48 protein-coding genes and 1 tRNA gene (2 of these 49 running past the window's edge) are annotated in these 115,343 nt (G+C 57.6%); 14 read left to right on the top strand and 35 right to left on the bottom strand.

Going from position 1 to position 115,343, the window contains the following annotated elements; all coding sequences use genetic code 11:
- Positions 1–1,255, top strand: the 3' portion of a protein-coding gene (locus tag QMG27_RS06415; RefSeq protein ID WP_281810238.1) for a [protein-PII] uridylyltransferase. Its footprint begins 1,343 nt before the window's first position; the window shows 1,255 of its 2,598 coding nt (coding positions 1,344–2,598); the start codon falls outside the window, past its left edge; the stop codon is at positions 1,253–1,255.
- Here QMG27_RS06415 and def read toward each other — a convergent pair.
- From def to QMG27_RS06390, 5 genes are read right to left on the bottom strand one after another with little or no spacing between them, the layout of a single operon-like run.
- Complete coding sequence (gene def / locus QMG27_RS06410; RefSeq protein ID WP_281810237.1) at positions 1,252–1,788, bottom strand: peptide deformylase; 537 nt, start codon at positions 1,786–1,788, stop codon at positions 1,252–1,254. The genes QMG27_RS06415 and def overlap by 4 nt on opposite strands.
- 10 nt (positions 1,789–1,798) lie before the next feature.
- Positions 1,799–3,940, bottom strand: coding sequence for an NAD-dependent DNA ligase LigA (ligA, locus tag QMG27_RS06405; protein ID WP_281810236.1), 2,142 nt, complete (start codon positions 3,938–3,940; stop codon positions 1,799–1,801).
- Positions 3,941–3,957: 17 nt separating this feature from the next.
- Positions 3,958–5,289 carry a cell division protein ZipA C-terminal FtsZ-binding domain-containing protein gene (locus QMG27_RS06400; protein ID WP_281810235.1) on the bottom strand — a complete coding sequence of 444 codons (1,332 nt, stop codon included), beginning with the start codon at positions 5,287–5,289 and terminating at the stop codon, positions 3,958–3,960.
- 15 nt (positions 5,290–5,304) lie between these two features.
- The gene (smc, locus tag QMG27_RS06395; protein WP_281810234.1) at positions 5,305–8,817 is read right to left on the bottom strand and encodes a chromosome segregation protein SMC; all 3,513 of its coding nucleotides are present in this window, start codon (positions 8,815–8,817) and stop codon (positions 5,305–5,307) included.
- A 28-nt stretch (positions 8,818–8,845) separates the two neighbouring features.
- Positions 8,846–9,190: an Hpt domain-containing protein gene (locus QMG27_RS06390; RefSeq protein WP_281810233.1), complete on the bottom strand. Its 345-nt coding sequence runs from the start codon at positions 9,188–9,190 to the stop codon at positions 8,846–8,848.
- A 41-nt stretch (positions 9,191–9,231) separates the two neighbouring features.
- Between QMG27_RS06390 and dapC the strand changes: the two genes are divergently transcribed.
- The 5 genes from dapC to QMG27_RS06365 are packed head-to-tail and all read left to right on the top strand — an operon-like array spanning position 9,232 to position 15,536.
- Positions 9,232–10,443, top strand: coding sequence for a succinyldiaminopimelate transaminase (dapC, locus tag QMG27_RS06385; RefSeq protein WP_281810232.1), 1,212 nt, complete (start codon positions 9,232–9,234; stop codon positions 10,441–10,443).
- A gap of 34 nt (positions 10,444–10,477) precedes the next feature.
- Entirely contained in the window at positions 10,478–11,314 is an 837-nt protein-coding gene (gene dapD, locus QMG27_RS06380) for a 2,3,4,5-tetrahydropyridine-2,6-dicarboxylate N-succinyltransferase (protein ID WP_281810231.1), read from the top strand.
- A gap of 11 nt (positions 11,315–11,325) precedes the next feature.
- Positions 11,326–12,501, top strand: coding sequence for a succinyl-diaminopimelate desuccinylase (gene dapE / locus QMG27_RS06375; protein ID WP_281810230.1), 1,176 nt, complete (start codon positions 11,326–11,328; stop codon positions 12,499–12,501).
- Positions 12,498–13,400, top strand: a complete 903-nt coding sequence (gene prmB / locus QMG27_RS06370; protein WP_281810229.1) for a 50S ribosomal protein L3 N(5)-glutamine methyltransferase — start codon at positions 12,498–12,500, stop codon at positions 13,398–13,400. The genes dapE and prmB overlap by 4 nt, the downstream gene beginning before the upstream one ends.
- Before the next feature lie 57 nt (positions 13,401–13,457).
- Positions 13,458–15,536, top strand: coding sequence for an ATP-binding cassette domain-containing protein (locus tag QMG27_RS06365; protein WP_281810227.1), 2,079 nt, complete (start codon positions 13,458–13,460; stop codon positions 15,534–15,536).
- 18 nt (positions 15,537–15,554) lie between these two features.
- Here the strand turns inward: QMG27_RS06365 and QMG27_RS06360 are convergent, their stop codons facing one another.
- Positions 15,555–16,391 carry a hypothetical protein gene (locus QMG27_RS06360; protein ID WP_281810225.1) on the bottom strand — a complete coding sequence of 279 codons (837 nt, stop codon included), beginning with the start codon at positions 16,389–16,391 and terminating at the stop codon, positions 15,555–15,557.
- Positions 16,385–16,903 carry a hypothetical protein gene (locus tag QMG27_RS06355; RefSeq protein WP_281810223.1) on the bottom strand — a complete coding sequence of 173 codons (519 nt, stop codon included), beginning with the start codon at positions 16,901–16,903 and terminating at the stop codon, positions 16,385–16,387. Before QMG27_RS06355 ends, QMG27_RS06360 begins: the two co-directional genes overlap by 7 nt.
- Positions 16,904–16,994: 91 nt before the next feature.
- Between QMG27_RS06355 and QMG27_RS06350 the strand changes: the two genes are divergently transcribed.
- The gene (locus tag QMG27_RS06350; protein ID WP_281810221.1) at positions 16,995–18,755 is read left to right on the top strand and encodes a hypothetical protein; all 1,761 of its coding nucleotides are present in this window, start codon (positions 16,995–16,997) and stop codon (positions 18,753–18,755) included.
- Positions 18,756–18,776: 21 nt separating this feature from the next.
- Here QMG27_RS06350 and QMG27_RS06345 read toward each other — a convergent pair whose 3' ends face one another.
- From QMG27_RS06345 to QMG27_RS06325, 5 genes are all read right to left on the bottom strand, one after another.
- Positions 18,777–52,742 carry a filamentous hemagglutinin N-terminal domain-containing protein gene (locus QMG27_RS06345; RefSeq protein WP_281814474.1) on the bottom strand — a complete coding sequence of 11,322 codons (33,966 nt, stop codon included), beginning with the start codon at positions 52,740–52,742 and terminating at the stop codon, positions 18,777–18,779.
- A 92-nt stretch (positions 52,743–52,834) separates the two neighbouring features.
- Entirely contained in the window at positions 52,835–82,936 is a 30,102-nt protein-coding gene (locus QMG27_RS06340; protein WP_281814472.1) for a YDG domain-containing protein, read from the bottom strand.
- Between the two features lie 76 nt (positions 82,937–83,012).
- A complete protein-coding gene (locus QMG27_RS06335) occupies positions 83,013–84,722 on the bottom strand; it encodes a ShlB/FhaC/HecB family hemolysin secretion/activation protein (protein ID WP_281814470.1) in 1,710 nt (569 codons plus the stop codon).
- A gap of 152 nt (positions 84,723–84,874) precedes the next feature.
- Positions 84,875–85,378 carry a POTRA domain-containing protein gene (locus QMG27_RS06330; RefSeq protein WP_281814468.1) on the bottom strand — a complete coding sequence of 168 codons (504 nt, stop codon included), beginning with the start codon at positions 85,376–85,378 and terminating at the stop codon, positions 84,875–84,877.
- 22 nt (positions 85,379–85,400) lie between these two features.
- Positions 85,401–85,874, bottom strand: coding sequence for a hypothetical protein (locus tag QMG27_RS06325; protein ID WP_281814466.1), 474 nt, complete (start codon positions 85,872–85,874; stop codon positions 85,401–85,403).
- Positions 85,875–85,954: 80 nt separating this feature from the next.
- Between QMG27_RS06325 and QMG27_RS06320 the strand changes: the two genes are divergently transcribed.
- Entirely contained in the window at positions 85,955–86,236 is a 282-nt protein-coding gene (locus QMG27_RS06320; protein ID WP_281814464.1) for a tetratricopeptide repeat protein, read from the top strand.
- A gap of 160 nt (positions 86,237–86,396) precedes the next feature.
- On the opposite strand, the gene QMG27_RS06315 is transcribed toward QMG27_RS06320, so the two are convergent.
- The 6 genes from QMG27_RS06315 to tolB all read right to left on the bottom strand — a co-directional run bounded on the left by QMG27_RS06315 (position 86,397) and on the right by tolB (position 90,928).
- Positions 86,397–86,472 (bottom strand) — tRNA-Lys (locus QMG27_RS06315).
- Positions 86,473–86,534: 62 nt separating this feature from the next.
- A complete protein-coding gene (locus QMG27_RS06310; protein WP_281814462.1) occupies positions 86,535–87,311 on the bottom strand; it encodes a tRNA threonylcarbamoyladenosine dehydratase in 777 nt (258 codons plus the stop codon).
- The gene (locus tag QMG27_RS06305; RefSeq protein WP_281814460.1) at positions 87,304–88,386 is read right to left on the bottom strand and encodes a YeeE/YedE family protein; all 1,083 of its coding nucleotides are present in this window, start codon (positions 88,384–88,386) and stop codon (positions 87,304–87,306) included. Before QMG27_RS06305 ends, QMG27_RS06310 begins: the two co-directional genes overlap by 8 nt.
- Positions 88,383–89,114: a tol-pal system protein YbgF gene (gene ybgF, locus QMG27_RS06300; protein ID WP_281814458.1), complete on the bottom strand. Its 732-nt coding sequence runs from the start codon at positions 89,112–89,114 to the stop codon at positions 88,383–88,385. The genes QMG27_RS06305 and ybgF overlap by 4 nt, the downstream gene beginning before the upstream one ends.
- Positions 89,111–89,620 carry a peptidoglycan-associated lipoprotein Pal gene (gene pal, locus QMG27_RS06295; RefSeq protein ID WP_348773628.1) on the bottom strand — a complete coding sequence of 170 codons (510 nt, stop codon included), beginning with the start codon at positions 89,618–89,620 and terminating at the stop codon, positions 89,111–89,113. The genes ybgF and pal overlap by 4 nt, the downstream gene beginning before the upstream one ends.
- A gap of 24 nt (positions 89,621–89,644) precedes the next feature.
- On the bottom strand, positions 89,645–90,928 hold the full coding sequence (tolB, locus tag QMG27_RS06290; RefSeq protein ID WP_281814453.1) for a Tol-Pal system beta propeller repeat protein TolB: 1,284 nt from the start codon (positions 90,926–90,928) through the stop codon (positions 89,645–89,647).
- Between the two features lie 93 nt (positions 90,929–91,021).
- On the opposite strand from tolB, the gene msbA reads away from it, so the two are divergent.
- Together msbA and QMG27_RS06280 are read left to right on the top strand one after the other, a co-directional pair.
- Positions 91,022–92,818: a lipid A export permease/ATP-binding protein MsbA gene (gene msbA / locus QMG27_RS06285; protein WP_281814451.1), complete on the top strand. Its 1,797-nt coding sequence runs from the start codon at positions 91,022–91,024 to the stop codon at positions 92,816–92,818.
- A 7-nt stretch (positions 92,819–92,825) separates the two neighbouring features.
- Positions 92,826–93,698, top strand: coding sequence for a glycosyltransferase (locus tag QMG27_RS06280; protein WP_281814449.1), 873 nt, complete (start codon positions 92,826–92,828; stop codon positions 93,696–93,698).
- A gap of 294 nt (positions 93,699–93,992) precedes the next feature.
- Here QMG27_RS06280 and rng read toward each other — a convergent pair whose 3' ends face one another.
- Genes rng through QMG27_RS06235 form a run of 9 tightly spaced genes read right to left on the bottom strand, consistent with a single transcriptional unit; the run spans position 93,993 to position 101,574 of the window.
- Positions 93,993–95,483, bottom strand: coding sequence for a ribonuclease G (rng, locus tag QMG27_RS06275; protein WP_281814446.1), 1,491 nt, complete (start codon positions 95,481–95,483; stop codon positions 93,993–93,995).
- A 12-nt stretch (positions 95,484–95,495) separates the two neighbouring features.
- A complete protein-coding gene (locus QMG27_RS06270; RefSeq protein ID WP_281814444.1) occupies positions 95,496–96,122 on the bottom strand; it encodes a Maf family protein in 627 nt (208 codons plus the stop codon).
- Between the two features lie 17 nt (positions 96,123–96,139).
- Positions 96,140–96,607: a 23S rRNA (pseudouridine(1915)-N(3))-methyltransferase RlmH gene (rlmH, locus tag QMG27_RS06265; RefSeq protein ID WP_108282695.1), complete on the bottom strand. Its 468-nt coding sequence runs from the start codon at positions 96,605–96,607 to the stop codon at positions 96,140–96,142.
- Positions 96,604–97,326, bottom strand: a complete 723-nt coding sequence (gene rsfS / locus QMG27_RS06260; protein ID WP_281814437.1) for a ribosome silencing factor — start codon at positions 97,324–97,326, stop codon at positions 96,604–96,606. The genes rlmH and rsfS overlap by 4 nt, the downstream gene beginning before the upstream one ends.
- Positions 97,323–97,925 carry a nicotinate-nucleotide adenylyltransferase gene (gene nadD, locus QMG27_RS06255; protein ID WP_281814434.1) on the bottom strand — a complete coding sequence of 201 codons (603 nt, stop codon included), beginning with the start codon at positions 97,923–97,925 and terminating at the stop codon, positions 97,323–97,325. The genes rsfS and nadD overlap by 4 nt, the downstream gene beginning before the upstream one ends.
- A 12-nt stretch (positions 97,926–97,937) precedes the next feature.
- Positions 97,938–98,894 carry an oxygen-dependent coproporphyrinogen oxidase gene (hemF, locus tag QMG27_RS06250; RefSeq protein ID WP_281814431.1) on the bottom strand — a complete coding sequence of 319 codons (957 nt, stop codon included), beginning with the start codon at positions 98,892–98,894 and terminating at the stop codon, positions 97,938–97,940.
- Positions 98,895–98,904: 10 nt separating this feature from the next.
- Positions 98,905–99,555, bottom strand: a complete 651-nt coding sequence (locus tag QMG27_RS06245) for a 1-acyl-sn-glycerol-3-phosphate acyltransferase (protein WP_281814429.1) — start codon at positions 99,553–99,555, stop codon at positions 98,905–98,907.
- Positions 99,556–99,565: 10 nt separating this feature from the next.
- Entirely contained in the window at positions 99,566–100,858 is a 1,293-nt protein-coding gene (purD, locus tag QMG27_RS06240; protein ID WP_281814426.1) for a phosphoribosylamine--glycine ligase, read from the bottom strand.
- Positions 100,855–101,574, bottom strand: coding sequence for a YebC/PmpR family DNA-binding transcriptional regulator (locus tag QMG27_RS06235; RefSeq protein ID WP_281814423.1), 720 nt, complete (start codon positions 101,572–101,574; stop codon positions 100,855–100,857). Before QMG27_RS06235 ends, purD begins: the two co-directional genes overlap by 4 nt.
- A 69-nt stretch (positions 101,575–101,643) precedes the next feature.
- On the opposite strand from QMG27_RS06235, the gene QMG27_RS06230 reads away from it, so the two are divergent.
- Positions 101,644–103,185 (top strand): helicase HerA-like domain-containing protein, encoded by a 1,542-nt coding sequence (locus QMG27_RS06230; RefSeq protein ID WP_281814420.1) that lies wholly within the window; start codon positions 101,644–101,646, stop codon positions 103,183–103,185.
- A gap of 103 nt (positions 103,186–103,288) precedes the next feature.
- Here the strand turns inward: QMG27_RS06230 and clpA are convergent, their stop codons facing one another.
- Together clpA and clpS are read right to left on the bottom strand one after the other, a co-directional pair.
- Positions 103,289–105,622, bottom strand: a complete 2,334-nt coding sequence (gene clpA / locus QMG27_RS06225) for an ATP-dependent Clp protease ATP-binding subunit ClpA (RefSeq protein ID WP_281814418.1) — start codon at positions 105,620–105,622, stop codon at positions 103,289–103,291.
- Positions 105,623–105,717: 95 nt separating this feature from the next.
- Positions 105,718–106,065 (bottom strand): ATP-dependent Clp protease adapter ClpS, encoded by a 348-nt coding sequence (gene clpS, locus QMG27_RS06220; protein ID WP_281814417.1) that lies wholly within the window; start codon positions 106,063–106,065, stop codon positions 105,718–105,720.
- A gap of 66 nt (positions 106,066–106,131) precedes the next feature.
- Between clpS and QMG27_RS06215 the strand changes: the two genes are divergently transcribed.
- Both QMG27_RS06215 and QMG27_RS06210 read left to right on the top strand, forming a co-directional pair.
- On the top strand, positions 106,132–107,700 hold the full coding sequence (locus QMG27_RS06215; protein WP_281814415.1) for a DUF1800 domain-containing protein: 1,569 nt from the start codon (positions 106,132–106,134) through the stop codon (positions 107,698–107,700).
- A 5-nt stretch (positions 107,701–107,705) separates the two neighbouring features.
- Positions 107,706–108,917 (top strand): DUF1501 domain-containing protein, encoded by a 1,212-nt coding sequence (locus QMG27_RS06210; RefSeq protein ID WP_281814412.1) that lies wholly within the window; start codon positions 107,706–107,708, stop codon positions 108,915–108,917.
- Between the two features lie 5 nt (positions 108,918–108,922).
- Here QMG27_RS06210 and QMG27_RS06205 read toward each other — a convergent pair whose 3' ends face one another.
- From QMG27_RS06205 to QMG27_RS06185, 5 genes are read right to left on the bottom strand one after another with little or no spacing between them, the layout of a single operon-like run.
- Complete coding sequence (locus QMG27_RS06205) at positions 108,923–110,332, bottom strand: hypothetical protein (RefSeq protein WP_281814410.1); 1,410 nt, start codon at positions 110,330–110,332, stop codon at positions 108,923–108,925.
- A 29-nt stretch (positions 110,333–110,361) separates the two neighbouring features.
- Complete coding sequence (locus QMG27_RS06200) at positions 110,362–110,922, bottom strand: hypothetical protein (RefSeq protein ID WP_281814409.1); 561 nt, start codon at positions 110,920–110,922, stop codon at positions 110,362–110,364.
- The gene (locus tag QMG27_RS06195; protein ID WP_281814406.1) at positions 110,919–111,851 is read right to left on the bottom strand and encodes a GSU2403 family nucleotidyltransferase fold protein; all 933 of its coding nucleotides are present in this window, start codon (positions 111,849–111,851) and stop codon (positions 110,919–110,921) included. The genes QMG27_RS06200 and QMG27_RS06195 overlap by 4 nt, the downstream gene beginning before the upstream one ends.
- A 40-nt stretch (positions 111,852–111,891) precedes the next feature.
- Positions 111,892–112,551, bottom strand: coding sequence for a hypothetical protein (locus QMG27_RS06190; protein ID WP_281814404.1), 660 nt, complete (start codon positions 112,549–112,551; stop codon positions 111,892–111,894).
- 10 nt (positions 112,552–112,561) lie between these two features.
- On the bottom strand, positions 112,562–113,719 hold the full coding sequence (locus tag QMG27_RS06185) for a hypothetical protein (protein WP_281814402.1): 1,158 nt from the start codon (positions 113,717–113,719) through the stop codon (positions 112,562–112,564).
- Between the two features lie 271 nt (positions 113,720–113,990).
- Between QMG27_RS06185 and QMG27_RS06180 the strand changes: the two genes are divergently transcribed.
- The gene (locus QMG27_RS06180; protein ID WP_281814400.1) at positions 113,991–115,079 is read left to right on the top strand and encodes a glycosyltransferase; all 1,089 of its coding nucleotides are present in this window, start codon (positions 113,991–113,993) and stop codon (positions 115,077–115,079) included.
- Between the two features lie 233 nt (positions 115,080–115,312).
- On the opposite strand, the gene QMG27_RS06175 is transcribed toward QMG27_RS06180, so the two are convergent.
- Positions 115,313–115,343, bottom strand: the final stretch of a protein-coding gene (locus QMG27_RS06175; RefSeq protein ID WP_281814399.1) for a hypothetical protein. 551 nt of this gene lie beyond the right edge of the window; 31 of the gene's 582 nt are visible here — the last part of the coding sequence; the start codon falls outside the window, past its right edge — the gene reads right to left on this strand; the stop codon is at positions 115,313–115,315.

The raw sequence follows: 115,343 nt of genomic DNA, 5'->3' as shown, positions 1-115,343 counted from the left end.
CATGGTGCTGCGCAATGTGCGCCGCTTTTTCATGGCCGAGCATGCGCACGAATATCCGTTTTGCTCGCAACTCGCGGCCGGCTGGGACAAGCCTTGGATTTTGTTTGCCGCTGCTTTGTTCCATGACATAGCCAAAGGCCGTGGCGGGGACCACTCGCAACTCGGCCGTGGCGAAGTGCGCAAATTTGCACGCGACCATGACTTGAGCAAAGAAGACGGCAAGCTCATCGAGTTCTTGGTGGGTGAACACTTGACCATGAGCCATGTGGCGCAAAAGCAAGACCTGAGCGACCCCGATGTGATTCAAGCCTTCGCCAAGCGTGTGGGTAATGAGCGCAACCTCACGGCTTTGTATTTGCTCACCGTGGCCGACATTCGCGGCACCAGCCCCAAGGTGTGGAACGCTTGGAAAGGCAAGCTGCTGGAAGACCTCTACCGCTACACCGCCCGTGTGCTGGGTGGACGCGCCCCTGATGCCGATGCGGCAGTGGAGCAACGCAAGACCGAAGCCCTCACCATGCTCGCCTTGTATGCCTTGCCGTTCGAGGCCCATAAAGATTTGTGGGAAACCTTGGATGTGGGCTACTTCATGCGCCACGATGCGGCTGACATTGCGTGGCACACCCGCCAGCTCTCGCGCAGCTTGTCGGTGGCCAAGTCGCAAGACAAGCCTATGGGCGTGACCGTGCGCGCACGCTTGTCGCCCGTGGGCGAAGGCTTGCAAGTGATGGTGTACTCGCCCGATCAGCCCGATTTGTTTGCCCGAATTTGCGGCTACTTTGACCAAGCGGGTTTCAGCATTTGGGATGCCAAAGTGCACACCGCCACGAATGGCTACGCGCTGGACACCTTCCAAGTGGTGAGCGGCCATTTTGAAGAGCACTACCGTGATCTCATCAACTTGGTGGAAACTGGTTTGAGCGAGGCGATCAACGAAGCCAAACCTTTGCCTGCGGTTGGCAAAGGCCGCCAATCTCGCCGCGTGAAGAGCTTCCCCATCGCGCCGCGTGTGACTTTGCAACCTGACGAGCGTGCACAAAAGTGGTTGCTCAGCATCAGTGCCAGCGACCGTGTGGGCTTGCTCTACAGCGTGGCGCGTGTGTTGGCCAACCACAAGGTGAACTTGTTGCTGGCCAAAATCAGCACCTTGGGCGAGCGGGTGGAAGATACGTTCTTGATTGACGGTGCGGCTTTGCAGCAAAACAAAGCACAGCTGGAGATTGAGACAGAACTATTGGCCGCCTTGCAGGCTTAATCGTCTGCGTCATCCAAGCCCGGAAACAACACCTCGGTATAACCAAAGCGCGAGAAGTCACGCACCCGCATGGGGTACAGCTTGCCAATCAGGTGGTCGCACTCGTGCTGCACCACCCGCGCATGAAAGCCCTCTACCGTGCGGTCAATGGGTTGGCCTGTCTCGTCAAAACCTTGGTAACGCAAATGTTTGAAACGTGGCACAACGCCGCGCAATCCCGGCACGGATAAGCAACCTTCCCAGCCCTCTTCTTCCTCATCCCCAATCGGGGTGAGGACGGGGTTGATGAGCACGGTGTAAGGCACCACCGGCGCATCGGGGTAGCGTGGGTTGACCTCGCCCGAGCCAAACACCACCACTTGCAAATCGACACCAATTTGCGGCGCTGCAAGGCCTGCACCATTGGCGGCTTGCATGGTGTCGTCCAGGTCTTTGAGCAACGCATGCAACTCAGGCGTGTTGAATGCAGTTACCGGCTGAGCTATGCGCAACAAGCGGGCATCGCCCATTTTCAAAATCTCGCGAACAGCCATTGTGTTTCCCTCAAGCTGCGCTGGGCGCCGCACCGCCAGACTCGGCCACCAATGCCAAGAGCCCCGCTTCGTCTAGCACTTTGATGCCCAGCTCTTGCGCTTTGTCGAGCTTGCTGCCCGCCTCTGCCCCAGCCACCACGCAATGGGTTTTCTTGCTCACACTGCCTGCCACTTTGGCGCCTAGGGCTTCGAGCATGTCTTTGGCTTGGTCGCGGCTCAGCGTAGGCAAGGTGCCAGTCAGCACAAAGGTTTGGCCAGCCAGTGGCAGGCTTGCTCCTTCGGTGGGTTCGCCCTCTGTCCACGTCACGCCACAAGCACGCAGCTGCTCCACCACCTCGCGGTTGTGGGGCTGGTCAAAGAAGGTGCGAATGCTTTGCGCCACGATGGGTCCGACATCGGCCACTTGCAGCAATTGCTCCAGCGTGGCATCCATGATGGCGTCCATCTTGCCGAAGTGGCGTGCCAGCTCTTTCGCCGTGGCCTCGCCCACGTGGCGAATACCGAGGCCAAACAAAAAGCGCGGCAGCGTGGTTTGCTTGGACTTTTCAATGCTGGCCAGCACGTTGTTGGCCGACTTTTCGGCCATGCGCTCTAAGTTGACCAAGGCGGTAAAGCCCATGCGGTAGAGGTCGGGCAAGGTTTTGATGACGCCGGCGTCTACCAGCTGATCCACCAGCTTGTCGCCCAAGTCTTCAATCTCCACCGCGCGGCGATGCGCGTAGTGCAGGATGGCTTGCTTGCGCTGGGCGCTGCAAAACAGCCCGCCCGTGCAGCGATAGTCGGCCTCGCCTTCTTCGCGCACGGCCACGCTGCCGCACACGGGGCAGCTGTGAGGCATGGTGAAGATTTGCGCGTCTTGCAAGCGTTTTTCAGGCAGCACCGACACGACTTCGGGAATCACATCGCCCGCGCGGCGCACCACCACGGTGTCGCCCACGCGCACGTCTTTGCGGCGGGCCTCGTCTTCGTTGTGCAAGGTGGCGTTGGTCACGGTCACGCCACCCACAAATACGGGCGCGAGCTTGGCCACAGGTGTGAGTTTGCCGGTGCGGCCCACTTGCACTTCAATGGCTTGCACAGTGGTGAGCTGTTCTTGCGCGGGGTATTTGTGCGCGACGGCCCAGCGGGGTTCGCGGGTGACGAAGCCCAGCTGACGCTGCGCGGCCAAGCTGTTGACCTTGTAGACCACGCCGTCAATGTCAAAAGGCAAGGCATCACGCGCTTGCCCCATGCGTTGGTGAAAGTCCACCAAGCCCGCCGCGCCTTGCACACACGCGGTTTGCTCGGCCACGGGGAAGCCCCAGGCTTTCAAAGCCATGAGCAAGTCGTAGTGGGTGTTGAACACGGGGCCACCGTCTTCGGCGGGCGTGATGTCACCCAAGCCATAGGCAAAGAAGCTCAAGGGGCGCTGTGCGGCAATGGCGGGGTCGAGCTGACGCACGGCTCCGGCTGCGGCATTGCGCGGATTCACAAAGGTTTTTTCGCCCTTTTCGCCTGCGGCGATGCGGGTGCGTTGGCGCTCGTTGAGGGCCTCAAAGTCGGCGCGGGTCATGTGGACCTCGCCGCGCACTTCCAGCACGGCAGGCGCGTTGGCTGGCAAGCGCAGCGGGATTTGGCCAATGGTGCGGATGTTTTGGGTCACGTCCTCGCCGGTTTCGCCATCACCTCGGGTGGCGGCTTGCACCAGCACACCGTGTTCGTAGCGCAGGCTCATGGCGAGGCCGTCAAACTTCAGCTCGGCCACGTAGTCCACTGCGGGCTCGGCATCGCTCAAGCCCAGTTCTTTGCGGATGCGGGTGTCAAAGGCTTCAGCGCCGCTGGCTTCGGTGTCGGTCTCAGTGCGAATGCTGAGCATGGGCACGCGGTGCGTGACCTTGGCAAACGCGTCCAAGGGCTTGCCACCCACGCGCTGGGTGGGTGAATCGGGGGTGAGCAGTTCGGGGTATGCCGCTTCTAATGCTTGAAGCGCTTTGAACAAGCGGTCGTATTCGGCATCGGGGATGGTGGGCGCGTCCAGCACGTAGTACTGATGGCCGTGGTGGTGAAGTTGCTTGCGCAAGGCGGCGGCTTGCGCAGCGACGTCGCCTTGCTGGGCATCGCCGCCACCATCGGAGTTAGCGGCAGAGCCGCTAAATAAGTCAGCGGTGCTCATGCTGCCTGACCTTTGAATTAGCTGAACAAGCGACGCGCTTGCGGCGAGCCTGCCGACAAATCACGCGCGTCGAGTGTGTCGTACAAGGCCATGAGGTCGCGGGCAATGGCACTGATGGCCGCCTCAGACAAGGCTTGGCCGTTGTCGTCTGAAATGGCGCCATCCATCACACGCGCCAGTTCATAAGCGGTTTGAATCATGCGGGCATACGGCTCTTCTTTGCGATCCACTTGCGGCACATCGAGTGACAAGGTGAGCTCATAAATGGCCGATTGCGTGGGGTCTTCCGACATCGCAGCTTGCGAGTCAAAGGTGAGCCCCAAGATGGGGGGCAAGCCTGCCGTGGGTGCAGGCACCACCATGCGGCCTGGCAACACACCGGCAATAAAGCCCAAGCGTGCCGCGTTTTGCTGCACGTAGCCTGGGCTCCAAGCGGCTTTGGTGGCCTTCAAGGTGAAGCTCAATTGCGCGTCATGTGCGCTGGCAAAACTGTCGAGTTCGCGAGCACGGGCCACTTCTTCCAGCATGTCTGGAAATTCAGGCGCGGCGTTGATGGCATCGGCAAATGCTTGTGTTTTGGTGACGAACTCGGAGAACTCGATTTCATTCAAGGGGCCGGTACGGTTGGCCAGCTGCACGCCCGACTGGAACGCGCTGTAACGCTGACCGTGGCGGGGTAGCTCCCAAAGACCAGTATCCGCGTTGAGGCCTTCCACACTGAACAGTTTGCTACCCACGCGGCGCGTGGCGGGCAAGGCTGCCAAAGCTGCATCGCCAAAGATGGGGCTGTCAATTTCGATGGCCGCGATGACATCGATCAGGGCGTCAAGGGCGGGACGCTTTTCGGGCGGGGGCAAGTCAGAGGTGGCGGAGGCCATGACCTTGGCCACACTGGGAGCAGTTGGCGCCACCTCGGGCGCTTGGCTTGCTTGCTGAGCGGCGCGCTCTGCCGCAGCTTTCGCCGCAGCGGCTTTGGCTTCGGCGATGCGAGCCAGTTCAGCTTCATCCGGCACGCGTTGGGCGTGAGCCGTGGCCTCTTCCATCATGCTGCGGGCCATGTCACTCACGGGGTCTAGGCCGCCGCTGGTTTCATAGGTGGGTGCAATGCTGCTGGGCGTTGCCAATGCCTCGGGTTCGTGATGAGGTTCGAAACTCACAGGCACATCAAATGACGGCTCTTGCGGCTGGCCATAGTCGGGCGCGTAGGCCGCAGGCTCGATGCTTTTGTCTTGTGGCAGCGGCTCGGCCTGACGGGGCTTGTTTTTACGCGATGTCCATGTGCTGTGTGCCACCACACCCGCCAAGACCACGCCGCCTGCAATTGCTAAACCAATTTGAAGAGTACTCATGTTTTTATTTTGCTATCAAGCATCCGCCATGGACACAGCAGACTCCATGTCCACCGCCACAATGCGGGAAACGCCTTGTTCTTGCATGGTCACACCGATGAGTTGCTCGGCCATTTCCATCGCAATCTTGTTGTGCGAGATGAACAGGAATTGGGTTTCTTTGGACATGCTCGACACCAGCTTGGCGTAGCGCTCGGTGTTGGCGTCGTCGAGTGGCGCGTCCACCTCGTCCAGCAAACAAAACGGCGCTGGGTTGAGTTGGAAAATGGCGAACACCAACGCAATCGCGGTGAGCGCTTTTTCGCCACCTGAGAGCAAGTGAATGGTTTGGTTTTTCTTGCCGGGTGGCTGGGCCATGACCTGCACGCCAGAGTCCAAAATTTCTTCGCCGGTCATCACCAACTTGGCATTGCCACCGCCAAAGAGCTCTGGGAACATGCGGCCAAAGTGCTCGTTCACGACCTTGAAGGTGCCGCCCAAGAGCTCGCGGGTTTCGGCGTCAATCTTGCGAATAGCGTCTTCCAGCGTGTTCATGGCATCGGTCAAGTCAGTGCTTTGCGCATCCAAGAACTGTTTGCGTTCGCTGGCACTGGCCAGTTCTTCCAACGCGGCCAAGTTCACAGCGCCCAAGGCGGTAATCTCGCGGTGCAGGCGGTCGATCTCGCCTTGCAAACCGCCCAAGCGCACGTTGTTGGCGAGGATGGAGGCGGACACAGCTTCGAGGTCGGCCTCGGCGTCGGCCAGCAATTGGCTGTATTGCTCGAGGCCCAAACGCGCGGCTTGCTCTTTGAGTTGGAAGTCAGTGATGCGTTGGCGCAAAGGTTCCAACTCACGCTCCAGCTGCAAGCGGCGTTCGTCGCTGGCACGCAGTTTGGTGGTGAGGTCGTCGTACTCGCTGCGTTTGGCAGCCAGTGCGGCTTCGCGCTCCATCTTGATGTTCAGCGCGTTTTGCAAGCCCGCTTGTGCGGCTGCATCGGTCAAACGTGTGAGGTCTTCTTGCACACGCGCTTCTTCGGCAGACACCGAAGCTGCTTGTTGCGTGGCGGTGTCGATGATGCGTTTGAGTTCGGCTTCGCGCGTGGCCAAGCTGCGTTGGGCAAACTGGGCCTCTTGGGCTTGGCGTTCCAAGCTGCGTTGTTGTTCGCGGCTGTCGTTCAAGCGGCGCTCGGCGTTGATGACGGCTTCGTCTAGCTGGGCATGACGCTCTTGGCTGTCAGCCAGTTGCATGTCCAGCTCTTCAAAGCGGGCTTCTGCGGTGGCGCGGCGTTCTTGCAGGTCGGCCAATTGGGCTTCAACCTCTGACAAGTCACCACTGATTTGCTCGCTACGCGCGCGTGTTTGCTCGGCCAACTGGCTCAGACGCAAGGTCTCCACTTGCAGCTCATGCGCTGTGGCTTGTGCAGCGGTGGCTTCGGCACGGATGCTCACCAAGCGTTGTGACGATTCGCTGTACGCAGCCTCGGCTCGCACTAGGGCGTTGCGCGCCTCATCCGCGATGAAGGCTTGGGCCTTGCTGCTCTTGTCGAGGTTTTCAATTTCTTGGGCGCGGGCCAACAAGCCAGACTGTTCGTTGTCTTGCGCATAAAAGCTCACGCTGTGCGCGCTAATGGCATGGCCGCTCGGCACATAAATCACTTGTCCTGGTTGCAAGCTGCTGCGCTTGGCCAAGGCTTCGTCGAGGTTCGGTGCTGTGAAGCAGCCGTTGAGCCAATCGGTCAACAAGGCTTTTTGGCCTGCATCGTTCAAACGCAACAGGTCAGACAAGCGAGGCAGGCTACCTTGTGACTCGGGTGCGGAAGCACTTGGTGGTGTGTAGAAAGCCAACTTGGCAGGTGGTGCATCGGTTTGGAAGGCGCGCACGATGTCTAAGCGAGACACTTCGAGCGATGCCATGCGCTCACGCAATGCAGCTTCAAGTGCGTTTTCCCAACCCGCTTCGATGTGGATGCGGCTCCACAAGGCTTGCAAACCGTCCAAACCATGCTTGGCGAGCCAAGGCTTGAGCTTGTCGTCGGTCTGCACTTTTTCTTGCAAGGCTTTGAGGGCCTCCAAACGGGCCGACAAATCGGCTTGCTTGGCTTGTTCGTCGTTCACAGCCTGTTGTGCGGCGCGACGTGCTTCGTCGAGCACAGGCACATTGGCTTGCAGCTCTTCGAGTTGCGCAGCCGTGACTTCGGCGTGGGCTTGAGCCTCTTGGAGTTGCTCTTTGAGATTGTTCAGGCGCACTTCATCAGGGGCGGCCAAGGCGTTTTTGTCGGCGCTCAAACGCTCTTGACGAGCATGCAGATTGCGGCTTTGTTCTTCGATGTTGCGTTGGTCTGCCGCCAACACCTGAATTTGCTGCTGCACTTGGGCCACGCTGGAGCGTTGCTCATTGCTGCGTTGTTGGGCGATGCGCAAGGCTTCTTCCAGCTCGGGCAGTTGCATGGCCTGCTCTTCCACTTGCGCGGCGAGCATGACGGCTTTTTCTTCGCCGTCCATGGCCATGGATGCTAAATTTTCAATCTCTTGCTGCGCTTGTTCGCTCTGAAGAGCCCAATGCGCGGTTTGTTCTTTGATTTGAATCAGGCGGGCTTCGGCGCGCTGACGGCCCTCCACCACAAAGCGAATCTCCGCTTCTAAGCGGCCCACTTCGGCGCTGGCTTCGTACAACGCACCTTGGGCTTGGTTCACCTGGTCGCCCGCTGCGTAGTGAGCTTGGCGCACGGTTTCAAGATCAGCTTCGATGTGGCGCAAATCGGCAATGCGGCTCTCGAGATCGTTCACCGCTTTGTCCGCTTGGGTTTTGATGCCCACTTGGTCGGCTTCGGCCTCAGCACGGCGCAAGAACCACAGTTGGTGCTGCTTCAAGGTCACATCCGCGTTGAGCGCGTGGTAGCGCTGAGCCACTTCAGCTTGTTTCTCCAACTTTTCAAGGTTGGCGTTCAACTCGCGCAAGATATCTTCCACGCGGGTCAAGTTCTCGCGGGTATCGCTCAGGCGGTTTTCAGTTTCGCGGCGGCGTTCTTTGTACTTAGATACGCCAGCCGCTTCTTCGAGGAATAAGCGCAGTTCTTCGGGCTTGGATTCAATGATGCGGCTGATCGTGCCTTGGCCAATGATGGCGTAAGCGCGTGGGCCCAAACCCGTGCCCAAGAACACGTCTTGCACGTCGCGGCGACGCACGGGTTGGTTGTTGATGTAGTAGCTCGAACCGCCATCGCGCGTGAGCACGCGCTTGACCGCGATTTCAGGAAACTGGCTCCACTGGCCGCCGGCACGGTGGTCTTCGTTGCTGAACACCAGCTCCACGCTGGAGCGGCTGGCCGCTTTGCGGGTGGTCGTGCCGTTGAAAATCACGTCTTGCATGGACTCACCACGCAGCTCGGACGCTTTGGACTCGCCCAGCACCCAACGCACGGCGTCCATGATGTTGGACTTACCGCAACCGTTGGGGCCCACCACGCCGACCAATTGGCCGGGCAGCATGAAATTGGTGGGTTCCGCGAAGGACTTGAAACCCGATAACTTGATTGAATTCAGACGCACTGAAAAGCCTCTTTTTATGAGGGTGTAATCATAAGGCGAGCCAAGCGCGAACTTCGGCCAACAAGGCCTCCAAACTAGGAACTAATGCAGTAAACACAGGGCCTGTGACGTTCAAAGCCTGCTCACGGCTGGTCTGATAGAGATCTGTCATGGCTTGCGCCAAAGACTCGGTCGCGAACAAAGGCATAAAGCCTTTCAAGGCGTGCAAAGCATGCTCTACCTTCAAAGCATCGCCCGCTACCAGACCCGCTTGGATCACAGCCATTTCCTGCACCAGACTTTGCTCAAACGTCACCACCAATTCACGCAATTGGTCAGCCTCAAACGCAAATTCTTTGGCGCGGGTGAGGTCGAGATAAGTAGGTGTAGACATAGAGTTCAGATTGATCACAGAGCGCGGGGATAATAGCAGTCATGAACCCCCTTCTTTCGAGTCTGCAGCCCTATCCTTTTGAGCGGCTGAAGCAACTTTTCTCCACCGTCACACCCAACCCCGCCTATGCGCCCATCAGCCTAGGCATTGGCGAGCCACGCCACGCCACGCCGCAGTTGGTGCTCGATGCTTTGGCCAAAGCCACAGCCCAGTTGGCCGCCTACCCTGCCACCGCTGGCTTGCCTGCGTTGCGCGAATCGTGCGTGAACTGGATGCAACGCCGCTACGGTTTAAAGCTGGACGCCGCCACGCAAGTGCTGCCCGTCAACGGTTCACGCGAGGCCTTGTTTGCCTTTGCCCAAACCGTGATTGACCCCACACGCGATGCGGTGGTGGTCTGCCCCAACCCGTTCTACCAAATCTACGAAGGTGCTGCGCTGTTGGCCGGCGCCCAAACCTATTACGCACCCAGCGACCCTGCGCTGAACTTCAACGTCAATTGGGACAGCGTGCCTGCCGACGTATGGGCCAAAACCCAGTTGTTATTCGTCTGCTCACCCGGCAACCCCACAGGCGCCGTGATGCCCATGAGCGATTGGGAAAAACTGTTTGCTTTGAGCGACAAGTACGGCTTTGTGATTGCCAGCGACGAGTGCTACAGCGAAATTTATTTTCGCGAAGAAGCGCCTTTGGGTGGTTTGGAGGCCGCTGCCAAGTTGGGTCGCACAGACTTTAAAAATTTGGTGGCCTTCACCAGCTTGTCCAAGCGCAGCAATGTGCCGGGCATGCGCAGTGGTTTTGTGGCGGGCGACGCCAACATCCTCAAACAGTTCTTGCTCTACCGCACCTACCACGGCTCAGCCATGAGCGGCATGGTGCAAGCCGCCAGCGTGGCCGCTTGGAACGACGAGGCCCATGTGGTGGCAAACCGTGAGCAATACCGCCAAAAATTTGCGGCTGTCACCCCACTGCTCGAAGCCGTGATGGATGTGCGCTTGCCAGACGCTGGTTTTTACCTGTGGGCTGCGGTTCCTGGTGGCGACGATGTGGCTTTCGCCCGCGACTTGCTGGCTCAATACAATGTGACGGTGCTGCCGGGCAGCTACTTGGCCAGAACCAGTAATGGCATTGGCCAGGCCCAAGGGTTTAATCCCGGCGCCGGTCGAATTCGCATGGCCTTGGTGGCTGAAACCGCCGAATGCTTAGAAGCCGCGCAACGTATCGTGGCGTTTATCAAAAACACCCATTCCTGATTCCATTCTTAATTTCAACGTAGAGAAGACAACCATGACTCAACACCAACTCCAACACGTCATCGACAACGCTTGGGACAACCGCGCCAATATCAGCGCGACCGACGCCTCCAAAGAAGTGCGCGATGCCGTGAACCACGTCATTGCCGAATTGAACGCTGGCCGCTTGCGCGTGGCCACCCGTGAAGGCGTGGGCCAATGGACCGTGCATCAATGGCTGAAGAAAGCGGTGTTGTTGTCTTTCCGTTTGAACGACAACCGCGTCATGAAATCTGGTGACTTGGCCTTCTACGACAAAGTGGACACCAAGTTTGCCCACCTGAGCGAAGAAGAAATGAAAGCCGCTGGCGTGCGCGTGGTGCCACCAGCTGTGGCACGTCGCGGTAGCTTTGTGGCTGCTGGTGCGATTTTGATGCCCTCTTACGTGAACATCGGCGCCTATGTGGACAGCGGTACCATGGTTGACACATGGGCCACCGTGGGTTCATGCGCACAAATCGGTAAGAACGTGCACTTGTCTGGCGGCGTGGGCATTGGTGGCGTGTTGGAGCCTTTGCAAGCCAACCCCACCATCATTGAAGACAACTGCTTCATCGGCGCTCGCTCTGAAGTGGTGGAAGGCGTCATCATCGAAGAAAACTCTGTGCTCGGCATGGGCGTGTTCATCGGCCAATCGACCCCCATCTTCGACCGCGCCACAGGCGAAATCAGCTACGGCCGCGTGGCTTCTGGCTCTGTGGTGGTGGCAGGCAACATTCCTAAAGTGGCTGCCAACGGCGCGCCTTACAGCATGTACGCCGCCATCGTGGTCAAGCGCGTGGACGCACAAACCCGCTCCAAGACCAGCATCAACGATTTGTTGCGCGACTGATCTTTTTAACGATGTCTCGCACCCTCCAGCTCACCGAGCAACTCATCTCGCGTCCATCGGTTACCCCCGAGGACGCGGGCTGTTTGGACATCATCACCGCACGGCTTGCGCCCTTGGGTTTTGAGTGTGAGCGCATCGACAGCGGGCCTGACACCTTTCGCGTGAGCAACCTGTGGGCTGTCAAACGCAGCAAGCACGCAGGCGCCAAAACTTTGGTGTTTGCAGGCCACACCGACGTGGTGCCTACCGGCCCCATTGACCAATGGGCCAGCGACCCCTTCACCCCCACCCACCGCGACGGCAAATTGTTTGGCCGTGGGGCCAGCGACATGAAAGCGTCGTTGGCAGCGATGGTGGTGGCGTGTGAAGAGTTTGCGGTAGCGTGCGCCGATCCCGCGATCAACATCGCCTTCTTGCTCACCAGCGACGAAGAAGGCCCAGCCTTAGACGGCACCGTCAAAGTGTGCGAAGCCTTGAAGGCCCGTGGCGAACAGCTCGACTACTGCATCGTGGGCGAGCCCACCTCGGTCGAGCGCACCGGCGACATGATCAAAAACGGCCGACGCGGGACGATGAGCGGCAAGCTCACCGTCAAAGGCGTGCAAGGCCACATTGCCTACCCGCAACTCGCCAAAAACCCCATCCATCTATTGGCTCCCGCCTTGGCCGAGTTGGTGGCGATTGAGTGGGATAAAGGCAACGACTTCTTCCCGCCTACCAGCTGGCAAGTGAGCAACATCCATGCGGGCACGGGCGCGAGCAACGTGATCCCTGGCGAATGCGTGGTGGATTTCAATTTCCGCTTTTGCACCGAATCCACGCCTGAGCAACTGCAACCGCGCCTCACTGCTGTGCTGCAAAAACACGGTTTGGACTTCGACTTGAAATGGACCATTGGCGGTCTGCCCTTTCTCACTACGCCCGGTGACTTGGTGGGTGCCGTACAACGCGCCATTCGCGACGAAGTGGGCGTGGAGACCGAACTCTCCACCACCGGCGGCACCAGCGACGGCCGCTTCATCGCGCAAGTCTGCCCCCAAGTCATCGAGCTTGGCCCACCTAACGCCACCATCCACAAAATCAACGAATACGTGGCCGTGGCTGATTTGGACCCGCTCAAAAACATTTACCGCCGTGTGCTCGAACAGTTGCACGGCATGGCCACTCAGGCCGCCTCCGCACAATGAACCCCACCACCACACTCAGCGCGCTCATTGCTCAGAGCGCGCAGCAGCTTGAGGCTGTCCATGCAGCAGGCCAATTGAGCTTCGGCCAAGGCACGACCAATGCCGACGACGAAGCCGCGTGGCTGGTGTTGTGGAAATTGGGCTTGCCACTCGACACCGATTTTTCTGACCCCAAGCACGATGTGGCGCTGACCGATGAGCAAGTGCAAGACGTGCAGGCCTTGATTGCCCAGCGCATTGCCACGCGAAAGCCTGCGGCCTACCTCACGCAAGAGGCGTGGCTGCAAGGCGTGTCGTTCTACATCGACGAACGGGCCATCGTGCCGCGCTCGCTCATTGCCGAAGCTTTGGCTGACGGCAGCATCGACCCGTGGTTGCACACCGACACCTCGCGCGTGCTTGATCTGTGCACGGGCAATGGCAGCCTCGGCATCTTGGCGGCGTTGGCGTTTCCCGATGTGACCGTGCAAGGCTTGGACTTATCGAAAGACGCACTGGCAGTAGCCCACATCAACGTCGAACGACATGGCGTGCAAAGCCGCGTCACGCTCGCCGAATCAGACGGTTTGCAAAACGCCGATGGCGTGTTTGACCTCATCTTGTGCAACCCACCGTATGTGAACGCACAAAGCATGGCCGAGTTGCCTGCCGAGTTCAAAGCCGAGCCCGAGCTGGCACTGGCTGGCGGCACCGACGGCATGGACTTCATTCGCACGCTCTTGCGTGATGCCCCCGCCCACATGAGCGAGCACGCCGTGTTGGTGCTCGAAATTGGCCACGAGCGCCCCTACTTTGAAGCCGCCTTCCCCACGCTGGACGTTGTGTGGCTCTCCACCAGCGCAGGCGACGACCAAGTGTTGTTGGTCTCTCGTGAAGCCCTGCAACAACTTCCGCGCTAACGCGTCGCTGCACACGCACGACACGCCACCTTCTCGCACACCGAATTTTTCTGTCCCATGATCACCATTAAAAACGTCACCTTGCGCCGCAGCGCCAAGGTCTTGCTTGAAGGCGCAACCGTCACCTTGAACCCTGGCGAAAAAGTCGGTTTAGTTGGCCGCAACGGCGCGGGCAAGTCGTCGCTGTTTGCGTTACTCAACGGCAATTTGCACGAAGACGCGGGCGAGTTCTACATCCCTGCTCAATGGCGCATGGGCCAAGTGGCCCAGGACATGCCCGAGACCGAGCAAAGCGCCACCGAGTTTGTGATTGAAGGCGACACCGTGCTCAACGACGCACGCGCCGAGGTCAAAGCCGCCGAAGCCACCGACGACTACGAGCGCATGGCCAACGCCTACATGGCCTTGAACGATGCGGGCGAGCACGACGCCGCCGCACGCGCTCAGTCGCTCATCTTGGGTTTGGGCTTTAAGACCACCGAGCTGAACAACCCCGTCAACAGCTTTTCGGGCGGTTGGCGCATGCGCTTGCAACTGGCGCGTGCGCTCATGTGTCCGTCTGATTTGCTGCTGCTGGACGAACCCACCAACCACTTGGACTTGGACGCCTTGGTGTGGCTCGAAGCGTGGCTCAAGAAATACGAAGGCACGATGGTGGTCATCAGCCATGACCGCGAGTTTTTGGACGCGGTGACCAACGTCACCCTCCACATCGACCACGGCAAGCTCGTGCGCTACGGCGGCAACTACAGCAAGTTTGAAGACATGCGCGCCGAGCAAATGGAGCTGCAACAAGCCGCCTTTGCGCGTCAGCAAGACAAGATTGCACACTTGCAAAAGTTCATTGCCCGCTTCAAGGCCAAGGCCAGCAAAGCCAAGCAAGCGCAAAGTCGCGTCAAGGCGCTGGACCGCATGGAGAAAATTGCGCCGCTCTTGGCCGATGCCGAGTTCAGCTTCGAGTTCAAAGAGCCTGCCAACTTGCCCAACCCAATGCTGAGCATGCAAGGCGTGAGCGTGGGCTACCCTGCCCCGTCTGACGCGCCTGCGGGCACACCGCCCACCATCATCGTGCGCAACATCAACCGCTCGGTGCTGGCGGGGCAACGCATTGGCATCTTGGGCGCCAACGGCCAAGGCAAATCGACCTTGGTGAAGACCATTGCGCGTGATTTGCAAGCCATTGAAGGCGACACCACCGAAGGCAAGGGCCTGAACATTGGCTACTTTGCGCAGCAAGAGCTTGATGTGCTGCACCCCAAAGACGACCCGTTGCAACACATGATTGACCTGTGCAAGCGCTTGACCGCTGAAGGCAAACTCAGCGGCCAAGCCACACGCGAGCAAGACCTGCGTAACTTCTTGGGTCAGTTCAATTTCAGCGGCGACATGGTCAAGCAAGCCGTGGGCAGCATGAGCGGCGGCGAAAAAGCCCGTCTCGTGCTGTGCATGTTGGTGTGGCAGCGCCCCAACCTCTTGCTGATGGACGAACCCACCAACCACCTAGACCTCGCCACCCGCGAAGCACTGAGCATGGCCTTGAACGAGTTTGAAGGCACGGTGATGCTGGTGAGCCACGACCGTGCGTTGTTGCGTGCGGTGTGCGATGAGTTTTGGATGGTGTCACGCGGCGGCGTCGAGCCGTTTGATGGCGACTTGGACGACTACCAACGCTACTTGCTGGACGAAGGCAAACGTCTACGCGCCGAGGCTGTAGCGGCTGCCAATGCGGCCACCGCGCAAGCGGCGGCAAGCAGCGCCGCTGCGAGTCAAGATGCGCCCACAACGAGTACCACGCCCATTCAAGCGAGTGACAAAGCCACGGGGGCCACCGCATCGCCAACGCCCAAACCCATCGTCTCGCGTGATCAACGCAAAGAAGACGCGCAGTTGCGTAAAGAGATCAACGAGAAAAAGCGTCCGTTGAAAAAAGAGTTCGATGCCGTGGAAAAAAGCATGTCCACGCTTGAGGCTGAGAAAACAGCCCTGCATGACAAACTCGCCACACCCCTGCCCCCTGCTGAGATTGCTGAAGCAGGCAAACGGCTCAAAGCCGTAGAAGACGAGTTGGCCGAGCTAGAAATGCGTTGGTTGGAGCTGACCGAAGCGATGGACGCGATTGAAGCTGCGATGGCTTAAATCGCTGGCCAATGTGGCTTAAACAAAGCGCGCACTGAACTGCGCGCTGCACCAAATGATGGCTGGGAACGAGCACATCCACGCCCAGAAAAATCGGTTCAAGCCAAAGAACCAAAACACCAAAAAGTGAAACAACGCCGCCACAGCGCAAAACACGGCGGCTAGACGTGGGTCAAGCAAACTGATGGGAAACAAAATTTCCCACACGATGAAGCCCCACGACCCCATGAGGGTGAGCCACTTGTTGCGCAGCGGGTGTGTGGCTGACAGTGGCCCATAAATAGCACCGTTCAAAAAGATGGTCATGGCCGAGCCATTGCGCCACTCACGGCGCAGCAGCTTGACGGCACCTGACATGAAGTACGAGGTGATGGCTTGAATGGCGATGTACCAAAAGCCCGCTTGCCAACCCAGCTGAACGTTGCCAAACGCGCCCACCACTTGCGAGATGAGCAGGCCTGTGAGCACCACAAGCGTTAAGAAATCACTCCCACCGTTGAACGCGCCGCGCCAACGGATGAGGATGAGCAAATTGCCCACAAACAAAAAACCAATCAGCGGTAACGATGCGCCCTGCACTGCTAACAGCGCCGCCGCACACAAGCGCAACAACAAATGCAACTGATGCATGTGCGGTTTGAAGAGTACATCCAGCAAAGCACGCACAGGGGCATTGGGAATATCAGCCCGTTGCAATTGCCAAGACCAAAACGCATCGTTGGCGGTGTATTGGCCCATGCGCAAGTATTCGAGGGTTTGAATGGTGAGGCTCCACGCAAACACCAACTCGGTGGCACGAATCGCCATCAACGTGGGCGCTTCAATCAATGCTTGAAGAAAAGTAACGCTCAACATAAAGATGGCTCCACAGGCGAAGTCATCATCACTTGGGTATCAACTGTCTCTGAGCGGCCATCCAACACCATGCGAAGCTCAAACTGGCGATGGGTGAAATTCACATCACGCGCACGCAGCACTTGGTCACACAAGCGCTGCATCATCTTGTAGCTGACCAAGCCGCGTGGGTCTACGCCCTCGGGCAAGTCATGCAAATCGGCCCAAAAGTGGTCGACCATGTTTTGTTGGCCGAGGCCAATGTTGGTGTCGGGGTTGTGCACCAGGTGGCTCAAGCGGCGCACACGGCGTGGGTAAATCAACACCCAATCAGACCATTGCAGCTCGCCCGAAGCCAGTTGCACGGCTGAGCGTGCATAGAGATGCGGCACATAGCCCACCGCATGAAAAAACTTCCAGTTCGGAAAAAATGCGCGCAGCAAAAACAGCCACGGGCCTTTGATGATGGGGGTTTTGACGATCAGCGTGGCGATCAGCACCACGAAGTACAAAACGAACAAAGCTTCGGTCATGAGGAGGTATTTTGCATGACGACATCATGCTCAAGTTTTGACAGGTTCGTGTCGATTAGGCGATTGCTATGTATTCTTTTTGCCCGTGGCCATGAGCTTGCTCAAACCTGCCAGCAGCTATCCGTTTCCTTACATACCGCCAAGCCCAATTAATCCTGCGCTGGTGGGGCCCTATTCTGCGCAAAACATCAAGGGTTTGACATCGCTTCAAATTCAGAAGATACCGCTCAACGAATTGGTTCAATTCACATCGGAGCAAATACAAGCGTTCACGACCACGCAAATTCCGTGGTTCTCTACTGATCAGATCAAAACCCTGACGGCAGCCCATTTCAGTGCCATGAGTAGCGCGCAGATCAAAGCAATCAGTTTTGCGCAGTGGAACAAAATTTCGCCACAGGTCTTTGCGGGTATCAACAACGAAAAGATCGCACATATTTCCACGACCACCATCGGATCGATCAGCACAGCCCATGTCAGTGCTTTGAGTCAGCCGCAAATTTCGGCACTCACCACCGACGAAATAGCCCATTTGTATGCCGATCAGCTCAATGCATTCTCCTCATCGCAAGTGAATTCTTTGTCAGACAAGCAAGTCGACAAAATCAGCACCGTACAAATCAGCAGCTTATCGACAGGGTTTGTGTCTGCACTGTCCGCACTGCAGGTCAGAGCCTTGAGCACCATGGCGCTATCAGCGCTGACGACCGAGCAAATTCAAGCGTTAGATGCGGAGGATGTCTCCAAACTCTCCGCCCAGCAAATCAGATCATTGACCATTGAAACGGTTCAATCCTTCACAACCGCACAGATACAAGGGTTGAGCAAAGCGGACATCACTGAATTCAGTACGGTACAAATTTCGAATTTGACAACCGATCAAATCGCCGCAATGCGCACTGACAGTCTGGCTGGATTAACCAAGGCGCATTTAGAGGCATTGACCACGGAGCAATTTGCAGCCTTGTCGACGTCGCAGATCCGGGCCTTATCCAGCACACAAATTAAAAATTTGAGCACCGATGATGTTGTTGCACTCGGTACATCTGGGATCATGGCTTTGTCAAACGCACAGGTGGCAGCACTGACGGCATCTCAGGTCGACCAGATGACGGATGAGCAGATTGCGGCCATCAGCAGCGAGCAGTTCAACCGACTCGCCCCTCATCAAATCCGTGCATTGACAAGTCATGTGGTGGCTGCGCTCAGCACCGATGTGGTGGCTAATTTGACCCAATCGCAAACGCGCTTGTTCTCTCAAACGCAAATCGCTGCATTGACCACCGCGCAAGTTCAATCCTTGGGTGCGCAAACAGTGAATCAGCTGAGTCGTTGGCAGGTTTCGGCCCTCTCGACGGATCAACTACATGCAATGTCTGATACCCAACTGCGTCAATTGAATTCCAATGCCATCAAAGGGCTGACCACAGAACAGCTAGAGGCGATGACGCACACCCAGTTTGCTGCACTGAGCACCTCCCAAATCAATGCCTTCAGCGTGTCTCAAGCAGCGCATTTGGGTGCTGAGTTTGGACAATCGCTCAGCGCAGGCAGCATCACCACACTGAACACAACCCTGTTGAATGCACTTGGGTCGGATGCGATTCAAGCGATAGATGCCCATGTCATGTCGGCCATGACATCAAAACAACTCTCAGCCCTCAATGCCACCTTTGTTTCGCGCATGGGGGACGAACAGCTTCAGGCGCTCTCCGTTGAACAAATCCGCACCTTGTCTGTGCGCGCCTTGAGTGGGTTAAGCGCCGCGCAATATGCGGCGCTCACACCCATACAACAAGCGGCTTTCACGGCAAGTCAAAGTCGCACATTGAAAGCCAATGGCTTGATTTAAGACGGATTCAATTCATTCGCCTTACTTTGTAGGCGGTTTTTCTTGAATCAGAACCACTGATTCGGTGTTACCAACGGAGACCTTCAACTGCAGTGGGAAGGCGCCTGCTGGGACCTCGTTGGCCGTGAAGATTTTGTTGGTGGCGTCGTAGCGCAGCCAATTGGGCAGGGGTTTGCCGTCCATCTGCGCAATCTTCACAGGTGCATCGGCTGCATGGCCTGCCACAGCATGGGGGTCGAGCTCAAAGCTAAAGCTCTTGCCGGGAGCCGCCGCTTCGGGCGCGACTTGCACCTGAATCACGCCCGTTTGCGAGGCACTTGGCGAACGACTCACCACCACAGACACCGCGCTGCCCCCTGTGCCACCGATGATTTGTAGGGGTGTATTGGCCATCGCACTCCCGACTCGTGCTGCAGAGGCAGCTGTCACCACCGTGGTTTCAGCACGCACAATCAGCGCCCCCGAGCTCACGGCGTTGAGCAGTTGTGGGTGGTTGATCATGATGATGCCGCCCTTGAATAAAAGTGCGCCCAGCCACAAGTTCTTGGGGTCAAACAGGTCAATCTTGGCACTGCCTGCATCAAAGTCTTGATCCGCACCGGCTTTGAGAGGGCCGGATTGCATGATGTCAAAACCACCGCTGTTGACTTTGAGCTTGCCTGTGTAGACCGAGGAGGTGCCCATGTCCAGCTTGCCGTGGCTTTGCAAATTGGTGGTCAAGCCCACATTCACTTCGCCCATGCTCAAGGCGCCACTTGCTGTCAATTTTAAAGCTTGTGGCGTTTTGATCGACACACGGTCACCAAAGCTATTGGCTTCATTAGTGAGTGAGATGTTGCCAGCTAGCACGTCAAAGCTGCTGGTGCTCGTTACCTGCAATGGGCCTACTTGTGTGACATCCCCGGCGTCCACTTTGACGTCCAAATTGCCAGTGAGGGTGCTGCTTGCCAGCGTCAACGCTGTTGTTGAATGAACCGTTGCGTTCACAGCACTCAAGCCAAGAGTTTGTGCAAACCTGTTGGCCTCACCCAGCACCACATTGCCTTGCGCGGCGGTGATCTGAGTGGCACCTGCCACATTCAATGGCGCGATTTGCGTGATGTTTCCCGTGGCCGCAGTCAGATTCAATGTGCCTGTTACGGTGCTGTTGCCCAAGACTAATCCATTTGTACCCGCCAAGTCCACGTTATGTGCTTGCATGCTGACGGTCCCCACAAATAAGTTGGGTGTATTGGACAAGGTCACGTTTCCTGTGTCTGCATCCAAGTTGCTTGTGCCAGCCACATGGAGCGAAGAACCGGCCACCGTGCTTTGCACAATATCACCGCCATGCGATTGAACCGACAAATTGCCACCGATATTGGCGGTACCAAGGTCAATTGCTTGGTTGTTGGTCGATGCAATCAAATCATGGCTCACGGTGGCGTTGCCAAACGACACTGTGCCTTGCGTGCTGCTCATGTTCAAACTGCCTGCAATATTGGCGCCACCCAAGTTCATGTCATCGCGACTGACCAACGTCAAATCACCGCCGGTGATGAATGCGGAGCCCAAATCAATCGACCCTATGGGTGCGCGCAAAGTCATGGGGCCAGAGTTGGTCACATTGGCTAAACGCAGGTTGCCGCTGGTCGCCACGGTGGTTGAGTTGCCACTGAGCGCCAAAGTACCCGCAAAGGTGTTGGAAATTAAGTTGGGCGGTGTGGCGTTGTCATAGTTCACATAGTCCAAAGCAATGGTGCCACTCGGAGCACCGGGTGTAGTAGACGCGGTTGAAATCTCGGTATCGCCAGCCACCGTGAGTGGCCCGGTTTGGCTCAAGTTTCCGCCGTTGGTCTCAAGTGTGAGGTTGGTGCTCACCGAGGTTTCACCCAACACGACAGCACCGCCATGGCTGTTGATGGTCAACGCGCCAGAGCTAGCTAGGGTGCTGGTTGTCAAGTTGCCTTGTGTTTGCAAGTTCACAGAACCCGCGCTTTGCAAAGGCCCTAACCGCAGCGCTGAATCGGTTGTGATGGATACATTGGCCCATGAGCCGCCATGGTCCTGAGTCAAAGTGAGCAGTTGCCCGAACGTGTTGCCTACGCCAGTCAATGCAGCTACTTGCAACGTGCCAGTATCCGCTGTGAATGTTGAGATTCCTGTCAAGTTGATGCTGGTGTTCGGTTGTTGCGACACGCCACCTGCATGCGTGATGACTTGCAAGGTACGTGCACTGTCCACATCGCCTAATACGAGAGCCGTGGCCGTTTCAATCTTCAAATCTAAGCCGGCGACGCCATCGGTGATGCGTAGGAAATTCACAGTGTCTGCGGTGGATGTGAGGGTGCTGTGTGCCCCCAAGGTCATCGCATCAAGGTAAGTTTGTGTACCGCTGGTGGTCACAGATCCGCCATTCAAAAACACGGTGCCCCCGGTATCTGTGGTCAAACTCACCAATGGCGTGATGTTGCCCACTGCCCCCATGAAGCGCGTGGCACCCGATGTGTTCACTAACAGTGTTTGTGCACCGTTGAGAATTTTCCCAAAGCTGATATCACCTGCACTGTTGCTAGTGAGTGTGGTATTTGCCGTCAAGTTCACTGCTTCACCGTAGCTTTGAGCACCAGTGGTCACCACACTTCCACCGTGCATCACAACGCTGCCACTGGTGTTGGCGTCAGTGCTCAAACTGTTCAGTGCATTCGTGCTGCCGATGGCGCCATTGAAGGTGGTCACACCGCCTGAGTTCACCGTGAGGGCATATGCGCCATCGACCATGCCATTGAACGTCACTGCGCTGGCACTTGTATCAATCACTGTGTTTTTTTGCAATGTCACATTGCCGTTGTAGGTTTGAGTACCTGTGGTGGTGATGCTGCCACCGTTGAGCACCGCAGCGCCAACCAAGTTCAAATCACCCGTACCCATCACAGCGGCATTGAACGTGACGCCACTGCCGGTTAATGTGGCGTTGCGCAACAAACTCACCATGTCGTTGTAGGTTTGTGCGCCTGTGGTGTAGATGGTGCTGGCGTCAATCAACACCATGCCACCTGCGTTGGTGGTCAAGCTGGCCAAAGGCGTTGATGCGCCCACGTCGCCATCCAAACGTGTGGTACCCGTGGTGTTGATGGTCAAGGCTTGTGTGGTGCCTGTTGCTGAGTCCACGGTGCTGCTGAAAGCCACAGTGCCCGCACCTGCATTGAGCGTGGTGGCTTGAGCCAGTGTGGTCGCTTCACCATAGGTTTGGTTGCCGATGGTGGTGACTGAGCCTGCGTTCATCACCAAGCTGCCACCCACGTTCGTTGTCAGGCTTGCCAGTGCATCCACAAAACCCACCTTGTTGTTGAAAGTGGTCACGCCTGTGCTGTTGATGGTCAACGCTTGTGTGGTGCCTGTAGCGGAATCCACGGTGCTATTGAGGCTGATAGCGCCTGTGCCAGCACTCAAAGAGGTGTTGGCATTCAATGTGATCGCAGTACTACCTAAGGTGATGCCTGCGTTGTTGGTGCTGATTGCACCCCCCATATTGATGCTGTTCACAGCCGTGGCTGTTAATCCACCTGCAAAGGTGAGCGTGTCACCCGCTGCGTTGCCCAGCACCAAATTACCCGTGTTCAAGAACGTGGTGGCAGTGTTGGCTGCGCTCACGTTGGTGGTTGTGCCGAGCAGTTCAACGTTGTAGCCGTTCGCTGTGGTGGTGAGCACAGGTGTGCTCAAGTTGTCTGCAAAACGAATGGTTTGACCCGCCACGGTGTTGCTCAACACCACGCTCGTGCCCGTGGTCACTGCGCTGCTAAAGGTGGCGCCGTTGCTGTTCGTGAGGGTGAGCGTGCTCAACGGCGTTGTGTTGCCAATCGTGCCGCTGACCAACACAGTGCCATTCGTACCCGCGTTGATCGTCACCGCTTGACCATTGTTGGTGCTGCCATTGAGCGTCTTGGCAAAGGTGATGTTCGCGCCTGCTGCCAAGGCACCGTTATTCGTCGTGTCAAAGGTTGTGCTGGCGGCTGTGACCACGGCATCGTCAGCGATGACGATGGAGTTGGGGCTGCTGGTGCGCACCAAGACACCGCTAAAGGTGCTGCTGCCTGCGGCGTCTGTTTCAAAGTGTGCAGGTGCGGTGGTGGCACCAATGGCACCTGTGTACGTGGTGTTGCCACTGTCAGCCACCACCACGCGTGAGGTGCCATCTAAGGTGCTACCAAACGTCATGCCCACGCCTGTGAAGGTGGTGGTATCGGTTGCCGCACCGCCCACGGTCACGCTGCCGTTGTAGGTTTGGGTATGGCTGCCCGCGTTCACGCTGCCGCCATTCACCACGGTGGCGCCGTTCACTGTCAGGTCACCGCCTGCAGTCACGCCCATGCTAAAAGTGACGGTGCTGGCTGTGAGCGTGCTTGCGCCACTGAAGTTCACAGGGCTGGCAAAGCCCAACGTAAAGCCACTGCCGCTCAAGCTGCCGTTGACGGTGGTGGTGGCTGTGCCGCTGTTCAAGCTGGTGTTGGCCAACAAGGTGGTGGTCTGCCCTGCTTGGCCCAAGGTCAAGGCTTGGTTGTTGGTGGCGAACGTGCCGTCTAGCACCAAGGCCCCGGTGTTGGCGAGGTTGATGCCATTTGCCACGGCGATGTTGCCGCGCAAGGTCAAGGCAAACGGCTCAGCCGCCACAGTGAAGGTGGGGGTGGTCAAACCTGCGTTAAAGGCAATGACGTGGGCATCCACGGTGTCGGTCAACACCACGCTGGTGCCGGTGATCACGGCGCTGTTGAAGGTGGCGGTGTTGCTGTTGACCACTTGCAAGGTTTTGAGCGCTGCGCTGCCACCCACCACGCCTTGCGCGGTGATGTTGCCCAAGTTGCCTGCATCGAGTGTCAAGCTGCGGGTGTTGGCCGAGTCACCGTTGACGGTTTGCATGAACTTCAAGTCGCCACCGGTTTGCACGGTCACGTCGGTGAACACCTTGACGATGTCGTTGAACACCGCGTTGTTGGTGACGTGAATGCTGCCTGCTTTGAGCTGGGTTTCGCCCGCTGCGGTGGTGGGTGAATCGGTGGTCAAGCTGAGCAACGGCGTGCTGCCACCGATGATGCCGCCCAGCACCGTGGTGCCGCTGTCGCTCAGGGTCAGCGCTTGGGCGCCATCCACGGTGGACATCAGGGCCACATTCACACCTTGCAGCGTGGTGGCCGCGCCCAAAGTCACCGCGTCGCTGTAGGTTTGCGCGCCTGTGGTGTGCACGCTACCACCGCTGATGACCACGCTGCCGCCTGCATCGGTGGTCACGCTGGTCAAGGCTGTGGTGCCACCCACAGCGCCACCAAAGGTGGTGATGCCCGAGGTGTTCACCGTCAAGGCGTAGGCACCGTTGAGTGCACTGTTGAGCGTGCCGCTAAATGTGATGGCACCACTGCCTGTACTGGTGAGCGTAGTGTCTGCGCCTAAGGTGGCTGCCTCGCCAAAGCTTTGCAAGCCCGTGGTGTTCACTGCGCCACCATTGATAGCCACGGTACCACCCGCGTCGGTGCTGAGGCTGGTCAAAGCGACCGTTCCACCCACAGCACCTGTGAAGGTGGTTGCACCTGAGGTGTTGATCGCCAAAGTTTGCGCGCCATTGAGCGTGCTACCAAAGGTGATGGCCCCAGAACCAGTGCTGGTCAGCGTTGTAGCTGCGCCCAAAGTAACGGCTTCGCCATAGCTTTGTGCGCCTGTGGTGGTCACCGCGCCGCCGTTCATCACCAAGGTGCCGCCTGCATTCGTGGTCACGCTGGTCAAAGCGGTGCCAGCACCGATCGCACCACCCAAGGTGGTGACGCCCGCGCTGTTCACGGTCAAAGCATACGCACCGTTGATGCTGCCACTCAGCGTGACATTCGCACTTCCAGCTTCAAGCGTGGTGTTGGCCCCCAGCGTCACCGCCTCGCCATAGCTTTGCGCACCTGTGGTGGTGACTGAGCCTGCGTTCATCACCAAGGTACCGCCTGCATTCGTGGTCACGCTGGTTAAAGCAGTCCCACCACCGATCGCACCACCCAAGGTGGTCGTGCCGGTGCTGTTGATGGCCAAGGCATAGGCGCCATCGATCGTGCTGCCCAAGCTCACATCCGCGCTGCCTGCGCTCAATGTGGTGTCGGCACCCAAGGTCACAGCACCGCTGTAGCTTTGTGCGCCAGTGGTGGTGACTGAACCGCCATTGAGCGTGGTGGTGCCGTTCACACTCAGGCTGTTGTTGCCAGTCACAGCACTGTCAAAGGTGATGCTCGATGCGGTGAGTGTGCTTGGACCCGTCAACGTCACAGCGCCCATGTAGTGTTGGGCGGCACTGCCTGTGTTCACGCTGCCACCGTTGATGGCTGTGGTTCCATCCACCGTCAAGGCATAGGCGCCAGAAACAGCCCCGCCAAATGTCACGCCCGTGGCCGTGAACGTGGTGTCCTGGCTCATGGTAGTCGCTTCACCATAGGTTTGGTTGCCAGTGGTGGTGACTGAGCCAGCGTTCATCACCAAGCTGCCACCCACGTTCGTTGTCAAGCTGGCCAAGGCGTCGGTAAAGCCCACCTTGTTGTTGAAGGTGGTCACACCTATGCTGTTGATGGTCAACGCTTGTGTGGTGCCAGTCGCAGAATTCACGGTGCTACTGAAGGTCACATCGCCCGCGCCTGCATTGAGCGTGGTGGCTTGCGCCAGTGTGGTCGCTTCGCCATAGCTTTGGTTGCCGGTGGTGGTGACTGAGCCAGCGTTCATCACCAAGCTGCCACCCACGTTCGTTGTCAGGCTTGCCAAGGCGTCGGTAAAGCCCACTTTGTTGTTGAAGGTGGTCACACCTGCGCTGTTGATGGTCAACGCTTGTGTGGTGCCTGTTGCTGAGTCCACGGTGCTGCTGAAGGTTACATCGCCCGCGCCTGCATTGAGCGTGGTGGCTTGAGCCAGTGTGGTCGCTTCGCCATAGCTTTGGTTGCCAGTGGTGGTGACCGAACCTGCGTTCATTACCAAGCTGCCACCCACGTTCGTTGTCAGGCTTGCCAAGGCATCTACAAAACCTACCTTGTTGTTGAAGGTGGTCACACCTATGCTGTTGATGGTCAACGCTTGTGTGGTGCCAGTCGCAGAATTCACGGTGCTACTGAAGGTCACATCGCCCGCGCCTGCATTGAGCGTGGTGGCTTGAGCCAGTGTGGTCGCTTCGCCATAGGTTTGGTTGCCGGTGGTGGTGACTGAACCAGCGTTCATCACTAAGCTGCCACCCACGTTCGTTGTCAGGCTTGCCAGTGCATCCACAAAACCCACCTTGTTGTTGAAGGTGGTCACACCTGCGCTGTTGATGGTCAACGCTTGTGTGGTGCCTGTTGCTGAGTCCACGGTGCTGCTGAAGGTTACATCGCCCGCGCCTGCATTGAGCGTGGTGGCTTGAGCCAGTGTGGTCGCTTCGCCATAGCTTTGGTTGCCAGTGGTGGTGACCGAACCTGCGTTCATGACCAAGCTGCCACCCACGTTCGTTGTCAGGCTTGCCAAGGCATCTACAAAACCTACCTTGTTGTTGAAGGTCGTCACACCTGTGCTGTTGATGGTCAAGGCTTGTGTGGTGCCAGTCGCAGAATTCACGGTGCTACTGAAGGTCACATCGCCAGCGCCTGCATTGAGCGTGGTGGCTTGAGCCAGCGTGGTCGCTTCGCCATAGCTTTGGTTGCCGGTGGTGGTGACTGAGCCAGCGTTCATCACCAAGCTGCCACCCGTGTTGGTGGTCAAACTGGCTAAGGCGTCAGTAAAGCCCACCTTGTTGTTGAAAGTGGTCACACCTGTGCTGTTGATGGTCAAGGCTTGTGTGGTGCCTGTTGCAGAGTTCACCGTGTTGCTGAAAGTTACATCGCCCGCACCTGCATTGAGCGTGGTGGCTTGAGCCAGTGTGGTCGCTTCACCATAGGTTTGGTTGCCGATGGTGGTGACTGAGCCTGCGTTCATCACCAAGCTGCCACCCACGTTCGTTGTCAGGCTTGCCAAGGCGTCGGTAAAACCCACCTTGTTGTTGAAGGTGGTCACGCCTGTGCTGTTGATGGTCAACGCTTGTGTGGTGCCTGTAGCGGAATCCACGGTGCTATTGAGGCTGATAGCGCCTGTGCCAGCACTCAAAGAGGTGTTGGCATTCAATGTGATCGCAGTACTACCTAAGGTGATGCCTGCGTTGTTGGTGCTGATTGCACCCCCCATATTGATGCTGTTCACAGCCGTGGCTGTTAATCCACCTGCAAAGGTGAGCGTGTCACCCGCTGCGTTGCCCAGCACCAAATTACCCGTGTTCAAGAACGTGGTGGCAGTGTTGGCTGCGCTCACGTTGGTGGTTGTGCCGAGCAGTTCAACGTTGTAGCCGTTCGCTGTGGTGGTGAGCACAGGTGTGCTCAAGTTGTCTGCAAAACGAATGGTTTGACCCGCCACGGTGTTGCTCAACACCACGCTCGTGCCCGTGGTCACTGCGCTGCTAAAGGTGGCGCCGTTGCTGTTCGTGAGGGTGAGCGTGCTCAACGGCGTTGTGTTGCCAATCGTGCCGCTGACCAACACAGTGCCATTCGTACCCGCGTTGATCGTCACCGCTTGACCATTGTTGGTGCTGCCATTGAGCGTCTTGGCAAAGGTGATGTTCGCGCCTGCTGCCAAGGCACCGTTATTCGTCGTGTCAAAGGTTGTGCTGGCGGCTGTGACCACGGCATCGTCAGCGATGACGATGGAGTTGGGGCTGCTGGTGCGCACCAAGACACCGCTAAAGGTGCTGCTGCCTGCGGCGTCTGTTTCAAAGTGTGCAGGTGCGGTGGTGGCACCAATGGCACCTGTGTACGTGGTGTTGCCACTGTCAGCCACCACCACGCGTGAGGTGCCATCTAAGGTGCTACCAAACGTCATGCCCACGCCTGTGAAGGTGGTGGTATCGGTTGCCGCACCGCCCACGGTCACGCTGCCGTTGTAGGTTTGGGTATGGCTGCCCGCGTTCACGCTGCCGCCATTCACCACGGTGGCGCCGTTCACTGTCAGGTCACCGCCTGCAGTCACCGCACCACCAAAGGTCACGCTGCTGGCCGTGAGGGTGCTTGCACCAGCAAAGCTCACGCTATTCGCAAAGTCAAATGAAGCAGCGGTCAACGTCGCGGGGTTGGTGAATGTCAACGGCCCCACAAAGCGCAATGCGCCTGTGCTGCTGATATCGCCATCCAAGGTTGTGGCACCCGTACTCAACAAGCGCATGCGGTATTCGCTGGCAGATACAGGACTCACCACACGCAAGCTACCCGCGCCACTGTTGATGTCGGTCATCTCTGCCAATCTGATGGTGCTGTTGACGTTACCCAGGGTGATGGCCGCATCGTCGCTGTGCAACACACCAGCCAGCGTGATGGCGCTTGGGGATGTGGCGACTAGGCCTCCTGCAAAGTGCATGTTGTCGGACTCCACGCCGCCCAACTGCAATGTGCCCGTATTGGCCAATGTGGTGGCGCTGTTCACACTGACCACATCGCGCAAGGTCAGCGCAAAGGGTTTGGCCGCCACGCTGAAGGTGGTGGTGCTCAGACCGCCGTTGAAGTCGATGTTGTTACGCGTGTCCGTCAACACCACGCTGTCGCTGGTGGTGACTTTGCCAGTGAAGGTGGCCATTTCGCTGTTCACCACCGTCAGTGCTTTCAACGGCACGTTGTCACCCAACGCGCCCTGCACGTTGATCGCGCCTGTGTTACCGCCGTTCAAACTGAGTGTGCGTGTGTTGGCTGTGTCTGCATCCACGGTTTGCATGAAGTTCAACTGCCCAGCTGCTTGCACGGTGACATTGGCAAATACCTTGACGATGTCGTTGAACACCACATCGCCTGTGGTGTGTACGACAGCGCCTTTGAGCTGTGTTTCACCTGCAAAGGTGGTGGCCGAGTCGGTCACCAAACTGGTCAGCGGAATCGCTGCACCCACGCTGCCACCCAAGATGGTGGTGCCACTGTCGCTGAGGGTCAGGCTATAAGCGCCATCGATGGTCGATGCGAAAGCCACGTTCACGCCTTTGAGTGTGGTGTCTGCACCCAAGGTCACAGCCTCGCCATAGCTTTGTGCACCGGTGGTGGTGACTGAGCCGCCGTTCATCACCAAGGTACCGCCTGCATTGGTCGTCACGCTGGTCAACGCGGTGGTGTTGCCGATGGCGCCCCCGAAGGTGGTTGTGCCCGCGCTGTTGACAGTCAAGGCATAGCTCCCGTTGACGGTACTGCTGAGGGTCACATCGCCGCTGCCTGCGGTCAAGGTAGTGTTGGCACCTAACGTCACAGCTTCGCCGTAGCTTTGGTTACCTGTGGTGGTGACAGAAGCGCCATTCATCACCAAGGTGCCGCCTGCATTGGTCGTCACGCTGGTCAACGCGGTGTTACCACCGATCGCACCACCCAAGGTGGTGACACCTGTGCTATTCACGGCCAAGGCATAGGTCCCGTTGACGGAGCTGCTGAGGGTCACATCGCCGCTGCCTGCAGCCAAGGTGGTGTTGGCACCGAGCGTCACAGCTTCGCCGTAGCTTTGGTTGCCCGTGGTGGTGACAGAGGCGCCATTCATCACCAAGGTGCCGCCTGTGTTGGTTGTCACGCTCGTCAAGGCGGTGCCTGCCCCGATGGCTCCGCCGAAGGTGGTTATGCCCGTGCTGTTCACGGTGAGTGCATAGGCACCGTTGACGGTGCTGCTCAGGGCCACATTGCCACTGCCTGCAGCCAAGGTGGTGTTGGCACCGAGCGTCACGGCTTCGCCGTAGCTTTGGTTGCCCGTGGTGGTGACAGCGCCGCCGTTCATCACCAAGGTGCCGCCTGCATTGGTCGTCACGCTGGTCAACGCGGTGCCACCACCGATCGCCCCCCCCAAGGTGGTGACACCTGTGCTATTTACGGCCAAGGCATACGCGCCATTAACGGTGCTGCCCAAGCTCACGTCGCCACTGCCTGCGGCCAACGTGGTGTCGTGCCCCAACGTCATGGCAGCGCTGTAGCTTTGTGCGCCCGTGGTGGTGATTGAACCGCCGTTGAGGGTGGTGGTGCCGTTCACACTCAAGCTGTTGTTGCCGACCACGGCGCTGTCAAATGTCACGCCCGAGGCACTCAGCGTGCTGGCCCCTGTCAAGGTCACCGCGCCCATGTAGTGCTGTGCGGCGGTGCTTGTGTTCACACTGCCACCTTGGATGGTTGCTGTGCCATCTACAGTCAAGGCATAGGCGCCGGACACAGCCCCGCCGAATGTCACGCCTGTGGCGGTGAGTGTGGTGTCATGGCCCAAGGTGATCGCTTCGCCATAGCTTTGTGCACCTGTGGTGGTCACAGCGCCACCGTTCATTACCAAAGTGCCGCCTGCGTTTGTCGTGACGCTGGTCAATGGCGTTAGGCCACCCACTGCAGCACCGAAGGTTGTGGCGCCCGTGCTGTTCACAGTCAATGCGTATCCACCATCGACGGTGCTGCTCAGGGTCACAGTGCCACTGCCAGCGTTCAAAGTGGTGTTGGCACCCAAGGTCACCGCACCGCTGTAGCTTTGCGCGCCTGTGGTCACGCTCGCACCGTTGATCGCCGTGGCGCCATTGACTGTGAAGGTGTACGCACCCGACACTGCGCCATTCAAGGCTACGCTGGATGCGGTGAGTGTGGTGTCTGCGCCTAAGTCCACTGTGCTGCTGTAGCTTTGAGCGGCACTGCCCGTGTTCACCGAGCCTCCGTTGAGGGTTGCAGCACCATTCACAGCGAAGGCATGTGCACCTGATACGGCTGCATCCAAGGTCACATGGCTGGCACTCAGTGTGGTGTCTGCCCCCAAGGTGATGGCTTCGCCGTAGGTTTGTGCGCCGGTGGTGGTCACAGCGCCGCCGTTCATCACCAAGGTGCCGCCTGTGTTGGTTGTCACGCTGGTCAACGCGGTGCTACCACCGATCGCACCACCCAAGGTGGTGACACCTGTGCTATTCACGGCCAAGGCATACGCGCCGTTGATGGTGCTGCTCAAGGTCACGTTGGCAGTGCCTGCACTCAAGGTGGTGTCAGCACCCAAGGTCACGGCACCACCGTAGCTTTGTGCGGCATTGCCTGTGTTGACCGTGCTGCCATTCAAGGTAGCGGGGCCAGACACAGCAAAGGCATACCCGCCACTCACCGCACTACCCAAGGTGGTCATTCCCGTGCCGCTGTTGAGCGTGGTGGCAGCGGTCAACACCAGTGCGGTGTTGGCGTCACCCATGGTCAAGGCGTTGTTCGTCCCCGTGGCTAAGGTGCCAGCCAAGTTGATGCTGCTTGGTGTGGTGACGCTCGCACCATTCGTGAAGTTAAAGCTGTCGCTGCCAGAGGCACCCAAGGTCAACGTACCGCTGTTGAGGAACGGGGTGGTGCTGTCAAAGGTGTTGTTGCCACCGGTCACCGTCAAGGCATACGCGCCGCTGATGGGGCTACCCAAACGCAAGCCTGCACCTGCATCACTCTTGAACAAACTGTCTGCCGTCAATGTGATGGCGCCCGTGGCCACACCCACGGTGCTGCTGTGGGCGTTGTAAATCACGCCTGCGTTGCTGATGCCTGTGCCTGCGACGCTCAACACGTTGGCGATGGATTGGCCATTCAAGTCCAGCGCCGCGCCGTTGTTCACCGTCAAGCTGCCAGAACCCACGGGGCCTGAGATGATGTTGCCCACACTGCCAGAGCCGAGTTGCAACACACCGGCTTGCACGGTGGTGCCGCTGTCATAGGTGTTGGCGCCCAAGAGCGTCAAGCTGCCAACGCCTTGTTTGAGCAAGTTCACGCCTGTGCCGGAAATTACGCCCGACAAGCTGCTGGTGCCTGAGTTGTTCAACGTCAAGCTTGTGCTGGTGCTCAAAGCCAACGCGTGTGTGCCTTGAATGGCGGCACCGTAAATCGTGATGGGGCCTGCAATAGTGATGTCAGCGCCCAAGGTGATGTCGCTGCTGTTACCCAAACGGCCCAAGGTCAAGCCTGTGAGGGTGTTGGCCAAGCTGTACACGCTGGTGTTAAGTGTGGCGCTGAAGCTGCCTGAGAGCACGGGTTGAATCGTCACAAATCCATTGCCCGAGAAACCAGACGTCAAAGGACGTGCGTTGTTGGTGAGCACCAAACCACCCCCACTGTTGCCCGTGGCCGTGCTGCCGCTGTAGGTTTGCGTGCCAGTGAGGGTCAATACATTCGGACCCAACTTGCTCACTGTACCTGCACCGCTGATGTTGCCTGCGTAGCTCACATCATCTGAACGGTTGAACACCAAGACCGCGCCGCTTGCCACTGTCACGTTACCTGCAATGCTGCCGGTATTGCTCGCATTACCCACTTGCAACACGCCTGCGCTGATGGTGATGTTGCTGGTCGATGTGTTGGCACCGGTGAGCTTGACGGTGTTGGTTTGTTGTTTGGTCAAGCTACCCACACTCAATACACCGCTGAAGGTGTAGTCGGTGGTGGAGTCCAACAACAAACCGCCATTGGCTTGCACGTTGCCAGACAGCAACTGCCCTGCGCTGCCCCCGTTACCAATGCTGATCTTCTTGCTGCCACTGGCGTTAAGGTTGGCAATGCTCACATCGCCCACGATGTAGCCTGTGGTGTTGTTGGCGCCGCCCAAGCTCAGGGTGCCTGTGCCTGTGATGTTCTTGTAATAGAGGCTAGCCGCACCTTGCGATGAGTTCTCGCTCACGGTCACACCTGAAGCAATGTCAATATTCATCGCATAAGCCGCCGTGTCGCTGCCAATGAACCAAGGTGTGAACGAAGTCACACTGTTGCTGGCAGTGAAGTGTGCCGTGGCCTCGCCTGCGGCACGAACCACCAAGCTGTTCATGTTGTGGCCTGTGAAAGTCACATTACCCTTGATGAAGTAGCTAGCACCGGCACCGGTGGGCGTCATCACATTGGCAATCGTCAGGCCGGCGCTGCCACCGTCCACCACAACTGTTTGGCTGAGGTTGGTGTTGATGCCGCCTGTGGTGGTGATGCCAAAGCCACCGATGTTTTCAAATACGCCGCTACCCGTGACGCTGAAGGCATTGGCAAATGTTTTCGCGGCGGTTGTGTCAAAGCTCAATCGTGCGCTCACAGCCACCGTGCTGGTGCCCAAGGCGTTGCCACTGCCACCCGCCACCAGTTGGCCACCCGAGATGGTGGAGCCAGCCGAATACGTGTTGTCGCCTGTGAGCGTCAACACACCCGAGCCCGTCTTGGTGAGGCCACCTGTGCCTGCAATCACACCGGCGTAGTTCACGCTCTTAGAGGCATCGACAGAGAATGTGCCGCCACTGGTCCCCAGCGTGATGCCACGGTTGGTGTTGAGTATGAAGTTGTCGGTGGCCAACAAGCTGCCACCGTTGAGGGTGATCTTGTCGGTCACCACAGCGCCAGGTGACGCGCCTAAATGGTTATCTGCCGCGACAGACAAGGTGCCGCCGTTGATTTGAATCTTGCCTTGATGACCGCTGTCATAGCCTGTCAATGTGCCTGTGAATGTGCTGGGCAAAATGGCCAAGGCGACGTTGGCGCCATCGGGCAACACACCGGTTTGACTCAAGTTGCCGGTCACGGCCCAGTTGCTGGCATCTGACCAATTGCCGTTGCCGCCCACCCAAGTGGCTGAGCTCAGTTGAGAAATGGTTTTCGAGGCATTGCCTGACGCCAAGTTCACGGTGTAGTTGTCTTTGTCCGCACCGCTCAACACCACGCCTGTGACTGTGACCTGCTTGGTACCTACATGGCGGTCTGCAAAAGTGCCTGTGGCCGAGGTGTACGTCACCACGTCGTTGGAAGCCAGAGCGTTGAAGGTGACCGTGCCACTGAAGGTGGCTGCTGTGTTGCCGTCATACACCTTGTCGTTCACCACGAATCCCACCAAGTCGATGCTCTTTTTCGCCACCGTCAATTGGCTGCCACCTGTTTGACTCATCGCGTAACCCAACTTAGACAAACCATCGGTCAAGTCATACGCTGTGGCGCGGTAGTTCAGCTTGCCAGCGTTGGAGTACGTGGCGCCTTGAATGATCAAGCCCAAACCTGTGACGTTTTCATCGCCGTTCAAAGCCGCGCGCAAGGTAGACAACGGCGACGTGCCATCAGGCTTCAAGCTGTTGAGTGTGAGCGTATGGTCAAAGCCATACGTCACGGTGTAGCTATCGATATTGGCCGTGGCTGTGGGTTGTTGACGGTAAATCGCATTCACCACATTGGGGCTCAAGGCCCAGGTGTAGTTGGTGGTGGTTTCGTCTGAGTTGTAACGGAAGTTGCCGGAGCCAGAGCCCACCAAGGCCGTTAAACCCGTGCTATCGGGCACGCTGCCACCCATCAAACGAATGGTGCCACCGCTGCCCGCTGTGATGGTGGGTGTGCCCGTGATGACGACGTTCCCACCTGTGGCAGTGCCCGCTGCACTGCTCTTGCCCGCGTTGATGAGCACCGCATTGGCTGTGGTGCTGGTGGTGCTCACGCTTTGAGCAATCGTCACATCGCCGCTCATGGTTTCAATGCGCACATCGCTTGTGGCGGTGATGCCCGTGGGGTTCACCACGCCAATCGTCAACGCACCCGCGTTCACATAGGTGAACGCGCCCACGCCGCTGGCCGCCAAGGTGTTCACGCTGTTATTGGTGTTGTCCAAGGTCACCGCACCGCTGAGGAATGCCAACTTATCTGCAACGACGTAGCCCGATGCGCCGTCCGTGATGGTGGTGCCTGTGAGCTTGATGGTGTTGTTGGTAGCCGTCAACGGTGCGTTGATGGCAATCACACCACCATAAATCGTCACGGGGCCTGCGATGGTGGTGGCGCTCCCCACGGTGACGCCACCTGTGTTGCCGGTTTGACCAATCGTCAAACCAGACACGCCACCTTGGTAGGTGAGGTACGCCGTGTTGAAGGTGTTGGCAAACGAATGGCCATCGGTCGGGCGAATGGTCAATGCCCCCGACGTGTTGAACGCCATCGTGCCTGATGCGCTCACATCATCTGAAATCACGGTGATGTTGCTAGAAGAAGTGGTCACTGCTGACCCAGCGAGTGCGCCCAAGGTGGCTGAACCTAGGTTATTCACGATGCTTAAGCTGCGCGAACCTGTGTTCAAAGTGATGGGGCCTGAACTGGCCAACAAATTAAACACACCGCCTTGCGAAGTCAAATAGCCTAGGCGAATACCCACGCTACCCGTTTGGCTCGTTGAACCCAATGATTGGAAGCTCACACCGCCACCGACACCTGTCGCAATCAATGACGTGGTACCAGCCATACCCACACCTTCACCACTGATGCCTGTGCCGTTGCTTGCCGATGCATCAGACAACCAAACAATCGCATCAGACGCCGTATTGGACGATGTCACCGTCAACACACTTGTTGCATCGTGCCAGCCTGTACCTGCACCACCGCCGTTGGTGTCTGATTTACCTTCCATGTAAATCTTGCCAGTGCCTGAATTAATCAAACCTTGGCCTGTGGTCAAGAACCCACGGAATGAAGTCGTCTTGCCACGAATGTAGATATCACCGCCATTGGTTGACAAGGTGGCATCTTGCAAAAAGATAGCTGGTTTATCAAAGTTCAACGCACCCACTGTGATGTTGGTACCAGACACGGCATATCCATCCCCGACGGTCAAACCATTCCATGTCGCCGTGCCAGCTCCTCCAGCCATCCACACATGACCGCCACTGGTACTCACAGATGAGTTGGCAAACATGAAGATGCCACCGTTGGTGCTTTGACCATCGCTGTTACTCCACAGCACCACGTCTCCACCGTTAGTGGTGATGGACTTGGTGGTGGCCAACAAAATATCACCACTCGACTTCAGCAACACATCGCCACTGATGCCACCTGATCGAGTGTCAATATTGCTATTGATATTGATGCCGCCGCCGTACAAGACCACGGGTCCTGCAATTGACAAATCAGCATTCACTGTCAGCGTACTGGTGTTGCTGGTATTACCTAAAGTCAATCCAGTCAAAGTTGAAGCAAAGCTGTAGGTATTGGTGTTAAAGGCCGTGGAAAAAGTGCCATTGGCTGCAGGTTCAATGCTTAAGGAGCCAGCACCTGCGAAGCCAGTTGTCGTTGGACGTGTATTGTTTTGGAAAATCAAGCGTCCTTCTGAAATAACTGTCGTGCCAGTGTAGATTTGTGCACCGGTAAGTGTCAGTGTGTTGTTGCCCAGCTTTGTTAGAGTGCCAGGTCCTGAGATAACCGTATTGATGGTTTGATCATCGGAGCGATTGAATTTAATAGTTCCTACATCAATCACATCTCCAGCAAGGCTGCCAGAAGTTGCGCCATTGCCAATCTGTAAAGCGCCCGCCAAAACCTGCGTGCCGCCTGTATGTGTAAATGCCCCGCCAATTTGTGTTTCGCCTGAACCGTTTTGTACGACAAGCCCCGTACCGCTGAGGTTGTTTGGCAGAGCAAGCAAATTGCTGCGGTTGAAAATCAACACGCCATTGTTGGTCACATTACCAGTTCCCAAACTGCCCGTTGTAGAACCACTACCCAATTGCAGCGTTGCATTAACTGATTGCGTGCCATAGCTGATACCCGTGCTTTGGGTGTCAACGATATTGAGAACGTTATTGTTGATGATGGTAGGACCTGTGTAGGTATTTGTGCCTGTGAAATTCACTTTGCTACTTGAATACAAACGATCCACACCATAGCCACTTCCCCCTGTGACGACCGCTAAACTTTGTGTTCCTGTTGGTGCGGTGGTGGTGAAGTCTGTGCCCAATACATTGCCAGTTCCATAGACAGCGTACGAGCTGCCACGACCTTGGTAAGCCATAGCTTGCACATCACTGCCTGATTGTTGGAGCTTGACAAAGACGACTTTTGTCCAATCTCCACCTGAACCTGTTACGGTGTAGTCCCAATAAAACTGGACTTGGAAAGTCGCCGTATTTGTCGACGCATCAAAGCGTTTTTGATAAATGCCAGCTTGTGCGTCGTAGGCCACGGAACCGCCAGATTCACGTGCACCAGATAAACGTGCCAGCACTTCGGCAACAGTCGTGTTGCTGGCGATGGTTTGAGCAGAGGTCGTCACAAAACCGCTGAACAACTCTGTTTTTGAGGCCATCACCTCAACGCCACCCGTACCACTGATGTTGTAACTGATGGTGCTATCTACACCCAAGTTAAAGCGCAAAGTACCGTTCGTCGTTACTCCCGAGGTTGTCAACGAGCCAGTAGCGCCTCCATCACCCAATTGCAATACGCCAGCGTCAATGGTTGTAGCGCCTGTAAACGTATTTGCGCCTGTCAACACTAAGGTGCCTGTACCTTGTTTTACTAAAGATGCTCTTGTGCCGAAAATGACACCGGATAACTTGCCGGTGCCAGTCTGGTTGATGGTCAATGCACGGTCATCCGCGATCGTAATGTTGTAGTTACCGTTCACGCTGCTGCCACTCAGCCACACATTTCCCGTGGTGGCATCGGTGGTGGTCAAGTTGGCGTTGAGCGCTAAGGCACCGCCATAGATGCGCACAGGGCCTGCCACGCTGATGTCGGCGCCGAGCGTGATGTTGGCAGTGTTCGCGGCGTGGCCCAGTGTGACGCCAGACAAGGTGTTGGCCCAGGTGTAGCTGCTGGTGTTCAATGCAGCGCCAAAACTGGCATTGGCCACTGGCTGAATAGCCACCGCACCACTACCCGTAAAGCCTGAGGTGGTGGGGACTGTGTTGTTGACGTAAATCAGTTGGCTACCCACGGTGCCGGTGTTGGTGCTGCCGGTGTAGGTTTGCGAACCTGTGAGCGTGAGGGTGTTAGTACCCATTTGTTGCAGGCCGCCCGTGCCTGAGATGTCATTGCTGACCGTCACATCGTCTGTGCGGTTAAAAGCCAAAGTGCCGCTGACATTGACAGCACCCGTGCCCAGAGAGCCTGATGTACCGCCATTGCCCACTTGCAAGGTGCCTGCGGTCACCGCCGTGCTGGTGTAGCTGTTCGCGCCTGAGATGACCATGGTGCCATTGCCCGACTTGGTCAAACCACCCATGCCTTGCAACACACCTTCGTAGTTCAAGCTCTTCGAGGCATCCACTTGGAATGTGCCGCCGTTGCTGGTAAGGGTAATGCCGCGGTTGGTGTTGAGCGTGAATGAATTGGTCGCATTCAAAGTGCCACCGTCGAGGGTGATCAAGTCTGCCGTGGTGCTTGCAGGTGTCGCGCCCAAGTAGCTGTCGCTCGCGGCACGCACCGTACCTGCAATTTGGATCTTGCCGGTATAGGCCGTGCTGGCCGCATCAGCCACCACACTGCTACCACTTGGAATGATGGCCAAGGCCACGTTGCTCAAGTTAGGCAACACACCAGTTTGAGTCAGGTTACCCGTGACGGCCCAGTTGGCAGGGTTGCTCCAGTTGCCACCTGCTGCGCCCACATACGTGGTCGAAGGCAATTGAACAATCGTGCCTGCTGCGGTTTGGCCCGAGTTGGTGTCCCACACATAGTTGTTGGCGGTGGTGCCTGAAAGCGTCACACCCGTCACGGTGACCACGCGGCTGTTGGACACATTCACCGAGTCGTAGGTGCCTGCAATCGCGCTCACCGTCACATCGTCGCTACCAAACACCGTGCTCGGTGTCACGCCGGTGGTCAACACCGAAGCCGCTGTGTTGCCGTCATAAGTTTTGCTGGCCGTCAACGTGCCGCTCAAAGTCACCACCTTGCGATCAATCGTCACAGGTGAGTTAGCGACGGTGATGCTGTAGTTGTTGAAGTCAGCCGTGCCTGTGGAGGCTGTGATGGCCGTCATGAAGTTGTTGCCATTGCTCGACACATTGGCAGATTGCGCCACCACCGCCGTGGGCACCATGGTTTCACCATTCACCAACCCACTCACAGTGACCGAGGTGGGTACCAAGCTCGTGCTGCCGCTGTAGGTGGCACGCACCGACACCACCAGTGGCATCTTGTTCACCGTCATGTTGTAGGTTGCGCCCGTCAGGGTGTATTTGTCGCTGGTGATACCAAAGGTGTTGCTGGCCAGTGTGTGATACGTCGTCGCATTCGGGCTGCTCACGGTGGCGCCACCGGTCAACGTCACCACATCGCCCGCCACGATACCGCCGATGGTGTACGTGTTGGTCGCGCTGTTGAATGACACATTGCCATCGTAGTTTTTAGACATATTGACGGTGATGGGTGCCAAGGTGATGTCACCAGTGCCTGTCAGTGTCGGGGAGCTAAAGGCGTAGCCATAAATCGTTTTTTGACTTTGCGCGTTGTAAGCGGTCACGATCACACCGTTCACAGACACTGTTTTGCCTGTGCCCACACCCACAATGGTGGAAGCGCTACCTGCAGAGGTGTAGTGGCTATTGGTGGTTTGCGTCACAGTCAGCACATCACCTGGCAGCAAACCTGAGACTGCGATGTTGCTGGGTTGAATGACGACACTGTCTGTGCCGTCATAGGGCTTGGTCAAAGTTCCTACCAAGGAGCCCGTCAAGATGGGCGCATAGGTGTAGAGCAAACCGTTGCCCGTGCCTAGCACGGCATTGCTGCCGTAGGTGGCGCCGTACTGCACATAGTTGTTGGCCAAGCCGCCGTTTTCATCGCCGCCATTGGCTTCGGTTTCCAGTGGAATGCTGTTGGCACTCCACACCTGCCAAGTATGGCCATTGCTCACGCTCAGCGCACTTGCACCCGCACGGTTGTAGAACTTCGCACCGGCCAACACGATATTGCCCGAGGTGGTGCTGATGCCCTGCCCGCTCATCAAGGTCAGATTGGCTGTGTTGGCTATCGTCACATTGCCTGTGGCGCTGATGGCGCCGACATCCAAGGCCACACTGTTTTTCATGTTCAAAGTGCCAATGGTGCCGGTGCTCAACAGCGTATTCACGGTGTTGTTGGCATTGCTCAAAGTCACGCCACCCGCACCGCTGACGGTGAGGCCATAGCTGTTGTCATCCACAAGACCCGACAAAGTCAACCCTGTACCAGAGACAGCTAAGGTACTGGCTGCCCCCAAGTTCACAGCGCCAGACAAGCTGCTAGAGCCTGTCGACACCCGCAAGGTACCGCCATTGAGGTTGAGGGTTTCATTGCCAATCGCGGCGTTCTGCAAATCCAACACCGCACCGCTGGCCACCGTGGTCGTGCCTGCGTTGTTACCCAAACCATTGTTTTGCGTCACCACCACTGTGCCGGTGTTCACCGTCAAGTTACCGCTCCAAGTGTTGAGCCCTGACAAGGTCAGCACGCTAGTGGAGGTGTCTTTCACCACCTGGCCGGCGCCGCTGATGATGCCGCTCAAGGTTTGTGCGGTGCTGGAGCTGTCTTGCAATTGCGCCCCCGAGCTGATGGCCATGTTGCCTGCGTACGTGCCAGCGCCCAAGCTGCCAGAACCTGTGAGTTTCAAGATACCTGCCGTGATGGTGGTGTTGCCGCCGTAGGTGTTGGCAGCGGTCAGATTCATTACGCCTGCAGCACCTTTGGTGAGCGTGCTGCTAGCACCAGAGATGAGGCCCACAGTGCCAGCCACCGTGGGATTGAGTGTCAAGCTGTTGGTGGTGGCGATGGCTTGCAAGCTCAGGTTCGCGCCGATCACTGTCACATCGGTGTAGGTCGCTGTGTTGGCCAATGCTGTGGCCAAGGTCACATCACCTGTGGTGCCTGCATTCAAGGTCAGGACTTTGGTGGTGGGTGATGTCAGTGTGCCGGTAAAGCTCATGGCAGCACCCGTGCCACCCAAGGTGCTGTTAAAGCCAAACGAGCTGCCGCTGTCTTGCATCACCACATTGCCGCTGTAGATCTGAGCGCCGCCTGAGGTGACTTGCGTGCCTCCGAGCGTCGCAAGCCCGTTCATGTTGAACACCCCCAAATTAGTCATCGATCCGCCCGTGGTGAGTGGGCCATTCACCGTCAAGTTGTAGCGGTTGGCCGAGCCAGCCACAGTCGATGCGGTGGTGATTTGTGTGCCCGTCAGCGTGGCGTTGGCACCCAACGCCACCAAACCGTTGTAAGTTTGGCTCAAGTTGCTGGTGTAAGTGCCGCCTGAAAGTGTGAATGTGGTGCCGTTGCTGCTCAAACCATTGAAGGTCATCAAACCGGCATTGCTGGCAGTGGTCTTGCCGTAGTTCAATGCGGTGTTGAGATCAAACGCGGCCACGGTGCTGGTCAGGTCCAACGATGAATTGGTGGGCAGCGTCGATGAAAACACGGCGCGGTTGTTGGTGCCTGCAATCGCACCCATGGTGTTGTCCATGCTGGTGTTCAATGCCGTCATGCTCGCATCCGCGGTGCGCAGCTTGGTGAGGCCTTGCATCACCTTGCCCAAGCCAATGCCTGAACCATCAATCACCAAGTTGTTGTTCGTTAACACCTGTGTGTCGCTGTAGGCCATACCAACCACGGTGGGGCTGCCCACTAAGCTCAAGGTGTTGGCCAACTTCGTGCTGGTGCCAATCACCAACTTGGAGTCGGCAAACAAAGGGCTGCCCGCTGTGTTGGCCAGCAACTCGTAGAAGAAACCGTTCGCCCCTGTGGTCATCGTGCCGCCGTTGAGCAAATAGCCACCGCCATAAACACCCACTTGTGCCTTCACGGCCTTGGTGGTGCCATCTGCCAAATAGGCATAGCCCCAAATGGCTTGCGGCGCTGAGCTACCGTAAATCGCTTTGAGGTAGGGGTACAAATCTGTACCCGTGCCCCATGTGGCCGTTGCGAAGTTGGCATGTGGCAAAGCCCCTAGCAACGATGACGTTGCCAAGCCTGTGGCAGGCCCCGTACCACCCACACCGGCTGTATCGGTGCTCATGCCCGAGGTGGTGCTGTCGTAATACAGGTTGTTGCGAATCACCCAGTACGTGGTCACTTGGTTAGGTGCCGTGCCTGTTACCGTGGTGCCTGTGCCCACGCCACCAAACGAGGCGCCGACAGAGGTGGCGTTGCTGGTCGAGCTCACCATGCCTGTGGAGTAGCCGTAGCTGAACGTGCCACGCGCGGCATAGCCCACCAAACCACCCACATTGGTCGTGCCGGTGACAGCGCCTGTGGCATAAAAGTCTTGAAGCGTGCGGGTGTAAGTTGTGTCGTTAGAGTAGCCTAAAAAGCCGCCTGCACCGTCACCCGTGGCAGTGACCATGCCCGTGGCATAGCTCGTCGAAATGCCACCGTTGTACGTCAGCAAGCCAACAAAACCTCCCACATACATCGTGCCACTGACTGCGCCTGCAGCACGTGAGTTAGTGATGTTGCCCGATGCATTGAAGTACCCTACAAAGCCACCGGCATTCGCCCCTGTGCTAATCACTTTGCTGTTGCCATAAGACGACGCGATGTTGCTGCTGTTGTACATTGTTCCGACAAAGCCGCCCACACTGCCTGCCCCCGTCACCGAGCCCGATGCGCCCGATGTGTTCACGGTGCTCCCGCTCATTTGTCCGATGAAGCCGCCCACATCCACACCCGAACCCAACACCACAGTGTTGACCGTTGATCCTGTGACGGTAGAACTACCGAGATAGCCCACCAAGCCGCCCACTTGGTTACCAGTGCCACGCACGCCATACGAGCCGGTCACCAAATTATTGGCCGTCGAATTGGATATCGTTGAGGTCGAGTAGACATAACCTATCAATCCGCCTACATATGTCGCACCTGACACCGTGCCATTGGCTGCTGTGGCGTTGATGGTGTTGTAGTACGAATACCCGGCCAAACCACCCACGTTGTTAGACGTCCCTGTCACATTGCCATACGCTGTCGCGTTGTTGATGCCGCCGTAGTAATACAAGTAGCCCACCAAGCCACCAACGTTAGAGGTACCAGTCACGTTACCGGTTGCGTAGGCATAAGACACCACCGCGTTCGAGCTATTACTGGAATAACCCAACAAACCACCTGTTGAATCACCCCCCGTCACATTGCCTGTGGCGTAGGTGGTGCTGCCTGTGGTTGCGGTTGTGCCCGTGATGGTTGAGTTGGTCCAACCAACCAATCCACCCACGTTGCCTGAGTTACTCTGAACCTCACCCGTACTAAACGAGTTGCTCACAGCCGCGTAGTTGATACCAATCAAGCCTCCGGTGTACGAGCTGCCCTTGACCAACGTGCCAACGTATTTGTTCCAGCTTGTCGTCGCGGATGACTGCCCAATCAGGCCGCCGAAATAGCTGCCGCCATAAATTCCACCCCAGCCCGTGACCGTGCCCGACACAGATGAGTTCGTGACAGAACCGTTGCTGGCATTACCAATCAAACCACCCACGTAGCTGCCAGAGGCCTCTAAATTGCTCGTCACAAAGGTTGTGTAGGTGGGCGTGTTGGACACCACGGCCACACCCACAGCTCCTTCAGACTGACCAATCAATCCACCGACATACGACACACCTTTGACCAAGCCTGTTGTGTGCGAACTGGTGTTCAAAATCGACGACGTACTTTCAAGATAACCCACCAAGCCACCGGTGTAGTTGACCGTGCCTGTCACAGCGCTGGTCGAGCTAGAGCCTGTCACCGCACCTAAATACACACGCCCTGCCAAACCACCCACTTGGTTTGCACCTGTCACGGCACCAGAAGACGTCGAGTTGGTCAGGGTGCCCGTGTTCAACCGGCCCACAATGCCGCCCACATGCGTACCGCCTGAGACAGTCACACTCGAGGCGTCTAAGTTCAATGCGTTGGTGGTGCTGCTACTCGCGTTGATCAAGCCCACCACGCCGCCGACGTTGCTATAGCCCGCATTAGAGCCACTGCCAGAAACCGTATCACCAGGATCTGGGGTGTAAGTGATGTCACTGCCCGTCACCGAACCAGCTGCGCTGGCATTGGTGATGGCACGCAAATACGAAGTACCCACCTCGGTACCGATGTTCAACTTACCCAACACCGAGGCATTGCTCATGGTCAAACGGTCCAGCGCAGTTGTGACGGTACGGCCATTGAGGTAGCCAATGAAACCTAAGTTCGACGTGTACTGACTCAACGTCAAATTGGTAATGGTCTTGCCAGTGGCATCCAAGTAACCCGAGACATACGGCACAAACACACCCGCATCCATCGTGATGTCGTTGGCCAGTTTGAACTTCAATGTGATTTGATCGGAGTAGCCCAAATAGTTTTTCACGTCGGAGGAGGACGTCAGGCTGTAATAGCCACTCGCATCGGGACCCCCAAAGTAGCTCGCCAACTTGGTCGTATTGCTTGCAGCCAAACCATCCAGTGCAGGTGTGAACCAATCGGTGTACTGTGCGCCAAACAAACCACCTGTGGTGATGAGACTCGTGACAGCCACACGTGTGCTGGGGCTAGCAGGCGTGAGGCCTGTGATCGACACCGCATCAATGTTGTAGTGTGCGTTCGCCAAGCTAGCGCCAGGTGTGACAAAGCCCACCAAACCGCCATAGTTGTAGTCAGCAGTCACAGCACCTGTTGAATAGGCGTTGTTAATGCTTGCCGTCGTATCCGCACGCCCCACCAACCCGCCCACGTCGTAGCGCCCCGTGACCGCACCTGTTGCATATGCGTACTTGGTGCCGTTCGCGGGAATCGCGCCGACAGCAAAATCACTTGCTTGAATGGTGCCCGCTAACTTACCCACCAAACCACCCACAAAGTCATATGTGCCCGTCACAGGGCGTGTGGTGTAAGAACCTTTGATGATGGCGGTGTTGTTGGTTGCCCCCACCAAACCGCCCACCGCTGAAATACCCGACACCGTGCCCGTGATGTACGTGGAGTCAGACACCGTGGCGCTGTTTAAGTTACCAATCAAGCCACCCACGTAGTAAGACGAGGCACCTGTGCCACTCACAGAACCTGAGGCGTACGAGTTCACCACGTTGCCGCCAGACACATAACCAATCAAGCCGCCAATGCTGTGCGCAGTCGACCCTGCCACACTTACCGCACCTGTGGCAAATGAGTCTGTGACCGTGTTGGTCGAGTAACCAATCAAACCACCGGTGTAATACGCCGCTGTACCTGCGCTTGTCACCGTCACATTGCCACTGGCATTGCTAGTGGTCACCGTGCCACCGGAGTTACCCACCAAGCCACCCGTTCTATCTGAGTAATAGCCTGTGCCACTGACTGCGCCTGTGGCATATGAATTTGAAATGGCCGCCCCCGAATAACCGACCAAACCACCGGTTTGACTAGACGAGTTCGTTACATTGCCCGAGGCATAAGAGCTGCTGATCGGCGTGGTGCTGTACCCCACCAAACCACCGGCATAGATTCCAACAGCTGTCACATTACCCGTGGCATAGCTGTTGGCAATGCTGTTGCCAGAACTGTTGCCCACCAAGCCACCCGCATAACCGCTGCCACTACCAGCCACATTACCCGTTGCGCGAGAGTTGGTGAGCTTGCCACCGTAATAAGTACCAGTCCATGAGTTGTAAAACGTGCCCAAGCTGCCGATCAACCCGCCCACGTTGTTACTTGCACTTTGCGTCACGGCCCCCGATGCCCACAGGTTGTCAAATACGGGTCCGTTGGCAGAACCAATCAAACCACCCACATAGGTGCTGCTGCCTGTGACCGCGCCAGTAGCACTCGAATAACTCAAGCTGATCAAATCCGTGGTGATGCTAGAACCCGGAGAAAAACTGTACTGACCAATCAGACCACCCACATAACTAGTGCCCGATACCGTGCCAGATGCCGTGAGCAAAGTACCGAGGTTGTCTGTCACATTCGCGTTGTTAGGTGCATAGCCAGAGTTGTAATACCCAAACAAGCCCCCCGCTTTGCTGGTACCGCTCACGGGAAGATTGCTCGTCAAATTGCTGGCAGCCACGCCATCGGCCCAGCCCACCAAACCACCTAAATCACCCGTGCTGGGGATGATGCCTGTGTTGATGCTGTTGATGTTGGTCACCTTGGCGGTGGTCGACGTGACTTGCGCTGAGCTTGTGTTGTACACCACGCTCTGCCCCACATAGCCTGCGTAACCACCGATGTAATTGGTGCCACTCACATCCGCCGACAAAGTGCTCACGCCACCCGAAATGATGACGTTATAGGCAGAGCCCACGGCCGCGCCTACATACTCCAAACCATTCACCAACCCCGAGGTGGACACTTTCAAGTCGGTCAACGTGCTCTTGTACACCTCGCCCAAGAAACCCGTGTGCGCTGTGGCTGCGCGGTTGTACGCAAAGTTGGTCACGCTGTAGGTATTGCCCTTGAACTCTGTTGCCCCAAAGTAAGGCAAATAGGCCGTCGTGGCACCTGTCATACCGATGTCGTTGGCCAGCTTGAAGGTGTAGCCATTCACCGCACCGCCTGCAGCGGATTGTGTGAAGGGCAGCATGGTGTCAAGGTCAGCCGCAGACGAAATCAAATACGCCCCAGTGCCGTCTTGCGTCAACCCGCTGCTCACAATCGACAGTGGTAAACGACTTGTGGGTGTGACCACCACAGACGCACCGCCCTGCTTGGACCATGCGTCATATTGGCTGGTGTACAAACCACCCACCGTCAACACTGCAGTGCCATTGATGGTGCTGTTACCCATGTCGTAATAGCTGTTGCTGAACCAGGTGCCGGGTACAAAGTAGCCCACCAAACCACCATAGTTCACGACGTTGGCATCGGTGGTGATGTCGCCTTCGTAATACGCGTTTTGCATGGAACCACCTACCGTGTTGCCACTGGTGCCCATGCGCCCAACCAAACCACCGACAAACGCTGTACCAGAACCTGTGCCTGACACTGTGATGTTGCCTATTGCGTAGGAATTGGCAATCGTTGCTCTCCACGAAGCGTCGCCCACCAAACCACCAAAGAAGCGTTTGTTGGCCGTGGTGCCAGTGCTGGAAATGCTGCTGGTCACAGAGCCGTTTGTGATATCCACCGTGCTGGCGTAACCCACCATGCCGGCGATGTAATTACCAGTGCCTGTGATGCTGGTGCTGTTGACAGTGGCATTTGAGATGCTCACATACACGCCATAGCCCATCAAACCCGCCACATAACTGCTCGTACCCGAGCCACTGATGGTGGGCACATTCACCGACACACTGCTGAGGCTGTGGCTGTAGCCAGCCGTTGTGGTGCCACCAACCAAGCCGCCCACATAGCCACCGACACCTGTGATGGATGTCGCCGTGACACTGGTGTTACTCAGCGTTGTGTAGGTTCCCACATAGCCCGCGATGCCACCAACATACGCATTCGTACCCGACGCGGTGGTGCCCGTCACCTTAGCAGTTGAATACGGCGACAAGGCAGCCCCATAAGCCGGAGTATTCGTTCCGTTTGATTGGACCGTCAGCGATTCACCGTTACGACCCACCATACCGCCAACTTGGTACGTGCCTTGCACCCCAGTGTTGCCTGCAATGTTGACGTACGAGTTGTAAATGGTTGAGCTCCAAGAGGCTTCACCCACTAAACCACCCACATTGGGACCTAAGCTGGTCACACCAGCGCCGCTGTAATTCGAACCATAAATATAGGCTGTGCCATAAACATAACCAATCAAACCGCCCACTTGCCCCGATGTGTTGGTTCCGTTCACGGTGCCTTGTGCGGATGAAGTTTTGACGGTCAACGTATAACCGTTGTCCATGACCCCAAGCAAACCACCCACGCGGTTGGTGCCTTGAATATTGCCGGCGGCACTAGAGCCATTGATGGTCAGGCTACCTAAGTAGGTATAACCCACCAAACCACCCACATTGGCGGCTGTACCTGTCACACTGCCTGCACTGCTCGACGTGTTGATGGTGGACGTACCGTATTGATAGCCCACCAAACCACCCACCGACGATGTGCCACTCACATCACCACTGGTCGTGGCCGAGGTGATGGTGCCGTTGTAGTAGTACCCTACCAAACCACCCACGGTATCGGATGTGCCTGTGACGTTGCCTGCCGCACTGGCCGTGGTGATGTTGCCAGTACCTGTGACATAACCCACCAAGCCACCCACACGGTAGGTACCCGACACGTTGCCACCCGAAGCAGACACACTGGTCAACGTACCGCTACCACTCACGCCTAACAAACCACCCACTTGGTATGACGATGTAGCTGCCACCGCCCCTGTGGCAAACGCGTTGGTGATAGAGCTAGAGCCAGCATCACCTATCAAACCACCCACACTGTAGTTACTGCCCGTGACGGTCACGTTGCCCACTGAGTCCACGTTGTTCATGGTGCCCGACATGTAACCAAATGCACCGCCAACGTTCGCACCCGTAGCTGTGATGCTGCCGACTTTGTGCACATTGGTGACGGTCATATTGCCGTTACCCACCACGCCGCCTACATAGCCTGACCCTGTCACGTTGGTGGTGAGTACATAAATATTGCTCAACGTGCCCGAACCCGCAGAACCCATCAAACCACCCACATAGCTGCTGGCTGAATTGCTCACAGAGCTGGTGCCGTCCATGATCACATTGGTCATGATCAACCCACTGGCTGCGCTACCCACCAACGCACCGGTGTTGTTGCCCGTGCCTGTGATGCTGGTGTTGGTCAAACGCACATCACGCACCTGCGCTGTCCCGCTGGTGCTGTAAAACAAACCCACGTTGCCAGAGCCCGACAAACTCAAGCCTGTGACGGTGTGCCCCAACCCCGTGAACGTGCCCGCATACGCTGCGCTGCTGGTGCCCAACACGCGCATATTGGCGTACTTGGAGCCAGCAGCTAGCCCTGTGGTGGTGAACGTGCTGGCGTCAATGTTGCCAATCAACGCAAAGTTCAAACTGTTGCTGGTTGTACAGTTCGCAGCCGTAGCGCAAAAGAGCGTTGTGCCCGATGCACCAGTGGACGTGAACGCGTTAATTAAGGTGTAGTTCCTCGACGTCAAATAACTTTGTGTTGTGAACGTCGAACTTGTTGTTGCAAAGTTAATGGCGCCATTAAAACTGGCGGCCAAGGTGGCGCCTGAACCAGTGGTGCCTATGCCAAAGACATAGTCACCCGCACCCGCGCCCGATTGGTTGTACTTCAATGCAATGCCTGAAGCCGATGTGGTGCCATTCACATTGATTGGCGCATTGATGTAAATATTGCGCGACGAGGTGAACGTGCTGATGTTTTCACCACTGAAGGTGACAGGGCCATTGAAGGTGATGTCACCGGTGCCCGCACCTGTACCCGCTGTAACGGCGAGTGAATAAGCACCACCATTGATCGTGCCTAACGTGATGCCGGGCGTGCTGATGAATGTGCTGTTTCCAGCGAGGGTAATCGTCCCCGTTGCCGCAGATGCCGCCGCAGACGAGTTGGTCAACACACCACCCGAAGATACGCCTGTTCCAATAACCGACAAGCCATTAAGCAAGCTATAACCATTGAGGTCAATGGCCGTGCCGTTTGCCACGGTAACGCTGGCTTTTCCTAGCGCTCCGCTGGTGATGGACCCCACTGCGCCAACCGACGAAACACCGAGTTTCAATGTGCCAGCCGTAATGGATGTGCCGCCTGTATAGGTGCTTGCACCCGACAAGGTTGCCACACTACCTGCACCAATTTGTGTCAAGTTGCCTATGCCTGAAATTGAATTACCCAGGGTGTAAGCATTGGTGCGATTCAGCACGAGCGTGGCGCTGTTGGTCACGCTACCTGTTCCCAACGTGCCCGTGGTGCCTGCGTTACCGACCTGCAAAGTACCTGCGCTGATGGTGGTGTTGCCGTAACTGTTGGTGCCAGTGAGACTGAATTTGCCGCCCGTTGCATCGAACGATATGCCGCCTGCTCCGGTGATGTTGCCACTGAGCACCACGTTAATGGCATTGAGTGAGAGTGTGCTAGAGCCGGTCGAGGTAAAGCTGTGCAACGTATAGCCACTGGCTGTCCCTGAGCCTGAGTTCACGGTGCCTCCGCTCCCTGCACTGCTACCGAGGTAGCGCACGATCACCACACCGGAACCACCTGCACCACCTGCAAAGTTTCCAGAGTTGTTATGCCCACCCGCACCACCACCACCACCGGTGTTGGCTTGGCCATTGGTTCCTGTGGTCGCCTTTCCGCCGTTACCGCCACCACCGGCGCCGCCCAAGCCAGCACTCCCAGAAGCGTTGTCACTTAATGCGCCACCGCCACCGCCCGCGTAGTAAAGAACGGATCCAGTGATACCAGATGTCAAGCCCACACCGCCATTACCAGCACTTGCGTTACTCGAAGTCGTGCGGGTTGCGTTTGCACCTGCGCCACCTGCACCACCACCACCACCACCGGCCCAGCCACCATCGCAGCCAGAGCAGCTGACGCCCCACCCACCAGCGTTGCCCTGACCGGCCGTACCTGTGCCTGGTGATGTCCCATCCCAGTTAGATCCGCCGCCCGAGGCGCCATTGGTTGCAGTCCATAAATAGCCACCACCGCTACCACCGCCATACGCTGTCGTGGCAACAAATCCCAGTGAGCTATCCCCTCCGTTGGTGGGGGCTGTGGATGTGGCCCCATTCGCTCCAACACCGCCGGCTCCAACGGTGACGCTATAACTGCCAGCGGTAACATCCACCGTTCCAGCTATGAATCCACCGGCGCCGCCGCCGCCGCCATGGCGCGTGCCGCCGCCACCGCCGCCGCCAACAATGAGGTAATCCACGTTGGTATCTATGTCAAACGTGACACTGCCGTTGAGTGTCATGTTGTTAGCAAAGTTAGTCACACCACGGCCGAATAACAAAGTGGTTCCGTCAGCCGCCGTCAGAGTACTCGAACCAGCGGCCGTGTTTGTATAGAGACCTAAAGTACCCCCGTTGACGGTGGTGCTTCCGCTGTATGTGTTATTACCTGCTAGTGAGAGGTTGCCAGCACCATTCTTGGTCAGCGTGATGTTGCTACCACTGATGACGCCGCCATACACCGAATTGCCAGATTGGGTGACAGTGAAGTTTTGCCCCGAGCCTACAGTGATTGCGCCCGAGCCGCTAAAGTCAGTGGTCGTGACAGAAATGCCCCCACCGACATTAATTGATGCAGTCGTGGAAACGCTAGCGCTAGCTTGCAGTACCAAGCTCAGATTTGTTCCACTGATGCCGCCTGGGTAGGTGGAGTTGTCGTAAACGAGCGTGATGTTTCGCCCAGAATTGAGGGTCAATGTTCTAGCTGATCCACCGCTGTAGGTAATCGTGCCATCGCCTTGGCCGATGATGTCGTAGCCAGCATCTGTTTGGATGGTGACATTGTTGCTAGCCAGAGCTGTTTGGATGGTCGTGTTGGCGATGTAGCTGTTTCCCGCAACGGGTGTTTGCCCATTGCTCATATAAGTGGTGGTACCAGAGGTTGTTGATGAGTTGAAGTTGGTACCATTAGAGTTGATAACCATGTTGTACGGGTCTAGCAACCAAGTTCCCGCACTGCCGTAGGCCGAAGCCGTATTGACGTAAATGTCGTTAACGGAAAGCGTGTGCCCAGAAGTTTCTACCTGCCCCCCTTCGCCCTCACTCACCCCGCCCTTGGCGTAAATCGTACCGTTGACAGTGGTGACGGAATTCGTGCTGTGCACATCACTCCACAACACCACCTTGCCACCATCACCGCTGTCCGTGGCACTGGCGTCGATGGTGCTGTCGGCACTCATGCTCACAGTGGTAGCGTGGCGCAGCGTGCCACTGCCTTGCCAATCGCCACCGACCAACACGGTACCGCCTTGTGTGGCGCCTGTGGCGTCAATGAATGTGCCGCTCTCTAGGCTGATGTCATCGCCTTCCACTTCCACTCGGCCCGCGTGTGCGCGCGTGCTACTCACACGCAACAGAGTGTTGGTGCTCAGCAGCACTGCGCCGCGTATGGGTTGACTGGGGTTGTCCACGGGGGCAGAGTCGCCGGTGCCTTGCAGGTAAATGCGGCCACCGCCGTCTGCGCCTGAAGCGTCTAACACCGCGGTGCTCAAGTCAATGCGGCGTGTGGCTTGCAAGCGCACGGTGCCCCCCAAAGCCTTGGCCACAATTTGTGCTGAGTTGCTCACCACACCATTGGCAAAAATACGGCCGCTGATGGCCATGGCTTGCGCTGCCACGATATCAATATGACCCGCCTGTGCCGCGATGGCAGAGACATCCAACACGCCTGTCAAGGTTTGCGTGAACGTGTCGGTGCGCATGCGAATGCGGCCCACATCGGCTGCTGTGTTGTCCACGCTGCTGGCATTAGATGCGATACCCGCGATGGGACTGTTGGTGTTGGCCGCCGAGATGCTGCCACTGTTGACGATGCCCGTGCTCGCCTCTAGCAAAATGCGCCCTGCACGGTTGACGAGTGTCACCGCCTCAATGCGTCCACTGTTGTTGATGACCGCTGTTTGCAAACGGCTCGCCGCTTGCGCAGAGAGAATGATCAAGCCACCGGGTGCCACGATGGCGTTTTTGTTTTCCACCAAGGTGTTGATGGACGCCGCCGTCACCTGCACATTGCTCAGAGCCCCACTGCCATCAAACTGCAGCTCAAACGCCTCGCCCGCCGCCAATGCCACGGTGCCCAAGTTGGCCACGATTACCCCGCTGTTGCGGACCTCAGGCGCGAGCATGGCGATGTAGCCGCCCAGCGCGGCGCGGAGTTCGCCGTCGTTTTCGACCTTGCCCGTGGCACCGTTGCGGCTGAACTTGAGCTGCCCGTCCATGAAGTCTTGGTTGGTCGTGTTGTGCGTGGTGGCCACTAAACCACCCACATCCACACTGGAAGACTTGCCAAAGTACACCCCTTGCGGGTTGACCAACACCACCGAGCCTGGCGCGGTGATGCGCCCCAAGATTTGGCTAGGTTGGGTGTCGTTGACGCGGTTGAGCGTGGCGGCTTGGGCGTTGGGCTGTTGGAAATTGACCGCGGCGTCCTTGCCCACATTAAAGGTGTTCCAGTCCACCACCGCACGTTGGCTGGTTTGATTGACGTTGAGCGTGTTGCCCGATTGACTGATGCTGGCCTGCCCTGCCGTCACCTGCGCACCGCTAGGCAATTGTGTGGCTGCCACTGGGGTTTGTGCCTGCGCTTGGGCGGCCAACAAACCTACGCCCAAGGCCACTGCGCGCACGCACGCACCCAGACGTGCAAAAACGTCTGAATTCAAGGGGCGTGTTTCTACAAAGCGCGGCATCACGCAACCGATTCGGTACGACGGTGTGTTTCTGAAGAAGCGACCCAAAAGCGTGAACATTGGCATTACTTTGTGGGCGGTTTTTCTTGAATCAGCACCACTGACTCGGTGTTACCGACAGAGACCTTCAACTGCAGTGGGAAGGCGCCTGCTGGCACCTCGTTGGCCGTGAAGGTTTTGTTGGTGGCGTCGTAGCGCAGCCAATTGGGCAGCGGTTTGCCGTCCATCTGCACAATCTTCACAGGCGCATCGGCTGCATGGCCCGCCACAGCATGGGGGTCGAGCTCAAAGCTAAAGCTCTTGCCAGGAGCCGCCGCTTCGGGCGCGACTTGCACCTGAATCACGCCCGTTTGCGAGGCACTTGGCGAACGATTCACCACTACAGACACAGCGCTGCTGCCTGAGCTACCGCTGATCTGCAGCGATGTATTGGCCATCTCACCCCCGACTCGTGCTGCAGAGGCGGCGGTTACCACCGTGGTTTCAGCACGCACAATCAGCGCCCCCGAGCTCACGGCGTTGAGCAGTTGTGGGTGGTTGATCATGACGATGCCGCCCTTAAATAAAAGCGCGCCCAGCCACAAGTTCTTGGGGTCAAACAGGTCAATCTTGGCGCTGCCAGCATCAAAGTCCACATCTTTGCCAGCTTTCAGAGGGCCCGACTGAATGATGTCAAAACCGCCGCTGTTGGCTTTGAGCTTGCCCGTGTAGACCGACGCGGTGCCCAAGTCCAGCTTGCCGTGGCTTTGCAAATCAGTGGTCGCCCCCACGTTCACCACGCCCATGCTCAACGCGCCGTTGGTGGTGAGCTTCAACGCTTGAGGTGTATCGACCGACACACGCCCCCCAAAACCGTTGGCCGTGTCGGTGAGCGTGATGCTGCCTGCAGGCACAGCCAAGTTGCTGGTCCCCGTCACCACCAAAGGGCCGGTTTGGGTGATGTCACCCGCCGCGACAGTGGCCGCCAAATTGCCTGTCACCGTGCTGGTCCCCAAGGTGAGCGCAGTGTTGGTGTTGAGGGTGGCGTTCACTGCGCTCACTGTGACGGTTTGCGTCAAGGTGTTGGCTTGGTTCAGCGTCACGTCGCCGTGGGTGGCTGTCAAGGTGCTGGTGCCTGCCACGTTCAGCGGTGCGTTTTGCGTGATGTTGCCCGTGGCCGCCGTCACCTGTGCGTTACCCGTGATGGTGCTGGGGCCCAAGATCAAATTGTTGCTGCCCACCAGCTGCACATCATTCGCTTGCAAGCTGATGGCCGCACCAAACTGGTTGGGAATATTGGGCAGCGTCACATTGCCGGTACCCGCATTGATATTGGTCGTACCCGTCACATGCAGCGCGGCATTGGGGGTGCTGTTGGTGGCAGGCTGTTGCACCACGTTGCCGCCACCGGTTTGCACGTTCAAGCTACCACCCACATTGGCTGAGCCCAAGTCCACTTGGCGGCCCTGAGTGGTTGCTGTCAAATCGCCTGTCACCGTGGCTTGGCCGAACGACACCGTGCCTTGGGTGCTACTCATATTCAAGCTGCCAGTGATATTGGCGCCGCCCAAACTCATATTGCCCAAGCTCTCCAACGTCAGGTCACCGCCGGTGATGAAGGCTGTACCCAAATCAATCGAACCACTGGGTGCGCGTAGCACCATGGGGCCGGTGTTGTTCACGCTGCCCAATTGCAAATTGCCGCTGGTGGCCACGGAGGTCGAAGTGCCTTGCAACGCCAAGGTGCTACCAAAACTGTTCAAGGCGTTCAGTAAGGTGATGCTGCCAGTTCCAGCGGTGATCGCCGTGCTGCCCGTCACCACCAACTGCCCAGTTTGTGCCACGCTGCCGCCACCGGTTTGCACCGCTAAGCTGCCCGACACTGTGGCTGCACCCAGCGACACAGGGCCACCCACACCGTTGGCGTCACGCGTGTCTACATTCACGCTGCCCGAGGTGGAGATGCTGCTGGTGGTCAGTGCTGCACCTTGTGTGGCAAAGCTCACCGCACCTGCGCTTTGCAGCGGGGCCACGTTCAGCAGCACGGTGGTTTTCACTGACACATCGCGCCATGAACCATCGTTCGCCGCATCGAGCTTGAGCAAGCCTGCAAAACGGTTGTCTGTGTTGGTTAACGCCGCATCTTGCAAAGTGCCCGTGTCAGCGGTGAAGGTGCTGGTGCCGCCCACCCACACATGGGTGTTGGCTTGTTGCGTCACACCTGTGGCTTGGGTGGTGATGTGCAGGTTGCCACTAATGTCGATGTCGGCCAACACCAATGCGGTGCCGGTTTTCGCATTCAAGTCGAAGGACGACACGCCATCGGTGATGCTCACAAAGTGCAAGGTGTCAGCACTGGATGTCAGCGTGGTGCCACGGCTGAGGCTCATCGCATCGTTGTAGGTTTGTGCGCCCGAGGTGCTCACCGTGCCGGCGTTCATCACCACGGACCCAAGGGCATCAGTGGTCAAGCTGCTCAGAGATGTGCCTGCGCCCACTGCGCCGTTGAAGCGTGTCACACCTGCGGTGTTGACAGCCAAGCTGTATGCCCCGTCTAGTGTGTTGCCAAAGCTGATGTCGCCTGAGCCTGTGCTGCTCAAGGAGGTGTGAGCCCCCAACACCACGGCTTCGCCATAGCTTTGTGCGCCCGTGGTCGTCACGCTGCCGCCGCTCAAGCGCACGTTGCCAGCGGTAGAGGCATCGGTGGTCAAGCTCGTCAACGCATGTGTGGCACCCACCGTGTCGAGGAAGGTGGTGTCACCACGGGTGTTCACGGTCAGGGCATAGGTGCCATCCACAGCACCCGCAAAACTCACGCCGCCCACGCCTGCGGTGAGCACCGTGTCACGCATCAAGGTGGTGGCCGCGCTGTAGCTCTGCGCGCCAGAGGTGCTGATGGTGCCAGCGTTCAACACCGCGGCGCCCACCACGCTCAGATCCCCCGCGCCCACCACCGCGTCGTTGAATGTCACCACACTGGCGGTGAAAGTGGTGCTGCGTTGCAAGCTCACGATGTCGTGGAAGGTCTGAGCGCCTGTGGTGTGCAGGGTGGCCGCGTCAATCAACACCATGCCATTCGCATTGGTGGTCAAGCTGGTCAACGGTGTGCCCGCCCCCACGTCACCGCCAAAACTGGTGGTGCCCGTGGTGTTAACGGTCAAACCGTAGCCACCATCCACGGTGCTCACAAATCTCACCAGAGCAGCATTGGCATCCAATACCATGTTTTTCAGCAAGGTCACGGCGCCGTTATAGGTTTGGGCGGCCTGTGTGGTCACGGTGGCGCCGTTGAGGGTGGAGGCCCCCACGACGCTCAAGCTACCTGTGCCTGTCACTGCATCGTCAAAGCGAATGGCTGTGCCTGTGAGGGTGGTGTTGCCATTCATGGTCACAGGCTCGGCATAGCTTTGTGCGCCTGTGGTGCTGACGCGGGCGCCTTGAATCAGCACAGTGCCGCCAGTGTTGGTCGTGAGGCTAGTCAATGCCGCACCATCACCCACAGCCGCGGCCAAGGTGGTGGTGCCTGTGCTGTTGAGCGCCAAGCTGTAAGCCCCGTCTACCGTGCCGCCTAACGTGATGAGGCCACTGCCTGCGTTGACGGTGGTGTTGCCCGTCAACGTCACAGGTGCCGCACCCAGCACGATGGCGGCGTTGGTGGTGCCCAAGGTGCCTGCTGCGCTGATGGCTGTGGGCGCCGTGGCGGTTAAGCCACCTGCGAAGGTGAGCGAGTCAGTCGCTGCATTGCCCAGCACCACATTGCCTGTGTTCAAGAATGTCGTTGATGCGCTGATGCCCGTGATGCTGGTGGTCGTGCCCAACAACTCTAGGTGATAGCCATGCGCTGTGGTGGTGAGCACGGGCGTGCTCAGGTTGTCGGCAAAGCGAATGGTTCGGCCTGCCACGGTGTTGCTCAATACCACCTCGGTGCCTGTGCTCACAGGGCTGCTGAAGGTGGCACCGTAGCTGTGGGTCAAGGTCAGCGTGTTGAGCGCGACACTTTGGCCCACGGCACCCACCACGCTCACTGCGCCGGTGCTACCGGCATTGAGGGTCAGCGACTGTGTGTTGGCCGTAGTGCCATTCACCGCGCCACCCAAGGTCAGGCTGCCACCCGCACTGGCGTTGCCGCCGGTGGTGTTGAGGGTGAGGTGGTCAGCGAGTGTGAGCGCGGTGTTACTGTCGCCCAAGCTCATGGCTGTGTTGGTGGTGTTGACCGTGCCTGCTGCGTTGATGGCTGCAGGTGCCGTCGCTGTTAATCCACCTGCAAAGGTGAGCGTGTCCCCTGCCCCATTGCCCAACACCAAGTTGCCCGTGTTCAAGAACGTGGTGGCAGTGTTGGCTGCGCTCACGTTGGTGGTTGTGCCGAGCAGTTCAACGTCGTAGCCGTTCGCTGTGGTGGTGAGCACGGGCGTGCTCAGGTTGTCGGCAAAGCGAATGGTTCGGCCTGCCACGGTGTTGCTCAATACCACCTCGGTGCCTGTGCTCACAGGGCTGCTGAAGGTGGCACCGTAGCTGTGGGTCAAGGTCAGCGTGTTGAGCGCGACACTTTGGCCCACGGCACCCACCACGCTCACTGCGCCGGTGCTACCGGCATTGAGGGTCAGCGACTGTGTGTTGGCCGTAGTGCCATTCACCGCGCCACCCAAGGTCAGGCTGCCACCCGCACTGGCGTTGCCGCCGGTGGTGTTGAGGGTGAGGTGGTCAGCGAGTGTGAGCGCGGTGTTACTGTCGCCCAAGCTCATGGCTGTGTTGGTGGTGTTGACCGTGCCTGCTGCGTTGATGGCTGCAGGTGCCGTCGCTGTTAATCCACCTGCAAAGGTGAGCGTGTCACCCGCTGCGTTGCCCAGCACCAAATTACCCGTGTTCAAGAACGTGGTGGCAGTGTTGGCTGCGCTCACGTTGGTGGTTGTGCCGAGCAGTTCAACGTTGTAGCCGTTCGCTGTGGTGGTGAGCACAGGTGTGCTCAAGTTGTCTGCAAAACGAATGGTTTGACCCGCCACGGTGTTGCTCAACACCACGCTCGTGCCCGTGGTCACTGCGCTGCTAAAGGTGGCGCCGTTGCTGTTCGTGAGGGTGAGCGTGCTCAACGGCGTTGTGTTGCCAATCGTGCCGCTGACCAACACAGTGCCATTCGTACCCGCGTTGATCGTCACCGCTTGACCATTGTTGGTGCTGCCATTGAGCGTCTTGGCAAAGGTGATGTTCGCGCCTGCTGCCAAGGCACCGTTATTCGTCGTGTCAAAGGTTGTGCTGGCGGCTGTGACCACGGCATCGTCAGCGATGACGATGGAGTTGGGGCTGCTGGTGCGCACCAAGACACCGCTAAAGGTGCTGCTGCCTGCGGCGTCTGTTTCAAAGTGTGCAGGTGCGGTGGTGGCACCAATGGCACCTGTGTACGTGGTGTTGCCACTGTCAGCCACCACCACGCGTGAGGTGCCATCTAAGGTGCTACCAAACGTCATGCCCACGCCTGTGAAGGTGGTGGTATCGGTTGCCGCACCGCCCACGGTCACGCTGCCGTTGTAGGTTTGGGTATGGCTGCCCGCGTTCACGCTGCCGCCATTCACCACGGTGGCGCCGTTCACTGTCAGGTCACCGCCTGCAGTCACGCCCATGCTAAAAGTGACGGTGCTGGCTGTGAGCGTGCTTGCGCCACTGAAGTTCACAGGGCTGGCAAAGCCCAACGTAAAGCCACTGCCGCTCAAGCTGCCGTTGACGGTGGTGGTGGCTGTGCCGCTGTTCAAGCTGGTGTTGGCCAACAAGGTGGTGGTCTGCCCTGCTTGGCCCAAGGTCAAGGCTTGGTTGTTGGTGGCGAACGTGCCGTCTAGCACCAAGGCCCCGGTGTTGGCGAGGTTGATGCCATTTGCCACGGCGATGTTGCCGCGCAAGGTCAAGGCAAACGGCTCAGCCGCCACAGTGAAGGTGGGGGTGGTCAAACCTGCGTTAAAGGCAATGACGTGGGCATCCACGGTGTCGGTCAACACCACGCTGGTGCCGGTGATCACGGCGCTGTTGAAGGTGGCGGTGTTGCTGTTGACCACTTGCAAGGTTTTGAGCGCTGCGCTGCCACCCACCACGCCTTGCGCGGTGATGTTGCCCAAGTTGCCTGCATCGAGTGTCAAGCTGCGGGTGTTGGCCGAGTCACCGTTGACGGTTTGCATGAACTTCAAGTCGCCACCGGTTTGCACGGTCACGTCGGTGAACACCTTGACGATGTCGTTGAACACCGCGTTGTTGGTGACGTGAATGCTGCCTGCTTTGAGCTGGGTTTCGCCCGCTGCGGTGGTGGGTGAATCGGTGGTCAAGCTGAGCAACGGCGTGCTGCCACCGATGATGCCGCCCAGCACCGTGGTGCCGCTGTCGCTCAGGGTCAGCGCTTGGGCGCCATCCACGGTGGACATCAGGGCCACATTCACACCTTGCAGCGTGGTGGCCGCGCCCAAAGTCACCGCGTCGCTGTAGGTTTGCGCGCCTGTGGTGTGCACGCTACCACCGCTGATGACCACGCTGCCGCCTGCATCGGTGGTCACGCTGGTCAAGGCTGTGGTGCCACCCACAGCGCCACCAAAGGTGGTGATGCCCGATGTGTTCACCGTCAAAGCGTAGGCACCGTTGAGCGTGCTGCTGAAGGTTACATCCAAACCACCTGAGGAAGCAAAGAGCGTGTCGGCACCTAGATTGATCACGCCGTCATACGTTTGTGCGCCAGTGGTGTTCAGGCTGCCACCATTCACATCGGCTGCGCCCACCACATGCAAACTGCCTGTGCCTGTTACCGCATCATTGAATGTCACTTTCGTGGCAGTGAGCACGGTGTTTGTGCCCAGGCTCACCGCACCGTTGTAGGTTTGCGTACCCGTGGTCGTCACGCTGCCACCGTTCACGTGGGCAGCACCTGCGACTGTCAAGTTGGCTGACCCGCTCACGGTATTGCTAAAGGTCACGCTCGGCGCAGTCAGCGTGGTGCTGATACCCAAGTTCAAGGCACCGCTGTAGGTTTGTGCGCCTGCGGTGCTCACGCTGCCGCCATTCAAGCTCGAGGCGCCCTGCACGCTCAAGAAGCCAGTGCCTGTAACTGCGCCGTTGAAGGTCAAGGTCGGCGCGGTTAAGTTGGTATCAACGCCCATGCTCACTGCATTGCTGTAGGTTTGAGCGCCCACGGTGGTCACGCTGCCGCCGTTGAGGTTGGCTGCACCTGTCACGGCCAAACTGCCTGTGCCTTGAACGGCGGCGCCAAAGGTCACGCCAGATGCTGTCAACGCTGTGTTGGCACCCAAGCTCAGAGCTTCGTTGAAAATTTGTGCGCCTGTGGTGGTGACAGCGCCGCCGTTGATGGCCACCGTGCCACCTGCATCGGTGGTGAGGCTGGTCAACGCTGCGTTGCCGCCGACAGCGCCTGTGAACGTGGTCGCGCCCGAGGTGTTGACGGCCAAGGTGTAGCCGCCGTTGACCGTGCTGCCAAAGGTGATGGCAGCGGCGCCTGTGCTCGTCAGCATCGTGGCTGCTCCCAACGTGACCGCACCGTTGTATGCCTGTGCGCCTGTGGTGCTGATGCTGCCGCCGTTGAGTACCGATGCGCCATTGAGCGTCAAGCCGCCTGTGCCACTCAGGGCTTGGTTCACCGTGATTTGTGGCGCGTACACCGTGATGGGGCCGGCGATGTTGACCACGCTGTCCAAGGTCATGTTCGTCAAGTTACCCGACTTGCCCAAGGTCAAGCCTGTGAGGGTGCTGGCATAGGTGTAGTTGGCTGTCACCGCGCTGGCAAAGCTGCTGGTGGGTTCAATCGTCACCGTGCCCGAGCCTGCAAAACCGCTGGTGCTTGGTGTTGCGTTGTTGGCAAACACCACACCGCCTGCCGTGCCTGTGCCGGTGGCGCCGCTATAGCTGTTCACGCCTGTGAGGGTGAGCGTGTTGGTGCCGATTTTGTTCATCTGACCCGCACCACTGATGGCATTGGCCACTGTCACCGCTGCGTTGTGGTTGAAGTTGAGCGTGGCGCCTGTGCCAATGCTGATGGTGTTGGCGCTCAAAGCCGCTGAGTCGTTCGAGCCGTCACCCACGTTCAGCATGCCACCAGAAATGGTGGTGGTGCCGGTGTAGGTTTGCACGTTGGTGAGCGTCAACGTGCCCGAGCCAGACTTGGTCAAACCGCCTGTGCCTGCAATCACGCCGCTGTAGTTCACAGACACCGAGGCATCGGTACTCAGCGTGCCGTTGCCTGCGCCCAAGGTGATGCCACGGTTGGCCTGCAAGATGGTGAAGCCCGTCATGAAGCGCAAGGCGCCAGCGTTCAACAACACGTTGTCTGCGTCCAAGGTCGAAGGCACGGCACCCACGTTGCGGTCGGTGCTGATGGCCAAGGTGCCTGCGTTCACCTGCGTACCACCCGCGTAGGCGTTGGTGGCGCTCAGCGTCAACGTGCCTGAGCCTTCTTGCTTGACGATGCCCGAGCCAGAAATGATGTCAGCCACGCTGATGGCATCTGAACGCTTGAAGCTCAACACGCCGTTGTTGCTGATGGCACCTGTACCCAACGCACCAGATGTGGCGGCATTGCCCGCCACCAAGGTGCTACCCGTGTCGATGCTGGTGCCGCCGGTGTAGGTGTTGTTGCCGGTCAGCGTCAACACGCCCGCGCCCAACTTAGACACACTCACGCCAGTGCCCGAAATCACGCCTGAGAGCACGCTGCTGTTGCCGGTGTTGTTGACCGTCAGTGTTCGTCCCGAAGCCAAACTGATGTTGTATGCGCCGTTGATGTCAGCACCACTCAGCGACACATCGCCTGTGGTAGCGTTGTTGGTCGTCAACGCAGCATTGAGCGTGATGTTGCCGCCATACAAATGGATGGGGCCATTGACCGTGAGGGGCGATGCCACCGTCAAGTTGGCGGTGTTGGTGGATTTGCCCAAGGTGAAGCTAGTGGCTGCGCTGTCAACCGTGAATGTAGAAGGCAATGACACCGCGGTGGTGAACGCATCACTAAACGACTCGACTGTCACATAGCCAGTGGTTTTCACCGCGACAGGCGCGGAGAAGTCGAGCTTGTTGCCGTCGAAGTAAATATTGGATGAGGAGGCTTCAACCAATCCACCCACTTTGCTACCTACAAAATTGGTGGAACCATTTGGCCAGGTACCAAACACCAAGCCCGTGGTTTCACCCGTGAGACGGATCGCACCACTGGATGCCAATACATCCACAAAACTCATGGCTAGGTCGGTCGGTGAAGTGCCCTGCGCTTTGCCGTTGATCGTGACTGATCCAGTTCCTGTCGCAGCGATCAGCATACGTCGGGTACTGTCTTGGGCCTGCATCGACAAACCCACGCCTGAGGACGTCGCTCCTGTGGATCGACCCACAATTTGAATGTCACCGTTTTGCGTTCGCAGCGTGCTGGTCACGCCGGTGTTGCCGCGCCATGCTTGAAGGTCTATACCGATGGGGTACAGCGTGCTCACATTGGCATTACCCAGCAAACGGATGTCACCGTCCAAGCCGCCGTCCATGTTGATCCCTTGGTAAGCGATCAAGCCCGTGGGCCCGTTACCACCGCCGCCTAGCACCGTGGTGACCAAGCCGTGCATACGAATGTCACCACCACCTGAATACACCTTGATGTTGGCATTTTGAGCGCTGTTCACTGCCTCCGTGCCGAGCATGATGCCGTACTGAATCTGACTGCCACCGTAGTTCACGGCATAGCCATCGGGGCGACCATCCCCTGCCACCAAGCCTGCAATCAGCCCAGCGGTGCCAGACGCTACACCACCATCATCCAGGCCACCTGCCAAGGTGATCACCCCACCGCTTGTGGCATCAGAGGTCACGCTGTTGCCACGGTCTGTGTTGCGTCGTGCATCCAGCGTAGAGCCTGTTTTGAGCATGATGCCGCCAGCACCCGAGGCATCACTATCGCCCCAGAAGGTAATGTCGCCACCGTTGGTGGTTACCGAGCGTGAGGCATCTAAGGTGATGCTGCCAGAAGCCTTGAACAACACCTTGGCACCCAATGCACTCGATTGCACGTCGTTGTTGATGAGCAGCGCACCGCCATACAACTCAATCGGGCCTGCAATGCTGATGGCCGAGCTACTGGTGATGTTTTTGGTGTTACCGTCTTTGCCCAAACGCACACCCGTTAAGGTGCTTGCAAAGCTGTAGCTGCTTGTGAGGTTGGCTGTAAAGCTGTTGCTGCTGGGCTCCATCGCCACTTGACCCGTGCCTGTGAAGCTTGGGGTCATGGGTATCACATCGTTTTGGAACACCAAACTACCCGCCACATCTGTTGCACCGGTGTAGGTTTGCAAGCCAGTCAGTGTGAGCGTATTGCTGCCCAACTTGCTCAACGTGCCCGAGCCGCTGATGGCGTTGGCCACGGTGGTGTTGTCTGAGCGGCTAAACGCCAGCGCTGCGTTGTTAGCCACCGCACCTGCGCCCAATGTGCCCGTCGTGTTGCCTGCGCCAATTTGCAAGGTGCCTGCGCTCACGGTGGTAGCTGCATAGGTGTTGTTACCGCTCAACTTCAAGGTACCTGCGCCTACTTTGGTCAAGTCGGTGCCGGTGATGGGGCCTGCCCATGTCACGCTGCTGTCGGTGGCGGTGTTGAGGGTGCTGCTGCCTATCAAGGTCAGGCCACGGTTGGCGCTGGTGGCCGTGGTGAACACGGGGTAGAAATACAAGGTGGCGTTGTTCACCACCAGCTGTGCGGCTTGCGTGCTGGCGGGGGCTGCGCCCAAGTTGTCGTCGCTGCTGATGGCTAAGCTGCCAGCGTTCACATAGGTGGCGCCGGTGTAGGTGTTGGTGCCGCTCAGCGTCAAGGCGCCTGCGCCCTCTTGCTTGAGCACACCGCTGCCAGAAATGACGTTGGCAATACCGATAGCGTTGCTGCGTTTGAACACCAAGGTGGCGTTGTTGATGATGTTGGCGCTGCCTAAGTTACCGCTCGTGCCCGCATTGCCCACTTGCAAAGTGCCTGCGTCGATGGTGGTGGTGCCTGTGTAGGCGCTGCCACCCGTCATCACCAAAGTGCCTGCGCCTGTTTTGCTCAAGCTGCCTGCGCCGTTGAGCAAACCAGCCATGGTCTTGGTGGAGCCTGTGGTGATATCGGTGCTCAAGGTGCCGCCCACAGTCAGTGTGGTGCCTGCGGCGCTCTCAAAGCCGCCGAGGGTAGCGTTGCCGCTCACCACCAACGAGCCGTTCTTGAAGTTCAGGTTGCTCAAGGCCACCGAGTCTTGGTAGGTCAGGCTGTCCACCAACACAATGCCCGACAACGCGCCTGCGCTGCGGCCCGCCACGCTGTCGTCAAAACTGATGGCTGCACCGCCAGCGCCGCTAGGCACCAGCACGGTTCGCACATTGTTCAGGTCAGGCACCACGCCCGTCAATGTCAGATTGCCGGTCACCGCCCAGTTGGCAGGATTGAACCACTCACCCGATGCACCGCCAATCCATGTGGCTGAATCCAAACGCGTCACGTTGGCCGATGTGCTGCCCGTGCCCGATACCAAGTAGTTGGTGGCATCGGTGCCGCTCAAGGCCACGCCGTACACGCTGATGGTTTTGCCTGTGCCCACGTTTTTGTCGGCAAAGCTGGCCGTGCGGTTAATGGTGAAGCTGTCGCCACTCACACGGTTATCGGTGGTCGTGACGGTAGCCACTGCGGTGCCATCGTACGTGCGGTTCACGCCGGTGTAGCCCACGGTCAGGGTGCGCAGGCTCAAGCTGCCCGCACCTGTGGCGCTGGTGGGCAAGGTGTAGTTGGTCAGTGTGGTGCCGCTGTTGGCGGTGTAGTCGCCTGTGGCCAAAGTGGCGGTCACGCTGTTGGCTTCGAGCACGTTGCGGCTGTTGTAGGCGCCCAAGGTTTGGGTAATGGTGGCGCCTTCAGTCGCTCCACCCACCGTCACAAAGCCGGTGAGGTTGTAGTTGGCCGAGGTCAACGCAGCATCGGTGTTGCCGTCGTAGGTTTTGTTGATGGTGCCGGTGAGCGCCACCGACAAAGATTTGGGCGTGATGTTGGCCGACGCGCTGCCAGTGCTGGCAACGCTGTAGTTGGCAGCATCGGTGCCGCTCAGGCTCACACCCGTGACGCTGATATTCACAGGCGCAACGGTGCTGCCTGTGTACGCCACGTTTTTGTCCACAAAGTTGGCGGTGCGGTTCACGCTCAGCACATCGCCATTCACGTAGCCGTTGGCCGAGGTCAGACTGGTCGTCACTGCGGCGCTCACCAAGCCGTCGTACTCTTTGGCCACGCCGGTGTACACCACGGTCAAGGGGCGTGCAGTGATGTCGGCTGCTGTGCTACCAGTGGCCACCACGCTGTAGTTGTCGGCGTCAGCGCCGCTCAACGATACACCGCTCACACTTACCGCTTTGGCTGGGCCTACGTTTTTGTCGGCAAAGCTGGCGGTGCGGATGATGGTCAAGTCATCGGGGGTACCACTCACGCTCAAGCGGTCGTCGGTGGTGGTCACAGTGGCCACCGCGCCGCCATCGTACACGCGGCTCACGCCGGTGTAGCTCACGCTTAAGGGGCGTGGGGTGATGTTGGCGGTAGTGGTGCCCGTAGACACCACGGTGTAGTTGCCTGCGTCCACCGTGCTTGCGCCAGTGGGGTTGCTCAGAGTCACACTGCTCACGCTGATGGTTTTCCCACCCGCCACGTTTTTGTCGGCATAGCTGGCAACCCAGTTGATGACGAAGTCGTCGCCAATCACGCGGTTGTCAGTGGTGGTCACACTGGCGGTGGTAGTGGCGTCGTACACCTTGTTGACGCCAGTGTAGTTGATGGTCAGAGCCCGGGGTGTGATGCTGGCCGTGGTGCTGCCCACGGATGACACGTCGTAGTTGATGGCGTCTGTACCCGTCAAGCTCACGCCGCTCACAGTCACTGTGTTGGCCGTGAGAACATCTTTGCTGTTGAAGTCAGCGCTGCGAATGATGCTCAGCGTGTCGCCCGCTACACGATTGTCGCTGGTGGTGACCGTGGCGGTGGTGCTGCCGTCGTACACCTTGTTCACGCCTGTGTAAGTCACGCTCAGCGCACGTGGGGTAATTTCCCCATTGCTGGCAGTGTAGGTAGTGGTCGCGACGTTGCTGCCATCGACCAACACATAGTTGGCAGCATCAGCACCGCCCAGCGCCAAGCTGGTGAAGGTATAGGTTTTGTCGGTAGCGTTTGTTACGTTTTTATTGGCATAGGTACCCACGCCTGTAAGCGTGACGGTATCTGTCACCAACACGCTGTTGACCGTGCCACTCACCAAACCAACAGGTGCCAGGGTATAGCTACCCAAGGCCGTGTTGCCGTCGTACACCTTGGTCACGTTGGTGGCGCTGGCGGTGACGGACTTGGGCGTCACTTCATAGGTCCCTACCACGTTGATGGTGTTGTTGAAGTTGCTGCTGGTGCGACTGATCAACGTCGAGCCGACGCTGTAGGCGCCGACCTTGAGTGTGCCCGAGCTGCTCAACGATGGGCTCACTGCACCGAGGTTAAAACTCGCCACGGTGGCGGGTGTGGGGGTTGCGCCATCGGTCACTGTGACCAAGGTGCCAGTCACACTCGCTTGGCCAGCTGCCAGCAGGTCGTTCACTTGAAGCGCGTTGTCCATGTACCCCGCCGCCGTCAGCGTGTAAGTGGGTGTGCTGCCATAGGTGGCGCTGGTGTTGGCAACTTTCACCAACAGTTCGCCCACTGGCACGATGGTGTAGTTGCCGTTGACGGGCGTGATGGTGTAGTTGTTGGATGTCACGCCGGATGGCACCAATTTGCCCACATAGGCAGTCGCGCTGGCTGCATCCAAGTCGTCCGTGCCTGACAAGCCTGTGCGATTACGCGTCACCACCGCAGTGCCCGTCAGTACGCTGGCAGTTTGCCCGCCCACAAAACCGCTGTAGCGCACACCGGCATAGGCGGGGTCGTCATTAAGCGAATAAAAACGTGCATCGTTGTTGGCTGTCATCGTCAACGGTGCGGGGGTGATGGTGGCGCTGGCAGGCACCCAAACCAAACGGTAGTTGGCAGCACGCGCGCCTGTGAGCTGCACACTGCCTTGGTCCACGGTCACGTTGCCAGCGTCTGCACTGCTGAATACGGGGCGACCCACCAAGGTGAGGCCACTGCTGTCAGCGGTCAGAGCTGTGGTGTACGGGCTGCTGTTGTTGGCGCTGGTGACGGCCAAGCTGCCGTAGGCGGTGGCGGTGGTCACCGTGGTGGTGGCGTCATACACCTTGGTCAAGCTTGCGGCGGCTGGCAACTGCACATCCAGCGGGTTGATGCGCGCTGTGGTTGTGCCTTGGCCCGTGATGGTGTAGTTGCCCACGTCAGTGCCGGTGTACGTGCTGCTGAGCGTGACGGTTTTGCCCGAGGCGGCGTTTTCGTCGCTGAACACGCCGGTGGCCGCTACGTTCACAGCATCGCTACCCACCAAACCAGTTTTCACCACACCGCTCACCGACACAGTGGCGGCGGTGGTGTTGTCATAGGTTTTGTCTGCCGCTGTGATGCCGCTGATGGTCAAGGCCTTAGGTGTGATGTTGGCGGTGCTGGTGGCTTGGTTGGTGATGGTGTAGTTGCCTTTGTCCGTGCCCGCGTAGCTGCTGGTGAGCGTGACGGTTTTGCCTGTGCCCACGTTCTTGTCGGCAAACGTGCCCGTAGCGGTGGCCGTCACCACATCACCGCTGATGAGCCCCGCTAAATACACATTGGCTGCGTTTACTGTCGCCACCACATCACCGTCGTACACACGGTTGTTAGCCACAAAGCCCGACACGGTCAAGGCCTTGGGGGTGATCTTGGCGCTGGTGGTGGCCTGACCTGTGATGGTGTAGTTCGCCAAGTCAGCGCCGGTGTAGCTGCTGGTGAGGTTGACGGTTTTGACCACGGTCGTTCCGTTGATCGTGCCGTTGAGCCAGCTCACGTTTTTGTCGGTGAACACGCCAGTGGCCGCGACGTTGATGTCGTCGCCCGCGACTTTGCCTGTGAAGCTGGCGTTGGTGGTGCTGACCGTTGCGGCTGTGGTGGCGTCGTACACCTTGTCGTTGGCGGCAATGCCTGTGACGGTCACGGCCAAGGGGTTGATCTTGGCCGTGACCGTGAGGTTGCTCACGGTGGTGTAGCGGCCCGAGATGTCGTAGTTGCCAGCCTTGGTGCCTGACAGGCCCAAGCTAGAGGCCAACAAGGTGACTGTTTTGGTGGTGACCGTATTGCCGTTGTAGGCCACGTTTTTATCTGCGAAGCTGGCTGAAGCGCTGGTGGTGACCAAGCTCACATTGGCGGCATCGGCGGCCAACACACCGCTGAGGGTGCCATAACTGCTCATGGTGGCCACCACACCACCGTCATAGGTTTTGTCGTTCGCGGCGACGCCGCTGAGGGTGAGAGATTTGGGGGTGATTTTGGCAGTCGTGGTGGTGGGGCTGCCGGCAAAGGTGTAGTTGTTCACGTCCGCCCCACCGTAGGTGCTGGTGAACGCCACCACTTGCGCGGCCAAGGCCGAGCCGCTGTAGGCCACATTGGCGCTGCCAAAGGTGCCGGTGGCAGCCACGGTGAGCGCATCGCCCGCCACCATGCCGTTGAACACGGCGTTGGCAACGCTCACGCTGGCGGTGTTGGTGCCGTCATACACCTTGTCGTTGGCCGAAATGCCAGTGACTGTGATGGCCTTGGCTGTGATGGTGCCGTTGTTGGCCGTCAGGCTAGAGCCACTGCTCAAGCCGTAGTTGCCCGCATCTGTGCCGTTCAAGGCCAAGTTGCTCAGGGTGTAGGTTTTGTTGGTACCTGCGTTTTTGTTGGCATACGCGCCTGCGCCGCTGAGGGTCACCACGTCACCCGTGACTACGCCAATGGGCGTGCCCGACAACGCGGCAATGGTGGTGGTGCCGTCGTATACCTTGCTGATGGTGGGCGTGGGCGCAAAGAACTTGGTGGTTACCGTTTGCGAGCCCACCACATGGATGCTGTTGCTGAAGTTCACACCGCTGGACGTGACCACATTGCTGGCACCCCACTGGTACGTGCCCACATTGAGCCAGCCAGAGGTGCTGTTGGTGCCATTCAAAGCCACGGCGTTGAACGTGGCCGATGCGCCGCTGGTGTCAGTGACCGTCACCTGCCCTGCCCCGCTCACACTGGCGCTGCCTGCACCCGTGTTGAGCAGGTCGACCACGCCGCTGTTAAACACGTACTTGGCCTCGGTCACGGTGTAGGTGGGCGTGGTGGCGTACACATTGCTCACTGTGCCCAAACGCACCAACAACTCGTTGGCGCCGACGATGGTGTAGTTGCCCTTCACATAAGTGAAGTCGTAATTGGTAGCGGCCGCACCCGATGGCACCAACACATTGGCGTAGCTGCCAGCCGTACCCTCGCTGCTGTTGCTACGTGTAATGGTGGGCAAGGTGCTGAGGTTGGCGCTGCTCTCGCCGCTGACAAAACCCACGTAGCTCACGCCGTAGTAGCCAGCCGTATCGGTTTGGCCTGCAAAGCGCGCATCGTTGTTGGCGGTGATGGTCAACATCTTCTTGGTGATGTTGGCACTCAATCCTGTGGGCTGTGTGAGGGTGTAGTTGGCCACTGTGGCGCCCGTGATGCTGTCTGCTGCCGTGATGGCAATGCTTGTGCCCGCATTGGCGCTTGCAAAGCTACCGGCTTGCACCAAGGTCACGGTCTCGTTGTTTTGCACGCCCACCAAAGTACCGCCTGTCAGCACCGCGCTGGTTGTGCCGTCGTACGTCTTATTAATCGCAGTGGTGCCGCTTACCGTCAACGCTTTGGGTGTGACCGTGATGGTGCCGGGCGTTGCGTAGGTGATGGTGTAGCTGCCCGTCGATGTGCCGGGCGAAACCGTGATGGCATAAGGCCCACCCGCCACAGAAGCCGTACCCGCCAAGCCCAGCGACGTGACGGTGGGATTCACACTGAACACATCAGACAAGCTGGGCTGCGTGTAAACGGACGAACTGCCCGAGCTGCTGGTGAGGCTCAGCACATCGCTGGCGGTGAGCGTGGTGCCATAAGTCTTGGTGGCGCTGGCAGCCACCGTCACCGACGGTGTGCCGGTAAACAAATAGCGGTTGCCTGTGGCTGTGACGGCGCTAGGCGCCATGGTGGCGTAGGTGGCATTCCACACTGCGCCGTTGGCGCTGTTGAGGCTGCCAAACGTGTCGGTGCCCGGGGCATTGCTGTACACCAACCAACGGCCACCTGTGCCTGTAGCGCTCAGCGCAGATGAACCCGCGTTGTTGATGAAGTTGCCTGTGGCGGCCAAGGCAAGGTAGCCATTGGTTTGACTATCGGTGATGGTGGCACCCGAGTTGAGGGTGACGTTGCCACCGGTCAGCAAGGTCACGCTGTCTACAAAGCTGTTGGTGCCGCCTACGGTGATGTTGCCTGCGTCAGACGCACCAATGACGATACTGCTGAAACCATCTTTGAACACCGAGCTACCGCTGAACAAGCTGTTGTCCATCGTCCAAGTGCCAGAGCCCGTACCAATACCAATGGTGGTGTTGGCGGTGTAGGGCTTGAGTGTGAGTACACCCGTTGATGCCACGTTGCCCGTGAGCGAAAACTTGTCGCCGACCAGTGTGATGTTGGATGTCGAGCTGGTGATGACCGAACCCGCCTTCAACCCCACATAACCCGCCACATCCACGGCGTAATAGCTAGAGCCGTAAGCTTTGCCCTTCAAAACGATGGGGCCGCTCGTTGAGAGGATTGACGCGCCCAAGGGGACAGCGACTGCCGAGTGAAGTGCTGCAGAACCCGTGACGGAGATACCACCACCATTGGTCGCCAAAATGCTCGTTGTGCCCCAGAGGTACACCCCCCAGGCATTGCCTGCGGATGAGTTAGCAGCTGTGCCGTCGAATGTGATGGCGTCTGCGGCCGTTGAAGCAGACTTGTAGACGGATGTACCCAACAAGCTCAACTCGATGCCGTTACTCGAACCTGTGGATGACTGGGCATAGCCCCAGAGGCTCAACTTGCCCACACCCGCATCTAAGGTGACGCTACCGTGTGCGCGAATACCGTTTGCATTTCCAGTGGATGCGGCATCCGTACTGGCATAAGTCGTATAAGACACTGCACTCTTGCCGCGAATGGTGATGTTGCCCCCGCGTGAATACATGGACACTGAATCCATCGTCACACCGTTACCGATGGTGGTTGTCATGCCTGAGGCATTGCCCGAACTGGTGAGCGTGGCAATGTCAGCAACATTACCGCCCGACACCACAATGTTGGCTGCTGTCGAGGTGTCAATGCTGCCGCCTTTGAACCACACATAGCCACCACCGGTGCCGTCGCTGTCAGCCCAATACGTCACATCACCGCCGTTGGTGGTAACCGTCGCGCCACTGGCATGGGTAATGCCACCGCTTGCTTTGAGCAAGATATCGCCGTTGGCACCTCCGCCCGATGTGTTGAGGTTGGCGTTCACGTTGATGGAGCCCGCGTACACATTGATGGACCCCGAAATACTGGTTGCACCGCCAATCGTCACCGTATCTGTACGTGCCGTGCTCACCGTGGCTTTACCCACAGTCAGGCCTGTCACATCCGATGAAAGCGCAAAATCTGTGATGGGCCACGTCACCGACGAGCTAAAGCTATCGCCATAGGGCTGAACCGTCACTGTACCTTTGGTGTTGACTTGCAAGCCTTTAGCCGCAGTCAGGTTCAAACTGTCGTTGGTGATGATGATGTTGCTGGTTGAACTGGTTACATCGGTAGCGGCTTTGTAGCCAATGGTGGTCACTGCTGTGTCGGTATTCAACGGGCCAGCCCCCGTCCCTGTGAGGGTGATCGCCCCGCTGGCTGCCAAGATGTTGTGCGCCCCGTAAAGCACAAAGTCTTGGGTTGAACCCGTGCCTGTGAGTGTGATGGAGCCTGTGCCCGTCGCCTCGACGGTGAAAGGCTTGGTGGCGTTGCAACAGAAAATAATGCCTCGGTTATTTGTGGCGTTGATTCCTGTGCCGGTGATCGAAATGTTGCCATTTGCTGTTTTCAACAAACTCGTGGCAGTCCCTGTGCCACTCCACATCCCCAAGTAAAAGCCGCCCGAATAAGTTGCGCTGCTTGGTGCGCCTAACCCCTCCAACGTGATGTTGCCGTTGCTGCCCGCATCCATCGTCAAACCTTCGAGCGTGGCAATGCCATTGCTTTCACTCGACTTGCTAGAGGTGGACTTACCACGCACAGTGATATCGCCGCCGCCTGAATAAAACTTGTTGGCAGAGTCGTGGGCTGTGTTGAAGTAACCCAATGACACACCACCAAAAATAGTGCCGCTGTTTTCTACCGCATAGCCCGTAGGCACCACCGTGCCCGAAGCCAGCGTGGTGCTGGCACTGCCACCACCCAAGGTAATGGCGCCGCCGCCACTGGCTGTGCTGATGAGGCTGCTGGTGCGGTTGGCGCTGGTGCGGGTGTCTAGTGTGTTTCGGTCGTACACATAAATGTAGCCAGAGCCTGAACCATCGCTGTCGCTCCAGAACGTGATGTCACCTGCGTTGGTGGTGTAAGCCACATCGCTATTGGAGGTGATGTTGCCAGAAGCCTTGAGCAAAATGCCTTTGCCCGCTGCAGTACTGGTGAGGTTGGCGTACTGGTTGACGGTAATATTGCCGCCGTACACCGTGATGGGGCCTGCCACACTTGTAGCAGCAGCAATGGTGATGTCTGCGGTATTGCTAGGTTTGCCAATGGTTAAGCTGGAGGCTCCGGCAGCTACAGCCACATTCGTACTGGGAAATGACAAGGCACTGGAAAAACTAGTGCCGTAGGGTTCAAACATCACCCCACCTGTGGTTTTCAGGTTAAGGGTCTTGACGGTAGATGGCCAAATGTCAGAGAACCTCAACGTGAGATTGCCACTCGCGGTCCATGCGGCACTGGATGGCGAACCAATATAGACATCGCCCTGCCCCCAGTGGTTAAGTCCATAGGTGCTGGCGAGCGAGGCGTACTCGTTGCCACTGACCAAAATATCGCCAGACGTCGAAAGAATTTGAATCGACCCAGTGGTAGAAGTGCCGTTATAAAAACCAACACCTGCCCCGTTTGTAGAACTGGAATTGGTCAAGGTGCCAATCACCTGAATGGCGCCACTGCCAGTTTGAACAGTGGTACCACCTAAACTAAAGGTAACACCGTTGTAGTAGGGGCTGGAGCCGCCGCCATAAGAATCACCATAAATGCCGATGGTGCCGCTGCCCATGGTGGTGATAGAGCCGCCGGCAATGCGCACGCCATCGTCAACACTGGCGGTGTTGTTGCCGTAAATTTTGATGTTGCCACCCACCATCGTGCCGCTTGCATTCACGGTGGCCGAGCTAATCAACACCCCAGGCGCATTGGCCGTAGCCGAATACAGGCCATTGCCTTGCGAACCGTTGTAGCTACCACCCAAGGTGATGTTCCCGCCAAACGACTTCAAAGCGCTAGACGTATTCAACACAATGCCACCCGCTGTGCTGCCTGATGAGCTGGCCTTGAAGTTGATGTCACCCAACAAAGTCTGTACCGTGGTGGATGCGCCCAGCGTGATTTTTGCTGTGCCTGTCAGGCTAATGGCGGAGCCAGAGGTGGTTGTAGTCAAGCCACCATTCACGGTGATATTGCCGCCGTACACGTTGATGGGGCCAGCTGCTGTGATGGCTGCACCCAAAGTGATGTCACCCGTATTGGTGGTTTTGCCCACGCGCACACTGGAAGGTCCACCTGAAACGCTGAAAGCTGTTGCATCAACCGCGGCTGTAAACAAATTACCCACCGACTCCAACACTACAGCCCCCGCTGTGGTAGCTAGGGTTTTGTACGTACCGTTAGTGACAAAACCGGCCTTGTCTGCCTGAATGGTGATACTCGACGAACTGTCGGTCGTCGACGTGACCGACAGAGCCGTGCTGCCGTCTGAGCCCAAATATATATTGGCCGAGGCGCTGGGTTTGAAATAGAAGCCAGCGTAAGTACCCGTCAGGCCTACGGGTGACAAATCTTTGATGAGGATGGCACCAGAGCTAGACAGCACTTTCGCCGCTTGTGTGTCAACCACCACACCACGCGACCAGCTAGCTGCCTTGCCCCCCGTTCCGGTGATGCTGAGTGCGCCTGTTTCGGTCTGAATCAGTGTGGCGTTGCCTAAATCAACACCGCGAGCTGTTGCCGTTGTTGTAGTGTTGGTTGCGTCACCAGTGATGCTGATGGTGCCCGCGCCTGAAGTTTTGATATCTGAACCGTAAAGAGAAACAGCAACATCGTTGCCGCCCGCCACACCCGTCGTGCCCCAACCACCAGTTAAGCTGATGTTGCCACCACCCGCGTTAATGACAGCGCGGGCACCGGTGGTCGCACCAATCGAAATCACCTTGTCATCACTGGCGGTGTAGCTAACACCCGCTGCGGCGTAGGTGATGTTGCTGCCACCGCTGGTGACGCTCACCCCTGCGTTTTGGGTAATCGAACCTGCATACACATTGATAGGACCAGTGATGGCGATGTTGGACGCCAGTGCGATGCTGCCCGCTGTGTTGCCTGTACTGCCCAGCGTCAAGCTGGTGACGTTGGCATAGGTGTGGTTCACGCTGTAGGTGCTGCTAAAACTGGTGGACGGCTGCACCACCACAGGCCCCATCACGTCAAAACCGCTGGTACTGGTGGGTGTGTTGTTGGTAAAGGTCACGCCCGTGCTCAACGACTTGGTCAAGCCCGTGTAGCTGGCCACGCCCGTCATGGTGAGTGCACCCGCGCCGCTGTTGGTGAATGTGCTCCCCGTACCCGAGACATTACCGGCAAAGGTGTAGGCGTTGGTGCTGTTGACGTTGAGGTTGCTCAGGCCAGAGGCGTTGGAGCTGAACGTCAAAGCGCCTGTGCCTAATGTCAACTTGAGTGTAGTGCCAGCCGTTCGCGCTCCGCCTGCAACACTGAAGCGTATGGCAACTAAACCCCTTTCAGCGGCATTTGAGTTGGAGTAATTCGCGTTCCATCCAGAGCTGCCGGGTGTTTCACCACCGCTGCCATTGCCATAAAAAATGGATGTCCCTGTGAAAGTCGATGTGCCACCACCACCGCCATTACCGCCCTTACCGCCAGTTGCCGTGTAGGTGTATGAGCCGTATTGACCTGTTGAACCATTGGAAACGGTGCCTGTTCCCCCGACGCCTCCTGCCCCATAGAGTCCGCCGCCGCCGCCGCCGCCGCCGCCCGCAACGTAGCTGCGCCCAGCAACAGCAACGTTGTTATTACCTGTGCCCACTCGGCCAGCATAACCACCATTGGCATCTCCACTGGCTCCACCACCAGCACCGCCACCGACCCAAACATTATTGAGGCCAGTATCACCACCTCTGCCGCCGTAAGAGTAAATGCCATTGCCCTGTGCGCCAGCCGCTCCGACTGTCAAATCGAGGGCTTGAGACACAGTGAGCCCGGACAAGCTCGATTGATACACACCGCCGCCGCCGCCATTACCACCAGACCAGTTATTTTGAGAGCCGCCGCCGCCGCCGCCGCCGCCGCCAACCAGCAGATAGTCGACAGAAGAAACGCTGTAAGGCACATAAAACGTATCGGCACCCGCTGCGCCGTATTGGTAAATCACGTAACCGTTACCGCTAATCACGGCACTGTTGAGCGTGGCACCAGTGCCCATTGCCGCGTTGAACTTATTCAAACTCAACAACGCATAGTCAGCCACGGTGCCGCTAAAGCCAGTCACCGTGCCACCTGTGAAGGTCATGGCACCACCACCTGAGTTAAAGGTAACGGGGTTGGCCACAGGGTCTGCGTCTAGGCTGGCCACTTGCACACCACCTGTCACGCTGATGGCTGTGCCCGCAGTGGTGACGTTACCGCCCAAGTAACTGGTGCCGGCATTGAGCGTGACACCGCCATTGGCTGTGATGGTGGAGCCCACGCCCGTGGTGTAGTTCATGCCCATCACAAAGCTCTTGGCCGCGCCAGCAGTGGCGCTGAATGTACCTGTGGTGGACACATTGCCCACCACCGTCACGTCGCCTGTGCCTTGCACCAACAGGTTGTTGCCCGATGCGGCTGTGGACGTGAAATCGCCCCCCACATACACGTTGCCACCGTAAAGGCTGATGGGGCCTGCGATGCTGAGCGAATACGGCAAGGTGATGTCAGCCGTGTTGCCCGACTTGCCCACGGTCAAGCCTGTCAACGTGGTGGGAAAAGCGTAATTAGGCAGGTAGGCGGTGGTGAAACTGGTGGTGGCAGGCTGAATGGTCAGCACGCCTTTGCCTGTGAACCCGCTAGTGCTAGGCAGAACATCGTTGGTAAACGTGAGGCTGTTAGCCGTCGCGGTGGCTGATAACGAGGTAAGCCCCGTGTAACCTGCCACGCCTGTGAGTGTGAGGCCGCCAGTGCCCAATTGGCTCAAACTGCCCAAGCCTGAAATGTTAGCCACCATCGACACGTTGTCGCTGTGGCTGACCGTGAGGTTGGAGTCGCTCAAATAAGAAGGCAAGTAAATGTTGGTGGCTGCGCTCAAGGTGCCCGTGGTGCCACCATTGCCCAACTGCAACGTACCCGTGCTGACCACCGCCGTGCCTGTGAAGGAGTTGGTCCCATTCAGGGTGAGCGTGTTGGCGCTGTTCTTGATGAAATAGCCCGCGCCCGACATGATGCCACTGTATGTTTCGGCAGCGCTGGCGTTTTGAATCAGCAAGCCGTTGTTTGTGATGCTGCCCACCGAGCTGAGGCTGGGCACTTGCAAAGTGCCCAAGGCGGTTTGGGTGTATTGAGTGACCAAGGTCGTGGTGTTGTTCAGGGTGATGCCACCGCTGAAGGTGTTGGTGCCTGTGAGACTGACTTTGGCCGTGGTGTAAAGAACGTCAACACCATAACCCGTGCTCGGCCCCGTCGAGGTAGCAAGGCCCATACTGCTGGCCCCTACTGTCATGTCTTGACCTAAGTAATTGCCAGTTTTATAACCTGCCCCTGTGCCGGTGTTGTTTGAGGTGTCAGCCAGCGCTTGGACGTCGTTACCGTTTTGAATTAATTTGACGTACACCATCTTGGTGTAAGAACCGTCAAAGAGTTGCACTTGCAAATTGGCCGTGTTGGTCTGCGGGTCAAATCTCTTGACGTACACCCCTGCCTGAGCGGCGACTCCGTTAGCCACGGCTTGCCCATTTTCGCGAGCACCGGATAGTCGATACAACACCTCAGCCACCGTGGTGTTGGTGGCAATGGTTTGTGCGGTGGTGGTTAAAAAGCTGCTGTACAAAGCCGACCCACGCGTGACACCCGTCACTTGCACCCCACCCGTGCCGCTGATGTTGTAAGCCCCCGTGGTGTCGGCGCTTGTGTAAAACGCCAAGGTGCCGTTGTCAACAATGTTGATAGATGCCAAGCTGCCTGAGCTGCCGCCATTGCCCAGCTGCAACGTGCCTGCGCTGATGGTGGTGTCGCCCGTGAAGGTGTTGGTGCCTGTGAGCGTCAATGTGCCTGTGCCAAGCTTGGTGAGCGTACCGCCCAAGCTGGTGAGTGTGCTGGTCCAGGTCACATCTCGACCGTTGGTGTCTATCTTGTAGGCTTGACTGGCCGCGTTGCTGGCTCGTGCTGAGTAGTCGGTGTTGTTATTGGCGCTGTATTGCAAGGTGCCGCCACCAAAGCTGAGCGTGCCAGACGAGCCCAAGGCTGTGCTGCTGTTGACGTTTAAGGTGCCTGCGTTGAAGTTGGTGCCGCCTGTGTAGGTGTTGCTCCCACTCATCGTCACGGTGCCCGTGCCGTTTTTGGTCACGCTGTAAGCACCTGACAACCAAGTGTTGAACAAGATGTTGCCCGCTCCAGTAAAGGTGACGTTTCCAGTGGTGGCGACTTGGTAGTTGGAGCGAGAGTCACGGTCCATCGTCCATGTGACGCCTGCGGTAGCACTGTCAAACGTGGCGCCCCCTGCTTGAATCGTGAACTGGCGAGAGCTCATGTTTAAGCCAGCGCCACTATTGGCTGTGCTGCCTGACTGGCGCACTGAGCCGCCGTTGATGACGAGGCTAGTTGCATCGAAGTTTAAATAACCCAAGCTGCCGGCCCAGTCCCAGCTTTTAAGGTCAAGCACCGCACCCGAGTTCAGGGTAATCGTGGTGGTGACCATTGAGGAGCCACCGTTGTAGTAAATCTTGCCCGCACTTGCCAACGCCAAGGTGCCAGCGTTAACGGTTGTAGTGCCCGTATATGTGTTCAGGCCACTGAGTGTGAGCGTGCCGGCACCCGACTTGGTCAGGGTGTTTGCACCGGAAATGATGTGACTTACGTTGAAATCACCCAAGCCCTGAAATGTCACGTTGCCGTTGAAAACGGACTTGTAACTTGAATTGGATGAGGTGCCATCCAACAAAGACCATGTGGTACCAGCTGTGGCAGATTCAAATGTGGCGCCAGACGCACCGACTGTGAAACCCCGGCCAGAACTATTTGCTGCGCTGGTGTTTGGCCCTGAATAACGCAACGTGCCACCGTTAATCACCAAAGCGGTTGCATCGTAGTAACGGTCACCCAAGCTGCCTACCCAACCCCAGTTGGTCAGCTCCAACGCGCCGTTTGTATTGACGGTGGTAATCGCAGATGCTGTACTTGCAACGCCCGAACCGCCCAAGCATGTACCGCAATAAATAGAGCCTGTGATTTTGAGGGTACCTGCGTTAACGTTGGTCGCCCCTGTGTACGCGCTGGTACCTGATAGCGTCAGAGTGGATGAGGTGCTGGTATCTTTTTGTAAACCGCCTGCGCCCGTGATACTGCCAGAAAAGGTCTGGTTGGCAGAAGATGAATACAAAAAGCTACCTGCATTTGCAATATTGCCGGCATAGCTGCCCGAGCCCAACGAGCCCGCACCGCCAATTTGGAACGTGCCGCCGCTGATGGTGGTGTTGCCAGCATAGGTGTTGGTGCCTGTGAGGTTGAACTTGCCGTTCGCCGTGGGGTTGGATATGAATGAGCCTGAGCCGCTGATAGTGCCACTGAAGGTGGCAGAAAGTGCATTCAGCGTGAATGTGTTGTTGCCCGTGGTGGTGAACTTTTGCAGTGTGTAGCCGGTGGCCGTACCTGTGCCAGAGCTCACCGTGCCACTGGTACTGGCTGCAGCGCCCAAATAGCGGACGATAACAATACCTGAGCCACCCGCGCCGCCGTAGTCGGAGTTACTGCCTCCGCCACCGCCTGAGCCAGAGTTGGCTGCACCAGCCCCACCGTTGTTTCGGGGCTCAGTTGAGCTAGCTTGTCTAGGACCGCCATTGCCGCCACCCGCCTGACCTGTGCCGGGGCTGCCAGCTGACCAACCGAATTGGCCGTTGATACCGCCGCCGCCGCCGCCTGCATACATCACGCTGGTACCCGTGATGTCGCTGGCTTTACCTGCGCCACCATTGCCGCCCGACTGTGCACTGGCATTTCCAGAGCTACCCGCGCCGCCGGCGCCACCACCACCACCGGCCACAGCCTCGCTACCACCGCCAGCGACACCAGCACCACCCGCAGAGCCAAAGCCACCACCGGTGGTGACAGAAGCACTGGCGCTGGTCACTGCACCACCACCTGCGCCGCCGCCTGAACCACCAGCTTGACCAGAAGCGGCCCAAGTGCCACCCGTACCACCACCTGCCGCAGAAATGCCAAACGCTGAGCTTGAACCACCCGAAGAGCCAGCGTTATTCCAGTAGCCACCAGCGCCACCCGCACCCACCGTGACGGTGTAGCTGGTGCCCGTGACCGAGGTGCTGCCAGTGATGAATTCACCCGCACCACCACCACCGCCAATGCCGCCTGCGCCGCCGCCGCCGCCCGCAACGATGAGATAGTCCACATCGGTGTCAAACGTGGCAGTCATGTTGCCTGTGAGGTTGATGTTGTATCCAAAGGTGCTAATGCCACGGCCCAGCATGAGCGTGCCGCCAGCCCCCGTGTAGGAGCCAGTGCCAAATGCACCGTCAACGTAGTAACCCAAGGTGCCTGCATTGAGGGTGGTGCCGCCTGTGTAGGTATTGACGTTGGTCAAACTCAAGCGACCCGTGCCCGATTTGGTGAGCGTGGCGTTGGTGCCGGAAATAACGCCGCTGTAAATCGACGTGCCTGACTGGGTCATCGTCAACCCACGGCCAGAAGCCAACGATATATTGCCCGAGCCGCTGACGTTGCCCGTTAAGGTGACATCACCCGTGCTGGTGTTGCTCGTATAAAGGTTGGAATTGAGCGCGATGTCGCTGGCAGTTATGCCAATAGGCCCTGTGCTGTAGATGGCCGTGTTGAGACTGACCGATGAATTACCGCTGTAGCGGTACACGCTCCAAGGGGCGGCGCTTGTGCCTACACCACTGGGTAATAAGAGAGAGCCGCCATAGTTGCTGCCAGCAACTGGCAAAACAGATGAAAAAGTATTGGTCGAGTTTTGAAAGCTCAAACTACTACTCGCGTCGTAAGAGGAAAAATCTACCCCGAAAGTCGAGTTCAGTTTGGCCACATTCACAGCTGAAGCTCCCAAAACAACGGTGTTGGACTTCAACTTGAGCACATCAGCATAAATGTTAGTCAGCTGGGACGGTTGGTCAATCCAGCCAAGGCTGACGCCTGCGCACCAACTCGCAGACGTGCAGCTGGCATTGCTGTTACGCCCCCAAATTTCAACCGTCGATCCAGTTAATTTGGTGCCGTTTAAAAACGTGCCATAACCCATGGGGGCGTTGGTTGTGTAGTACGAAGATTCACCAGCGATAAAGAGTGTGTTGGTTGCTTTCAGGTCAATTTGTGCAGTACTTCCCCAGCTCAGTTGCTGGCCGACCCCCGCACTGCTGATGCCGTAGAAGCTAACGTTGTTGCCCCAGACGATTGAACCGGAAAACAAAACATTACCGGCATAACCGCCTGTCGCTTGGGTGTTTCGCCCTGCCACGACCACATCACCGCCAACGCGAATATCAACTGCAGACGACACGCCAAGTCGGACACCCGCATATGGCAAGGTGGTCGAGGCTTGGGCGTAGCAGGTGGTTACGCAGCTGCTATTCCAGTTGGTCGAGTTGATGGTTGTGACTGCTGAGCCCCCCATGTAGAGCGAGCCCGTGCCAGTTGAAGCTATGTATGTAGCGCTGTTGGATGTGTTCAACCAAATGTTGTACCCCCCCGTCATATTGATGGAACCACCGGCCGTGAACAGCAACTTGTTATTGGTGTTGGTGGCGATGTTGGCCGAAATCACAATATCGCGGATTGCACTGATTTCCACATCACCTGTACCGAGACCAGACACGATGCTTGCGGCTGAACCGACATCGACGGTCACATCTGTTGGGTCAATGAGCCATAAGCCCGACTTGCCAGATGATGAATACGCATTAATTTGAGAACCAGAGATGGACAGCGAATGGCCCGAAGTCTCTATCTGCCCGCCATCGCCCGCGTTGACGCCGCCTTTGGCATAGATGCTGCCGTTGACGGTGGTGACCGAGCTGGCGTTGTGCACATCGCTCCACAGCACCACTTTGCCGCCTTGCCCGTTGTCAGTGGCGCTGGCGTCGATGGTGCTGTCGGCGCTCATAGTCACGGTGGTGGCTTGGCGCAGAGCGCCGCTGCCTTGCCAGTCGCCGCCCACGAGCACGGTGCCGCCAGCTGATGAGCCGATAGCTTCGATGCGGGTGCCGGAGTCTAGGCTGATGTCGTCGCCCTCTATTTCCACGCGACCGGCTTGGGCGCGGTTGCTGTTGGCGCGCAGGACGGTGTTGTTGGCCAAGGCCACTATGCCTTTGATGGGGGCTTGGGCTGGGTTGTTGGCAGGGTCGTTTGTGGGTCCGGGTACGCCATCGGCCTGTATGTGGATGCGCCCCGCCCCGCCTTCGCCGGAGGCGTCAAGCACGGCGGTGGTCATGTCCACACGGCTGGTGGTTTGTAGCTGAATGCTGCCCCCCAAGGCGTTGGCCACGATGTGGGCGGGGTCGGTAACGACGCCGTTGGCAAAGATGCGACCACTGACGGCGATGGACTGAGCGGCGACGATGTCAATATTGCCCGCTTGGGCCGCGATGGCCGACACATCGAGCAAACCGGTGTCGGTTTGAGTGAAGGTGTCGGCATTGATTTGGATGCGGCCAATTTCTGCCACCACGTTGCCGTTGGAGGGGAAAGAATTTGCCGCTAAGTTAGTGGCTGATAGCGTGCCCGAGCTTTGAACATAAGGTGCGTTGAGCGTGATGCTGCCCGCTTGCCCTCCGTTAGCACCGCTGGTGGCGTCGACTTTGATCGTCCCGCTGTTGAGGATGGCGCTGCTGGCTTCCAGCAAGATGCGACCTGTGCGTTGCACCAAGCCCGTGGCCTCGATCGTGCCGCTGTTGTTGATGACGCCGCTTTGCAAGCGGCTGGCGGCTTGGGCCGAGAGAATGATGAAGCCGCCCGGCGCCTTGATGGCGTTTTTGTTCTCCACCAAGGTGTTGATGGCGGCGGCGGTGACAACCACGCGGCTCAAAGCCCCATTGCCATCAAATTTGAGTTCAAAGGCTTCACCAGCGGCCAGCGCGGCGGTGCCTAGGTTGGCCACAATCACACCGCTGTTACGCACTTCGGGCGCGAGCATGGCGATGTAGCCGCCCAGCGCGGCACGCAGCTCGCCCTCGTTTTCAACCTTGCCCGTGGCGCCGTTGCGGGCGAATTTGAGCTGCCCATTCATAAAGTCTTGGTTGCCAATAGCGTGCGTGGTAGCTACTAAACCACCCACATCAACATTGGATGTTTTACCAAAGTACACACCCTCTGGGTTGACCAAGACCACCGTGCCCGGCGCGGTGATGCGCCCCAAGATTTGGCTAGGCTGGGTGTCGTTCACACGGTTGAGTGTGGCCGCCTGGGCGTTGGGCTGCAGGAAATTGACCGTGGCGTCCTTACCCACATTAAATGTGTTCCAGTCCACCACCGCGCGTTGGCTGGTTTGGTTGACGTTGAGCGTGTTGCCAGATTGACTGATGCTGCCCTGACCCGCACTCACTTGGCCGCCTGTAGGCAGCTGTGTCGCCGCTACGCTGGATGCAATGGTTTGGGCCAAAACTGGGTTTGAAAACAAACCCGCTATCCCTAGAAGCTGCGCCAACACACATATATGTACACGCGGCTTAGCACCCAGACGCTTGAGAACGTCTGCTTCCAAGGGGCGTGTTTGTTCAAGGCGAAACATAGCCATTCCGATTCGGAATGGCGGCGGACTTCTTGAGGGATATTTGCGCGAGTTGTTCAAAAACCAAACTCACGCGCTAGAACGGTAAAGTAACTTGCAGCCAATAACGGTTGCGGTCGCGTGTACCGTCCTGGTCGTTACCCGTTTGTGTAGGATTGGGATTGCTGCCATCTTTTCGCGCCCAAGTGGCTTTGATGTTGATGCCATCTTCTGTGGTGTACCCAATGCTGGCACCAAAGCCTTTATAGACATTGCGGTTGTGCTGTGGTCCGCCCGGGTATGACGGGTCGTGCGCTAGCCACACTTGCCCCCAGTCGTAGAAGGCAGCCATATTGATGCCGGATTCCAGTTGATGTTTGATTTCTAGCTGAATCAGCTGCGCGTCTGTGCCTGAGCCTTCACCCGTTGGGTACGCTCGCACGCCATTCATGCCACCGAGCTGCATCTTTTCTGATGAGTCAAGGTTTTTGTCAGCCAGCTGCCCAGAGACCGAAACAAGTGCTGATGTTTGCGTAGTAATCGGCTGCTGCCAGCTGCCATTGAGGCGAATTTTGTTAAAAATACCCTCGGTTTGGACGGTTGTGGCATCTGTTTGCTGACTCAAAGACCCATCTAAATTGATGATGCCGTGGGATAGTTGTAGCGCATAAGTACCCGTTCCACCCCCCGGGTTGAGGTCACGGTAGAAGCCCGAGACCTGGGCCGTCATGACTTTGGCGTTGTAGTCGGACATCACCAAACCCTGGGCCGATGTGTTTTGGAAGTTTTTGTTGTCTGCCGTCAGGGTCACGGTGGCGCTTCGGTCGTCCTCACGCAGCAATGGGTAGATCCATTCCATGCCTTGTGTCATGGCACGGCCCACGGCGCCAACCATGCCCTGTTCGCCAACCACGACTTCGTAACTCATGGCCGAGGCGTTCAGGCCCATGCGCCAACCATCGGTACCGACTGGCACGCTGTAGGCCAGTCGGGCGTAGTCGCTACCCCGTGTGTGGACGGCCACCACATTGAGCAAATCCCCCAAATCGTTGGGGTTGAACCAGTTCAATGTGGTCATGAAACGCATGAAACCCGTTGAACGTGAGCCGGCGTTGTCAATGCTGAGTTCAGCCTGGCGGGTACGACCTTGGTACAACTTAAGCAATAGCTCGGTTTCGCCTGCGTCACGACCTTGGCGCAAAGAACCTTGGGCGCTCAAGCCTGGAATGTCATTGGCCAAGGCCAGTGCACGGTCCAAGGACTTGCTGTTCAAAGGCTCGCCCGTTTTTTGTTGCGCTTCAATGATGGCTTCGACGTGGGCTTGGGTGTTGGGCAGATCTTCGAGCTCTTGCTCAATTTCAACTTTGGAGAAGACCGATTCAATGACGTCGACCGTCAAAACACCGTCGGTCAGATCTTGGGGCGGCAAGATGGCACGCGCTAAGTAGTTGTTTTTGCGGTAATAAGACTCAACCACCATGCCGATTTCGAGCATTTGCTCGTACGTCATGGGGGTATCAATGAAAGGTTCGACGATGCCCCTGAGCTCCATATCGCCCAAGATGGTGACACCTTGGAATTGGATGGATTTGAGGGTAATGAGGGCTTTGGCGGCCTCTTCCACCTCTTGCTGCTCCACCATTTTGTCCATGGCCGCATCGACCAAGCTGCGTGGCTGTTTGGGTTTAGCAAAGGATTTGCCGGTGATAGCTTCAGCCCATTCCGTGACGGGCAGGTTCGTTTTGCCCTCAATCGCGCGCAGGACGGTGCCTGCATCTTTAGGCACAACGGGGTCGTAGATGTCCAACGACCCTGCCAAAAGACACAGGAATGCAATCGCAGCAATGATTCGCGACCGAGTTAATTTCACAAAACGAGTACTAAAACAACCATAGGGGTTGTCTTAATGCAAGTTCCGTGCCTTGCCGCTTTTGACAGTTAGATGAGGGTTTTCAGGCTTTATCGTGCGCTGGGCTGCAGATTCTCTAGGATTTGAACCGTCAGATCATCCCGGGAAAGGTCTTGTTGGGGTATGTAGGCCCGCACAATCCATCCCTCTTGCCGATAGGCAGCGACCACAGCTTCTGTCAATTGATTGAGTTCATGCCGCGTCAAGTCACGGTTAAGGTACGGTGATGCTGTGGTTTGGAGTTGCTCAGGCGTGAATTGCCTTGCACCTAAAAACTTGATCACTTTAGGTTTCACCGTGGTTTGATCGTTCAAAACCATGACTGGCGGATAAGCCTCGCGCAACCGTGCACTGCGTTGCAATTGATTCTGTTTCAGCGTTTGCTCGGCTTGACGAGACAATGCCCCTGCATCGTAGGTCGGTATTTGCTTGGGGTCGTAACCAGACTGTGCGCAGACATGTGATGTCAAAAATACAAAAGATCCAGCCAATAACGATGTCAAGTTACGCATAAAACCCCTTTCCATGTCAGATGGTTTGTACATATCAAGCATAGCGTGTGCCAAAGTTTGCGCTTCAGTCGGTCAGCGCTTTTCTCTTAAATTGATCTGGCAAATTGCACTCAGCCAGCTCTGACTCCAACTGCGGATCGCCCACCAAGTACTCGCCGCGCTTGGCAAAGTTGGCATTCATGCGTTTGCTGTAGGTCTCAGACACATTAGCCACATTACGCGTGACGGTTTTCATGGTGTCTTTGCTTTTCATGCCGCGTTTTTTATCGATCTCACGCTCATTTGCTTCAGATAACACCATGTAGTGCTGGGCCAATGCCTCGAAATCTTTGGCACCCTGTTGCTGCCCCTTGCGGGCAAGCAAAGCAGACACATTCAGCTGCAATGCCGCACATCGGTTATATAAGTAAGACAAGCGCGTGGGGTCTTTGTAGGTTTGGTACTGGACACGCAACTCATCAAAGGTACGAAGTTCTGCTGACTGGCCTAGCTTAGGCGTCAATAGCAAGGCCAGCACTAACAGGGTTGGACTTTTCATATTTTTAAGTTGTAGTGTCAATTTTTCTTGGCATAGATCATGCTTAATTAAATTCAAATTCGTTTTTTCAGGAGTTCACCATGTCTACTACCCAACACCTTTCAGGCGCAAAATTGACCAGCTTTACGCTCGATGAGCTAACAAAAGCCGCCGATATGCTCGAAACCGCTGGCCGCTACGAAGAAGCCATCGATCTTTATCGCCAATGGTTGAAGCATAGTCAAGATGAACGCAAGCATGTTGCATGGTTCAATTATGGCTGGCTCTTGCAAAAACAAAATCTCTTCAGTGATGCAGCCAATGCCTACGACCAGTTGACCAACAATTACGCCAACTATTTGTCCGGCCACGCTGCGGCCTAAACACCACCAAACATCAAACCACTGCTCCTCCTCGGTGGTTTTGTGTTTGATTTTTATGTTTACATAAGATAAATCGTATTCATATTTATTTTAAGAAAAATGCAATTTTGAAGCGACAATAAAAAAAGGACTTAGATTTCTCTAAGTCCTTTTAGGATTTTGGTGGGACCAGCGGGGGTCGAACCCACGACAAACGGATTAAAAGTCCGCTGCTCTACCAACTGAGCTATGGTCCCATCACGTAGGATCTTCAGCGTTTGCTTCGTACCCTGCGAAGACTAAGAGTATAACGCATTTTTCAGCCTTTTGGCAACGCAGCTGAAGAAATTTGATCAAGCACCCAACCCGCCGCGCACTGCCCAAATGTTGCTGTCACGCTGACTACTGAGCCATAACCACTGCAATTGAGCGAGCCATCGCCCTGTACTTCGCAGCTCGCATCAGGCGGAGCCACCGTTTCTCGACTGAATACACAAGTCACGCCCATTTTTTTACCATCGCGCGCGGCTCCGTGTTCACGGCGCAAGTTGTAACGCAACTTGGCCAACAGTGGATCATGGCTGGTTTTGGAAAGGTCATCAACCTCTACCTGATGTGCATGGCGTTTACCCCCCGCTGCCCCCACAGTGATAAACAAACTTTGATGTTTGAGCGCCCAAGCCGCCATCGCAGTCTTGGCTTTGATCTGATCGCAAGCATCAATCACCGCATCCGGTTGCGCGTGAGGCAAGATGGATGGCCAGTTGTCTGGCGTCACAAAATCTTCAATGCAGCTCACCACACAGGTGGGATTGATGCGTGCAATGCGCTGGCGCATGGCCTCGACTTTGGCCAGGCCCAGCGTGTCAACGAGCGCGTGAATTTGCCGGTTGATGTTGGATTCGGCAACGTTGTCGAGGTCAATCAAAGTCAATCGCCCTACCCCACTGCGAGCCAAGGCTTCCACCGTCCAAGACCCAACGCCGCCAATGCCAACCACCACCACATGGGCACAACGAATGCGCTGTGCACTACTTACCCCATACAGTCGGGCTAAGCCGCCAAAGCGACGTTCCAAATCTGCGTCTTCAAGCACAGGCGGTGCGCTCTAGACGTGCCGCTTGCTGGCGCAAAGCCAGCACAGCACCAGTGAAGATTGCCAGCACCGCCAGCACGGCATTCAAACTGAGGGTGGAAAGCCCACTCAAGCCCTGCCCCACGGTACAGCCCATGGCTGTGACACCTCCCACCCCCATGAGCACACCGCCCACAAGGTGCTGCCCTAGATCGCGGGCATCGGCAAAGCTTTCCCAGCGGAAGGTTCGGCTTTGAATCGCCGAAACGGCAGAGCCGCAAATCACCCCCACCACAGCCAAGACGCCCGTGGTGAGCACCTTGGACGCATCGCTGTAAAACATGAGCCAATCCAACGTATTGGCGATGGGTGCAACAAAGTTAAGCGCTTCTATGCGGCCTGAGCTGGTTCCCAAGTACACCGCATCAAGGGTTTCAGGGTGTTCAGGCACAAACCCCAAATGGCCACTCACCCACCACATGGCCACCACAATGGCTCCCACGCCAACGCCCGCCAACAAACTGTTGGCAGTCCAAAACTCTTTGTCGTTCAGCACCCAAAACAAAATACCAGCAGCCACGATGTAGCCAACTCCGCTCACGCCCAAGGCATGTAGGCTCGCACCGGCTGGCATGTCAATGAACACGGTATCTACTGTCAGCGTGCGCAACACGGCCGTGATGCCTTTCATGGTGGCAAAGGCTGTGATGCCCATCACCAAAACCACCACCACCGATTTGAGGTTGCCGCCCCCCACACGCACCAAGGCTTTGTTGCCGCAACCGGAAGCGATGACCATGCCATAGCCAAACATCAAGCCGCCCACCACGGTAGACAGCCACATCAAGCGATGACTGGCGTACAGGGTTTTGCTGGCGTCAATCAAGCCTAGATCTGACAAGGCAGTAAAGCCGAAGGTGGCGACGGCAACAGCGCAGGCCCACTGGCGTGCGCGGGTCCAGTCGCCCATGTGCACCACATCCGAAATCGCACCCATGGTGCAAAAGTGTGTGCGTTGACTGATGAAGCCCAACAGCAAGCCCCCAAGAAAAAAGGCCCCAAGGACCTCTTTGGTGAGCGTGGTCAGCTCGTTCATTTGAGTTTGGCCAAACGCTCAGAAGCCGCTGCCGCAGCTTCGGTATGCGGATAAGCCTTGACCACTTCAGCCAGGGTCTTACGTGCCGCCTTGATGTCTTTCAGATCCAGCTGACAGTTGGCCACTGACAGCATGGCGTCGGCCGCGCGCATGTGGCTTGGGGCTTTTGCGAGCAAGGTGTTGAAGTTTTTAATGGCATTGGTGTAGTCACGGTTGGCATACTGAGCATTGCCCAACCAAAACAACGACGGCACCACATAGCCGCTCTTGGGGTTGCGTTTGATGAAGTCGTTGAAGGCCATGCTGGCTGCACCAAATTCACCTTTACGGAAAATGGCCAAAGCATCTTCATACGCCTTGGTTTCTGCAGGCTCAGCCACAAACTCCACGCCATCCACCTTGACCTTGGCGGGCTCAAATTTCTTGAGGCGGTCGTCCACGCCTTGCGATAGCTCTTGGGCGCGGCGTAGCTCTTGGGTCAACTCTTCTTTTTCACCACGCAAACGCGCAGTTTCAGCGCGCAAGGCTTCAAACTGATTTTGTTGCTCTAGCAAGCTGCGTTGAAAGTTTTGAATCTCTTCACCTTGGCGCTCGACGCGCTGACGCAGATCCAAAATAGCACGACGCGCTTCCTCATCTTCAAAAAGAGCGGCTTGAGCGCTGACACTGGCTAAGACTGCAGCAGCCAACGCCACCGCGCGCAGAGAAAAAGAAGTGTTCAGTTTCATTGGTAGTTCAATGCCGCACGGCGGTTTTGAGAGTAAGCCGATTCGTCAGAGCCTTGGGCCACTGGTTTTTCTTTGCCAAAGCTCACCGATTCCATTTGACCTTCGGGCACGCCCAATGCGCTCAACGCGCGACGCACGGCGTCCGAGCGCTTTTGGCCCAAGGCCAAGTTGTATTCGCTGCCGCCACGCTCGTCGGTGTGGCCTTCCAGGTTCACACGACGGTTGCGATCAGCACGCAAGTAGCGCGAGTGCGCTTCGAGCACGCTTTGGTACTCGCTCTTGACGGTGTAGCTGTCGAGATCAAAGTAAATGATGTGTTCCACACCTGCAGGGCCTGTCTTGATGCCTTGCATGGCGCCCAAGTTGCGGGAGTTCAACCCGTTGACCCCACTTTGGCCAGCCGCACCACCAGAACGATCATCCACTTGCACGTCATCTAATTTGACGCCGGAAGCGCAGCCTGCCAAAGCAGCCGCCACAGAAACGATAAGAAGAAGTTTTTTCATAGCCATCCGTTGAAGAGTAAAAATTTAAGGCAGCGCCTTACTGAAAGGGCCCCAGTTCGGTTCTCGCAAATCACCACCCTGACCCGACAATCGGGCCTTGATACGGCCATCCAAAGTCGTGGTCATCAGCGCCTCACGGCCATCTTGCTGAGTCGCGTACACAATCAAGCGGCTGTTGGGGGCGAAACTGGGGCGTTCATCACGGCTGGTGTCGGTGATAGCAGCCACGTTACCGCTGGCAATGTCCATCACATGCAACTTAAACGCACCACCAATGCGAGAGATATAGGTCAACCAACGGCCATCGGGGCTGATCGAGGGCGAAATGTTGTAGGTGCCATTGAAGGTCACGCGGTTAGCTGGCCCGCCCGAGGCTGGCATGCGGTAAATCTGAGGTGCGCCGCCGCGATCGCTCACGAAATAAATGGCAGAGCCATCGGGCGAAAACACGGGCTCGGTGTCAATGGCTGCAGATTGCGTCAAGCGGCGAGGCTCACCGCCGTTGGCATCAATGACAAACAATTGCGAGCCACCATCGCGGCTGAGTGTCACGGCCAAGCTGCGACCATCTGGCGACCAGCTCGGCGCACTGTTGGAGCCACGGAAATTGGCAATCACACGTCGCTTGCCTGTCGACACATCATGCACATACACGACGGGCTTGCGCGACTCAAACGAGACATAGGCCAATTGAGTGCCTGAGGGCGACCAGCTGGGTGAAATGATCGGCTCTGGACTGGCCAAGGCCGACTGCGCGTTTTCGCCGTCAGAGTCGGCCACCCACAAATTAAAACGAGCGCCTGACTTGGTCACATAAGCAATGCGGGTGGAAAACACCCCCTTGTCGCCAGTGAGTTTTTCGTAAACGAAATCCGAGATTTTGTGCGAGGCCAAGCGCAAATCGCCTGTCACCACCACATAGCTCATGGCGCCTAAGTCTTGTCCACGCACCACATCCCACAGGCGGATGCGCACGTCATAGCGGCCATCGTTCATGCGGCTGATGCTGCCTGTGAGCAAGGCATCAGCGCCCTTTTGGCGCATGGCGCTGATGTCGGGGCGTTGGGTCTCGTCCGTCACCACTCCCGCTGTGACACCGCGGAATTGGCCGCTGCGTTCAAGGTCTGCCTGAACAATGGCTGAGATTTTTTGTGGCGATGTTTCTTCCCCGCGCAACGGGGCAAAGGCAATAGGCACTTGGGTCAAACCCACACCAGACACCTCCACACGAAACTGCGCCCAGCTTGGCAGCGCCAATAAACCGGCGGTCAAAAGTCCAAGTGCGCAGCGAAAAAGGTGACGTGTCATGGTGAAAGAGATAGCCAAACGAATCCATAGATTTTAGTGGCGAACGAGTGGCGATAATGCGTTGTATTGCGTTTGTTGCCACTCTGAGAATTTATGACCACCACCGACCCTTTGCAGCCCTCTGACTCTTTGTTGCTCAGGCTCAAACGCGTGGCTCCCTGGTTCTCTGGGCATCCGGGTGCTCTGGCCTTGGGCATTGCCGGGATTTTTGTGGGTGCGGCCACTGAGCCAGCCATTCCCGCCATGATGAAGCCCCTGCTCGATACGGGTTTTGACCGTGGCACGCTTGACCTGTGGATGATCCCGGTTGTCTTGCTGCTGTTATTTGGCGTTCGTGGATTTGCCGGTTTTGTCGCCGCCTATTGCTTGGCTCGCGTGACCAACTACTCGATGGAAGGCCTGCGTCAACGCCTGTTTGAGAAGTTACTCAAAGCCGATCCCAAACTATTTGCGGACAAACACACCAGCGGCCTGACCAACACCATGGTGTACGAAGTCAACAACGGGGCCAGCTTGTTGGTCTCTACCCTGCTCGCATTTGCCAAAGACTTGGTCACGCTGCTTGCGTTGCTTGGCTATTTGTTGGTGCTGAATTGGAAACTTACCCTCATTGTGTTTGCCATTTTCCCGCCCATTGCATGGGTGGTGAAAAACCTCTCTCGCCGTCTCGACCATGTGACCCGGGCTAGCCAGGATGCGACGGACGATTTGGCCTATGTCGTGGAAGAAAACGTACTCGCCTACCGCATGGTGCGCTTACACAACGCCCAGCAAAGCCAAACCCACAAGTTTGCAGGCTCCAACCTCAAATTACGCCAACTCGCAATCAAAGCCGTCATTGCCAACTCGGTCATGACACCGCTCATCCAAATGCTGGCTGCCTTGGCCTTGTCTGCCGTCATCATGGTGGCGCTGTACCAAAGCACGGGCGACAGCAACAGCCAAACCGTCACCGTGGGCAGTTTTGCCGCCTTCATCACCGGCATGTTGATGCTCATTTCGCCCATCAAGCATTTGTCCGAAGTGGCGGGCACGCTCACGCGCGGCGTCACCTCGCTGGAGCGCGGCTTGAACTTGCTTGAGCTCGCGCCCGACGAAACCCAAGGCACGCACACCAGCGACCATGCCAAAGGCGAAATCAGCTTTGACCACGTCACCTTGCAATACCCTTCGGCCACCAGCCCTGCCCTGAATGGCGTGAGCCTCACCATTCACCCCGGCCAAACTGTGGCCTTGGTTGGCCCCTCAGGCTCGGGCAAAACCACCTTGGCCAACCTATTGCCCCGCTTTCTTGACCCCAGCGCGGGGCAAGTCAGCCTAGACGGCGTACCACTCAAAGACTGGTCCCTCGTCAGCTTGCGTCGCCAAGTAGCCTATGTGAGCCAAGACGTGGTCATGTTCAACGACACCGTGGCGCAAAACATCGCCTTGGGCGAAACCGTCGACACGGAGCGCGTGTGGAAAGCCCTGGAAGCCGCCAATTTGGGCGACTTTGTACGCGGACTGCCCCACCAAGAAAACACGCTCGTTGGCCACAACGCCACCCAACTCTCGGGCGGCCAGCGCCAACGCTTGGCAATTGCCCGCGCCATTTACAAAGATGCGCCTATTTTGATTTTGGACGAAGCCACCTCGGCCTTGGACACAGCTTCTGAGCAAGCCGTAAAAGACGCACTGAATGTGCTGATGCAGGGCCGTACCTCGCTGGTCATTGCGCACCGTTTGTCCACCATCGAACACGCCGACCTGATTGTGGTGATGCAAGCGGGCAGCATTGTGGAGACGGGCACGCACACCCAACTCATGGCCCAAGGCGGCGCGTATGCAGCGCTTTACCAGGTGGCTGCACAAAGCACGGACAACCATTTTTCTGACGCAACCAGCATCTGAGCCACCTATGAGCCAAGCATCCATCAGCGGTTTCACTTTCATTCGCAACGGCGTGGAGCTGGGCTTCCCGTTTGAGGCCTCCATTCGCTCTCTCTTGCCCTTGGTCGATGAGTTTGTTGTGGTCGTGGGCAAAAGCAACGATGACACCTTGGCTCGCATTCATGCCATTGGCTCACCCAAGATTCGCATCATTGAAACCATCTGGAACGAACGCATGGCCGACCGTGGCTTTGTGTACGCCCAACAAAAAATGATCGCCCAATTTGCCTGCACTGGCGACTGGGCGTTTTATTTGGAAGGCGACGAAGTGGTTCATCAAGATGAGCTAGCCAACATCCGCGCCAGTGTGGACAAGCACCACCCCAACCCTGCCGTCGAAGCCTTGGTGTTTGACTACTTTCATTTCTACGGCACACCCGAGTTTGTGGCCAACAGCCCCGCGTGGTACCGCCGCGAATGCCGCCTGATTCGCAACACCATCCGCTCGTACGCTCCCGATGGGCAGTATTGGCTCATCACGGCTGACCACAAAAAAGGCCGTAATCCGCAAGCCGCCTTGGCCAATGCCCACATCTACCACTACGGCTGGGTGCGAAGCAACGAGGCCATGCAAAAGAAACTGGACCAAGTGAGCAAGTTTTGGTCTCATGGCGCGCCGACCATCCGCTACAGCCAGTTTGACGCGCAAGTGTTGCAGCCATTCGTGGGCACGCATCCTGAGTTGGTGAAGCCTTGGCTAGAAAGCTCGGCGGAAAAGAGCTTCACGATTGACCCAGATTACAAGCTGACCAAGCGTGAGAAGCGTCACCGGTGGTTGATGAAGTTGGAGAAGGCGTTTGGGCTGGACTTCAGTCGCAAGCATTTCAAGTTGGTTGCTTGAACTTCTGCTTTAAGTCATTGCTCTCGCACGTCCACGTCACGGCCAGCACCTGACACGGCTTAACGTCCCTGCGGGCCGTGATGGCGCCGTATCAGGCACTGACCGCGACGTGAACTTGAGGTCGATGTCAGCACGCGGCGCTAGCTCTCTGTCTTTAGCGATGCGTAGCAAGCAAAGCGCTTGGGGTGTTTGATTTGGCGCCATCACGGCCCGCAGGGACGTTAAGCCAAGTCAGACACCCCAAGTGCTTTGCGCCCTCAGCCACCGAGGGGAAGTTCAAAACCAAACGCAACCTCAGAGCAACACAATGTCGTACTGCACCTGCGACATCGACGCCTCAGGCTGCAAAGAAATCGGCTTGCCAATGAAGTCGCTCAACCCCGCCAAATGTTGGCTTTCTTCGTCTAGCAACACATCAATCACCCCAGGCGAAGCAATGACACGGAACTCTTTGGGATGGAACTGGCGAGCCTCGCGCAAGATCTCGCGCAAGATGTCATAGGCCACGGTGCGCGTGGTTTTCACACTGCCCTTGCCTTCGCACACGGGGCATGGCTCGCACAGCATGTGAGCCAGTGATTCGCGGGTGCGTTTGCGGGTCATTTCCACTAGGCCCAAGGCCGAATAGCCGCTCACCATCGTCTTCACACGGTCACGGGCGAGTTGTTTCCGAAACTCAGCCAACACAGCTTCGCGGTGGTCTTCGCGGGTCATGTCAATGAAGTCGGCGATGATGATGCCGCCCAAGTTGCGCAAGCGCAGTTGGCGGGCAATTGCGCCTGCGGCTTCTAGGTTGGTTTTGAAAATCGTTTCGTCAAAGTTGCGCGCGCCTACGTAGCCGCCCGTATTCACGTCAATCGTAGTCAGGGCCTCGGTTTGGTCGACGATGAGGTAGCCGCCCGATTTCAAATCGACGCGACGCCCCAAGGCCTTGCCCACTTCATCGTCGATGTTGAAGAGGTCAAAAATCGGGCGCTCGCCTTTGTACAGCTGCAGTTTGTCCACCGCGCTAGGCATGAACTCCGTGCCAAAGGTTTTGAGTTTTTGAAACTGCTCAGCCGAGTCAATGCGGATGGTTTGCGTGGTTTCGCTCACCAAGTCGCGCAGCACGCGTTGCAGCAGGCTCAGGTCTTGGTGCAACAGAGATTTGGGTGGCAAGCGGGTCGAGGCTTCTTTGATGCGGGCCCAGGTTTTGCGCAGGTAGGCAATGTCTTCACCTAGCTCAGCATCGCTGGCATCTTCGCCGTTGGTGCGCAAAATGAAACCACCCGTTTTGCCATCGGGGGCGGTGGCTTCGGCCAAGCTTTGCAGGCGTTGGCGCAAGGCCTCGCGCTGCTCAAACGGGATTTTTTGCGACACACCAATGTGCTGGTCTTGCGGCAAAAACACCAACAAGCGGCCCGCAATGCTGATTTGCGACGACAAGCGTGCGCCTTTGGTGCCAATCGGGTCTTTGATGACTTGCACCAAGATCGACTGACCTTCAAACACTTGTTTTTCAATCGGCATGACAGGGGCTGGCTCGCCCTTGTCGTTGTCGGCGTGGCGTGCGGCCACGCTGCTCATCAAATCGGCCACATGCAAAAACGCGGCACGCTCTAGGCCAATGTCGATGAAGGCCGACTGCATGCCTGGCAACACACGCGCCACTTTGCCCAAGTACACATTGCCCACCAAGCCGCGCTCGAGCGTGCGCTCGACGTGCAGTTCTTGCACCGCGCCCGTTTCGACAATGGCCACACGGGTTTCTTGCGGCGACCAGTTGATGAGGATGTCTTGTTGCATGGCGAACCCAACTTAAACCTTGAATCCAAACACGCGCAACAGCTGCGCGGTTTCAAACATCGGCAGCCCCATGATGCCAGAGTAGCTACCGCTGATGTGCTCGATGTATGCAGCCGCCCTGCCCTGCACCGCATACGCGCCGGCTTTGCCCATGGGCTCACCGCTGGCCACATAGCTTTGAATTTGTGTGCGCGTCAAAGGCGCAAAGCGCACGTTGGACACGCTGAGAGCCTGTTCTGTTTTGAGTGGTTTGCCCGCTTTAGAGAGCGTACCCATGGCGACCGAGGTCAACACGCGGTGGGTTTGACCGCTCAATGTGCCGAGGATGTGCGCAGCATGTTTGGCATCGTCTGGCTTGCCCAGAATGGTTTTACCCAAGGCCACGGTGGTATCGCTGCACAACACAGGGGCTAAAGGCAAGCCGCGGCGCTGCATGCGGGCCAAGGCGGCTTCGAGTTTGAGCAAGGTCACGCGTTGCACGTAGGCACGCGGCGCTTCGTTGGGCAACACCACTTCTAGTGCTTCGGCGTCTTCGTGCTCATCAGCCAGCAAAAGCTCGTAGCGAATACCCAGCTGCTCTAGCAATTGGCGGCGGCGTGGGCTCTGCGAGGCGAGATAAACGAATTTGAAGTCAGGCATATATGGCTCTAGTTGCTTCACTCGCGGTGATACGGATGGTTGGCATTGATCGACCACGCACGGTAGAGCTGCTCCACCAACAACACGCGCACCATGGCGTGTGGCAGGGTCAGGTCGGAAATGCGGATGCGCTCGTGCGCTTGCTTTTTGAACTCAGGGCACAAACCATCGGGCCCGCCAATGACCAAGGCCACATCGTCTGCCTCGAGCTGCCAATGCTTGAGCTTGGCGGCCAAGGCCACGGTGGTGAGGTTGGTCCCGCGCTCGTCCAGCGCCACGATGCGGCAGCCGCGCGGAATGGCAGCTTCGATGCGCTCGCGCTCGGCGGCGTAGATGGTGTCTAGCGTTTTAGAGCTGCGCGGCTCGGTTTTGACGGCCTTGAGCTCGACCTTCAGCTCAGACGGAAACCGCTTGGCGTAATCGTCCCAAGCGGTTTGCGCCCAGTCCGGCACACGTTGGCCGACTGCGACGACCCACAGCTTCATGCTTTGCGGGCAGTGGTCTTTTTAGCGGCTGGGCGTTTGGCGGCAGTTTTGGCTGCGGGCTTGCCCGCAGTGGTCGCGGCACGCGCAGCAGATTTCGCCGAAGACTTAGCGCCTTTGAGTGCCACCTTAACGATGGGCAACTTGGCGGCAGTCTTGGCAGCGGGCTTTTTGGCAGCAGCTGTTTTGGCGGGTGCCGCTTTTGCCGAGCCAGCAGACGCTGAACGCGATGCAGGCTTTGCCGATTTGGCGGCTGGCTTCTTATCTGCAGCAGCTTTCTTAGTCGCAGGTTTTTTGCCAGCCGACTTCTTGGCAGGAGTATCTTCTTTAGGCTCAGCGGCCTTGACAGGCTTAGGCGCACCAAACTTCAAACGCACAGGCTTTTCGCCCCAAATTTCTTCGAGGTTGTAGTAGCTTCGGATGGTGGGTTGCATGATGTGCACCACCACTGGGCCGCAGTCCACAATGATCCACTCACCGTTGTCTTCGCCCTCGATGCGAGGCTTGCCAAAACCGCCTTCACGCACTTTGTCGCGCACGCTGGAGGCCAAGGCTTTGGTTTGACGGTTGGACGTACCCGAGGCCACGATGACGCGCTCAAACAGCGAGGACAGGTGTTCGGTGTCAAACACCTGGAGGTCTTGGGCTTTGACGTCTTCCAGCGCATCCACCACGGTGCGTTGCAGTTTTTGGACGTCTTTTTTAGCGCTTGTATCGTTCATCGGTTCAATCTATAGAGGCTGTGTTGTTCAATGTAATGCTGCACCGAAGCGGGCAACCAGTTTGAAAAAGGCGGTTGCGCCACCGTGTGCTGGGCGTAGTGGGCGCGAATGTCAGTGGCGCTCACCTTGAGGCTGGGCATGTCCAGCCGCTGCACATCGGGCGATACCACATTGTGCCACTGTGCCGCCCCACCCCGCTGCGCCACCACCAAGGTAGCGAGTTTCAAAATGTCTTGCCAACGATGCCAAGTCTTGAAGGCATTGGCTTGATCGGCCCCAATGAACAAAAACAGGTCGTCATTGGGGTGCTCGGCCTTGAGCTCTAGCAAGGTGTCGTAGGTGTAGGTCGCGCCTGCGCGGTTGATTTCGCGGTCATCCACCACCACGTTCGACTGGCCTTCAAACGCCAGACGCGCCATGGACAAGCGGTGTGGCGACGCGGTGAGCGTGTGGTCTTTGTGCCAAGCGTCCCCCGTGGGGATGATGCGCAACTGCTGCAGGCCAAACTGCGCCATGGCGTGCTGCGCCAATGCCAGATGCGCGATGTGCGGCGGGTCAAACGCACCGCCAAACACACCAAGTCTCGGCTTGTGGCTCATGTTCTATGCGGTTTAAAGCTGGCGCGCCAGCCAGTCCTGCGGCTGCAAAAAGTCGTGCAGCAAGTCGTGTTCGGGCGTGCCTGCCTCTGGCTGGTGCTGGTACGACCAGCTCACCAACGGCGGCATGGACAGCAAGATGGACTCGGTGCGCCCACCCGACTGCAAGCCAAAGTGCGTGCCACGGTCCCACACGAGGTTGAACTCCACATAGCGGCCACGGCGGTACAACTGGTGGTTGCGCTCGCGTTCGCCATAAGGGGTGTTCACACGGCGATCGACGATGGGCAAATAGGCCTGCAAAAAGGCATCGCCCACGCTTTGCAGCATCTCAAAGCTGCGCTCGAAGCCCAGCTCAGAAAAATCGTCAAAAAAGATGCCGCCAATACCGCGCTGCTCACTGCGGTGCTTGTTGCAGAAGTACTCGTCGCACCAAGTTTTGAAACGTGGGTACAAGTCTGCGCCAAACGGCTGCAGCGAATCGTGGCAGACCTGATGGAAATGCTTGGCGTCTTCGGCAAAGCCGTAGTAAGGCGTGAGGTCCATACCGCCGCCAAACCACGCCACGGTTTTGCCATTGGCAGGCGTGGCCGCAATCATGCGCACATTCATGTGCACCGTGGGCACATAGGGGTTACGCGGGTGAAACACCAACGACACGCCCATGGCCTCAAACGGCGCACCGGCCAACTCAGGTCGGTGTTGCGTGGCTGAGGGTGGCAACTTCGGGCCACGCACATGCGAGAACCCGCAGCCGGCACGCTCAAACACCGGGCCGTTTTCTAAGATTTTTGTGATGCCGTTGCCTTGCAGCTGCTCGCCCGGGCCTTTTTCCCAGTGGTCAGTCAAAAACTTGGCTTGCCCATCTTTGGCTTCAATCGCATCGGTGATGCGGCTTTGTAGGCCAACCAGGTAGTCGCGGGCAGCCGCTACAACGTGTGCATGGCTAGGGTCGTGGGGCGTGGTGGTCATCGTGAGTGGCTTATCGAGTTGTCGACGCGTCGTTGGCCGCAGGGGTACGCGGTGGCAAAGGTCGAATGGGGGCAGCTTGGTGGATGTGAAAGCCCTGAACGCCTTCGTACACCTGGGCAATGTGGGCGTAATCGGCTTGCACGTCGCCGCTCAATCGCAAGAAGTCATTGATCTTGGCTACTTTTTGGCCATAGTCAATCCGTAGCATGAGCAACGGCACATCGGCCCCCAAAGCCAGCTGGTAAAAGCCGCTGCGCCAGCCATCGGTCAGCTTGCGCGTGCCTTCGGGTGAAAGACCAATCCATAAAAACCCGTCGTTTTGCTTGTGGGTCTTCAAGGCATCCACCATCTCACCCACCACACCTTTGGGGGATGAACGGTCAATTGGCACAGCGCCAATGAAGCGAATCCAGCGGCCAAACAGCGGGATGCGAAATAGGCTCTCCTTGGCAAAAAACTGCACCGGCAAACCCACCGCCCACTTGACCGGCATCATGGTGACGAAGTCCCAGTTGCTGGTGTGGGGGTAGCCAATGAGCACGCCTTGTTTGGTGGGCAAGCCGTCAAACTCGATCTTCCAGCCCATGAGCTTGACCAACCATGCGGCCCACGCTTGGGGCTTGCATTGCACGGCAAGAGGTTTGGCGAATTCGCTGCTCATGGTCTACTGCTTATCGCGCAATCGCGCGGTAGCCAATGTCACTGCGGTACTGCACACCATCAAAGTGAATGCCTTTGATGGTGTCGTAGGCCTGCTGCTGCGCCAGCTTCAAAGTACCGCCCAAAGCGGTCACGCACAACACGCGGCCACCGCTGGTGAGCACTTGGCTGTCTTTCATCTGCGTGCCGGCGTGGAACACCACCACATCGTCGCTGTCTTGCGGCAAGCCGGTGATGGCGTCACCCTTGCGCGGGCTCATGGGATAGCCGTGTGCGGCCAACACCACGCCAATGGCAGTGCGGCGGTCCCATTCCAGTTCGAAATCGTCAAAGCGGGTTTCCGCGTGGTTGGCCGTAGCGGCCAGCAACACATCAACCAAATCGGTTTTCAAGCGAGCCATGATGGGCTGGGTTTCGGGGTCGCCCATGCGGCAGTTGAACTCGAGGGTTTTAACGTGACCTTGTGGGTCAATCATCAAACCTGCGTACAAGAAGCCGGTGAACGGAATCCCGTCTTTTTCCATGCCCTTGATGGTGGGCAAAATGATTTCGCGCATGGCGCGGGCATGCACCTCGGGCGTGACCACGGGCGCTGGCGAATACGCGCCCATGCCGCCCGTGTTGGGGCCTTGATCGGCGTCGAGCAAGCGCTTGTGGTCTTGGCTGGTGGCCAAGGGCAACACGGTTTTGCCATCGCACATGACGATGAAGCTGGCCTCTTCGCCTTGCAAAAACTCTTCAATCACCACGCGCGCGCCACCTTCGTTGTGGCTCACACCCAGCTTGTTGTCGAGCAACATGAAGTCAATCGCCTCGTGCGCCTCGGCGGCGGTCATCGCCACCACCACACCCTTGCCGGCGGCCAAACCATCGGCCTTGACCACAATCGGCGCACCTTTGGCGTTGACGTAGTCGTGCGCGGCTTGCGCGTCGGTGAAGGTTTCGTATTCAGCCGTTGGGATGTTGTGGCGCTTCATGAACGCCTTGCTGAACGCTTTAGAGCTTTCCAGCTGCGCGGCGGCCTTGGTAGGGCCAAAAATGCGCAGGCCGTGGGCGCGGAACTCGTCCACCACGCCTGCTGCCAATGGCGTCTCAGGCCCGACCACCGTCAGCTCAACGCCATTGCTTTGCGCAAATTCGCGCAAGGCCACCACGTCGGTGATGTCAATGTTGTCCAAGCGCTTGTCGCGTGCTGTGCCGCCGTTGCCGGGGGACACAAACACTTTTTGCACCTTGTTGGATTGGGCAATTTTCCACGCCAAAGCGTGTTCGCGGCCACCGCCGCCAATAACGAGTACGTTCATAGTGCTGCGTTGTGATAGACCTCTTGCACATCGTCAAGGTCTTCCAGCGCGTCCAAAAGTTTTTGCATCTTCGCAGCGTCATCACCCTCGAGCTCGATGGTGTTGTCTGCACGGTAAGTCACCTCGGCCATCTCGGCCTTCAGGCCCGCAGCTTCCAAAGCGTTTTTCACAGCCTCAAAGCTGGCCGGTGGCGTCAGCACTTCAATCGCGCCGTCGTCATCGGTGATCACATCGTCTGCGCCCGCTTCGAGCGCGATTTCCATGATTTGGTCTTCATTGCTGCCCGGCGCAAACACCAGCTGCCCGCAATGTTTGAACTGAAACGCCACCGAGCCCTCGGTGCCCATGTTGCCGCCGTTTTTGCTGAAGGCAAAGCGCACCTCAGCCACGGTGCGCACTTTGTTGTCCGTCATGGTGTCCACGATGATGGCCGCGCCGCCCACGCCATAGCCTTCGTAGCGAATTTCGTCGTAGTTCACGCCGTCCAAGTTGCCCGTGGCCTTGTCGACGTTGCGCTTGATGTTGTCAGCGGGCATGTTGGCCGCTTTGGCTTTTTCAATCGCCAAGCGCAAACGGGGGTTCATGCTCAAGTCACCGCCACCTTGACGCGCCGCCACGATGATTTCACGCGTGATGCGTGTCCAAATCTTGCCGCGCTTTTCGTCTTGACGCCCTTTGCGGTGTTGAATATTTGCCCATTTACTGTGGCCAGCCATCGAAAAATCCTCTTGAATTGAATTAACCTTATCTGGTTATTTTACTTTTCAAGTGATGGAGAACTTTTGATGGCCGAACCGATGCTGATTGCACGCCGCAATACGACTGAATGCCACATGTTGCCAGCCTTGGCCAACCGCCATGGCCTCATCACGGGCGCAACCGGCACGGGCAAAACCGTCACGCTGCAAACGCTGGCCGAAGGCTTCTCCAAAATCGGTGTGCCCGTGTTCATGGCCGACGTCAAAGGCGACTTGGCAGGTATCAGCCAGCCTGGCAACATTCCTCCTAAGCTCGCAGCGTCCATCCAAGAGCGCGGCCTGCCCATGCCAGAGCCCATTGGCTGCCCCACCACGTTGTGGGATGTGTTTGGCAAGTCTGGCCACCCTGTTCGCGCCACCATCACCGACATGGGGCCGCTGTTGTTGGGCCGCATGCTCAACCTCAACGACACCCAAGCGGGCGTGCTCAACATGGTCTTCAAAATTGCAGACGACCAAGGCTTGCTGCTGCTCGACCTCAAAGACCTGCGAGCCATGCTGCAACACGTGGGCGAACACGCACGCGAGTTCACCACCGAATACGGCAACGTCAGCGCCGCCAGCATTGGCGCGATTCAGCGTGCCTTGCTAGAGATCGAAGCCCAAGGCGGTGACCAGTTCTTTGGCGAGCCCATGCTCAACATCCAAGACTTCATGCAAACCGATGCCAAAGGCATGGGCGTGATCAACCTCTTGGCCGCCGACAAGCTGATGAACGCGCCGCGCCTGTACGGCACGTTCTTGCTGTGGATGCTCTCTGAAATGTTTGAGCAACTGCCTGAGATTGGCGACGTCGAAAAGCCCAAGATGGTGTTCTTCTTTGACGAAGCGCATTTGCTGTTCAACGAAGCGCCCAAAGTGCTGCTGGAACGCATCGAACAAATGGTGCGACTCATTCGCTCCAAGGGCGTGGGCGTGTACTTTGTCACCCAAAACCCGCTGGACGTGCCCGAAACCGTGCTGGGCCAGTTGGGCAACCGTGTGCAACACGCTTTGCGCGCCTTCACACCGCGCGACCAAAAAGCCGTCAAAGCCACCGCGCAAACCATGCGCGGCAAAGCGGGCCTCGACATTGAAAAAGCCATCACCGAGCTGGGCGTGGGCGAAGCCTTGGTCAGCTTGCTGGATGCCAAAGGCCGCCCGTCTGAGACCGAACAGGTCTATGTGCTCTTGCCCGGCAGCCAACTTGGCCCCATCACGCCAGAGCAACGCCATGCTTTGCTGGCCAACTCGTTGGTGGCTGGGGTGTATGAACAAACCTTGGACCGTGAATCGGCTTATGAGCGCCTCAAGGGTGCAGCGCCTGCTGCTGGTTCGCCTGCAGCGGCTGGCGCTGCTACTGGAGCAATATCTCCCGCAGGCCAAGCGCCAGCACAGCCGTCGGTGACGGACCAAGTCTTGTCTGGTTTAGGTGAAGCCCTGTTCGGCTCCACAGGCCCACGCGGCGGTCAGCGCCAGGGCCTGGCGCAAGTCATGGTCAAGTCGGCTGTGCGCAACATCGGCTCGGCCGTGGGCCGCGAGATTGTGCGTGGAGTGATGGGCAGCATTTTGGGTGGACGCAAGCGCTAAACCGCCTTCGCGAAACCAATAAACAAGCCCATAAAAAAATGCCGCCTGTGGCAACACAGACGGCGTTTTTGTTGAAACGATTGAATGAACAACCGCAGAGGGCTTAGCTCGTGGCAGGCTCTTCCGAGTGGCTGGCTTCGCCTTTCGAGCCTTTGTCTTTCTTAGGCAAAGGCGTGATGTCGAGCAGCACTTCTTCTTTGTCGTCGATGTCCACACTCAAGCGGCCACCTTCGGTGAGGCGACCAAACAGCAATTCGTCGGCCAAGGCCTTGCGAATCGTGTCTTGGATGAGGCGTTGCATGGGGCGTGCACCCATGAGCGGATCAAAACCCTTCTTGGCCAAGTGCTTGCGCAGCGTGTCGCTGAAGGTGACTTCGACTTTCTTCTCAGCCAACTGGCCTTCGAGTTGCAGCAAGAACTTGTCGACCACGCGCATGATGACGTTTTCGTCCAAGGCCTTGAAGCCTACGATGGCGTCCAAACGGTTGCGGAACTCAGGCGTGAACAAGCGCTTGATGTCGCCCATTTCGTCGCCAGGGGCGCGAGGGTTGGTAAAGCCAATAGTGGCTTTGTTCATGGTCTCAGCGCCCGCGTTGGTTGTCATGATGAGGATGACGTTGCGGAAGTCGGCCTTGCGTCCGTTGTTGTCGGTCAACGTGCCGTGGTCCATCACCTGCAACAACACGTTGAAGATGTCGGGGTGCGCTTTTTCGATCTCGTCGAGCAACAGCACGCAGTGCGGCTTCTTGGTCACGGCTTCGGTCAGCAAACCACCTTGGTCAAAGCCCACGTAGCCGGGAGGCGCACCAATCAGGCGGCTCACAGCATGGCGCTCCATGTACTCAGACATGTCAAAGCGAATCAGCTCAATGCCCATGATGTAGGCCAACTGCTTGGCCGCTTCGGTCTTGCCCACGCCCGTGGGGCCGCTGAACAAGAATGCGCCAATCGGTTTGTCGGCTTTGCCTAGACCCGAACGCGCCATCTTCACGGCAGAGGCCAGCACTTCCAAGGCCTTGTCTTGACCAAACACCACGCTCTTCAAATCGCGTTCGATGGTTTGCAGCTTGCTGCGGTCGTCGTTGGACACATTGGCGGGCGGAATACGCGCAATCTTGGCCACGATGTCTTCAATCTCGGCCTTGCCAATGGTTTTCTTGCGCTTAGACGCCACCAAGATGCGTTGCGCCGCACCAGCCTCGTCAATCACGTCAATCGCCTTGTCGGGCAAGTGGCGGTCGTTGATGTACTTGGCGCTCAGCTCAGCAGCCGCTTGCAGCGCAGCCAAAGCGTACTTGACGTTGTGGTGCTCTTCAAAGCGCGACTTCAAGCCTTTGAGGATGTCCACGGTTTCAGGCACGGTGGGCTCGACCACATCGACCTTTTGGAAACGACGGCTCAAGGCCGCGTCTTTTTCAAAGATGCCACGGTATTCAGTGAACGTGGTAGCGCCAATGCACTTGAGCTGACCGCTGGACAGTGCAGGTTTGAGCAAGTTAGAGGCATCCAAGGTTCCGCCAGACGCAGCCCCCGCGCCAATGAGCGTGTGAATTTCGTCGATGAACAAAATCGCATTGGTCTTGCCCTGCAACGACTTGATCACGCCTTTCAAGCGTTGCTCAAAGTCGCCACGGTATTTGGTGCCGGCCAGCAAAGCGCCCATGTCCAGCGAGTACACGATGGATTCCGCCAAGATCTCAGGCACATCGCCTTGGGTGATGCGCCATGCCAAACCTTCGGCAATCGCGGTCTTACCCACGCCGGCCTCACCCACCAACAGCGGGTTGTTTTTACGGCGGCGGCACAGGATTTGGATGGTGCGCTCCACCTCGTAATCGCGGCCAATCAGCGGGTCAATCTTGCCGTCTTTGGCAGCTTGGTTGAGGTTTTGGGTGAACTGCTCGAGTGGAGAGGCCTTTTCGTTCTTTTCAGAACCGCTAGCACTGCCCTCTTCTTGCTCGGCTTGCGACTCACCGCCTTTGACGGCCTCAGGTGGGTCATTCTTTTTGATGCCGTGGGCAATGAAGTTCACCACATCCAAGCGCGTCACGCCTTGTTGGTGGAGGTAGTACACCGCGTGAGAGTCTTTCTCGCCAAAGATAGCCACCAGCACATTCGCGCCGGTCACTTCTTTTTTACCGTTGCCGGTGGACTGCACATGCATGATGGCGCGTTGAATCACGCGCTGGAAACCCAGCGTAGGCTGTGTGTCCACCTCTTCCGTGCCCGACACTTGTGGCGTGTTGTCTGCAATGAAATTGGCGAGCGACTTGCGCAAATCGTCGATATTGGCTGAACACGCGCGCAGCACTTCAGCGGCGCTGGGGTTGTCTAGCAAGGCGAGCAACAGGTGCTCGACCGTGATGAATTCGTGTCTTTGTTGACGGGCCTCGACAAAGGCCATGTGCAAGCTGACTTCTAGTTCTTGGGCAATCATGTGTTTTCCTTCGGTGCTTGCAACTGAGATTCAAATGTATATGGAAACAAAAGCCATTTATTCAATAGGTTTGTTTCTTTAGTGCAAACCATGATTCATTCAATCGGTTCCGCCACACACTGCAGCGGATGTCCGGCCTTGCGGGCGGCGTCCATGACCTGATCCACCTTGGTCGCGGCCACATCTTTGCTGTACACGCCGCACACGCCTTTGCCATCCAGGTGGATTTGCAACATGATTTGCGTCGCGGCTTCGCGGTCTTTGTTGAAGAATTCTTGCAACACCACCACCACAAACTCCATGGGCGTGAAATCGTCATTGAGCATCAGCACCTGAAACATCTGCGGCGGCTTGGTGCGCTGAGTCAGGCGCTCTAAAACGACCGATCCGCCATCGTCACGGTCGGACAGTTGGACTTTGGGAGTGGGCTTTTTAGTTGGCATTCGGTCATTCTATCGAGCGCCCATCAACCGCATGAAACATACGCAAAATAGGTTAATAATTTACGCATGTCACAAAGAGTCCTAGACCGCCTCACCTTTGGCGCCAAGCGCGCCGAATTGGACCATGTTGACAAAGTGGGCCTGCGCCAGTGGATCGCCGAGCAGCTTGCTCCCACGGCAGAAGACCCTGCCGTGGAAGAGGCCCTCAAAACCGCTGTGCTTCGCATCAGCTACGGCGCAACACCTGACTTTGCGGCGGTCAACGAAAACCGTCCTTTAGGCCTGCTCGACAAAACCACGCCCGAACTCTGGCACTTGGCCGATGGTCAAAACAAAATTCATTACGAAGAGCGCATTCGCCCCCTGCGCGAACTCACGGCCGCAAGGCTCTTACGTGCCGCGCATAGCCGCTGGCAAGTCAAAGAACGCATGGTCGACTTTTGGCTCGACCACTTCAACGTGCATGCGGGTGACCAATCCATTGCCGTGGCCATGCCCAGCTTTGAGCGTGACGCCATCCGCAAACACAGCCTCGGCAACTTTGCCGACCTACTACACAGCGTGGCCAAGAGCACGCCCATGCTCATTTACCTCAACAACCGCTCATCCAGAACCGGCGCACCCAACGAAAACTACGCCCGCGAGCTGTTTGAACTGCACACCCTAGGCAAAGGCCGTTACCTCAACGACCTCTACAACAAGTGGCGTCAAGTACCGGGCGCGGACAAGGGCCTCCCAGAGGGCTACATCGACCAAGACGTGTACGAAGCCGCCCGCGCCTTCACCGGCTGGGTGGTCGAAGACGGGCGCGGCATTGGCAACGGGGCTAATCTGCCCAAAACAGGCCAATTCGCCTATCTCGACACCTGGCACGACCCCTACCAAAAACGCGTACTCGCCAAAGAGCTCGACCCCTTCGCCCCGCCCATGAAAGACGGCGAAGCCGTGCTCAACATGTTGGCCGACCACCCGGGCACGGCCCACTACCTGTGTGAAAAACTCTGTCGCCGCTTTGTCAGCGACACACCGCCCGCTGCCCTTGTGGCCTCTAGCGCCAAGGTGTGGACCCAACACAAACGCCACCCCCAGCAAATTGCGCGGGTGCTTGAACACATCTTCACATCCAATGCTTTTGCACAAGCCACCCAAACCGGTGGCCCTCAAAAACTCAAACGTCCGCTCGAACTGGCCATGAGCTTTGTGCGCAAACTCGACCTACCCCACGCCCCATCGATCCAACTCGCCAACGAACTCTCTGCGGCAGGTCAGCGCCTCTACCTGTGGCCCACTCCCGATGGCCACCCCGACGTGACCGACTACTGGCTCACCACCCAAAGCATGCGCCGCCGCTGGTTCATCCCCATGGGCCTCATCGACAACTGGTGGGCCACTGGCGCTATTGCCCCCGAGCACTTGGCCAAGGGCTTTGCCAAACCCGTGGAAGAAACCGCCCTCTTTGCCCACCACGCTCAGCTGTTGCTGGGCAAAGACCAAGCGCCACAAGCCTTGGCGCAAATCGCTGCCGCCCAAAAAACACCCGCCAAACGCGTGTTGGGCGTGGCCAACGACGAGTGGGCCAGCGTACGCCGCACCTTGGCCTATCTGGCCATGTCGCCTGCTTTTCAGTGGAAATAAACACCATGCAGCGCCGCGACCTCCTCAAAGCCCTCGCCTGCACTGGTGCAGCCAGCGCCTCAGGCTTGCGCAATCTCAGCTTTGCCGCCAACCCCAGCAGCCAACACAGCACCTTGGTGGTCGTGTTTCTGCGCGGCGGGGCCGACAGCCTGCACATGGCCGCCCCTGTGGACGATGCCCACTACATCGGCGCACGCCCTGCAGACCTGCGCATCATGGACAGTGGCAACACGCCCGGCATTCGCTTAGCCAAACCCTTTGCCCCCAACCGCGACTGCCGCATCCACCCCGCCGCTGCGCCCCTGGCCGAACTGTTTGGCAGCGGCCATGCCCAGCTGCTGCACGCCTGCGGCTTGGCCAACGCCACCCGCAGCCACTTTGAAGCCCAAGAAATTTTGGAAGCCAGCCTCCCCAGCAAATCAGGTACGCCCAATGGCTCCGATGGCTGGCTCACGCCCCATGTGCGTGCCAGCAAAGCCGCCAATGCGGCGGCCATTCAATCCATGGGCAACACTCCGGGGCAAATACGCAGCCTGCAAGGCCTGCGCTCGGGCTTGAGCGTCACGGGCGAACTGCGCAACGCCATCACCTTGCCTGGCGACGCCATGGGCCGCAGCGTGCTTGAAGCCCTCTACGGCACAGACACCCCAAGCACCGATGCAGCCGCCCTCATGGGCCAGCAAACCCTCTCGCAAATGGCCCTGATCGATGCCAAAGCGCCTCGTGTCGATGGCCGTGTTGCGCCCTACAGTCCACCCAAAGGCGTGACCTACAACACCGAAAACTACGAATGGCAACACGCCTGCCAAACCGTGGCCCAACTCATCCGCATGAACGTGGGCTTGCAAGTCGCCTGCCTCGACTTTGGTGGCTGGGACACCCACGAGTATCAAAGCGGCAAAGTCAACAACCTCGTGCGCCAATGGTCGGCCAACCTACGCGCTTTGTTTGACGATGTGTCGGCCGCTGGCCAACACGTCAGCGTGGTGGTAGTCAGCGAATTTGGCCGCCGCCTCAAAGCCAACGCCAGCGGCGGCACAGACCACGGCCACGGCGGAGCCATGTGGCTGCTCGACACCCAAGCCCGCCAGCTGCTGCCCGCCACCCAATGGCCCGGGCTAGAAAGTCAGCAACTTGATCAAGGCCTGGACTTGCAACAAACCAAAGACATCAAACAAGTGCTGGCCTCTTTGGGCAAGCGCGTCTTCGTGTCTTAAGTGGTTTAACCCACCAAATTAGCGCAATGCCGCTCGCAAAACAGCGTGCCCACTTTGGCCTGCACGCGCACGCCCATGGCTTGGGCTTCTCGGGCGGTGAGGCCGCTGCTGTAGGGGAAGGTGTCGAGCATCACCTTGTGCTGGCCTAGCACTTCTAGGGCTTCGTGGTGGCTCTTGGGCAGCACAAATTCCACATTGGCTGCGCCCAGCGCTTCTTCCACACGGGCGCGGACTTGGGGGTATTGAAACTGGCGGTGCACAAAGCATTTCTTGCCCGGCATGGCCTTCAGCTCTGCCAAAAAAGCGCGTGACACCTTGGCTGGGTTGCTAAACACCACCGGCACATCGCTCTTGCGCTTCGGTACAGGCGGCAAATAGTCGGGTGGCGTATAGGTGGCGTAGCCGCCTTCGATGTTCACCAAAGGCTCGGTGTACAGGTGTTGCAAATGCTTGGGCGATTGGCCCTCGTCGCCGATCCAGCCATCAAAGTTGTCCAGCCCCGTGGTCACGCTTTGGCCGCCCACCCACTTGAACATTTGCTTGGCGGGTTTGACCGACAATGCTTTGAGGCCCACGGGGTCCATCCAGCCGCCGAGGTCGTACAGCACATCCAGGTCGGCCGCGTGCATGGCTTGGGCCAAACGCACGGCATCCATCTCTTGCACGTTGTGCCATTCGCTGGCTAAGCCTTTGAAAATCTCGGTCGCCCAGTCGGCCTTGTGTCCACGGTTGAACACCACGATGTCGCTGCCCTTGGCCACATGCTGCCAACCCGCAATGGTGAGGAAGTAAACCGGCGACACACAAAACAATGGCGACAGCAGGCCCACCCGTGGGCGTTGGCGTGGTTGGCTGGCAGGCTTTGGTTGGCCCGCCAGCACTTGCGCGGCATCCAGCCGCAACACTCGCCGCGAAAAGCTGATGATGCGGGTGTTCAGCGCCTCGGCGCTTTCGTCGCGGTCGTACAGGCTGGCCATGAGCGTAGTGAGCTCTGCGTCTTCGCCATGCTCGGCGCTGCCTAGCAGGGGCTTCACCCACTCCACCGCCTGCAGGGGCAGGCCAAATGTGTTCATGGCCAAGTCAGCACGGGCCACGCGGGCTGCGCCGTTGGTGGGGTCGGCCTGCATCACATCGGCAAAACAAGCATCTGCCGCCAGTAACTGGCCCAGCATCTTTTGGGCTTTGCCCTGAATCAATCGGCTTTGCCACAGCGCGGGGTTGAGCGCATACGCACGCTCGCACGCGGCCAGCGCAGGCTGAGCCTTGCCCAAGGCCAGCAAGCTCACGCCTAAGTTGTGCCACACCCCCGCGTGGCTGGGGTTGCGTTGCGCGGCTAGGCCAAAGTATTGGGCCGACTCGGGCCAGCGGCCCTCGGCCATGGCACGTTGCGCGACTTTTAAAAGCTCTTGAGGCACTGGGCTACTTTCTGGCGGCAAGCGTCTCGTCAGTGCAGCAGCTTTTTAGGCGGCGTACCCGCCGCATCAGCCTCAGGCTCTGGGCCAAGCTTGACGGCTGGCACAGGCGTATCGCCCGCCAAGGCGTGCGGCTCGGCAGGGGTTGTCAAGCCCCACTGCGCACGTTGCTCAATGGTTTGCAGCAACAAGCGCACTTGGCCCAACATGTCTTCGGTCAAACGCATCGCCAGCACTTGGCCCTTGGGAATCAGCAGCTCCAGCGCCGTGTGCTCGGGCTGCACCGTCAAGCGCATGCCATGCACCAGCACCGGATCGGCCCCTAGCGGAAACTGCGTAGCCGGCACAAACGTGGTGAACTGCGGATTCGCCGCCTTGGCCTGTTGTTTGAACTCGGCAATTGCCTTGGCTTGCTCCACAGGGTGCTCGCGGGCCAACACCTGCACACTGCCTTGGTCAATCAAACGCAACAAATCGCGCACCACCAACCGCGTGAACCACAAGCGGTACTCTTGCGATGCGCTCGTGTTGAAGCGAAACATCACGCGGTCTTCCTCTTGCACGTAGGTGGCATTGAATTGGGTAATGCTCATAAAAGTTGCTCATTTAATAGCTTTTGCACAATTCGAGCTTGTCGCTCATCGCGTCGGCGTTTGATCGGGTCACGTGCCTGCGCTTTTTCAGCCAACCAATACTTAAATTCCACAAATGTCTGAGGAGATATCGTCCTCATTTTGGCCATACGCCCTGTGGCACTGACCACCACTCTCTCAAACTTGGGTGCACTCGTCAGCACAGATGCTCGCATGGCCTGCACAGGCCAAATATCGTCTTCATCATCCGAAAACCTGAACGGATGCGGATCATCCCCCTCTTGCATACGTCTCAAAAAATCAACCTCAAAGCCAGTCGCGTTGATGGCAGACTCGTTTTGCCCCTCTTTGCGCACAAACGTGCGGTCAGCACGCTGCAACACACTCAAAACTGAATCATCCAACTTTGCCATGTCGCTGATGAACTGCACTTTCTTGCGAGCATCCCACAGCAAATCAACATCCAATGTGGCCAATGCAGCCTGCTCAATGCGCACACCTGCTGCCATTTCGTAGGCATACAAAGCATGCGTCCCTACCACTGTGAAATGATCAGCTAAACCGCTGTCCTCTAGTGCTTGAAGAATGTCAATCAGCAAGGCCGGTGCTCGCCCTACTTTGAGCGCTTTATTCAACCGCTCAGCCTCTTTCAAGGCAATGCGTAATGTGCTTAAGCGTGCCTCTATGGCTGTCTTCTTTGCGCTGAACTCTTGATAAATTAGTTCTGTCTCAGCGCTTCGCGCACCCACACGCTGCTGACGGTTGTCCGGATAAGTTTTGACAAGGTATTCGTAGCTACCTTGCTTTTTCCAATACATGCCGCCTGCATAGTTGCTGGCCTTGAGCTTGGTACTCTGAAACTCTTGAAAAATGGTGGACGAATCAATCCACTGCCTCGCAGCGTTGTCGGGTATGTTGATCCAATCCATTGGCCGTATTAAATTAAATTTAGATTATTCTACGGCCAATCTAACCAAACAACCCCAACAACGCTCCATCCACCACCCGCCCATCAAACCCCTGCGCGGCGCGTTGGCGGTACAGGGCTCGGTCGGGGGCGTTGACGGCTTGGGCTTCTTTGGTCCAGTCCACTTCCACCAGCACGCTGTTGGGCTCGTACACATAGCCTTTGGCTTGGTGGGCCAGCACGGTCAGTTCAGCATCGGCGTAGTGGCGCTGGTAGCTGGGGTGAAAAAATGGGCCTTGTGCCGCCCCTGCGCCCGCTAAAGCAGCATAGTTGGTCGCAGCCCAAGCGCGGCTGGCTAGTCCAAAAGCCGCCAAAGCGCCCTGCCATTTGCCATCGTTGAACCCCAAAAACACACCGCGTTGGCGGTGCAGCGCTTGTAGCGCAAGCGCCATCCAGTCGCGCCCGGCAAAAGCGTCTTGGGCCATGTAGCCCAGCCATGGGCTGCGTGTGGCCGCAAAGGCTTGGTTGACGGTGGCTACGAAACCTTGTCGCTCGGTGTCATGCACCGCCAGCACCAGGCCCTTGGCCCCGGCCCGCTGCGCGGCCAGTTGGCCTGCACGCTGGGCCATCTCGGCGTCGGTATAGGGCAGCACCATCACGGGGTCGTCCACCGTCCATTGGCGCACTTGCAGCTGGGCCGAGTCAACCTGCTCAAAGTCCATGGGCGGCTCGTTAAACGAAGCGCACTTCGGTCGGTGTGATGGCGCGCAAATACTTCTCGCACCACGCCTTGCTATTGGTTTGGCTCAAATACAAATTGCGGTAGTTCACCCAACACGCCGCTAGCCAAGCCGACTGCGTGCGGTGTGCCACGTCTTTCATCTCGCGCAGCAACTTCAAGTGCACATTCAACTCGCGCTCGCGCTCGGGCAAAGCAATCTTGAACGCCTTCAGGTCTTTGCCCTCGGTACGCATGAAGTAGGCAAACAAACGCTCCACGATGAATGGCACATATGTGGCCCCTGCGTGCAAGCCCTTGTCGTCGGCGACTTTGGAGTGCAACAAATCACGCACTTGCGGATTGAGGTTTTTATCAGCCGTCACCAAGGTCTTACGCACAAACGGAATGAAACGCTCCCAAAACTTCGGCGTCGCCACAAAGTAATTAGCTGCTGAAAAACTGTTGGAGGGGTGTATCGCGTTGATCTCTTTGTCATCCAAGCCTGCAGCCGCAAAAAACGCTTTCACTATTTGCACAAAGTTCGGGTGCGACACCTCGCCCTGCATCCACATGTTGTGAAACACCGCTTCATTGTTCACATGGGGGTTGCAAAAATACACATCATGACCGGGGTGCTCCACAATCTGCTTCACCCAATCCGCGCCCAGCATGCCCGTCTTCTCGCCAAAGCGCCAAGACAAAGCGCCCCACAACACCGCACCTTGTGTGGCTGCGTTCTTTTGCAACTGCTCAAACACCGCAAACTCCATCAGCTCAGAGCTGCCACGGCTGTTATCCAGCGGGTAAAACGCGGGGTCTAGCAGCTCCCGCTGCCAAGGCTCGAAATAGATTTGAAAAATACGAATCGGCGAATTCAAAGCCCGAGGCGGTTGCTTGGCCAAATTGGTCTCTAACTTGGCATCTACAGCCGGTGTTGGTGCAGCGGGTTCAGCAACTACCGCTTTGGATTTTTTGCTGCTTTTTTTCACCACAGCAGGCAAGGTATTCGCTGGCGCAACAGGGGCTTGTTCGGTGGCGGGCAGCACCTCAGGCTTGGCCTCTACAGCCTCTGCCACTGCTGCCACTGCTGGCGCTGATGCCGCCTTACGCGTCGAAGTTTTTGCTGCCTTTGGCGTTGCTTTTGATGCTTTGGGTTTAGATACAGCCACTGTGATTACTCCGCATTAATTCTTCGGCTAGTTTAATAGCAGTATGAGAAGAGTTTTAAAGCGCTGCATAAGGCTTTATGAGGTGCATCCAAAAATAAATACAGCTTGCTAGCAGCCCACCTGCAAACACCAAGCTGCGCGCATTAGCCACCGACACAAATGGCCTGCATCGCGTGATGTGCCAAAGCCTATTTACCGATAAAGCGGTCAAAAGTAGCGCTGCACACAACTCTAAAGTTTGAACATCCATGGGCACGATTATCATTGTTGAATGCATTCACCTTCCCAAGGCTTCAACCTCATTGGCTACGCCACCTCGCCCATGGGTTTGGGCGAAGATTTGCGGTCGTTCGCGGCCATGCTTGACCACCTGCAAATCCCGTTTTCCGTCATCGACATACCCACCGACGTACAAGGCCAAGTGAGCGTGCAGTGGCAGCACATGACCACGCACGACTACGACACCAGCGTGTTCTTCATGTCAGCCATGGAATGCCAAAACTTGGCCCGCGTTCACCCACAGCTCTTTAGCCAACCCAAACGCAAAATTGGCTACTTCTTGTGGGAACTGCCCGACTTTCCTAGCCAGCACACAGCCGCGCTCAAACTGGTTGACCACATCTGGTGCCCCACCCGCTTTGTGCAACAGGCCTTCTTTGCCAAATCACGCCAGCTCACCCTCTCGCTGCCACTGCCGGTGGTGCAGCACCCGCCCACAGGCCGCAAGTTTCGTAAAGAGCTCAAAGTGCCCGCCAAAGCCTTTGTGTCGCTCTACATGTTTGACCTGCACTCCACCCTCACCCGCAAAAACCCACATGCGGTGCTGCGCGTGTTCTTGGAGTTTGCGCACAGCCACCCCGACGCCTATCTGTTCTTAAAAATCAGCCGCTGGCAAAACATGGGCTCTAACGCGCTAGGCTGGATACCCAAACACCCACGCATCAAGCTCATCAAAGACACCCTCAGCCCAGGCGAGCTGACCGACCTTTACCAAAGCGCCAACTGCTACCTGTCGCTGCACCGCAGCGAAGGCTTTGGCCGCACGCTGGTCGAAGCCCTGCAAAACGGCCTACATGTCGTCAGCACCGATTTTTCTGGCCCGCAAGACTACCTCACCCCGCAAAACGCCCTGCTCGTTAACTGGCAACGCACCGACGTAGGCCCCAACGACTACCCTCACCTTACTGAGCCCAGCTGGTGGGCCGACCCCGACGAACGCAGCGCCGTACAACAACTAGAACTAGCCTACGAACGCGCAAAAAAAGGGCCCAATACTCAGGGCCAAAACGACGGTGCACAGTTCATGCACGAAGCCTTGGCCTCTAAATACAGGCCCATTTTGAAAACGTATTTGCGTTAAAGCACTACCAACACTGTCTCAAACCAACTGCACCACCAGACGCTTGCCGCAATCGTGCGCATATTTTTTTAAAGTTGCAAAGGATGGCGAATGCATGTCGTTGCGCAACGAAGATTCAAGACGGGAAATAGCGCTCTTGGTTTTAATAATGATTTGCATCACACTCAAAAAATACGAATGCAATAAAAAAGCGCAACACCGAGATGTCGCGCTTTGCTAGAAGTAAATACCGCTTAAGCCGCTGGCTGCCCTTGCTCTGCAGTC

The sequence above is a fragment of the Limnohabitans sp. MORI2 genome, from assembly GCF_027925025.1.
Taxonomy (GTDB): domain Bacteria; phylum Pseudomonadota; class Gammaproteobacteria; order Burkholderiales; family Burkholderiaceae_C; genus Limnohabitans.
The sequence above is the reverse complement of the archived record's forward strand: the minus strand, read 5'-3'. Positions and strand labels throughout refer to the sequence as shown.

What these genes read in the sequence shown, in the direction of transcription:
- def (WP_281810237.1), bottom strand. Translation starts at nt 1,788, where the DNA reads ATGGCTGTTCGCGAGATTTTGAAAATGGGCGATGCCCGCTTGTTGCGC.
- dapE (WP_281810230.1), top strand. Translation starts at nt 11,326, where the DNA reads ATGTCTCGCACCCTCCAGCTCACCGAGCAACTCATCTCGCGTCCATCG.
- QMG27_RS06180 (WP_281814400.1), top strand. Translation starts at nt 113,991, where the DNA reads ATGCATTCACCTTCCCAAGGCTTCAACCTCATTGGCTACGCCACCTCG.
- rlmH (WP_108282695.1), bottom strand. Translation starts at nt 96,607, where the DNA reads ATGAAGCTGTGGGTCGTCGCAGTCGGCCAACGTGTGCCGGACTGGGCG.
- ybgF (WP_281814458.1), bottom strand. Translation starts at nt 89,114, where the DNA reads ATGAAACTGAACACTTCTTTTTCTCTGCGCGCGGTGGCGTTGGCTGCT.
- QMG27_RS06235 (WP_281814423.1), bottom strand. Translation starts at nt 101,574, where the DNA reads ATGGCTGGCCACAGTAAATGGGCAAATATTCAACACCGCAAAGGGCGT.
- QMG27_RS06340 (WP_281814472.1), bottom strand. Translation starts at nt 82,936, where the DNA reads ATGTTTCGCCTTGAACAAACACGCCCCTTGGAAGCAGACGTTCTCAAG.
- QMG27_RS06330 (WP_281814468.1), bottom strand. Translation starts at nt 85,378, where the DNA reads ATGCTTGATATGTACAAACCATCTGACATGGAAAGGGGTTTTATGCGT.
- rsfS (WP_281814437.1), bottom strand. Translation starts at nt 97,326, where the DNA reads ATGAACGATACAAGCGCTAAAAAAGACGTCCAAAAACTGCAACGCACC.
- hemF (WP_281814431.1), bottom strand. Translation starts at nt 98,894, where the DNA reads ATGACCACCACGCCCCACGACCCTAGCCATGCACACGTTGTAGCGGCT.
- QMG27_RS06350 (WP_281810221.1), top strand. Translation starts at nt 16,995, where the DNA reads ATGAGCTTGCTCAAACCTGCCAGCAGCTATCCGTTTCCTTACATACCG.
- QMG27_RS06325 (WP_281814466.1), bottom strand. Translation starts at nt 85,874, where the DNA reads ATGAAAAGTCCAACCCTGTTAGTGCTGGCCTTGCTATTGACGCCTAAG.
- prmB (WP_281810229.1), top strand. Translation starts at nt 12,498, where the DNA reads ATGAACCCCACCACCACACTCAGCGCGCTCATTGCTCAGAGCGCGCAG.
- rng (WP_281814446.1), bottom strand. Translation starts at nt 95,483, where the DNA reads ATGCAACAAGACATCCTCATCAACTGGTCGCCGCAAGAAACCCGTGTG.
- dapC (WP_281810232.1), top strand. Translation starts at nt 9,232, where the DNA reads ATGAACCCCCTTCTTTCGAGTCTGCAGCCCTATCCTTTTGAGCGGCTG.
- QMG27_RS06190 (WP_281814404.1), bottom strand. Translation starts at nt 112,551, where the DNA reads ATGGACTTTGAGCAGGTTGACTCGGCCCAGCTGCAAGTGCGCCAATGG.
- QMG27_RS06400 (WP_281810235.1), bottom strand. Translation starts at nt 5,289, where the DNA reads ATGAGTACTCTTCAAATTGGTTTAGCAATTGCAGGCGGCGTGGTCTTG.
- QMG27_RS06210 (WP_281814412.1), top strand. Translation starts at nt 107,706, where the DNA reads ATGCAGCGCCGCGACCTCCTCAAAGCCCTCGCCTGCACTGGTGCAGCC.
- QMG27_RS06200 (WP_281814409.1), bottom strand. Translation starts at nt 110,922, where the DNA reads ATGAGCATTACCCAATTCAATGCCACCTACGTGCAAGAGGAAGACCGC.
- dapD (WP_281810231.1), top strand. Translation starts at nt 10,478, where the DNA reads ATGACTCAACACCAACTCCAACACGTCATCGACAACGCTTGGGACAAC.
- QMG27_RS06195 (WP_281814406.1), bottom strand. Translation starts at nt 111,851, where the DNA reads ATGGATTGGATCAACATACCCGACAACGCTGCGAGGCAGTGGATTGAT.
- QMG27_RS06230 (WP_281814420.1), top strand. Translation starts at nt 101,644, where the DNA reads ATGGCCGAACCGATGCTGATTGCACGCCGCAATACGACTGAATGCCAC.
- QMG27_RS06360 (WP_281810225.1), bottom strand. Translation starts at nt 16,391, where the DNA reads ATGTTGAGCGTTACTTTTCTTCAAGCATTGATTGAAGCGCCCACGTTG.
- ligA (WP_281810236.1), bottom strand. Translation starts at nt 3,940, where the DNA reads ATGAGCACCGCTGACTTATTTAGCGGCTCTGCCGCTAACTCCGATGGT.
- msbA (WP_281814451.1), top strand. Translation starts at nt 91,022, where the DNA reads ATGACCACCACCGACCCTTTGCAGCCCTCTGACTCTTTGTTGCTCAGG.
- QMG27_RS06280 (WP_281814449.1), top strand. Translation starts at nt 92,826, where the DNA reads ATGAGCCAAGCATCCATCAGCGGTTTCACTTTCATTCGCAACGGCGTG.
- QMG27_RS06305 (WP_281814460.1), bottom strand. Translation starts at nt 88,386, where the DNA reads ATGAACGAGCTGACCACGCTCACCAAAGAGGTCCTTGGGGCCTTTTTT.
- QMG27_RS06245 (WP_281814429.1), bottom strand. Translation starts at nt 99,555, where the DNA reads ATGAGCAGCGAATTCGCCAAACCTCTTGCCGTGCAATGCAAGCCCCAA.
- QMG27_RS06215 (WP_281814415.1), top strand. Translation starts at nt 106,132, where the DNA reads ATGTCACAAAGAGTCCTAGACCGCCTCACCTTTGGCGCCAAGCGCGCC.
- QMG27_RS06365 (WP_281810227.1), top strand. Translation starts at nt 13,458, where the DNA reads ATGATCACCATTAAAAACGTCACCTTGCGCCGCAGCGCCAAGGTCTTG.
- nadD (WP_281814434.1), bottom strand. Translation starts at nt 97,925, where the DNA reads ATGAGCCACAAGCCGAGACTTGGTGTGTTTGGCGGTGCGTTTGACCCG.
- clpS (WP_281814417.1), bottom strand. Translation starts at nt 106,065, where the DNA reads ATGCCAACTAAAAAGCCCACTCCCAAAGTCCAACTGTCCGACCGTGAC.
- tolB (WP_281814453.1), bottom strand. Translation starts at nt 90,928, where the DNA reads ATGACACGTCACCTTTTTCGCTGCGCACTTGGACTTTTGACCGCCGGT.
- clpA (WP_281814418.1), bottom strand. Translation starts at nt 105,622, where the DNA reads ATGATTGCCCAAGAACTAGAAGTCAGCTTGCACATGGCCTTTGTCGAG.
- QMG27_RS06320 (WP_281814464.1), top strand. Translation starts at nt 85,955, where the DNA reads ATGTCTACTACCCAACACCTTTCAGGCGCAAAATTGACCAGCTTTACG.
- QMG27_RS06390 (WP_281810233.1), bottom strand. Translation starts at nt 9,190, where the DNA reads ATGTCTACACCTACTTATCTCGACCTCACCCGCGCCAAAGAATTTGCG.
- purD (WP_281814426.1), bottom strand. Translation starts at nt 100,858, where the DNA reads ATGAACGTACTCGTTATTGGCGGCGGTGGCCGCGAACACGCTTTGGCG.
- QMG27_RS06270 (WP_281814444.1), bottom strand. Translation starts at nt 96,122, where the DNA reads ATGCCTGACTTCAAATTCGTTTATCTCGCCTCGCAGAGCCCACGCCGC.
- pal (WP_348773628.1), bottom strand. Translation starts at nt 89,620, where the DNA reads ATGAAAAAACTTCTTCTTATCGTTTCTGTGGCGGCTGCTTTGGCAGGC.
- QMG27_RS06355 (WP_281810223.1), bottom strand. Translation starts at nt 16,903, where the DNA reads ATGACCGAAGCTTTGTTCGTTTTGTACTTCGTGGTGCTGATCGCCACG.